The sequence below is a fragment of the Bacillus sp. IBL03825 genome, from assembly GCF_024712505.1.
In the GTDB taxonomy this organism is placed as follows: Bacteria; Bacillota; Bacilli; order Bacillales; family Bacillaceae_G; genus Bacillus_A; species Bacillus_A wiedmannii.
Genome location: NZ_JAMXKE010000001.1, coordinates 5,162,660 through 5,278,002, shown reverse-complemented (window position 1 = coordinate 5,278,002; position 115,343 = coordinate 5,162,660). Strand labels below are relative to the sequence as shown.

The window sequence follows — 115,343 nt, the reverse complement described above, 5'->3', positions numbered from 1 at the left end:
TTATTGAACTCACAAGGGGTGAGCAGCATGCGTGAATTTGCGAATCTAGTTTTAAATGAATCGGAGAAAATTTATCGTAAGAAACGTATTTTTGTTGTCATGCTTATTTTAGCAATCTTGATCCCACTTTTTGTGTATGCGCAGTATCGTGAAGTAGAAACGACACAAAAAAGGCTAGGTACAACGGATTGGAAAGTTTCGCTGCAACAACAAATTGTTGATTCTCAAAACCGCTTGAACAATTCTAGACTACCAGAAGAATGGCGTGATTGGCTAAAGATAAGAGTGGAGCAGCAACAATATTATTTAGATCATGATATTAACCCGATGGCACCGGGCGCACCCACTTTTGTAAGGGCGTTTATTGAGCAAGGAATTACATTGTTTATTCCGCTTCTTGTAATGATTGTAGCTATTGATATTGTTTCAGGAGAACGAAGTGATGGAACGATGAAGATGTTACTTACGCGGCCGATTCGGCGCTGGAAAATACTCCTTAGTAAGTACGTGACGATGTTATTTTTCATTTCACTCATACTGCTCCTTGTCGGTTTGTTTGCTTACGTATTATCAGGGCTTGTATTTGGATACTCAGGATGGAATTTACCCGTTTTAACTGGGTTTGTTATTGATAAGGAAACGTTAAATACGAATTTTGTACATCTTATTCCGCAGTGGCAATATATTTTGATGGCGTATGGATTAGCTTGGTTTGTTGCTATCGTTGTCGGAACTATATCATTTATGGTTTCCGTTTTAATTCGAAATACACCAGCTGGTATGGGCGTTATGTTAGCCGCACTAATTGCAGGTGGTATTTTAAGCTCATTCGCAACATCTTGGGAAGGTGCGAAATATATTTTTAGTGTGAATTTATCATTAACAGATTATCTATCAGGAAAATTACCTGCATTACAAGGGTTATCGATGGGGTTTTCTTTAATGAATTTAACTGTATGGGCCGTTGTGTCCCTTATTATTTCGTTTGTAGTATTTACAAAGCAGGATATGGTGAATTAATTGGACGGGAAGTGAAAGCATGAAAAATGTTTTAAAAAATGATTGGGGGCCATTATTGGCACTGGAATTTGAGAAAGAATACTATCGCAAACTAGCTGATTTTTTGAAAGAAGAGTACAGCACACATGTTGTTTATCCGAAAGTAGAAGATATTTTTAATGCTCTAGAATATACAAGTTATGAAAATGCAAAGGTCGTTATTTTAGGACAAGACCCATATCACGGACCGGATCAAGCGCATGGTTTAAGCTTTTCAGTACAACCTGGTATTAAAACGCCGCCGTCATTGCTAAATATGTATAAAGAACTTCGGGATGAATATGGTTATGAAATCCCGAATAACGGTTATTTAGTAAAGTGGGCAGAGCAAGGAGTTTTATTATTAAATACTGTACTAACAGTTCGACAAGGTGAAGCAAATTCTCATAAAGGGAAAGGATGGGAGCATTTCACAGATCGCGTAATTGAGCTATTAAATGAACGTGAAAAGCCGGTTATTTTCATATTGTGGGGACGCCATGCACAGGCGAAGAAAAAGTTAATTACGAATAAGAAGCACCATATTATCGAATCTGTACATCCAAGTCCACTATCAGCAAGACGTGGTTTCTTTGGTAGTAAACCATATTCTAAAGTAAATACGATTTTAGCTAATATGGGCGAGAGAGAAATTGATTGGGAAATTCCAAATCTATAAATAGAAAAGGTAGTTAACAGTCGTTAACTACCTTTTTGTTATTATTGTTGTTCGTTCTTTAATTTTGCATCTAGTACAAACGTACCGAATGGGATAATTGATGAAACGAATGCTCCAAGTGCCCATAAAATTGATTTACGGTGTACGATTGTTACTTGAATTACCGCAAAGATGAATAGAATAAATAAAACACCATGAGCCATGCCTGTAATTTTAACGGCTGTAGCAAATCCTGCAAAATATTTTAATGGCATTGCTACAAATAATAGTAGTAGGAAAGAAATCCCCTCAACAAGTCCAATTGCTCTTAATCGTCCGATTGGTGTAGATAACATGAAGTAGCCTCCTTTAATGTATGCTTGTATATAGTAAATTTGTATTCTTTTTCAAAATAAAATAGTCTATTTTGTTTCATTATATACAAAAAGAAAGTTTACACTACGAGAATAGTGCAAAGTTCAAAATATAGTCACAAAAGCGTGGTAATTTAAATAAAAACCTATTTGAAGTGTTTGACTTCAAATAGGTTTTGTGAATGAAAATATTAAACAAGTACTTCGTTTTTTAGTACAAATTTCTCTACGACTTTTGCAACGCCATCGTTCATATTTGTATCTGTTACGTAGTTGGCAATTTCCTTAATATCATCTGGTGCATTGCCCATTGCAACGCCAAGACCAGCAAATTCAATCATTGCTTGGTCGTTATAGCTATCGCCCATTGCGATAACTTCTTCACGCTTAATGCCAAGCTTTTGGATCAGTTTGTTTAAGCTCGTTCCTTTTGTAACACCGGCTTCAGTAAATTCTAAGAAGAATGGTTTCGAACGCATCACGCTTAATTGACCTTCTAGTTGTTGTTGTAGTTTCTTTTCTACTACAACAAGGCGTTCAGCTTCTTTATTCATTAATACTTTTACTACAGGCTCTTTAACAGCAGCTTTAAAGTCATCTACTACAACAATTGGCATACCAGTAATATCGCCCTCAATTTCAGTATAAGGATTATTTTCTTCCGTTACGATATCATCGCCCATATAAGTATGAATCCATACATCTTCAGTTTTACTAATTTCAAATAGGTTGTGAACGATTTCAGGAGATAGCGTACTACTAAAGATTTCTTCGTTTGTTTTACAGTTAATAATTTTTGCGCCATTAAAAGATAGAATGAAACTGCCGTATTCTTCTAAACGAAGTTCTTTCGCAACATTGCGCATACCAAACGTTGGACGCCCAGAAGCAAGTACAACTTTTACACCTTGCTCTTGTGCAGTCATTAGAGCCTCTTTCGTACGGGGTGAAATAGTATGGTCGTCACGTAATAAAGTATCATCTAAATCTAAAACAATCATTTTATAAGTCATATTGAAAATTCCTCTCTTTGTTGAAATAGAAATAAAGTTTTATGAAGATATTGGGGAATATATAGTAAGACATCGAACTTCTTTATGTGAAGTTAGGAAAAGTCCTATATTGTTAGTATAAATTACCATGAGCGTGTTGCCCACGATAATTTATACCGCTAACGCCTGATTAGCTTGCACTTTATCATTATCGTAACAACTCTAAAGGTAGAGTGCAATAATGGAAGTTTTCCAATTTACGATGGTTGTTTTTCTGTTGAACGAGAAAATAGTATTTCGAGCAAAATTGCCATTACAGATCCAAGAACGAGACCGTTACTTAAAAACGATGCTAAAAATGGTGGGAGCGTAGAAAATGCTTCTGCTGGAACAAACATAACCCCGACTCCTGTAAAGATCGAAAGACCCGCCACTTTAAATAATCGTTCTTTATCTTGTACTGTTTCGTATTCGCGAAAGGCAAGACCAATCATGCTTGCAAATACAGGATAAATGGCAGCATATCCGACTGCGACAGGTATCGCCGCAAAGAATGAAGTAATCTTTGGGAATATACTAACGAAAATAATAAAGCTTGAACCTAACATAAATGGGAGTCGTTTATAAATATTAGTCGTTGCAATAAATCCTGCTGATCCAGAAATCGCGACAGGTCCAATAGCTGAAAAAAGGCCTCCTAGCAATTGATTGATTCCTGTTATAATGCCGGCTTGTTTAAAACGATCTGGTGCTGCATTCTTTTCATACTTAGAGACAATCCTTTGCACAACGCGAATACTTGCTAACATATTTGTTAGAAGTAATAGTGTAACGAAAACGACTGTAATTGCCATGTTCCATTCAATACGAGGCATTCCGAAAACAAATAGAGACGGAAAACGGATTATATCTGTCACAGGCGTTACTGGATTTGATAATCCGAAGCATGCGAATAATATCCAGCCGCAGACGATACTGAAAAGAACGGAATATTGTCCAATAATAGGTAGCTTCATGATGAAAAAGGATAGTAAAATAACAATGAGTGAAAGAATAAATACGTCAGCTTGTACTTCTGTATGTTGTCCGTCAAGGCCGAACATTCCCTTTAAGAAGGACCCGCTAAGTTGCGCGACAAGAAGAAATAAATATGTTCCAATGACTGTCGGTGTAAAATAGCGAACTAGTTTATCGATGATTCCAAAAATGCTAAGAATAATACAAATGATACCACTTAATAGGAAAGCATACTGAAGGACTTTAAGCGTTTCATTGCTGGATCCAAATAATACGACACCTAAACTTGCATAAAGGGAGAAAATCCCCCACCAAAGTCCAGCAGGACCTTCTTGAATAGGAAGTTTATGCCCAAATATGGCTTGCAGTAGGCCAGCAAAGCCAAGAACAAATAATGTTCTTTGTACAAATGCAATAGCTTCAGCGCCATCGAGACCATAACTAGTTGCGACGCTAATTGGTACGATAAGGCTTCCAGCTAAAATAAATAGCGCCCATTGTAAGGCGGAAAGAAATGTTTTCATTATATCAACCTCTTTCATAGATTCCGTATCTAGTATATATGTATTTCATTTCCGCTGGCAAAGATTGTAGATAGAGAAAAGAGTTGAAACACGATATGAATGCACGTAAGCAATTATGGATAGCAGTTATATGTATGACCTTTGTTGTAATTCTAGGAACGGTAGGATTTATGACGATTGAAGAGATTAGTTTGTTTCAAGCATTTTGGATGACGATGATTACTGTATTAACTGTTGGATACGGAGATGCCGTTCCTGTAACACAGGCAGGAAAAGTTTTTGCGCTTCTTATCATACCGGTCGGGGTCGGTATCGTTACGTATGCAATTGGTGTAGTGGCAGCTATGATTATTGAAGGGAATTTATTTCATGCAGTGCGGAGGAAGAAGATGGATAAACAAATAGCGCAGTTACAAAATCATATTATCGTATGTGGTTGTGGTAGAGTAGGGCTTCAAGTTGTACATGAATTGCAAGAAAAGAAAATTCCATTTGTCGTTGTGGATAAAGATGAAAGCATATTAGAGAAGGAAAAACTTTTGTATATACACGGAGATGCAACGGAAGACCAAGTGTTACATCATGCTGGAATTTCAAAGGCAGCTGGTTTAGTTGCCATCGTAGCAAATGATGCTGAAAATGTATTTATTACATTAACGGCTAGAGGATTAAACGATGCAATTAAAATTGTGGCAAGAGCAGAAAAACCAGAAACTGAAGACAAATTAAAGCGGGCTGGGGCGAATAAGGTGATTAATCCATCTAGCATGGCAGGAATTCATATTGCAAAAGGTATTGCGAATCCGCTAACAGTTCATTATATTGATACAGTACTGTATGGCGTGGAGCAGTCATTTGTAATTGAAGAGATTGCAGTAGGAAAGGGCTCTATTTTAGCTAGTAAATCATTACTCGAGAGTGATGTGAGAAATCAATTTGATGTAACAATTTTAGCGATTTTGAGAAATGGGAATGTTATACATAATCCAACGGGGCAGGAAAAACTACAAGAACATGATATGATAATAGTGTTTGGTTCAGTAGAGAAGCTAGGACAATTTGAGAAAGAACTACAAAGTAAGAGGTGACAAGGAATGCAAATATCGAGCGATAAGATTTTAAATAAAATGGCGAATGAAATTGCAAAGGCAAAAAGCAGTGAAGGGCAACAATCAAAAGCGCATTTATTAGTTGTGCGAGCGTTATGTGATTTATTATTAGATGAACAAGCTGAGCCTTCTATGTATAGAGAACCTGAGATTCCATCACAAGTAATTGGATCTCAGCCTATGACGACAGTTCAACCAGTTATGCCGGTTTCTGGAGAACCTGTTTATATAAAAGAAGAAGGCGCAAACGGTAATTCTTTATTTGATTTTTAGAAGATAAATCGTTTGGCTTATATGAAAAAATTGCTTATGATAAAGGTAAAAAAAGGGGAATTAAGATGAAAATTTTCTTTTTACTAGGTTGTATTGCGGCAGGGCTATCTGTTGCGCTAGGGGCTTTTGGAGCACACGGTTTAGAAAATAAAGTTTCTGCAAAAATGTTAGAAGTTTGGAAAACAGGCGTTACATATCAAATGTTTCATGCAGGTGGACTATTCGTAGTTGCTTTATTAATGGATAAAATTCAATCATCACTTTTAACTACTGCTGGCTGGCTTATGGTAGCTGGGATTATTATGTTTTCAGGTAGTTTGTATGCATTAAGTACGACAGGTATTAAGTTCTTTGGCCCAATTACACCTCTTGGTGGTGTAGCGTTTATCGTGGCATGGATCTTAGTCGGAACTGCAGTTGTAAAAGGGTTATAAAAAACAAAAGCTGGCATATGCCAGCTTTTTTTTATGGTCTTGGAGCATAAGTTGCTTGTTGACTAGGTAAATACGTAATTTCTTCTGGGAATTCTACATAATCTAAGTAAATCATTAATAGTAAATAGCGTTTCCCAGATTGGGGCTCACTAATTACGATATGGTCACGGCCAGCTGCCTCAATAATACCTGTATAAGATTGTGTACCGAGTGAACTACCACGCTCATAAGTCATTACAACGGTGGCTTGCTTGCCTTTGTTCAAGCGAAGAATATTTTCAATATACGACTGTTCTAATGGTAACATGCCTTGAGAAACGGCATATTGAGCTTGCGCAGCTTGTTGTTGCATCGCTTGCTGTTGTTGCTGTTGTTGTTGGGTCATTTGTTGCGGTTGTACATAAGTTCCAGATGGTTGATAGAAACCTGTTCCGTAATACGGGTTTTGTTGCTGTGCCATCCAAAAATCCCTCCTCATTATCAATCCTTAATATACGCCAGGACAATCCTCGCCAGATGGCTGGAAGAAGCAGTGCTTTTTGAAGCGACCAGAGTTTTGTTGATTATACCAAGTTGGTGGACAAGGGCCTTCCGGTCTAAAAAACCATAAGGAAAAGTTGGCGGGCCAAAAACGTTGTCCTTGAATCGTTCGCCTTGCTAATGCGATATCTTGTTCTCTTGCACGCTGATAAAAATACCCTTTTTGCGTTGCTTCAAAACCGCCAGGATTTTGATAAACCATTTGACGTAAATTACGTATTTTTTTAAAATCTAAACAATTTCCGCGGACACGATTTACTCCTACGTTTCCGACCATTAACATTCCTTGTTGTCCTTCTCCTTCGGCTTCAGCACGCATCAGTCTAGCTAATAACTTTACATCTTCTTCGTTATAAGCAATAACACCCATTATGTGTCACCTCTCTTTTTGGAATACCTTGTGGAAAGAGGTTTATTTCTAGATGAAGTGTGTAACGATTACTAGTTCATACGTATGAGAAAAAGGACTCAGATATGACAACCAAACGAAGTTTTACATGGAGAGAGGAAAATAAAAAAAGCTAGCGTGAGCTAGCTTTCCATCATTAAAATACTTTAGACCATAAGTTTGAGAAGAAATCTCCGATAGAGCGCATTGTTAATACGAACCAATTTGCCTTTTCAACTTCTTCTGTCGTTTTTGCAGTAACTTTCATGTTTTTATTTCCATCTAAAAATCCATATTTATCAGTTGGTTCTAGAACGATGGAACCTACCTTTGCATCCTTTTTAACAGGAGCGACTAAATGTCCATCTTCAGCAAGGGATTTATCTACTTCAGTCCCAATTTTATAAGGATCTTTGCTACCTTTTTTCGCAATTACTGTTATTTCTTTTTCAGGTGCAATAGTTACTTGATCTTCTTTACCTTTTACTACAGAGATTGTGTTGTTTTTATCTACTTTTAATTTTTGTTTTTCAAAGTTATTAAATCCATATTCAATTAATGCACGAGATTCAGTGAAACGCTCGTCCATTGATTTTGTTTTAATAATTACTGAAATAAGGCGTAAGTCACCACGTTTTGCTGTAATGGTGAATCCGTATCCAGCCGTATCAGAACTACCAGTTTTTAAACCATCTGTTCCTTCATAAGAAAAAGCAGCACCTGGTAACATCCAGTTCCAGTTTTCCATACGAATTGGTTTCGGATGATTATCTGGGAAGTTTCTAAATCTTTGTTTTGTATCCTCTAGCATTTCTGGATACTTTGTAATCATTGCTTTTGAAAGCATACCCATATCGCGAGCTGACATGGAATTTTCTCCATTCGGATCCGTTCCCTCAGGGTGTTTTCCCTTTAAGTCAGCGTTATTTAATCCAGTAGCGTTTACAAATTTATATTTCTTTAACCCTAGTTTTTTTGCATGTTCATTTGCAAGATTTAAGAAGTTTTTCTCACTTCCTGCAAGAAGTTCTGCTAAGGCAATACTAGATCCGTTTGCAGAGAAGATAACGATAGAATGATATAATTCTCTTACAGTATATTGACGTCCCTTTTCAAACGGAACGTTAGAGAATTCATTATTACGTGAAACTTCATAAGCGTAATCAGAAATGTTTACCTTTGTATCCCAAGTGATTTTTCCTTCTTTAATTGCTTCTAATACAGCATAAACAACAATTAGTTTTGACATACTAGCGATAGCTAGTAATTCATCTGGATTTTGTTCATGCAGTATTTTTCCTGTATCTGCATCAAATAGAAGTGCAGCAGCTGCCTCAATGTGTATTTTTTCTTCCGCATGGGATGTTGTTACTCCTAAGGAAGAAATTGACAATAAAAGCACTAGTAAAATAGACAAGATTTTCTTCATATAGATTATCACCTTCGCATCGTTATTAGCATGTAGCTCGTACCATTTTAGCATAAATTTGGATATAGAAAGGTTACAATTTTGTAAGGGATTTGAAAGGAATTTGTCGATTTTTGTTCAAATTTGCGGAGAAAAGAAGTTTTTTGAAGAGAAATATAGAGGGTAATAAAAAAAAGGAACGAATTTCGTTCCTTTTTCACGATTTGCCCCGCTATTTGCCGGGCAGTAAGATCCCCACCTCAAAATTAAGCGAAAGCAAAGAAGTTAGGTGGGCGATCAACTGCTCGTAAAAGCCCGATTGGTGAGGGCTGATTAAAGTTTCACTTTATATGTGTAAAAATTTCTCTACCTTTTCGTCTGGTAAAATGTTTCCAACGAAAAATGTTCCGAATTCACCATAACGAGCACTTACTTCATCGAAGCGCATTTCATATATAAGTTTTTTAAATTGAAGAACATCGTCAGCGAATAATGTTACGCCCCACTCAAAATCGTCGAATCCAACTGATCCTGAAATAACTTGGCGTACTTTACCTGCGTACTGGCGACCGATTTTACTATGACTGTACATCATTTTTTTGCGTTCTTCCATAGGAAGCATGTACCAGTTGTCATCACCTTGGCGACGCTTGTCCATTGGGTAGAAGCAAATGTGATTTGCTTTTGGTAGTTCTGGATATAAGCGAGCTAAGATTTGTGGGTTTTGATATGGATCTTCATCAGCTGGAAGGTAGTTGCTTAGTTCAACAACAGATACGTAAGAGTATGCAGGAACCATATATTCAGCTAATGTTGTTTTATTCAATTCTGTCTCAATTTCATTCAACTCTTCCATTGTTGGACGTAAAATCATAAGCATGATATCAGCTTTTTGGCCAACAACTGTATACATTGCATGACTACCTTTTTTCCCGGTAGCTACTTCATTCCATTTTTCAACGACATTTAAAAATTCAGACACAGCTTGTCCGCGTTCGTCGCTAGATAATGTTTTCCATGCAGCCCAATCAATAGAACGTAAATCATGTAAACAATACCAGCCATCTAACGTTGTTGTTGCTTCACTCATTCTATTCACCTCAGTTAATGATAGTTTTACACGTTAACTATAGCATATATAGTTTTAAAATCATCTATATAAAGCCTTAGCGCATAAAATTGTCACATTTAAATTTACTTGAAAATAGGAGAAGATAAGGCTTAAAGGGGATTTATTTCTAGGCTGAATTTTATGAAAATATAATCATTTTCATTTTATCTATTTTTTGGGAGCTATAAGTTTAAAATATAGAGGAAAAGCAGTATTCTTAAAGATAGAGTTTTTTAACATATGTAGGAGGGTTTATTCGTGAGCAACTTATTTACAACAGTAAAAGAAAAAGTTCAAGGAAAAGGCATTTCTATCGTACTTCCTGAAGGAACTGATGAAAGAATTTTAGGCGCTGCAGAGCGTTTAGCAAAAGAAGAGTTAGTACAACCAATTTTAGTTGGTAATAAAGAAGAAATTAGCGCAAAAGCTGCTAGCATGAATTTAACATTAGCAGGCGTTGATATTTATGACCCAGCTACATACGAAGAAATGGATGCAATGGTAGCATCTTTCGTTGAACGCCGTAAAGGTAAAGCAACTGAAGAAGACGCTCGTAAAATCCTTAAAGACGAAAACTACTTCGGTACAATGCTTGTATACATGGGTAAAGCACACGGCTTAGTAAGTGGTGCAGCTCACTCTACAGCTGATACAGTTCGTCCAGCACTTCAAATTATCAAAACAAAACCAGGCGTTACAAAAACTTCTGGCGTATTCATCATGGTACGTGAAGAAGAGAAATATGTATTCGCTGATTGCGCAATTAACATTGCACCAAACAGCCAAGATTTAGCTGAAATTGGTATCGAGAGTGCGAAAACTGCTGAACTATTCGGTATTGATCCACGCGTTGCTATGTTAAGCTTCTCTACAAAAGGTTCTGCGAAATCTCCAGAAACAGAAAAAGTTGTAGAAGCAACTCGCATTGCGAAAGAAATGGCTCCTGAATTAACTTTAGATGGAGAATTCCAATTCGATGCTGCATTCGTACCGTCTGTAGCTGAGAAAAAAGCTCCAGGTTCTACAATTAAAGGTGATGCTAACGTATTCGTATTCCCAAGCTTAGAAGCTGGTAATATTGGCTACAAAATCGCTCAACGTTTAGGTAACTTCGAAGCAGTAGGACCAATCTTACAAGGTTTAAATATGCCTGTAAATGATCTATCTCGCGGATGTAACGAAGAAGAAGTGTACAAGTTAGCTTTAATTACAGCAGCTCAAGCACTTTAATTCTATAATGAATTGAAATAAAGACCGTCGCTATTATAGCGACGGTCTTTATTTTTCTAAGCCAAGTGCTTTATTGTTACGATCAATAATACGTTGTAAATTCGTCTCATATAAAGGTATTTCATCTATTGTTAATTGAGATGGTGTTAACTTTGGAGCGAATTGCTGCAATGTTTTTAAAAGGCGCATCATTAAATCTTGTACTGTAATGGTTTCGCCAAGTAATTCTGAAAGTGAAGCCATCGTACTCGGTACAATTTCAGGATACGTAAAGCGTGTTTCTTCTCCTTGAATGGCTAGGTTGTAGAAATCACGAACGAGTGCGGCACGCTCAGAGCCACTTCCTGTAGCGCAGAGATAAATTTGGACAGCGACACCACCGCGAATACGGCGCTGTGAAATGCCAGCAAATTTTTGATTGCGAATACTTAAGTCATAGCTACCAGGACAGTAAGAACCAACAATTTCTTTTGCCTCGATTGTAACATCGTAATCGTTTAACATTTCCTTAATTAAATGCCACATTGTATCGTATCCAAGATCAATATCGATACCTTTTTCGGTCTCTTGGAATAAAAGTGATACGTTTAAAACACCTTCATCAAGTACGACTGCAAGTCCACCGGAATTACGAACGATAACATTGAAGTTGTTTTCTTGTAAAAAGGAAATACCTTCTTCCAAGTGTGGTAGGCGTGAATCTTGAATGCCAAGAACAATTGTATTGTGATGAACCCAAGAACGCATTGTTGCAGCTGATTGACCATTTCCAATGCTTATGCACAGTGTGTCATCCATTGCGAATGACTGCAATGCATGGAATGTTGGTCCCAAACTAGACTGATCTACAATACGCCACTCTGGCTGAGATAAAATGGAACGGGAATTGCTCATATAACTAACCCCTTATCTTTAAAATGACAATCTCTATTATAGCAAAAAATGTAGAAAGTAGTTTTAGGAAGAAATCTTACTAAATTGTAATATTGTTGTAAGGAAAGTGAATTGGTTAAACGAGCTGCAATAGTTAAACTAAGAGATGCAATTATGCTTTTAGGAGGAATACAAATGAAAAAAGTTAAATTAGGAATCGTAGCAATTATGTCCGCTGCTGTATTTAGCGGTTGTTCTATTATGGATATAATCGCACCACAAGCAACAGGAGTTGTTATGTACGGAGATGAAGCAGGCGTTCAAAAAACAATGGATCAATATAAAGATAAAATTGAATCCCAAAATACATTTGAAGCAAAATTAGGAACTGTTAATGAGAAAAAGGTTTTAATTATGAATAAAACAACAGCTGAAAAGATGGTAAAAGAAAACATGCTGAAAAAAGTAGTGAAAGAAGATGTAGAACCTATTAAAGTATTGCCGTCTGTTTCAGGTGAAGTGGGAATAGTGTTTGCTAAAGATACACAAAATGATGTAGTAATTGATGGAAAGAAAATGAAGTATGAGGGTAATATAGTAATCGGTGATGCTCGTAAATATGCGGATATGTATGCAGTTGTTAGTGATGCCGAATATACAAAGATAAATGAACCGGTAAAAACGATTGGATTAGCAGCTTTTAAAGAGAATCCAAAGGAAAAGATTTTCCCAGATATAAAGAAAGGTTCTAACGTAGAAGAAGTGCATATGGTGGAAGTGAAATAATAAAAAAGGATGCATTGCATGCATCCTTTTTATTCTGCAATCTTTTCTAAATTACCATTTCGATCCATTCGGAAAGATGTTTGTGAGCGTTCCTCATCATCCATTACTGCTAATTTACGAGCACGGTTCATAATATTCATAAGTGTTTCATAATCCTCTTGTACAGTATGAGATTGTTGTTCTAATTTTTCTAGTTTCTTTTCTAGTTCTTCATTTCGCAAGATTTGCGCTTTAATTTCTTGCTTCAATCTCGTATTCTCGTTTTCAAGAGCTGTTACTTTTATATTTGAAGATCCGACTGTTTGTAAAAAATAAATAACATCTTGCATGGTCATAGAGCTTTTTGCAGCAGGAACAGTAGATTCTTGATATGGAATAACTTCTTTATATTGTACAATTGATTCTTCTTGTACGAATTCTTCGTAATCAGTTATCGAATCTGAAGCTGGTGGTGTATAAAGTAAACGTTTTTTCGCTTGTTCACCGCTTGCAGCACGCATTTTATCTTTACGATGTTTTTTTGCTAGTTGAAGAGCTTGTTCATAACTATAGCGAACAACAGCATTCCAACGGAAACCACAGGCAGCCGATGTACGATTTAATTGATCACCCACTTCTTCAAATGCATTTAATTGAGTACTTCCTTCTCGAACGTGACGAAGTACAGTTTCAGCAAGTAATAAATCATCCTCATCCGTCCAAGCATCTTGTCTTACTTTCATAGATTCAACTCCCTTTCTTTTTATGAACTTCCTATTTTTATAATGGGCAAAAAAATGAGCTTTTATACAAAGCTTTTAAAAATATGGTAGATTTCGATGAAAGGTATAAATTTTGCCAAGAATGACGTAAGCTTCTGTAGGAGAACATATAAATATGTAGCATTAATATGAAGAAAGAGCTTTATAGGGAAACTTGCAACGAGCTTCAAAGAGCGGTAAAATACCATTTAGTGTTTATTTTTAAATGTACTTGAGAAAAGTTTAAAATAGAGGAAGTGTTATATAATGGGGAACGAATTTCGTGTGTGTGATGATTGTCAGGCAACGAACGTTAAAACGTTGATTCCAAAGTTAAAAAAAGTAGATTCATGTGCAACGATTGAAGTTGCGTGTCAGTCTTACTGTGGCCCTGGCCGTAAAAAATCATTCGCATTTGTAAATAATCGTCCAGTCGCGGCTCCAACAGAAGATGAATTAATTATAAAAATTGAAGCAAAGTTAAATAAGTAAGAAAAAGAAGAGTGAATAGATTACTCTTCTTTTTTATGCCCATAAGAGGAATGAGTTATTCTACGAAAATACAATTGAGTAGATTAACATTCAATGAAGGAGAGGCATCATCTGTTCATTCAAATTTCAATTTATATAAATTTGTATTTCAAAATAATGGTTGACAGTCTTTTGAAGCGATAGGTAGAATAGAAAGTGTCTGATTCTGAGAATCATTATCAGGAAAAGATCAATTAACCTAATTTTTTTATTACTATTTGAGAATAAATTTCATTTTATTAAATATATGTTGTTGGTTAGGATGGTTGAGGTATGGAAGCGAGCGCAAGGAGTATAGAACATCAAGATGTGAATGTTAAAGAGATTAAGAGCAGACCGCTCGTTGCTTCTATTATTTTAGTAGCAGGTACAGTTTTGTTAGCTTTAAGCATGGCAGTTTCTATTTCTTTTGGTGCTGCAGATATTAGTTTAAAGACTGTATGGCAAGCTGTGTTTCAGTTTGACGGTTCTATTACGCATCATAACGTAATTCAAGAACTTCGCATGCCTAGAGCAATAGGGGGCGTAGTTGCAGGTGCCTTTTTAGCGGTATCAGGGGCAATTATGCAAGGTATGACGCGAAATCCACTTGCTTCACCATCGTTAATGGGAATTACAGATGGAGCTGTATTTGGAATTGCAATTATGTATGCATTCTTCCCTAATTCACCTTATTTAATGTTCGTTATCGCATCTTTTATTGGAGCTGCGTTTGGAGCGAGCATTGTATATGGAATTGGGTCTTCTTCACCAGGTGGATTAACACCTGTGAAGTTAGCTTTAGCCGGTGCAGCAATTAGTGCTTTATTAGGGGCCATTTCATCTGGAATTGCGCTATATTTCAACCTTGCCCAAGAGGTGAGTATGTGGAATGCAGGCGGAGTTGCGGGAGTGAAATGGGAAAGTATTAATATGTTAGTACCAATTGGCCTTGTTTGTCTCTTTATTGCAATTATGATGTCGAGGTATATTACAATTTTAAGCTTCGGTGAAGAAATTGCAATTGGACTTGGTCAAAATACGACATTAATTAAATTTATCGGAACAGTACTTGTTCTTGTGTTAACAGGTTCTGCAGTTTCTATGGCAGGATCGGTTGGATTTGTTGGTCTTGTAATCCCACATATGACTCGTTTCCTTGTAGGCTCAGACTATAGATGGGTTATTCCATGTTCTGCGGTCTTAGGTGGGCTGTTAATTGAAAGTGCAGATATGTTATCTCGCGTTATTAATCCGCCGTTTGAAACGCCAATTGGAGCAATTACAGCGCTAATTGGGGTTCCATTCTTCCTCTACTTAGCACGTAACGAAGGGAGAGGGAAAATGTGAGGACAAGTGTCTTAACAAAAAAGAACGTTTCTGTTTTAACAATCTTATTAGGATTAATCGTTACTGTATTTTTAGTAAGTTTAAATACAGGGACATTTAAAATACCGCCAATGGACGTATTAAAGTCATTGGTTGGACTTGGGGCTGAAGATCAGTCTGTTATTTTATTTGAATTCCGTATGCCGCGTATGGTTATTGCTATATTAGTCGGATCCGCTTTAGCGATGTCAGGTGCGATTTTGCAAGGGTTATCACGAAATCCACTTGCTGATCCAGGTATTATCGGTATTAACGCTGGAGCGGGATTAACAGTTGTTATATTCGTCTACTTTTTCTTCGGGAAAGTTGGGACTGGTACATTTTTATCTGTATTTATCCTTCCATTCTTCGCGTTGGTTGGTGCGATATTAGCAGCAATTATTATTTATTTACTAGCGTGGAAAGACGGCGTTTCATCAACGAGATTAATACTAGTTGGTATCGCTGTTGCAGCCGGGTTTGGTGCTGTTAGTTTAATTTTTTCTATGAAGATGACATCTAACGATTTCCGTTTTGCTACGATTTGGTTAGCAGGAAGTCTGTGGGGCACAGATTGGAAGTTCGTGCTAAGTGTACTTCCATGGATGGTTATTTTCTTGCCACTTGCTATTAGTAAGGCGCACATATTAAATGTAATGAACCTAGGCGACTCGACAGCTGTTGGTCTTGGTTTAAATGTAGAAAAAGAAAGACGTAAATTATTATTTATTGCAGTGTGTTTAGCTGGCGCATCTGTCGCTGTTGCCGGAGGAATTGGTTTTATCGGTTTAATGGCTCCGCATTTAGCGAGGCGCCTTGTTGGTGGTAAACATCAAATTATGCTGCCTACTGCTGCACTAATAGGGACGTTTTTACTTTTATTCGCAGATGTAATTTCAAGAAGTGTGTTAACAACTTCAGAAATACCGGTCGGTCTTGTTATTTCTGTAATTGGTGCACCATATTTCATATACTTACTTATGAGGACAAAATAAAGGGAGGCTTTTTGTATGGCAACTTTAGCAGTTGATGCGGTATCTGTTGGATATAATGAAGGGTTAATTATTGATGGATTAACAGTTGAAATTCCGGAAGGGAAAATTACAACAATTATTGGACCAAATGGTTGTGGGAAGTCCACATTATTAAAAACGGCTTCTCGTATTTTGAAGGCGAAAAAAGGTACTGTTTATCTTGACGGAAAAGCAATCGAGAAACAACCAACGAAAGAAATCGCAAAGAAAATGGCGATTTTACCACAGACTGCAGAAGTGCCAACTGGCCTTACTGTGTTTGAACTTGTTTCATATGGACGTTTTCCTCATCAAAAAGGATTTGGAACGTTGAAAGAAGAGGATTATCGTTACATTCATTGGGCACTTGAAGTGACTGGAATGACAGAATTCGCAAATCGTTCAGCGGAGGCGTTATCAGGCGGGCAACGTCAACGTGTATGGATTGCGATGGCCCTTGCACAAGGAACAGAATTACTCGTATTAGATGAACCAACAACGTACTTAGATATGGCCCATCAATTAGAAATATTAAATTTATTGAAAAAGTTAAATGAAGAAGAAGGTAGAACGATTGTTATGGTTATCCATGACTTAAACCATGCTTCTCGTTTCTCAGATCATATGATTGCATTAAAAGCAGGTAAGTTAATGAAACAAGGAACGCCAGATGAAGTGATGACAAGTGAAACGCTTCGCAGTGTATTTGAGATTGAAGCTCAAATCGTTCCATGTCCAGTAAACTGTAAACCGATTTGTTTAACATACGATTTAATGATGATTAATAATCAATTACGTAAAAAAGCATAAGTAGAACCCCCTCTTTAGGAGGGGGACTTCTAATGGACGTTGAGCTTCTTATATACGAATGGGAGGTTGAACGCCCGTTAGAATGGGTTATTAGTAACAATTAATAAATATATATTGATTGATTGTTATCCTCGTTTCTTAGAGTTCATTGTAACTTATAAGATAAATACAGCTAGAAGGAGTGGGAACATGAAGAATTTTAAAATGGCACTATTAGCAATGGTACTAGTCGTTACTTCTGTACTATTTGCAGCTTGTTCTAACAAAGAAGAAGAGAAGAAAGCAGATGCGAAGGATGCGAAGACTGAAGAGCGCACTGTACAACACGCAAAAGGGGAAATTAAAATCCCTGCAAATCCAAAGAAAATTGCTGACCTTAGTGGTTCAACAGAAGAATTATTAATTTTTGGTATGAAACCAATTATTACTGCTAATACATCTCAAGAAAAAATTGATACACATATTGAAAAGAAATTAAAAGACGTAAAACCAGTTGGTTCTGCTTGGGGCGATAAAATTAACATCGAAGCAGTAGCTGCTGCAAAACCAGACTTAATTCTTGTAAACAATCGTCAAGAAAAGATTTATGATCAATTATCTAAAATTGCACCAACAGTTATGTTAAAAACTCCATTAGATCAATGGCGTCCAAAATTCGAAGAAGTAGGTCAAATCTTCGGTAAAGAGAAAGAAACAAAAGAATGGTTCAAACAGTATGATGAAAAAGCAAGCAAATTACATGATAAAATCGTTGCGAAAACTGGCGATGCTAAATTTATGAAAATGGCTGCATATCCAAATGCTTTCCGCGTATACGGTGACTACGGTTACGGTAGCGTAATCTTTAACGATTTAAAATTACCAGCAGTTAAAGGTACACCAACGGATAAACCACTAGTACAAGTACAAAAAGAAGCTTTAATCGATTACAACCCAGATTACTTATTCGTATTTACAACTGGTGACGGTTCTCAGCGTCTAAAAGAATTCCAAGAAGAATCAATTTGGAAAAATATGAACGCTGTTAAAAACAACCACGTATTTACAATTAAAAACGAAGACGTAAACAAAGGTTACTTCCCTCTAGGTAAAGAAATGATCTTAGATGAAGTTGCTGAATTCGTTTTAGGGAAATAATGTATAAACAGAAATCACTTTTACTTCGGTAAAAGTGATTTTTTCTTTATATAAGGGCAATTAATATAGTCTTTCATTTCTTTCTGTTTCCTATTTCGTTTATAATATATAGTAAGAATGCAGTAAAGAAAGGGGGATGTCGGAAGGTGGTATATTTAAACGACAAACTCAGCGAAACAAAAGTGTTTAAAGACCCGGTACATAAATATGTGCACGTACGCGATCGTGTTATTTGGGATTTAATCGGAACGAAAGAATTTCAACGCTTGCGCCGTATTAAGCAGCTTGGAACGACATTTTTTACATTTCACGGTGCAGAGCATAGTCGCTTTACTCATTCGTTAGGTGTATATGAAATTATTCGTCGTATGATTGATGATGTGTTTGATGGCAGACCGAACTGGAATGCTGAAGATAGATTGTTATGTTTATGTGCGTCATTACTTCATGATGTCGGTCACGGCCCATTTTCTCACTCGTTTGAAAAAGTATTTTCATTAGATCATGAGAAATTTACGCAAAAGATTATCGTTGGAGATACGGAAATTAATCGCATATTAAGTCGTGTGGATAAAGACTTTCCGCAAAAGGTAGCCGATGTAATCGCGAAAACATCTACTAATAAATTAGCGATTAGCATGATTTCCAGTCAAATTGATGCAGATCGTATGGACTATTTATTAAGAGATGCGTATTTCACTGGCGTAAAGTATGGAAACTTTGATATGGAACGTATACTACGTGTCATGCGTCCATATGGAAATCAAGTAGTCATTAAAAATAGTGGTATGCATGCTGTTGAGCATTATATTATGAGTCGTTATCAAATGTATTGGCAAGTATATTTCCATCCGGTAACGCGCAGTGCCGAAGTTATTTTAACGAAGATTTTACACCGTGCAAAATCATTGCATGAGAAGTATTATACATTTAAAAATCATCCGGTTCATTTCTATTCTTTATTTGAAGAAGAAGTAACAGTAGAGGATTATTTAAAGTTAGACGAGAACGTTATGTATTATTACTTCCAAGTATGGCAAGACGAAGAAGATCCAATTTTAAGTGATTTATGCCGTCGTTTTATGAATCGAAACCTATTTAAATATGTAGAGTTTACAGATAAGCACGGTTTAGATAATTGGATGGAATTAAGTAGCTTATTTAAAAAGATTGGACTTGATCCAGAATACTATTTAGTAGTTGATTCAACATCAGACTTGCCGTACGACTTTTACCGTGCTGGTGAAGAAGAAGAGCGTCTGCCAATCTTACTCCTTATGCCAAATGGAGAGCTTAGAGAGCTTTCGCGTGAATCGGATATTGTTGAGGCAATTACTGGTAAGAAGAGAAGGGATCAAAAACTATTCTATCCGCATGATTTAATCTATGAAGATGGAAGAAAAGGAAAATATAAAGAGAGAATCATCGAGTTACTAGAAGGAAAAAAATAAGAAGCAGCTAAGAGCTGCTTCTTATGAAAGAACTTGAAATTATTTGTCGCTTAAGCGTTTTCCGCCAACTGCATAATGGTTTTTAGACATTTCTTCGATGAAAACAACGATGTTTTCTTCAGGAGCACCAGTTGTTTCGCTTACTGCTGCTGTTACTTTCTCAGCAAGAGCTTTCTTTTGTTCCTCTGTGCGTCCTTCTAGCATTTTCACTGTTACGTATGGCATATATAATCGCTCCTTTTATGTAAGTTACACTCTTATTATAGCGGATTATGGGGAAGAACAATCGAAAAAACAAATATTTTCTTTTTTGACAGATTGAAGAGGAGATGAATCATGGATCAGTTATTTAGATACCCATTGCAACAAATTCCGTTGGTAGCAATGGCCATTATTATTGCGTTATCAGTGCATGAATTTGCGCATGCATATGTTGCATATAAATTTGGAGACGATACAGCAAAGAAGCAAGGCCGTTTAACATTATCACCGATGGCGCACTTAGACCCTATTGGGATGATCGCTGTATTAATTCTTGGTTTTGGTTGGGCAAGACCTGTTCCTGTTAACCCATATAACTTCAAACGGCCGCGTCTTGCAGGTATATTAGTTTCAATTGCAGGCCCAATTAGTAACTTAATTTTAAGTGCAATTGGTTTAATTATTTGGTATAGCCTATTAACATTTGGTGTATTAGACTCAATTCCATTTGCAGTAGCAGATACATTGGCTCAATTCTTCCGGATTTTTATTATGCTTAATATCGTATTACTTGTATTTAACTTATTGCCAATTCCGCCACTTGATGGGTATCGAGTTGTGGAAGATCTAGCACCAACAAATATTCGTGCGAAAATGACACAGTATGAAAAGTATGGAGCAATAGCGTTATTAATTCTTGTTATTACACCGCTTAGCAATTATACAATTCAACCTATTTTTAATGTTGTCATTCCATATGTATTTGTATTTTTAGACAGTATCATTGCGCCTATTTTTGGCCTTTTATAATCATTAAGTGAGGAGGAATTTTCATATGACAGAGAAAAAGAAAAAAATCGGTTTTAATATCGTGAAAAATGATTCAACAGATGGACATGGTGGTTTTGGTGTTGGAGCATTAAGTCTAGAAAACATTTCACCTGTATTTGTCGATGTACTAGAGAAAACAGCATTTGTCGATATCGGTGCAATGCATGCACGTAGTACAGTCGAAAAAGGTATTAAGTTTTTAACAAATAAAGATGAAGTTCCAAACGGAAAACCATTTTGGCTTGTGTGGGTAACGATTGAAAGAACGGCGACAGGTGCTTATTATGCAGGTGTAACAGCTTGTGAAATGACAGTTGACCGTGAAATTCGCCGCGGATATAAATCACTTCCAGAGCACGTAAACAAAATGGATAAATCAATGAAGCGTTACATTATGGTTGACCATATGGATGAAGTATCTAAAAAAGTACTTGGTACGTTCTTGAAAGAACATAATGAAGCGATTTGGAACGAATCTAGTGAAGAATTGCGCCGTGCATTATTAAGTGAATAAAAAATAGCTGACGGATGCCCGTCAGCTATTTTTTTTACCAAGGAAGATATTTTTTCCACCAACTTGTTTTTTTCTTTTCTTCAGTTGTCTTTTCAAATTCTTCTTTATCATCAACATGATCCATACAATATTCAGTCGGTTCTGTACCTTTTGCGAAATACATTTTCACTGAAATTGGACAATTTTTTGTAGCGATTTTTCCGTTTTCAGGGTTAATATCGACTGCAACGACGTCACTTGGTTGTTTAAACTCTTTTTTAGGCTGTCCATCTAATCCTTTTTCCATCGTATCGGTCCATATTCTTTTTGCATATCCTTGTTCTGCTACGTTTGAAATCGATTTAGGTTGATCGTATCCAACCCATACACCCGTTACGATTTGCGGGGTAAATCCAATCATCCAACTATCTGTTTCAGTAGAACCGGATTTTCCGGCATATGTTCTTGATAGTTTAGATAACATCGATTGACCAGTTACAGCAGCATAGCTGCTCAGTTTTTTATTAAACATGCCCGTCATCATTTCTTCCATCACAAACGCTTTGCTTTTATCGAGAACTTGTTTACTCTCCAGATGAGCATCGTATAACATGTTTCCTTCCTGGTCCATAATGCGGCGAATAAACATCGGTTTTACTTCTTTTCCACCGTTTGCGAACATGCTATAAGCATTCGCCATTTCAATTGGTTTTACAGGAGATGTGCCAAGAGCAAGAGATGGAACATCTTTTAATGCGCTCGTAATTCCGAATTGTTTCGCTGTTTTTGTAAGGATATCTTCACCTAAAAACAAATTCGTTTTCACAGCATATATGTTATCAGAAACTGCGAGAGCTTGTGCCATCGTTACGAAATCATCTGCATAATAATCTTTATAGTTTTTTGGTTTATACTTTGAAACACCGTCGCCTAAAGTAAATACCGTATATTCGCTTTTTAAGCGCGTAGCAGGGGTGAATCCTCGTTCTAGTGCCGCATAGTATAGAAATGGCTTAAATGTAGAACCAGGCTGACGAACGGCTTGTGTAGCCCTGTTAAATTGACTCTTATTATAATCGGTTCCTCCCACAAGGGCAGCCACTTCACCTGTTTTTGGATTCATAGAGACGAGTGCGGTTTGTATGTTTGTTGTGTCAGGTATGTGATCTTTTACAGCTTGCTCTGCAACAGATTGTAATTTAGGGTCTAGTGTTGTATAAATACGCAGGCCACCCTTTTGTAAGGCTTGTTCATCTAATCCGATATCACGAAGAAGAGAAGCTTGTACAGCATCTTGAAAATAAGGTGCAATCTCTGCCACTTTTTTTGTATCTAATGAGGCAAAAGTTAGTGGCTCTTTTTTTGCTGATATTGCTTGTTGCTTCGTAATATAACCTTGTTCTACCATTTCGTCTAATATGAGAGATTGTCGTCCTTTCGCACGATCCTCTTTTAAAAAGGGAGAGTAGACACTAGGTCCTTTCGGAATGCCTGCGAGCATACTAGCTTCCGCTAATGTTAATTCTTTTGCTGTTTTATCGAAATATAGACGGGACGCAGCTTCGATACCATAAGCACCATGTCCGTAATAAATTGTATTTAAATATCCTTCTAAAATATGATTTTTATTATAGTTCACTTCAAGGCGGATTGTGTACATCGCTTCTAATAGTTTACGTTTCCACGTTTTATCATGATCTAAGTATAGGTTACGAGCATACTGTTGTGTAATCGTACTAGCACCTTGGACTTTTGCCATCGCTTTTAAATCGGCAACAATAGCACCAGCAATACGTTTCATATCAAAGCCATGATGTTTGTAGAATCGTTGATCTTCTATAGATAGTGTCGCCTCTTTTACATAAGGAGAGATTTCATTGAGAGATACATTGTAACGTTTTTGCATTTCATTATTTTGTCCGATAACAGTGTCATCATTAGCGTAAAAGACACTCGTTTGCGGGACAGCAACAGGAGGAGGTCCCATAATTTTTGCAACTATAATAATAACAAAAAAGGAAAAAACGAAAAAAAGAACAGAAGAAAACATTACGGTGAAGAAAAGACGTTTATATTTTTTAAGTTTCGGATTCATAGTTTGATCCATCTTTTTCAGCCCCTCAATACTAATACAAACATTATTGTATTAGTATTGAGGGTTTTCGGTTATTTTAAACAATGAAATTTCGAAAACAAAAAGCTCCTTCAATTAAGAAAGGAGCTCAAAGGCACGTGCTGGCCAATCGGTAATAATAACATCTACGCCATAGTCAATCATAATTTGTAAATCTTTGTATTCGTTAATTGTATAAGGGCGGAAAGCGTACCCTTAATTTTGTGCAAATTGGACAAATTCTTTTGTTAATAATTGAAAGTTTGGGTGTAAACCAGTTGCGTTTCTATTTTTTGCTTCAGCAATCGGATCAGCAAGTGGTGTGTCATATAAAATTGCTCTTGGGATTTCAGGAGCTATTTCTGCTAATAATGAAATAGAGTCGTGGTTAAATGATGAGAATACAATTTGATTAGATAGATGATATTCACGAACGAGAGCGATAGCTTTTTCTTCAATAGTTGGATAGTGAATGACATCTGTTTTTAACTCAATGTTGAGCTGTAACTTTGTTGTAGATAGCCAAATGAATACTTCGCGTAACGTTGGGATTTTTGCTTCATGGAAAGAAGGGTCTTTATGGCTGCCAGCATCTAAAGCTTGTAATTCCGCTACCGTTTTTTCAGAAACAAGACCGATACCATTTGTTGTGCGATCTACTGTTTCATCGTGAATCACGACAAGTTCACCATCTTTTGATAGGTGGACATCAAGCTCGATGCCATGGGCTCCAATGCGTTCGGCTTCTTGGAAAGCAATCATCGTATTTTCAGGATGTGTTCCTTTTACCCCGCGGTGGGCGAAAATAAGTGGTTTATTCATAGGGAAATCTCCTTATCGTTTCTTTTCTTTCATTATGAAACTGCTTTTGGAAAAATACAATTGAATGGGAAAAACATTTACAAAAGTCTAACAGTTGCACAAAAGTTAACGTTAACGTAAAATGTAATAATTGAGTGAAGGGAGGAATAAACATGTATAAAATTGATGAAGTCACAAAGCAAGTTGGTTTAACAAAACGTACACTTCGTTATTATGAGGAAATTGGTTTAATTCATCCCCCTGAACGTAGTGAGGGGAACATTCGCCTGTATACAGACGAGGATATCGCCAGAATTAAAAGAATTGTGGAAGCGAAAGAAGTGTTAGGAATTACGCTTCAAGAAATGCAACATTTCTTATCGTTAAAAGAACGAATGGAGCAAAGAAGAAATAGTGAGAACCCTCGTGACCGCGAAGTGATTCAAGAAATTAAAGAGATGCTTGAAAAACAAGTGCAAACGCTAGACGAGAAAATGGAGCAAATGCAGCGCGTAAAGGCGGAACTCGAGGATAGTTTACATCGCGCAGCGACATTTTTAGAGAATACAAAAGGAGAGTAATCAAAATGGAGAGCAAACAAAAACTAGGGAGATTGATTACAGTGGTGGCTACCTTTCTTGCCTTTTCGGGTATAGGGGTAGTCGATCCAATCTTGCCAAGCATCGCTGAGCAAATTGGTGCATCGCATTGGCAAGTAGAGATGTTATTTACAGCATATATTTTCACGATGGCAATTATGATGTTACCAGCTGGAATATTCGCATCGAGATTTGGTGATAAACGAATGATGACGATCGGTCTTGCGATCGTGACTGTATTTGCGTTTATATGCGGTATATCGCAAACGATTGCTCAATTATCTCTTTTCCGCGCTGGATGGGGATTAGGAAATGCGATGTTCTTTGCAACGGCGATGACATTATTGATTGCATTAAGTAAAGAAGTTCATGAAGCGGTAGGGTTATATGAAGCAGCTATCGGTTTAGGGATGGCAGGCGGACCGTTATTAGGCGGTATATTAGGTGGACATTCTTGGCGTTATCCATTTTTTGCGACGAGTATTTTAATTTTCTTAGCATTTATTTTAGTTTTCTTTTTTGTAAAAGAACCGGAGCAAAAAGTGAAGCGTAAAGCGGCAGGCGTAGGAGAATTACTTAACCTAGTGAAATATAAACCGTTTATGCAAGGTGCGATTTCAGGAATGTTATACTACTACGGATTTTTCGTTGTATTGGCATATTCACCACTTATTATGCATTTATCTGCTATTCAATTAGGGTTTGTATTTTGCGGATGGGGATTAGCGTTAGCTTACGGTTCAGCAATTTTAGCTCATAAGCTGGAAGGTAAATATGAGCCGAAAGCATTGTTGAAAGGCAGTTTACTCGTATTTGCGCTTTTCTTAATCGCACTATTCTTCGTGAAAGTTATGTGGTTACAAATTGTATTAATTGTTCTATCAGGATTAGCATCTGGATTAAATAATGCATTATTTACAAGTTATGTAATGGATATTTCACCTTATGAAAGATCTGTTACATCAGGTGTTTATAACTTCGTTCGTTGGTTGGGTGGCGCAATTGCTCCAATCTTATCAGGAATCATCGGCCACACTGTTTCACCACAAAGTCCGTTTTTAGTCGGTGGAATTGTTGTGTTAGTCGGTTGTGTAATGATTTTAATTCCGGTTCGAAAACCGGTAGAAGTAGAGAGAAAAGCCCTTTCTTAAGAAAGGGTTTTCTTTCCTATTACAGGGCAATCCCTTTTCGCATATATGTTAGAACCCTCTGACTAAAATATATTTTCGGTATTTTTGTACTTTTAACTATACTTTTTGGATGTTTTGTTTTATTTTTGTTAGGGGACATTAATGATGTCCCTATTATAAATTTGCATTGAAAGGCGTGATTGTACGATGGAACTATGGTTCACTGAAAAACAAACAAAACATTTTGGGATTACGGCGCGTATTAACCGCACATTACATACGGAGCAAACAGAATTCCAAAAACTTGATATGGTTGAAACGGAAGAGTTCGGAAACATGCTTATTTTAGACGGCATGGTTATGACAACAGAAAAAGATGAGTTCGTTTATCATGAAATGGTAGCGCACGTACCTTTATTTACACATCCAAACCCTGAAAACGTATTAGTTGTAGGTGGTGGCGATGGTGGTGTTATTCGTGAAGTGTTAAAACACCCAAGCGTAAAGAAAGCAACTCTTGTTGAAATCGATGGAAAAGTAATTGAGTACTCTAAACAATACTTACCATCAATTGCAGGTGCATTAGATAATGAGCGTGTAGAAGTAAAAGTAGGAGACGGTTTCCTACACATCGCAGAAAGCGAAAATGAATATGACGTAATTATGGTAGATTCTACTGAGCCAGTAGGACCAGCAGTAAACCTATTTACAAAAGGCTTCTACGCTGGAATTTCAAAAGCGTTAAAAGAAGATGGTATTTTCGTTGCACAAACGGACAACCCTTGGTTCACACCAGAACTAATTACAACTGTGTTTAAAGACGTAAAAGAAATCTTCCCAATTACTCGTTTATACACAGCGAACATTCCAACTTACCCAAGTGGACTTTGGACATTCACAATCGGATCTAAACAACATGATCCACTAGAAGTAAGTGAAGAGCGTTTCCACGAAATCGAAACGAAATACTACACAAAAGAATTACACAATGCAGCATTCGCATTACCGAAATTTGTTGGCGATTTAATTAAGTAAGAAATCGAGTTTGAACAAATAAAGTGTAGGTAGCTCATTTAAGGTGTTTGTCCAGAAGACTTGAACATGCTAGCTACTTACACTCCTGTAAAGAAAATCGTCTTCTTATTGTTAAAAAAGAAGACACCGGTAAATCGAGAAAGAGGAGCAGCTCGCTCCAAATTTGAGAAATAATGAAAGGTTGGGATACCTTAAGTTCCACATAAGGAGGAAAAGAGTATGCGTTTTGATGAAGCTTATTCAGGTAAAGTATTTATTAAAAGTCATCCAAGTTTTGAAGAGTCAGAGGCAGTTATTTACGGGATGCCAATGGATTGGACAGTAAGCTACCGTCCAGGTTCTCGTTTTGGCCCTGCACGTATTCGTGAAGTATCAATTGGTCTTGAAGAATATAGCCCATATTTAGATCGTGAACTAGAAGAGGTAAAATATTTTGATGCGGGTGATATTCCATTACCATTTGGAAATCCACAGCGTAGCATAGACATGATTGAAGAGTATGTATCAAAACTTTTAGATGCCGATAAGTTTCCACTAGGTCTCGGCGGTGAGCACTTAGTGTCTTGGCCAATTTTTAAGGCAATGGCAAAAAAATATCCGGATTTAGCAATCATCCATATGGATGCTCATACTGATTTACGTGAATCGTATGAAGGGGAGCCTTTATCGCACTCTACACCTATTCGTAAAGTGTGCGATTTAATTGGTCCGGAAAACGTATATTCTTTCGGTATTCGTTCTGGAATGAAGGAAGAATTCGAATGGGCAAAAGAAGTAGGTATGAACTTATATAAATTTGACGTATTAGAACCGTTAAAAGAAGTATTACCGAAACTTGCAGGACGCCCAGTTTATGTCACAATCGACATTGACGTATTAGACCCAGCTCACGCTCCAGGAACAGGAACGTTAGAAGCTGGAGGTATCACATCTAAAGAATTATTAGATTCCATCGTGGCAATTGCAAATTCAAATATAAATGTAGTTGGAGCAGACTTAGTAGAAGTAGCTCCTGTCTACGACCATAGTGATCAAACACCAGTCGCAGCAAGCAAATTCGTGCGGGAAATGCTGCTCGGTTGGGTGAAGTAAAAGTGAAGCCGACTGTTTAGATCCGGTGAATAAGGTTCTTAGACGCAAGGGTCTAGGAGGCGTAACTGGATAAAAAAAGAGCTATTCTCATCGTTTGAGAATAGCTCTTTTTCTTATGCAACCTTCTCTTCCGAAGTAATGCCGCGAATTTCATCAGCAGAACGAATTGGATATTTGCGGAATACGATTGATCCGATGTATCCAACAATAGTGGTAACGATTCCACATAATACAGCAGCAATTGTTACTTTTACAACGTCATTAAATCCGAATAAGACAAGAAGTCCTGGGATTGGTGATGCTGTTCCTGGCGCATTATTAACGAGCTGGAACAGAGATGTAATAATACCAGCAAGCGCACCGCCAACGAAGTTTGTCGCATAAATTGGAATTGGATTTGCTGAAACAACATCGGCTTGTGTTAAAGGCTCGATTGCTACAGCAATTGTATCTTTCTTTGAACAAATCTTTAGTCGTTTAAAGAAAATAAAGTTCATTGGGGCTGAGGCTGCTACGGCAAGACTACCAATTGCCATTGGTAAACCTGTTAATCCAAGCATTGCAGTTAGTGCCATAGAACTTAATGGAGAGGTAGAAATAACTGTTATTAATCCACCAAGCATAATACCCATAATGATAGGACTTTCTGTAGTTGCAACTGAAATCATAGAACCGATTTTACCGAGTGTTGCGTTCACGAGCGGATCCATAAGCATGGCCATGCCGCGCGAGATTGGTGCAGCAATAAATAAAATTGCTAAGAATTCTACACCAGCCGGTAATTTCTTTTCGAGAAATTTCACGACGAAAGCGCAAATGTATCCAGCGAAAAATCCTGGTAAAATACCGAATCCACTAGTAGCGATACCGATTAAAACAGCATATACGGGTGAAACACCGATTGCTAATGCGACTAAAATTGCCGCTGCGACACCGCTCATACTACCAGAAGCTTCTCCTACTGATTGTAAAAAGTCATTATGAAACATTTCTCCACCGATATAACGGTGAAATGCTTCAATAAGAAAACTTGCGATTGCTGCATTAGCTAAAGCACCCATTGCTTTCATGCCGTAAGGAGCACGGTAACTAAAAAGTGTAAATAGACAAAGTACAACAAGTAATAGTGCTAAACCTTGCAAGATAGCCATTTGAAAACTGTCTCCTTTGATTTTTGTAATAAAAATTCGTATCATTCAATAATAATATAAAAGTTTGGTAAACGGAAAATTTTTTTGATGGGAATTTGCTATAAAGGGAAAAACTCTTACAATAATGTAAGGAAAGTGTAAGGCGTTTCGATAGAGTATAGTATGTTGTTTTTCGTATAATACATGTATAGACATAAGGTTAGTGAGAAAGAAGTGCAAACAGGAGGCGCATTTATGAAATTGGTAATTAAAGTTTTAGCTGTGTTCGCCATTATTTTAGGGGGAACAGCATATTATTTAAACACAAAAACAGAAGGTGTACATGCTTTTGTAGACAACTTCTTTTCAAATAAAGAAATACAAGATTATTATGCGGTTATAGATAAAGGTGAGAAAAAAGCCGGTGAATACTTGTATACATTTAAAGGGTATACAGAAGACGGAAAGTTACAAGTTGTGAAAAGAATGATGAACCGTGAATTGCATACGGGGGAATTTATAAAAATTTATGCAAAAGGTACGCAAGGAAAAGGATGGGCTGAAATCTCAAAAGAATCAATTCCGCAAAAAGCATTGGAGAAAATAGAAAAACCATAAAAGGAGCGACTCATTCGCTCCTTTTATGGTGCGTTAAAATGGTGATCGATGTCTTTTCTTTGTTAGAAATGATTTTTGCACGTCCACCAATTGGGAAAGTGAAAATCGGGGTTGTATGCCCGAAACTTGCGTTTGCAATGATAGGGGTATGTGCAAGTTCAGGTTTTGAAGCGATCATTTCTTGAATGTCTTCTATCGTACATTGTGCACCTTTTTGCATCTTTCCTATGACGATGCCTTTTATATGTTCAAAGTTAGGTTGCTGCATAAGAGAATGTAAATAACGATCAAAAGTGTTAAGGGTAGCTTTTCCAGTTAAACTATCCTCCTCAAGAAATAATATTTTATCCTGTAAGTTTGGCATATATGGTGTACCTTGTAGTAAATTCAATGTGCTCATATTACCACCGATAATCTCTCCAGTTGCTTCGCCTTCATGAATTGAAACATAACCTTCATTTTTAATAAATTCTCGATTTTCTTGATCGATGTACCAAGAATCATCGCTCCATGTTTCAGATGGCAGGACTTCAATAGGTTCATTAGAAGTTAAGCATTTTAAAAAATAATCAGTCGTATATTCGAGACCTTTCTCCATTCCAAATGAAGAGAAATGGGGGCCTGAATATGTAACAAGTCCTGTTTTTGTGTAAATTGCATTATTTAAAGCGGTAATATCAGAATAGCCACAGAAAAACTTCGGGTTTTCTCGAATTAAGTCATAATCGAGATGTTTCAATAAACCATTAGAGTTATATCCGCCAAGTGTCGTCAAAACGGCTTTTACATTAGGGTCTCTAAATGCATCATGAAGATCTTGAACACGTGAAGAAATAGAAGAGGAAGCAAATCGATCGATCTCATCAGCATATGTTGAGAATGTAACTTGAAAGCCCATGTCGGTTAATCTTTTTATTGCAAGCTCTTGGTTCGTATTTGAGACAATACTTAAACTACAAGAGGGTGAAATAACTCTAATTTCATCACCTTTTTTCAATTTTGTCGGTAGCACATAACTCACCTCTTTAAATAAAAGAATATTTAGATTTAAAAAACATTTTATCATATGAAATAAAGTGGAAGTGAATTATTTTTTGAAATAGAGTTTTCCTGATTTTTCAGCAGACAGACAGAGGTTTTTTTTGATATGATAGGAAAAGTGATTTATTATAAGTAGTATTTAATATCTATAACATTTGAAAGGTGTGCAAGACGTGGAGAAACAACTTGCAGGCTTGCCGGTACACGTTCATTTCGTAACAGAAATCCGTGAAGGGGCGAGGAAGGAAACCGTTGCTTTTGAAGCAAATGGTCAATACTATGTAAAAGGTCAAGGTACATATGTAACATTCCAAGAGCCGAACGAACAGGGCGAAGTGAAAACAATTATTAAAATTCAAGGTGAACAAGTTCTCATTATGCGTTCAGGTGCTGTTTCAATGCGTCAAACGCATGTGAAAGGTGAATGGACAACTGGTACGTATACGAGTGAACTTGGTACGTTTGCATTGCAAACGAAAACTGATAACGTTCTTTTTAAATGGTCGGATGAAAAGAAAAAAGGACAACTCTTCTTAACGTACGCATTGCTTCTAAGTGAACAAGAAGCTGGCAGATATACAATTACACTTAATTTGAAGGAGGCAAAATAATGAATTCTTTAGAACAAGTAAAAGGATTAATTAAAGAAGAAATTCAAGCTGCTGTATTAAAGGCAGAATTAGCGACAGAAGAACAGATTCCAAACGTTGTATTAGAATCTCCAAAAGATAAAACAAATGGTGACTTCTCTACAAATATGGCAATGCAACTTGCACGTGTTGCGAAAAAAGCACCTCGTATGATTGCAGAAGAATTAGTTGCAAACTTCGATAAAGCAAAAGCTTCTATTGAAAAAATTGAAATCGCAGGACCTGGTTTCATTAACTTCTACATGGATAATAGCTATTTAACAGACTTAATCCCAACAATCGTTAACGCTGGCGAAGCTTACGGTGAAACGAATACTGGTAAAGGTGAAAAAGTACAAATTGAGTTCGTATCTGCGAATCCAACAGGTGACCTTCACTTAGGACATGCACGTGGTGCGGCAGTAGGTGACACTTTATGTAACGTATTAGCAAAAGCAGGATACGATGTATCTCGTGAATACTACATTAATGACGCTGGTAACCAAATTCATAACTTAGCTCTTTCTGTTGAAGCTCGTTACATGCAAGCTTTAGGCCTAGAGAAAGAAATGCCAGAAGACGGATACCATGGTGCGGACATCATTGGAATCGGTAAGCGTTTAGCTGAAGAGTTTGGCGATTGTTATGCAAAAGCTGATGCTGAAGAAAGCTATGAGTTCTATCGTTCATACGGTTTAAAATATGAGTTAGCAAAACTTCAAAAAGACTTAGAAAGCTTCCGTGTTAAATTCGATGTATGGTTCTCAGAAACATCATTATATAAAAACGGAAAAATCGATGCTGCACTTGCAGTATTAAAAGAGCGTGACGAGATCTTTGAAGAAGGCGGTGCAACTTGGTTCCGTTCTATGACTTACGGTGACGACAAAAACCGTGTATTAATTAAAAACGACGGTTCTTACACATACTTAACGCCAGATATCGCTTACCACCGTGATAAATTAGAGCGTGGTTTCGATAAGTTAATCAACATTTGGGGTGCTGATCACCACGGTTACATTCCTCGTATGAAAGCTGCTATTCAAGCACTTGGTTACGATAAAGAAACACTTGAAGTAGAAATCATCCAAATGGTACAACTGTACCAAAATGGTGAAAAAATGAAGATGAGTAAGCGTACAGGTAAAGCAGTTACACTTCGTGAGCTTATGGAAGAAGTAGGCGTGGACGCAATGCGTTACTTCTTCGCAATGCGTAGCGGTGATTCTCATTTAGACTTTGATATGGACTTAGCCGTATCAAAATCTAATGAAAATCCAGTATACTATGCACAGTATGCTCATGCTCGCGTATGCAGTATCCTTCGTCAAGGTGAAGAGTTAGGATTAGCTGCAGGCGGAGACGTGAATTACAAGCTTGTTACTTCGGAGAAAGAAGTAGAGTTACTGAAAAAACTTGGTGAATTCCCAGCTGTAGTTGCGGATGCAGCACAAAAACGTCTGCCACACCGCATTACAAGCTATGCATTTGAATTAGCAGCAGCATTACACAGCTTCTACAATGCAGAAAAAGTATTAAACCAAGATAACTTAGAATTAAGTAAAGCTCGCTATGAGTTAATGAAAGCAGTACGCACTACACTTCAAAATGCATTAGCAATCGTAGGAGTATCTGCACCAGAAAAAATGTAATAAAGAAAAGCGGAAGCGACTCGTTCAGAATAGGAGGGGGATGGAGCTCCTGACAGAGAGGCGTACTTTACCTCGGAGGAAGGCGCGAAGCCACCGAGTATTCTAGCCGATTTTTCGTTTTCAGTAAAAGGCAATCACACGATGTTGTGATTGCCTTTTTGTATGGAGATAATAAAAAAATAAAATTTTATCAAACAAAGGGAGAAATTGCGTCGTCTTATATAAATGACAGGAGGTTTAAGATGGAAGAAAAGGTAGAAGAATTAATTGATATATATAAGCAGCAAATATATTCCTTATGCTATAAATTAGCGAAAACGAAAGAAGATGCAGAAGATATTTTTCAAGAGACTTGGATAAAAGTTTTTTCCTCTAGGCACCAACTTTCTTGTGTGGAAAATTATAAAAAATGGATTACTACAATTTGTGTTCGTACATTTTATGACTTTTATCGTAAGAAGAAAAGGTGGAAAGATCGCGTATTGGATTTATTTCATAAAGAGGATGGGAGAGAAATAGATTTCGCAGATGAAGTGAATATATCAGAAGAATTTATTCAAAAAGTGGGAGTGGAAATGATACGGGAAGTTATACAGCTATTGAATGAAAAATATAAAACCGTGCTCGTACTCTACTATTATGAACAATACTCTTATAAAGAAATGAGCGAAATATTAAATATACCGATTGGTACGGTGAAATACCGCCTTAATTATGCGAAGAAGCAAATGCGGGAACATTTGGAGGGGTTCGTTTATGACAGAAGATAAGTTTGATCAGAAGATAAGGAGCAGCTTAGCTGAAGACACGATTCCAAGCGAAGAGCTGATAAATAATACGAAACAGAGCGTACGAAATGCTCGAAAATTAGAGAAGAGATGGGTTATTTGTATTCATGTTATTTGGATTATTTTATTAACAGTTGTTATGGAGCAGTTTGTCACTCATTTGAATCATAAAGTCCCTATGTTGATAGCAAGTGTGATTATGATGCATCTATACGTTCCTATATATGTTGTCATACAGTCATTTTTAAAGAAGGAGTATAAATTACATGATAGAGTTCGCTAATCCATTTGTAGTATTTGAGATAGCTGGGATTACAATGCTTTTGACTTTTATAGCACTTTTAGTATGTGTAGCATCATGGGTGTATACAGATGCGAAAACGCGTGGAATAAGTAAGTGGTGGAGTGTTATAGCGATTGTATTGCCATTTTTTATTGGAGTTTTGTTATATATGATAAGAAGAAGTACCAAGAAAATAGAAGGACAACATACGATGAAGGCTATGAAAAAACAAAAGATAACATTAGTTGTCATATTTGCAAGTGCGATGTTTGTATTACTGAGCGGCTTTGCTTTCGTTCAAACGTTAGATGATATGTGGAGAGCTGGTGATATATATTTAGAAAATGAGAAGAAAGGGGAGACCAGTTACGAGGCAAAATTTTCATCATGGGATATCGCTGGGAAAGATATTGAACTTGAGTATGCAAAAGATACAGAAGTAACATTTTCTTATGAGACAGATGCAAAACGTGGGAGTTTATGTTTTAGCTTGTATGAAAGGCAAGGAGAAGGTATAAGAGAATTAAAAGAGATCTGTGAATCGAAAAAAGGTACTTTCAAAGCTACATTAAAAGCAAATGAAAAGTATGTATTTAATATAAGTGGTTTAATGGTGAAAGATGGTTTTGTAAAAGTGAATTGGGAAATAAAATAAAGGGCCTTGAGAAAGGCCCTTTATTTTATCCCGCTTTAATGGGCAGTAAGACCCCCACCTCAAAATTTAGCGAAAGCAAAGAATTTAGGTGGGGGATCAACTGCCCATAAAAGTCCGATTGGTTCAACTAATAATCAGTGGGGGATGAAGAAAACCCCCACTGATTAAAGTTTCACTTTATTGGATTGTATACGTAACGGAAAAGCTAACAGGACTATAGTAAACGAAAGGTGCATGAAATTGAACATACATATTTCCATCTGTTTTTGCAGTGAAAATTCGGCCGTAACCATCAGAATAGCGTCCAATAAGGTTATGATTTGAGTCATAAACACTGTAACTAGGAGTTTTACTGTTAGGTTGAATTGTTAGTTCCTGTCCTTTTTGAAGGAAAATAGGTTCTTGTTCAGAACTACTTCCAGTTTGCAAAGAATAAAATTTTGTAAAGCTTTGTTCTTGAGTGGCAGCAGCGACTTTTGTTTCAGGAATAAAAGCGGTAGCGCCAGTAATTCCTGCTAAAGTTAAAGCACTGGCTAAAATCATTTTTTTCATAGTAGAAAAGGCCTCCTTATTAGTTGTAATCATTTTTATTACACTTAATATTGTATAGGATAATGAGCAGGAGGAAATATGCTTTTATGCATATATATATTTTCTCAATAAAAGACCACTGATAAAAATCAGTGGTCTTTTAAATGATTAAGCAGCTTTCTGTTCAGTTTGAGCAACAGATTTTTGAAGTGTATTATAAACTCCTGTCCCGATAACTTCTAATGCCATTTTCATACGTTCAGGCGAAATGTTTTCTAACACATTATCTTGAGGCGTATGGTATACCTTCTCAATATGATAGATTAATGGATTCCAACTATCGACACCCATCCAAATAAATAGGGCGGCAGGAATACCAACTTCAGCAAATGGTACGTGATCACTAGAGCCGAATTTACCTTGTAGTATGAGGTCATTATTTAATTGTTTACCTGCTTGTAAGGCTGCGTCTGTTACAAGGTTTGGAGAACCGTTAGGGGTCATAGCATATAAATTCTTTGCTTTATCGTAATTTGTTGCAACCATGTCTGCGTTAAAGACACCTAAAATTCGATCGCGTTCTTTTTGGGATAGACTATTAACGTAATAATCGGAGCCAAGTAAGCCAGTCTCTTCAGAACCGAAAGCAATAAAACGAATTTCTTTATCAGTTTCTACATTTTGAAAAGCACGAGCCAGTTCTAATACTAACCCTGTACCAGAAGCATTATCGTTTGCTCCAGGTGCTCCAACGACACTATCATAGTGCGAACTTACAACGACAGCTTTTTCATTACCTGTGCTGTTTTTTGGTTTCTTTTTAGCGATGACATTAAGTGATGTTAAGCTAGATTCATGTCTCGCTTTTAGAGAAAGAAGAGTGGTCCCTTTTTTAGTGATTTCCTCTTTAAATGCATTTCCTTGCGCATAAGCAAGACCAAAGACAGGGATAGACTGCTTTTTCGTTAGGCGGGGATTGAAGGTTTGTCCATAATTTCCACGTCCGCCAATTAAACTGTATAAAAGGACACCTTTTGCTCCTTTGCTAACAGCATTTTCAACTTGTTTATTATAGTCTGCGACTGTTATTCCTCTTTCAAACAGAACAATTTTTCCGTTTACTTCATTTGGGATATCCTCTAATTTTGTTCCACCTTGAACAAAGATAAGAGGAGCTGTAACAGCTTCTGTAGAAATTAGTGCGTTAGGGGCAGCGCCGACTTGCCAATTACGTTTTGTGGATAATGGTGATTCAATAAATCCAACGTATTGATCCGGCACTTGAAATGGTTGATATTCTACTTCATAGCCCATTGATTTAAGCTGCATACCAACGTAGCGAGAAGCCCATTCTTCTGATTTCGTCCCACCAGGGCGAGGACCAATTGTTTCGGATAAGAAACGGATGTGTTCGATGGCGCGGCTTGCATCAACTTGTTTTGTGATAGGTGAAGTCTGTGTGATTTCTGACGTGGAATCAGCTTTGGCTTGTCCAATTGGAGCTAAGCTAACAGCGAGTGATACAGCAAGCAAAGAGCTTACTATTTTTTGTTTCAAAGATTTTTTCATTTTTTCCTCTCCTATTCTTCTATTCTCTCTGACTGACAAAAGAAGACGGATAATGACTTTATTTTATCTTTATCTTTATCTTCTTTATTTTTCAATATTCTGACATCGATAAATAAAAAACTCTATATGCATATTTGCATATTTTTGACGGAGATATGTATGCTATCATTTTAAATGAAGGTTCGCTTTCTGATTGGAAAGCTCCTACATTGCATGAATCTAGTGTACCCAAACTTTAGATTATGTAGAGAAAAGAATCCTATAGGGTTTCTTTTCTCATGTTTGAATCATGTGATGATAAATATGTTTCCGCATTTCATACTTATTATCAGTGATATATGTAAGGCATCCATATGAAAATACGAGGCTGTTCAAAGGTTTTCCGTACTTTTGGGCAGCCTCACCCCGTTAAAAGGACGATACTCTATGTATCGTCCTTTTTTGCATAAAAAAACACCTAATCAAATGTTCATTTGATTAGGTGTGAAAAACTATTAATAATATTTTTTTCGTTTTGTAGCTAAAATACTTAACAAACCAGCTAGTAGAAGTAAGATGCCTACTGTTTGAGTAGGATCATTTTTGTGACCTGTATTTGGAAGTTCTTTACCCTTATTTCGGTCATCTTGCTGTTTGTTTATTTGTGTTTCAGGGTTTTCTTTTTCTAGTTCTTCAGAAGTTCCTTTACCATGTGTGTCAGGATTTCCTTTTTCTAGTTCTTCGGAAGTTTCTTTACCATGTGTGTCAGGATTTCCTTTTTCTAGTTCTTCAGAAGTTTCTTTACCTGTTTCCTCTTCTTTATTAGGAGGAGTAATCGGTTTATCATCTCCACCTGATGAAGAATCGATTTTTTTATTTGAAACTGTAATTTGGAGTGGTGTAGCTTGAGCTTTTTCAATTGTAAAGTTTATTGGTGATGCATTTAATTGATAGCCTGTAGGAGCCTTTGTTTCCACTAATTGATAATTACCAGGTTTCAAATCATTTACGATTAATTTACCATGCCCGTCTGTTTGTAGACCTTCTCGTACTACTTTTCCGTCGTGATCTAAAATATTGAAAATGGCACCTTCAAGTGTTCCATGGTGATCAATATCAATTTTAGTTAACTCCATTGAACCTGTTGTTAAACTATTTAAAGTTGTAACAGAAGTAACTTGAGATTGTCCTTTCGTAATTGTGAAAGGAATTGGCTTAGCACTTAAATCGTATCCAGTAGGGGCTTTCGTTTCAATAAACTGATAGTCCCCAGGACGTAAATCAGAAACAGAAATTTTTCCATCTTTATCAGTAGTTAAATTAGAACGAACGTCGTGCCCGTTCATATCGACGATTTTAAATACTGCATCTTTAAGGACCGAACCGTCAACGTCATCCACTTTAGAAAGTTCAACCGCGCCTTTCGTTAAGCTATTCGTAGCAGTAACGGAAGCGATTTTTTCTTGTCCTTTTTTAACTGTGAACTTAATAGGTGTTTCGTTTAAGTCATAGTGATTAGGAGCCTTTGTTTCGATAAACTCATAGTCTCCTGGTGGTAATTCATCCACAACTAAACGGCCGTTTTTATCAGTAGTTAAATCAGTACGGACGTCGTGTCCATCCTTATTAACAATTTTAAATACTGCACCTTCAAGTGTTGTGTTTTCTTCAATGTCGTCAACTTTAATTAACTCCACACTACCTTTCGTTAAGCTGTTAGTAGCTGTAACGAAGACATGTTTTGTTTGACTTCTTTCAATTGTGAACTTAATTGGATCTTCATTTAATTCATAATGTTTCGGAGCTTTCGTTTCAATAAATTGATAGTCTCCAGGTTGTAAGTCTTTAGCGATGATTTTTCCGTCTTTATTGGTAACTAAATTCGTACGAATGTCGTTACCGTTCATATCAGTAATTTTAAATACCGCACCTTCCAGCGTTTCTTTCGCATCTAAAGAGTCAACTTTCGTTAATTCCACGCCACCCTTAGTTAAGCCATTTTTAGCAGTAACAGAAATATGAGTTGGCTGGCTTTTCTCGATAGTGAAAGGAATCGGCTTTTTATTTAAATCATAATCTTTTGGAGCTTTCGTTTCAACGAATTGATAATCTCCTGGACGTAAATTAAAAGCAGAAACTGTCCCGTCTTTATCAGTAGTTAAATCCGTGCGAACAACTTTACCTTTCGCATCAATGATGTTAAATACCGCATCAGAAAGTTTTGTGTCTGGATTTATATCATCAACTTTAATTAACTCTACCGCACCTTCAATTAAGCTGTTAGTGGCAGTGACTTGTAGCTTCTCTGCTTGGCTTTTATTAATTGTAAATTTAAGCGGTGTACTGTCTAATTTATAATGTTCAGGAGCTTTCGTTTCAATAAACTGATAGTCCCCTGGACGTAAATCAGGAACAGAGATTTTTCCATGTACATCTGTTGTAAGCTCAGTGCGAATGTCATTACCATTCATATCAGTAATTTTAAATATCGCATCTTTAAGAGCGGTACCATCAACATCATCCACTTTAGAAAGCTCCACAGTGCCTTTCGTTAAGCTATTTGTAGCTGTAACAGAGATAGGCTCAGCTTGGCTCTTTGTGATTGTGAATGGAATTGGCTCTTTGTTTAAATCGTAGTGTTTCGGAGCCGTTGTTTCGATGAATTGATAATCACCCGGACGTAAGTCAGAAACGTTAATTTTACCTCTTGAATTTGTAGTAAGCTTCTCGCGAATTACAGTACCCTTCATATCAACAATGTTAAATACTGCGCCTTCAAGAGTAGTACCATCGACGTCGTCCACTTTAGTAAGGTCCACGCCGCCTTTTGTTAAACTATTTTTCATAGTAATAGTAGCAATATCTTTCTGGCTTTTTTCAACTGTAACTACAATTGGCTTTTTGTCTAAATCATAATGTTTCGGAGCCGTTGTTTCGACAAATTGATACGTACCAGGACGTAAGTTTTCAACAATGATTTTTCCTTCACTGTTCGTTTTTAAATCCGTTTTAAGTACTTTCCCGTTTTGATCTAGTAAATTAAACACAGCATCGGCAAGTTTTGTTTGATCGTTTAAATCATCAACTTTAATTAATTCGATACTACCTTGTTTTAAACTATTTTTAGCAGTTAAAGAAATAGTTTTTTTCTGTCCTTTTTCAATAGTGAAATTGATTGGTGTTTCATCTAAAACGTAATGCTTAGGAGCTTTCGTTTCGATGAATTGGTAATCACCAGGACGTAGGTCGTTAATTTCGATCTTCCCTTTACCATTTGTAACAAGGCCTTTATGAATTACAGTACCCTTCATATCAACAATGTTAAATACTGCGCCTTCAAGTTTAGTGTCATCGATGTCATCTACTTTAGAAAGTTCCACTGCACCTTTTGTTAGAGCGTTTTTAGCCGTAACGTGAAGAGTTTCAGTTTGGCTTTTCTTAATTGTAAATTCAATCGGTGTTTTATCTAAATCGTAATGTTCAGGAGCAATTGTTTCAACGAATTGATACGTACCAGGACGTAGATTTTCAACAACAATTTTACCTTCATCATTTGTTTTTAAGCCTTCTTCAACTAGCTCTCCGTCTGCATCTAATAAATTAAATACGGCGTTAGCAAGTTTTGTATTTATATCAATATCGTCAATCTTTGTTAGTTCAACGCTACCTTTTTTCAAAGCATTTTTACCTGTAACATTGATCTCTTTCGTTTGACTTCTTTCAATTGTAAATGGAATTTGTGTTTCTTCTAATACATAGTGCTCAGGAGCTTTTGTTTCAATGAACTGATAGTCTCCAGGGCGTAAATCAGAAACGGAAATTTTTCCATTTTTATCTGTAACAAGATTCGTATGAACTTCCTTACCGTCCATATCAACAATCTTAAAGATTGCACCTTCGAGCATCGTACGATCGATGTCATCGATTTTTGTTAATGTTACTGCACCTTTCTTTAAACTGTTAGTAGCAGTAACAGTAATATTCTCTTTTTGACTTTTTTCGATAGTGAACGGAATAGGCTCTTTGCTTAAGGTATAGTCTTTTGGAGCTTTTACTTCAACAAATTGATAGTCTCCAGGACGTAAATCAGAAGCAGTAATTTTACCGTTTTTATCAGTCGTTAAACCTTTGCGAATTACCTTTTTAGTATCATGAGCGTCAACGATTATAAATTCTGCACCTTCAAGAGTAGTGCCATCAACATCATCAACTTTTGTTAAAGTGACGCCACCTGTAAGTAAACTGTTTTTTACAGTAACAGGGATAGGAAGATCTTCCTTACTACCTTTTTTAATTGTGAACTTAATAGGTGTTTGATCTAATTTATAATGTTCAGGAGCTTTCACTTCAATAAATTGATAATCACCTGGTGCTAAATCAGGGATGACTAATACTCCGTGTGCATCTGTTGTTAAATCTTTCATAATTTCTTTGCCAGTTGCGTCTTGTAATGTGAATACAGCGCCAGCAAGAGCTTTCGCGCTCTCCAGGTCATCTTCTTTAATTAATTTGACCTTTCCTTTCGTCAAACTATTTTTGAAAGTAATAGGGATGAGTTTTTGTTGACTCTTTTCAATCGTAAATTCGATTGGCTCTTCATTTACATCGTAATAAGTAGGAGCCTTCGTCTCGATTAGCTTATAATTACCCGGACGTAAGTCTTGTACTACTAATTTACCGTCTTTATCAGTAGTAAGTTCCGTACGAACATCCTCACCTTTGTCATTAACAATTTTAAATACTGCACCTTCAAGGGTTTCCTTAGCATTTACAGAATCAACTTTTGTTAATTCAATACCGCCTTTTATTAAGCTATTAGTAGCTGTAACGTTAATAGCAGTCGATTGGCTCTCCTTAATTGTAAATTCAATCGGTGTTTTATTTAAGGTATAATGCTCAGGAGCTTTCATTTCGATAAATTTATAGTTACCTGGACGTAAACCAGTAGCAATAATTTTACCTTCCTGATTCGTAACTAATTCTGTACGGACATCTTCATTTTTGTTATTAACAATTTTGAATACGGCACCTATAAGTGCAGTGCCATCAGTATCATCGAGTTTTGTTAGTTCAACATCGCCTGGTAATAGACCATTTTCAGCTGTAATAACAATCGGTGTTTTTTGACCTTTCTCAATTGTAAATTCAATTGGTGTTGATCGCAGTTCATAATGTTCAGGAGCTTTCGTTTCAATAAATTTGTATTTGCCTGGACGTAAGTCAGAAGCTTTAACAGTTCCGTTTGTATCGGTAGTTAATTCTGTACGAACGTCTTCGTTCTTATCATTCACGATTTTGAACATAGCTCCAGCAAGAAGAGTCTTTTTATCAAATTCGTCGACTTTTAATAGCTCAACAGCACCTGTTGTTAAACTGTTTTTTGCAGTAATTGAGATAATGCTTGTTTGACTTTTCTCAATTGTAAACGGAATTGGTTCTTTATTTAAGTCATAGTATTTAGGTGGTGTTGTTTCAATAAATTGATAATCACCAGGATCTAAATCTTTAACGGTCAAAGTTCCATCTTTTTCTGTTTTTAAGTTTGTACGGACATCTTCATTTTTGTCGTTAACAATTTTGAATACCGCACCTTCAAGGGTAGTGCCATCAATATCATCCACTTTTGTTAACGTAACGCCACCTTTAATTAAAGCGTTTTTTGCTGTAATAGAAGCGGCTGTAGTTTGGCTTTTTTCTATTTCAAATAGAATAGGCGTTTTGTCTAATTCATAATGCTCAGGAGCTTTTGTTTCGACAAACTGGTATTTACCCGGACGTAAATCTTTTGCTTCTATTTGTCCATGTTCATTTGTTGTTAATTTCTCATATCCAGGAATATTTTTTCCGTTGCGATCCTGAACAGTAAACTCTGCCCCTGCTAAAGTTTTATTATAATTATCCACTTTTGTTAAAAGAGCAGATCCTTTAGTTAAAATATTTGTCGCAGTTCGGTTTACTACTGTTGTTTGATCTTCAGAGATAGTAAACGTAATAAGTTTACTATCTAATTGATAATGCTCAGGAGCCTTCGTTTCTTGTAAGTAGTAAGTTCCTGGTTTTAGTTTATCTATAATAATTTGTCCGTTATTATTTGTTGTTAATTCTTCATGTTCTGGAATTACTTTTTTGTCTTTATCTAGTAGTGTGAAAACGGCGCCTTGTAGTGTTGCGTTTTTGTTCAGGTCATCAGATTTTGTTAAAACTACTTTCCCGACAAACTTCTTATTTGCAAGTTTATATGTTGTAGTCTCTTGTGTACCAAGTTCAACAATTTTCCCTTGTTTTAAATCCCAGCTAATTACATAGCCTTCAGGAGCCTTTGTTTCTTTTAATAAATATTTATCGCGTTTTAAATTATTAAATTTAGCGATACCGTCTTTGTCTGTTGTAATTTTACGGATAACAGTTTTACCTGTACGATCGTATAAAGTAAATTCTGTCCCAGCTAATAGTACGTTCTTATTGTCGTTATCTACCTTTATAATTTCAAGGTTTCCACGACCTTTGGTAGCAGATCCTCCGCCTGAACCAGAAGACATTCTCACTTCAATCGTTTCAGTAGTTTCTGTGTTTTTAACTGTCAACTTATTGCCTGTGATTTTCGCTTTATTACTTACTTTCTCTTTATCGTCTGCATTAATAAGTGAGCGATATTCTAAAATATAAGCTCGATCAATTTTTTTCAAGAAGGCAATTTCGAAATGTTGCTTTCCAGTATTATTGTCTGTTGTTATTTTGAGTTTATAGTCTGTTCCTTCTTTTAATTCGTTTACTGTATCTTTTGTTAAATTTCCATATGGATCAACAGTTGTAGGATATAAGTGGAATGAATCTTCTACAATTACCTGATTTTCGGTTGGGTCATCTGTTACAACCGCATCTGCAATGGTTGATTGGCTTTCGTTAATTGCGATACTCCAATTAATATAGTTGTCGTCTTGCACAGCTTTTTTAGTAACGAAGCTGCCACCTTTATTTACTTGAGTGTCACCTGTAAGGGTGTTAACAATTTTAGAGCCATCTTTTAAATCTGCCTCGTTTTTGTAGGTGCCTTGGATAAGTTCACCATCAAGGCTTGTTTTAAAGATAATATAGTAAGGTGAATTAATTGATTGTTTGAAATGAACCTTTAGGGTGTTTTTATTTTTCTCTGTAGGTTCTTCAAGTTCATATTTCTCAGTTGGTACAGCATTACCAGGTTGTGCATTATCAGGATTTCCATTTAAAATCATATCGCGCACTTCAATGGATCCAGGAACTAACTTTTGTTTATCTTGTATTACGTCTATAACATAAGGATCTTTAATCTCAACATTATTATAGTTAAAGCCTATTATCCAAGTAATTTCCTTCGTTTGGGCGTTATAAGAACCGTATTTATAACCATTTGCCTTTGTGAAAGTATCAGGATCGAAATTAGCTTCAACTTTATTTGATTGTGGCTTAGAATCCGTATCTATCCAAGATAGGTTACCTGTATTTTTAAATGAAGTTTTACCACTTTCTAGCTTTGTATAATCAAAGTCTGTCGTATATTTTACGACTAGTGTCTTTGTCATATTAGACTGATATGTACCTATAAGAGTAATTTTGAAGCCTTTATCTGTTGCATCTAAAACATAGTCAGTCCCAGCTTGAAGGGTATAATTTCCGTCTTTAATTTCTAGTTTTTTATCTTTTAATTGTAATCCACCATGATCAAAGGTGTCCGTAATGATCGCGTTGTTTAATGGATAGTTGTTATTATTTACTATAATTGTCCAAGTTGTTGTTTTGTCTTTATAATTTGTTTCAGCTTTATTATTAGATTTAATAATATTTTGCTGCTTGAAGCTAGCTTCATTTTCTTTACTTGAATCATTATCAGCTGTAACTTTATTTTTTACTTTTCCATCTTCTATAACTTTATTAGTTGGCTTGGTTTTATAGGTAATCACATAAGCACTATTAATATCATCATTAAACTGTAAATCGAATCCATTCTTCTTGTTACTTACAGTGTAATTATTAACAGCGTCTCCTGTTACAAGCGTTCCCTTTTCATTATATGAAGCGTTTTTCACAACAATAGAATTTGCATCTAGTTCGTGTGTATCGTCAAAAATATCTTTTAAAATCGCATCTGCTTTTTTGATTTCTCTTTGATCACCATTGTAAGTAATTGTCCACTCAATTGTTTGCGTTTTTGGATCATATTTACTTGTTTTATTTAAGTGTGTACCACGAGAAACCGTTACAGTAGAGCTTGCGTTTTGTTGCTTTTGATTATCACTCGTTATCGTAACGTTATTTCGGAAACTTTTAATATTTTCATCAGTAATTTTTGTGGCATATTCGATTTGATATGCTCTATTGATAGAATCTTTAAAAGCAATCTCCAATTTGGATCCATCTGATGAAATAATATTGTAATCTGTTGGCTCAGCTTCTGTACCACGCGTTACATTCCCATTAACATCAACTTCTAAATAATAAACTTTAATAGAATCTTTATTTAAGCTTGTACCTTGTGGGATGTTATCTTTAAAAACAGCATTTTTAAGGGTGTCTTTCGTTTTGTTCATCTCTACTTTCCAATTAATTTCATTTGTATTAATTGGTCTATCAGGTAACCCTTTTTTATTCGTAGCTGTTTGTACATTAGGCTTAAAGTCAACTGTAATAGAAACATCCTTATCTTTAATTGGGAAAGGAATTTCTTGTGTTGTTGTACCTTTAATTTCAGCTTTATTAAATTCTGTCTTTAATTGTAGGTTACCAGCAACATCTGGATGCTCTTCAACATAATCGTTGAATGTCATCGTGACTTTTCCGTCTTTTGTAACAGTAAAATTACCAATTTGATTGTTTTCACTATCATATAAAGGACTGTTAATTGTATTGTAAATCTTAAAATGTTTAGGAAGATCAAAGATATAGTAATCTCCGCTTTTCACATTCATTGATTTTAAAAGCTCCCATGTAAATTCAATATTGGCAGGGGAATCTGTACTTGGACGGTTATCCTCTGTAAATGGTTTTCCGTCTTTATCCGTCAACTTTACACCGGTTAAAATGTTTGTTGTTATTTGCTTTGGACCTGAATTTGTATTTTCAGCAGGGTCGCTTGCTAGCTTTCGTTCTGGATTGTCAGTAGCAATTTTAGCTGCTGGGTTTTGTTCTGGATTATCAGTAACAGGTTTAGTTGCTGTGCTTTGTTCCGGATTATCAGTAACAGGTTTAGTTGCTGTGTTTTGTTCCGGATTGTCAGTAACAGGTTTAGTTGCTGTGTTTTGTTCCGGATTATCAGTAACAGGCTTAGTTGCTGGATCTTGCTCCGGATTGTCAGTAACAGGTTTAGCTACTGGATCTTGCGTTTGTTTATTAGTATCCTGTTTGGTGCCATCTTCTTTAGAGTCTTCTACCTGAACAGGAACTGATATAGGCTGAACCATTGTTCCTAAAGGAAAAGCGATTTGAACTGATTTTTCTCCAGTTTTTAAAGTTGAGTTAAACACGGTATCAACTTTAATTTTTCCTTTAGCGTCTTTCAAATTTTCTACTTGATCATTAAATATTAATTTTAATTTATTATCTTTAGCTGTTATAAAATATTGACCAATATTTTTTTGATCTGTTACTAAATCCCCTTGCAAATCTTTAGATACTTTTAATGCAAGTGGTATTTGAACTACTGCTGTATCATTTGCATGTGCAACTTGTTGATCCTTTATTGACCAAGCGTATTCTAATTGAATGGTTGATCCTATCTTTATTAAGTTGGTAGGATTTTTTGCTTCGTCAATAATATGATTCGTTGCATCTTTCATTTCAACAGTGTCAAATAAGGAATCTCCTGTTAAGGTTTCCGCTTTTACTTGATTGTATGGAAAACTAGCAAGTTGCGAAAATAGTACGAATACAATTAAACATACATTGAAAAGTTTTTTCATTTTTCCTCCTCTGAACATTCATTTGTCCATTGGGGACTTATTCCACATGAACAAATGGAATATTAAAAGTATTTGTTATAAGCTATTTGTTTTTGCTATCCCTCCGTTTCTATACGCGTTCTCAGACAAACTGGATTATGTTCAAAGTAATATTATTTAACGTAAAACAAAATGTATATTTACACAGTTATTTGGAAATATACACAATTCGACAAAAAATGTCGAAAAAAATACTGATATAAAGAATGATATCAGACCTTTATATGTGAGATAGTTTTCATGTATATCTAGTAAAAAAGAATGGTTATAAAGGTAAGTTTTACGATACATACTAACCAAGGTAGTGTATCCCCTTGTGAAGGCTTATTTTTGCCTTAAAGTTATGTGGAAATAAAAATCTAGATAGGGTTGTTTTTGGTCAGAATGAAGACAATATGTACTTTGAAAATAGTCATCTATTTTGTCTAAAGAGAGTTGTACGATTAGTGGACCGAAGTTGAAAGACGATAGTTTCTTACATTGTTAGAGGAATATAAGAATTACAGAATATTCGACTAATCCGTTACTACGGTCATTTTTGATACTGTTTAAACAATAAAAAAGAAGGTGTTTTCCTCCTTAGCTACAATATCTTTTTAGTAAAGATAAGCTGAAGTAACCTTCGCTAAAGATTATATACTTAAATGTTAAAGAGTTCAACAGCAGTTTAACAAATATTTTCCAAAAATTAAAAATGACCGTTTTAGTAGAAAAATTCTAAAAAACGGTCATTTTTAATTTTATATTTCTGTTAAGATTATCGGCTCGCCGCGCGTTACGACAACTGTATGTTCACATTGTGCAACAAGGCTTTTATCAGGTGTAACGAATGTCCAACCATCATCGCCACGTTCGATAATGTGATCAGCTTTCATAGAAATGAATGGTTCTACAGCGATAACAAGACCGTCTTTTAGAAGCGCATTATCCATTGGGTCAAAGTAGCTTAAAATGTGGTTTGGTGCTTCGTGTAAGCTAAGACCAATACCGTGACCAGTTAAGTTTTGAATCACATTATATCCATTTTTATGTGCAAAGTTTGAAACAGCACGACCAATTTGGTTTTGTTTGGAACCAGCTTTCACCTTTTTCATTGCTGCCCAAAATGCATCAACCGCTGCTTGGCAAAGCTTTTCTTTTGCTTCATCTTCTCCAAGTACAAATGAAATACCTGTATCTGCATAATAGCCATCAAGTGCAGCAGATACGTCGACATTTACTAAATCGCCTTCTTTTAATACGCGATCTCCTGGAATACCGTGAGCAACTTCTTCGTTTACACTAATACAAGTTACACCTGGGAAATCATATTCTTTTTCAGGTGCAGAAATAGCACCATGCTCATCTAATACTTTTTTACCGATCAAATCAAGCTCTTTCGTTGTCATACCTGGCTTCGCTTCTTTTTTCATTTCTTCACGTGCAAGTGCAACGATGCGGCCGATTTTTCGTAAGCCTTCTAAATCTTGTTCATTACGAATAATCATGAAAACCACTGTCCTTCCTCGAATATATATCTTACCCGATTGTATCATGTTTATTTTCGTCCTGCTACTCGCTTGCGGTATGTAGGTTGATTCCTCTCATAAGGAATACATGACAATTGTCATATCGATGTCATGACGCATCATACTGTTTCCTAAGTTTTCCAACACATACAATGTAAATATAAGAAACAGCGGGGGTGGAGAGATGGAAAAGATTATAGAAGTAAATGGTGTTTCTAAAACATTTAAATATAAAAAGGCAGTAAATAACGTCTCATTTTATGTGAATAAAGGAGAAATTGTAGCACTACTTGGACCGAATGGTGCAGGGAAAACGACGACGATGTCGATGATGCTTGGATTAAAGGATCCGACGGAAGGAACTGTTTCTATATTTGGAAAGAGTCCCAAGCATAGAGATGTTCGTAATAGCCTCGGTGCGATGCTACAAGAAGTAAGTGTGATTGATAGTATTACAGTAGAAGAGGCAATTGAGTTATTCCGTAGTTATTATACGAATCCGGTAGCGAAAGAAACGTTGCTACAGTTATCAAATTTAAAATCGGAGCGAAAGCAAAGATGTGAGAAATTATCAGGTGGGCAAAAAAGAAGGTTAAACTTTGCACTTGCACTTGCAGGAAATCCTGATTTGTTATTTTTAGATGAGCCGACAGTTGGAATGGATATTACGTCTCGAAGAACGTTTTGGGAAACAATTCGAAAGTTAGCAAGTGAAGGAAAAACAATTATCTTAACAACGCACTATTTAGAAGAAGCGGATGCATTGGCGAATCGCATTTTATTATTTGCGAATGGAAAGATTATCGCAGATGGTACACCAGATGAGATGAAGGCGACGATTTCGCGAAAAACAATCAAGTTTTATTCCAAGGAAAGTATTCCTGCAAAATTACTAAAAGAATTACCAAACGTAACAGAAGTACAGTCAAACGCAGGGCACTTCACTTTAACAACTGAAGATACAGATGCAACTTTAAAAGCGATTTATCAAAAGAACTTACCTGTAACAGATGTTTCAGTTGAACGTGGAAGTCTTGATGAAGCATTTGAACAGTTTGTCGCAAATCAGGAGGAGGGAATCGCATGAGGGCTTTATGGATGCAATGCAAAATAGAAATTTTACGTACGTTTCGTAATAAATTGTTTATCTTTTTCTCATTACTAATGCCAGTTATGTTTTACTACATTTTCACAAATGTTATCCAAGTGCCACAAAACGGAGATGCTTGGAAAGCGCATTATTTAATCTCAATGGCGACATTTAGTATTGTAGGGACGGCACTTTTTAGTTTCGGTGTAAGGATTTCTCAGGAAAAGGGGCAAGGGTGGACACATTTGTTAAAAATTACACCACTTCCAGAGGGGGCATATATAACAGCCAAAATCATCGCTCAAACTGTAGTGAATGCTTTTTCAATCTTAGTTATCTTTATCGCAGGAATATTAATTAATCATGTCGAGTTAACAGTAGGACAATGGGTTGGCGCTGGATTATGGTTGTTGTTAGGTGTAACACCATTTTTAGCGTTAGGAACAGTAATAGGTTCTATTAAAAAGGCAGATGCAGCAGCGGGTTTAGCGAATATTTTAAATATGAGTCTAGCTGTGATTGGCGGGCTATGGATGCCAATTGAAGTATTCCCAAAAATATTAAGAACGATTGGTGAATGGACACCAACATATCACTTCGGGAGCGGTGCATGGGATATTGTAGCTGGGAAATCAGTTGGTTGGGAAAATATCGCGGTATTAGGAGGTTATTTCCTTATATTTGTTGTAGTATCAATATATATAAGAAAAAGACAGGAAGCGGTATAAATGATAGAGAAGAAGAGGATTGAGATTTTTCCGAAACATATGGGTTTCTTCCCGTATATGTGGCTTGTGTATCTAGCATTCCCAATTTATGCACTTGTACAAGAGGAAGGTTCGAGGTTAATGTTTGGGGCTGGTATGCTAATACTGTTTATACTAGCATATCGGCAGTTGTATTTTGTTACAAAAATGTTTGCAATGTGGGCTTGTATGCAAATGATTATTGCTTTAGTATTTAGTTTTTTCTATAGCCCGTATCTTATTTTTTTATGCTTCTTTACATCAAACGCCATAGCGTTCGCACCGACGAAAAAAATATTTCGTATATTATTGGGCCTATTAGTTGTAACGCTTATAACATTTGTATATGGTGCGGGTTTTTCATTTACAAGCTTTATAAATACTGTCCCGATGCTTATTTTGATGCTTGTTGCGCCTTTTGGTATGCGTAATTTTAATCAAAAAAAGATATTAAGAAATCAATTAAACGAAGCAAACGAGCAAATTAAAGACTTAGTAAAACGTGAAGAACGGCAGCGGATTGCAAGAGATCTTCATGATACGTTAGGGCATACGTTATCACTCATTACTTTAAAAAGTCAGCTCGTGGAAAAGTTAATTGTAAAAAATCCGGAGCGTGCAAGTGTGGAAGCAAAGGAAATTACACAAACATCTCGTACCGCTTTAAAGCAGTTAAGGGAATTAATTTCTGATATGCGTATGATTACAGTGGAAGAAGAGCTTGAGCAAATAAAAGCGATCTTACAAGCTGCTACTATTGAATTAGCAATAAAACAAGAAACGAATGCAAGTTCGTTATCACCCATTGAACAAAATATTTTAGGAATGTGTTTACGTGAGGCTGTGACAAATGTTGTAAAGCATAGTCAGGCGACGCGTTGTACAGTTTCTGTACTAGAATCACAAGGTGAATTAATTTTGACAGTAGAAGATAATGGAATTGGTTTAGCGGATCAAAACCATGATGGAAATGGCATTCGTGGTATGAAAGAGCGCATCGCTCTTATTGATGGGTTTGTTGAACTGGGCACAATCAATCCAGGGACACTATTAATAGTAAAAGTACCAGTTGTCATTAGAACAGGAAAAGATGAGGTGAGGGCATGATTCGAATTATTATTGCAGAAGATCAGCGGATGCTTCGTGGTGCATTAGGGGCCCTACTTGATCTAGAAGATGATATTGAAGTAATTGGACAAGCTGCCAATGGGGAAGAAGCGTTAAAACTAATTGAATCGCTACAACCTGATGTAAGCATTATGGATATTGAAATGCCAATTCAAACCGGATTAGATGTTGCGGAAACGTTACAGAAAGAAAAATCAGCATGCAAAGTAATGATTTTAACAACATTTGCACGCCCTGGATATTTTGAACGAGCAATGAAAGCTGGCGTGCACGGATATTTATTAAAAGATAGCCCAAGTGAAGATTTAGCTGCATCGATTCGTAATGTAATGAAAGGAAAGCGAGAGATCTCTCAAGATTTAATGTTCGGCTTATGGCAGGAGCAAAATCCGTTATCAGATCGTGAAAAAGAAGTATTGCTACTTGCGAAAGAAGGAAAGACGGCAAATGAAATTGCGAAGGCACTTTATCTTTCGCCTGGTACAGTACGTAATTATATTTCTGAAGTATTAACGAAGCTAGATGCGAAAAATAGAATTGAGGCAATTACAATTGCGGAAGAAAAGGGATGGATATGAAAAGAAGTTTACCTATGAGTGGTAAACTTCTTTTTTCTTATAAACAACGGTTTCGTTAGAGAATTCTGTCTCAGTCGCATCGCTCGGAATTTAAAGTATATCGCGTAATTTAGATTTTACTTCATTTTTCGACAAAAAATTTGTTATAGTAAGATTAGGTTGTTGGTCTAAACTTTGGACAACTTTACCACTAACAGTTGTAATTACTCCATTTTTATCTACTTTTACAATAAGATCTTGGCCATATACTTTATAATTTTTGTAAGTTTGTGCAAGGCGAACTTCGGTTTGATTTTCTTTTGTTTTTTTATTTGTAGGTTGAAAATCAATATTTTTTTCAGTTGTAACTTGCTCTTGTTGAGCTTTAGCCCCGTTTACCTCACCTTTTAAATATTTTTAGCAATATTCTCTTTCGAATCACTTTGAGGTTCTGTTAATTTTCCAATTGTTAAACCAGGCTGAGCAATTTCAACTTTTACTTCATTTCTGTCTAATTCTTGGGTGTGAATAGCTTCTGCAGATAAAGGATAAAGAAGACCGAATGTAAAGAAAAGCACGGGCAAGTTTTCTATAATTTATCTATAAAACTTTTAATCTATTATTGTATGTGAGATGAATTTTATGAAAAATTTGCCGAATTTTATATATATTATGCATTATTTCATATCAAAAATTGTCGAATTCACATTATTGTAGTGGTATGACAACTCAAAAAATTAGATTGTTATAATGGGATGGTGAGTAAGTATGCACGCAGAAAAACTAGGAAGTGAAATCAAAAAAATTAGGGTAATGAGGGGATTAACACAAAAACAGTTATCCGAGAACATATGTCATCAATCGGAAGTGAGCCGAATTGAATCGGGCGCAGTATACCCAAGTATGGATATATTGCAAGGTATTGCAGCAAAGTTACAAGTTCCCATTATTCATTTTTATGAGGTACTCATTTATTCTGATATTGAGAGGAATAAGCAGTTAAAAGATCGAATTATTATGCTTTGTAAGCAAAAGAAATATAAAGAAATTTATAATAAAGTATGGAATGAGTTGAAAAAGGAAGAATATCATCCCGAGCTTCAGCAATTTCTTCAATGGCAATATTATGTCGCTGCCTACATATTGAAAAAAATCGATTACGAATATTGTATTTTAGAATTAAAGAAATTGCTTAATCAACAATTGGCAGGGATAGATGTATATCAGAACCTTTATATTGAAAACGCAATTGCAAATATTTACGCTGAAAATGGCTATTTTAAGAAGAGTATTGAGTTATTTGAAAATATATTAAAACAATTAGAGGCATTACATGATAATAAAGAGTTTGATGTGAAGGTGAGACATAATCATGCAAAAGCATTATACTTAGACAATCAATACGAAGAAGCGCTTTGTCACGCAAATAAAGCCATTGAACTATCGTGCCAAATTAATAGTATGACATTGATTGGACAGTTATACTATCGAAAAGGTGAATGCCTAGAAAAGCTAGAGTGTGATAGAGCAGAAATTGAAGATGCTTACGAAAAAGCGTGCTTCTTTTTCGATATATTAGGAAACCATGCGTTAAAAGAATCAATTATAAAAAAAATGAAGAAATAAAAAATCCAAAAAATAAATATGCATAATTGCATAAAATGTGGATAAATTTTCATGATATATTTAAAGAAAAAATGTGGGTGATGGAATATGAAGAAACTACTTATTGGTAGTCTATTAACGTTAGCGATGGCATGGGGTATTTCATTAGGAGATACAGTTTTAGAGAAAAATCAAGTAATTTCTCATAATGATCAAGAGATACAATTAGCTTCAGATGTACCTTTTGAGTACTAAAAAACAACCGTCTTACTTAGACGGTTGTTTTTTTGTGGAGTAACATCCAAACGTCTTTACTAGAAACAGGCTTGCTAATAAGGAATCCTTGAATGTGGTCACAGTTTTGTTCATATAAAAACTTCCATTGTTCTTCCGTCTCTACACCTTCTGCAATAACTTCTAAATTTAGTTCTTTAGATAGTGTAATGATGGAGGAGATAATCGCTTCCTCTAAAGGACTATTTGTAATTCCACAAATAAACTCTCGAGCAATTTTTAATGTGTTGATTGGATATTTTGTTAAATAAGCTAAAGAACTATAACCAGTTCCAAAGTCATCGATTGAAATTTGAATACCGAGATTTTGAAGCTGTTCTAGTTTGGAAATGACAGACTGATTTTGATTAATTGCGATACTTTCTGTGATTTCGATATCTAGTGCTTCTGATTTTAGTTCGGTTTCTTCTAACACTTTTGAAATAGTAGGGATTAAATCTGCATGGTTAAATTGAACAACAGATAAATTCACACCAACTTTTAAGTGAGAAAACCCTTGATTATGCCATCTTTTTGCCTCTAAGCAAGCGGTACGTAAAATCCAATTTCCAAGTTCAATAATAAATCCGGTTTCCTCCGCTAGAGGAATGAATTGGGCAGGAGACACGATACCGAGTTTTGGGTGCTTCCAACGAATTAATGCTTCAAAACCGATAATTTGTTTTGTTTTTGTGCTTACTTGTGGCTGATATTCTAGGAAAAATTCATTTTGTTGTAATGCTTTTGTAAGTTCACCTTCTAAGAATTGGATTTCATTTTGGGCGATACTTATTTCTTTTGAGAAGAAAACAAATCTGTTTTTTCCATTTGCTTTCGCGCGATACATAGCCATATCAGCATTTTTCATTAATTCAGTAACATCGGTCCCGTAATCAGGATACATGGCAATTCCGATACTCGGTGTAATAGACAGTTCTTCGTCTTTAATGAAGAATGGTTTGTTTAAAACGGTTAAAATTTGTTCAGCTATAAAAGCCGCACTTTTTTCTGAGTACATATCTGGTAATAGAATTGTAAACTCATCTCCACCTTGGCGAGCAACGATATCTTTTGAACGCAAGCAACCACGTAATCTTTTTGCTACTTCAATTAATAATAGATCTCCGACATCGTGACCAAGTCTATCGTTAATTTTTTTGAATCGATCTAAATCAAGGAACATAACGGCAACATCATTCACGCTAGTTTGAGCTGTATTTAAAATGTTTTTTAAATCTTTTTCAAACTTTCGGCGATTTGGTAATCCAGTCAGTGCATCATGAAAGGCTAAATGTTCTACTTGTTTTTGTTTTTCATATAAAGTTGTAATATCACGTGCTATGCCGAACATCCCAACAACTTCTTTGTTTATGAAAGTAGGGATGAGTGTAACGTGAAGGTAATAGTAATAGCCTTCTTTTTCTTTTGTGCGAACTTCTAAAGTTTGTGGTCTACCTTCTTTTGTTATTTGTAAAGCTTTCTTTAGTAGATCATGGTCTTTTGAGTCAATAAAGTGTAGAAGAGAATAGCTTTCTACTTCACAATAGTAGGCAGTAAATAAGCTTTCACAAGCTGTATTAGATTGTTGGAAAATACCATCCATATTTAAAGAGAAAACGGCATCAGGATGATCTTCGAATAACGATTTATAGCGTTGTTCACTCTTTGATAACGCAGATGCACCCTCTTCTACTTTGCCTTCTAGTTGTGTAGTCAACTGTTCGTATGTATCGATTAGTGCTTGATTATCTTTCCACATGTAAAGTTGTCGTAGGAATAATAAGATGAGTGATAATACTAGACCGATTAGCATGAACTTATCATCCCAAGGTTGAATAAGAATAAAGGAAAAAGTAATGATTATACTGAAATAGGGTAATATAAAGCGCACATAATCAAATCGATAATACTTTGTTTTCGTTTCATGCTGCATTGGTTTGTCCAAAATGTATAGTATGGAAGATAAACCAATTAATAAAATTGAAGCAGTATGTACTAAATAAGAGACTTCAGAAGAAGTTTTCATCCCCATGTTTAGTTGGAACAGATGTATATACCCGTACACAAGTATGATAGTAAAACCGATAATTAATGAAATTCTGCTAGCAGAATATTGTTCTCGTCTATATAGGCTAATAACGGCGTAAATTACTAATGCTTGTGCAATAAAGTATCCAATTAAAACCCAGTGATCTGTTGTTAACATACGAAAGCTTGAGAGGTCCAAAATAAAAGTTAAGGTAAAATAAATATTCATAATAACAATAAAGATGCTATCGAATGAAAATTGAGCAAGGCCTCTAATAGAATAATGTTTTATGAATTTGATAGCAAACCCAGAAAAGAGCAAAATATATTGTATGATGAAAAAGGGCAATGCCTTATATGAGAATATGACTTGATCATATATAGAAAGTGAATGAAGGAATAAAGTTATTTCCATAGTTAGTCCGCATATGCAAGTGCAGAGTAATAAAACCCAAAATAATTTATCACTACGCTTCATTTTCTTAATAGCTTTATATAAGCAATAGCAAGAAAAGAGTGCAGCAAAACAAAATAAGAAGAGAATTCCAATTTCTTTTATATTCAAGTCCTTAGGGATAAGAAATATCCAAAGGGAAAATATAATTATATACATCGTGACAAAGTGTACATATTTTTTTTGATTAATCATATTATGGCTCCGTTTCAATAAAGTTGAATCGCAGGTGGAAAATGCTAATTCCAATCATAGCATATACAATAGGTTGTTTTTTACTATAAAAATTACTTTTTTTGAAAAAAATAGCTCAACATTACAATTTACCATTGTAATGTTGAGCCATTTATTCTTTTTATCCCTCTTATAGAGGATAATTCATGTATGAATTGCAGCATTGCTAAATCTTTTTGTTTACTTTCAATCATAATATCGAAATTATGGTTGATTTTTTTTGCAATGTGTAAGAAAGGCTTAATAAACTCTAAATCAATATATTCAGAGTGAGCCCTAAATTCTTTTTTTGATTTAGGGGAGGAAATGTGAACTTTAGGAGGGACATTTGTATGTGACCAAGTTTCAAAAATTGCAGGGAGTAATACTTCTAGCGGTTCTTCGCAAAGGTTTGCCATGTGATGATGATAATCAAATACGAATGGAATCTTTTCTTTTTGGCAAATCGATAAAGTTTCAGCAGTTGTATATGTTTTATCATCATTTTCAAGCGTCATTTGCTCCTTTATATGTGCAGGAAGTTTTTTTATGTTTTCATGGAAACGTCCAACCGCTTGTTCTTTATTTCCATAGGCACCACCTACATGGATGTTAATATAAGAAGAATCTGCAATTCCTATTGCATCTAATACTTTATAATGATAGGCCATATCTGTAATAGCGTTAGTTGTAATATGTGGCTTGTCGCTTGTAAATAGCGTAAATTGATTTGGATGAAAGCTTACTCGTAAATTGTGTTCTTTAATTAATGCCCCGATTTTACGCCAAAGCGGTGTAAATGCCCCGATATAATCAAACTCGACTTCGGGATGTGTTGCAAGTGGGACGATGGAAGAGGATAAACGATATAACGGAATTTCATGCGCTATATTGTAATGAAGAATACGTATTGTATGCTCAAGGTTTTGCCTCGTAACATCGTACAATTTATCTTCTCGTTCTTGTTTACTGAGCTTTTGAAAGCTTGTAAATGTCATCGTTTTGGCAGGAGAGCAGTCCCAGAGTGCCATTGCATGTGAAACATATCCGAATCGCATAATCATATGTGATACACCTCTTTTTACTCATTATCTTTCCTATAAGAAGAAAGAAAGTATCGTTCCTAGCCATTCTTTCCCTCTATCAATAAGAGAAAGGGGGCTAACATCTTTAAAGGAAAGTAAGGACGCGTTTTCTAAATCTTTATGGAATCTGTTTTTTACTGTTTGTATAAAATGTTTATCATATAAAAGGCAGTTGATTTCATGATTAATATATAAACTTCTCATATCAAAGTTTGCAGTTCCGATATCACAAATATAATCGTCCGCTATAATAACTTTAGCGTGAAAAAACCCTCGTTGAAATGCGTAAATATTACATCCGGCTTGTATTAACTTTCGGCAATATGGAAATTTTGCTTCTCGAACAAGGGAGTGATCAGCTTTTTCTGGAACGAGAATCGTTATTTGAACCCCACGTTTTCGTGCTTTTAATAATGCGTGCATAATTTTTTTCCCAGGAATGAAATATGGTGTACCGATAAAGAGTTCTTGTTTCGCGCTTTCGATTAAATATAAAAAAGTATGTTGCAAATAGGCACCATCAGTAGGGATAAATTGATGTAGAATGGTTCCTGGTTGTTGCTTAGGAAAATAAAGAGATGAATCTAATAAATTTTGATCCGTATCGTCGAGCCAATCATGTAAAAATTGCTTTTGTAAATCCTGTATTCCTTCCCCAGTAAGACGCAAATGATAGTCGCGCCATAATCCTAATTTTTGATTATGTCCTAAATATTCTTCTCCAATATTAAATCCACCAATATAACCAATTTCCCCATCAATAACTGTAATTTTCCTATGGTTTCTTTGATTTGCAGAAAAGAACGGAAAAGGAAATTTCACTTTATGACAAAATGAAAAAGAGACACCGTGTTTTTGTAGGGAACGAATTGCCTCGTTTGATAAATAATGGCTTCCCAATCGATCGAGTAAAAGTCTTACTTCAATTCCTTCCTGTGCCTTATCGATAAGTAACTTTAAAAATTCACGACTGATTTTATCGTTTTTTACAATGAAGAACAAAACGTGTACATGGTGCCTTGCTTGTTGTATATCAGTAAATAAAGCATCATATAAATCTTGCCCGTATGTATAAAGGTGAAAATTACTTTGACGTAAAGGGAAAGTACGAGAGCGCACACGCTTTAAGTGAAGAATCCTCCCATATAAAAGGTCAATTGTGATCCAAAGAGTAACGCATATTAACAAGAGAGATAAGAAGAACATAAGTGGATTCCCTCCTTTGCATTCTTTTCACCTTCATTTTGCTGGTTGCCTGGAAAAGCCCGATTGGTGAAGCTAATAATCAGTAGGGAATAAACAGCTCTCCACTGATTAAAATTTCACTTTATCCGATATTAATGGGAGGTAAGCCACCTACTTAAAAATTAGGCTTACTTAAAGGAATCAGGCGGGAGGAAACAATCCCCTACTGATTAAAGTTTCACTTTATAGTTTCACCGAAATAAACAGCTTTATTAAAAAATATGTTGTTGTATAACAAAAAACTGTTGACTGAATGCTCACTCATTATATAATGAAGATAGGGGAAAAAATTCAGAAAATTATATGTTTTTGAAGATTCTAAAAAAGAAAGAGGGCTTACAAAGAGAGGGGTAGCATAAAAATGAATAGCTTACTGATCATTAATTGGCTGGCTGCCATTGCTGTTATTGCTTATGCGGGATATTTGTTTGTGTATCTTATACGGACGAGGATGGCCTACATACAGTTAGGAAAAAAGATTGAATTTGACCGTCGTTTTAAAGAGCGTTGGGATCTCCTTAAGGTCAATGTTTTCGGTCAGAAAAAGCTGCTGAAAGATAAGAAGAGCGGCATTATTCACGTTATGTTCTTTTACGGATTTATTCTTGTCCAATTTGGAGCAATTGACTTCGTTTGGAAAGGACTCGCACCAGGATCACATCTTCCACTTGGACCACTATACCCTGCATTTACATTCTTCCAGGAAATTGTCACACTTGTTATTTTAATTGCAGTCTTTTGGGCTTTTCATAGACGTTATGTTGAGAAGCTAGTTCGTTTAAAACGTAATTTCAAATCAGGCCTTGTTCTTATCTTTATTGGTGGCTTAATGATTTCTGTGCTACTCGGTAATGGGATGGGAATTATATGGCACGGCGAGGAGCTTTCATGGAGTGAACCAATTGCTTCTGCAATCGCTTACGTTTTCTCGGGAATAAATGAAACCGCAGCCATTTCTGTGTTCTATTTCTCTTGGTGGGTGCATCTACTAATTTTGTTAACGTTTTTAGTGTATGTTCCACAATCAAAACACGCGCATTTAATTGCGGGACCAGTTAACGTTTTCTTCGGTCGTCTTTCAAATCCAGGGAAACTTGAAAAGATTGACTTTGAAGATGAAACGCAAGAAACATTTGGTGTTGGTAAAATCGAAGACTTTAGACAAAATCAGCTTATTGATTTATACGCTTGCGTAGAGTGTGGTCGCTGTACAAATATGTGCCCGGCAACAGGGACAGGGAAAATGTTATCGCCGATGGATTTAATTTTAAAACTTCGTGATCATTTAACTGATAAAGGAGCAGCAGTGACATCAAAAGCACCGTGGGTTCCAGTAGTTGCCTTTAATAATACACAAGGAAATCAGTTAGCGATGATGGCAGCTGGGAAAGGGCAACAAGAATCAGCAGCTACAACGCTTGCTTACGATCCGAGTTTAATCGGAGATGTTATTACAGAGGAAGAGATTTGGGCTTGTACAACGTGCCGTAACTGTGAAGATCAGTGTCCGGTTATGAATGAGCATGTTGACAAAATTATTGATTTACGCCGCTATCTCGTTTTAACAGAAGGAAAGATGGACGCGGAAGCGCAGCGTGCGATGACAAACATCGAGCGTCAAGGGAATCCGTGGGGACTGAACCGTAAAGAGCGTGAAACTTGGCGCCAAGGTGATGATGAAGTAACGGTTCCAACTGTAAAAGAAAAATCGAAAGCTGGCGAGGAGTTCGAATATTTATTCTGGGTTGGTTCAATGGGATCATATGATAATCGTAGTCAGAAGATTGCGATATCGTTTGCGAAGTTAATGAACGAAGCAGGCATTTCATTCGCGATACTTGGTAATAAAGAAAAGAATTCTGGAGATACACCGCGACGTCTTGGAAATGAATTTGTCTTCCAAGAGATGGCGACAAAGAATATCGAGGAATTTGAAAAAGCAGGAGTGAAGAAAATCGTTACGATTGATCCTCACGCTTATAACACATTTAAAAATGAGTATCCAGACTTTGGTTTGCAAGCAGAAGTCTATCATCATACAGAATTGTTAGCTCAGTGGGTGAAAGAAGGACGCTTAAAACCCGTTCACGCTATTGAGGAAACAGTTACGTACCATGATTCCTGTTACTTAGGAAGATACAACGAAGTATACGAAGCGCCACGCGATATTTTGAAAGCAATTCCTGGTGTGAATCTTGTAGAAATGGCACGTAACCGTGAAACCGGAATGTGCTGTGGCGCAGGTGGTGGCTTAATGTGGATGGAAGAGACAGCAGGTTCACGTATTAACGTTGCTCGTACAGAACAAGCACTAGCTGTAGAGCCATCTATTATCGGTACAGGTTGTCCATATTGCTTAACGATGATTAGCGATGGGACGAAAGCAAAAGAAGTAGAAGAGAAGGTTCAAACTCTTGATGTAACAGAGATTTTAGAACGCTCTGTTATCGGACAGAAGAAAGAAGCGATGTAATTTGTAGGAATGAATACAACTTTAGAGAGAGGTGCAATCATTGCACCTCTTCTCAACGTAAGAACACCGAGCGAGCGCTCGGTCCTAAAAAAAGAGATGGGGGAAATAAATATGAGTAAAACAGTTATTTTAAGTGCTGCAAGAACACCGGTTGGGAAATTTGGAGGATCTTTAAAAGACGTGAAGGCAACAGAACTTGGGGGAATTGCAATTAAAGCAGCGCTTGAGAGAGCAAATGTTTCTGCTAGTGATGTTGAGGAAGTTATATTTGGAACAGTTATTCAAGGTGGACAGGGACAAATTCCATCACGCCAAGCTGCGAGGGCTGCTGGAATCCCTTGGGAAGTACAGACGGAAACAGTGAATAAAGTTTGTGCATCAGGGCTTCGTGCGGTTACGTTAGCGGATCAAATTATTCGTACTGGCGATCAATCACTAATTGTAGCTGGCGGTATGGAGTCTATGAGTAACAGTCCTTACATTTTACGAGGTGCAAGATGGGGATACAGAATGGGTAACAACGAAATCATCGATTTAAACGTTGCTGACGGCTTGACATGCGCATTTTCAGGTATACACATGGGTGTTTATGGCGGAGAAGTTGCGAAGGAAGATGGAATCTCTCGCGAAGCGCAAGATGAATGGGCATATCGTAGCCATCAGCGTGCGGTTTCAGCGCATAAAGAAGGACGTTTTGAAGAGGAAATCGTGCCAGTAACGATTCCGCAAAGAAAAGGCGATCCTATCGTCGTTGCAAAAGATGAGGCACCGCGCGCGGATACAACGGTTGAAAAATTAGCGAAATTAAAACCTGTATTTGATAAGACGTCGGCAGTGACAGCGGGTAATGCTCCTGGACTAAATGATGGCGGTGCTGCGCTTGTATTAATGAGCGAAGACAGAGCGAAGCAAGAAGGAAGAAAGCCATTAGCGACAATTTTGGCACATACAGCAATTGCAGTGGAGTCTAAAGATTTCCCAAGAACGCCAGGTTATGCAATTAACGAATTGTTGAAAAAAACAGGCAAGACAATTGAAGATATCGATTTATTCGAGATTAATGAGGCATTTGCAGCGGTAGCAATTGCAAGTACAGAAATCGCGGGAATTGACCCAGACAAATTGAATGTAAATGGCGGCGCTGTAGCAATGGGGCATCCAATCGGAGCAAGTGGAGCGCGTATTATCGTTACACTTATCCACGCACTGAAGCAGCGCGGCGGCGGAATTGGAATTGCTTCTATTTGTAGCGGTGGCGGTCAAGGTGACGCAATTATGATTGAAGTTCGTTAATTTACGTGTAGGTGATTTTTGATTTATTAACAATTTATATTAAGGGGGAAGAAAGAATGGGTGTACAAAAAATAGTTGTAATTGGTGCAGGACAAATGGGTTCGGGAATCGCACAAGTATGTGCAATAGCAGGATATGATGTGAAGGTACAAGATTTAAAACAAGAGCAATTAGACAGAGTATTGGCTATTATTACAAAAAACTTAGCGCGCCAAGTAGAAAAAGGACGCATGAAGGAAGAAGAGAAGGAAGCGACGTTAAATCGCCTTACAGTAACGCTTGATTTAGATTGTGTGAAGGAAGCGGATCTTGTTATTGAAGCGGCTGTTGAGAAAATGGATATAAAAAAGAAAATCTTTGCGAATCTAGATGAAATTGCTCCAGATCACGCAATTTTAGCGACGAATACGTCATCTCTACCAATTACAGAAATTGCAGCGGTAACGAAACGCCCAGAAAAAGTAATCGGCATGCATTTTATGAATCCAGTTCCAGTTATGAAACTTGTTGAAATTATTCGTGGTTTAGCTACAGATGATGAGGTGTACGAAACAATTGAAGATATTACGAAAAAAATCGGGAAAGTGCCAGTTGAAGTAAATGATTTCCCAGGATTTGTATCGAACCGTATTTTATTACCGATGATTAACGAAGCGATCTATACGTTATATGAAGGTGTAGCGACGAAAGAAGCGATTGATGAAGTAATGAAACTAGGTATGAATCATCCGATGGGACCACTTACATTAGCTGATTTTATCGGTTTAGATACATGTTTATACATTATGGAAGTGTTGCATGAAGGATTAGGAGATAGTAAATATCGCCCATGTCCATTATTACGCAAGTATGTGAACGCAGGATGGTTAGGACGTAAAACAGGCCGTGGTTTCTACGTTTACGAATAAAGTCCTCCTTTTATTAAAATAGTGGTCTTACCAAATTATTAAAAAGATATATAGCAAACGGAGGCGGAGTACATGAATTTTCATTTTACCGAAGAGCAACAAATGATGAGGAAAATGGTTCGAGATTTTGCGCAGAAGGAAATTGCTCCCTTTGTTCCTAGTATGGAACAAGGGGTGTTCCCTAAAGAGATTTTGCAGAAGATGGGTGAGCTTGGACTAATGGGTATTCCAGCGCCTGCAAAATATGGCGGGGCAGAAATGGATTTTATTTCTTACATTTTAGCAATTGAGGAAATTTCAAAGGTAAGTGCAACGGTTGGTGTAATTTTGGCTGTACATACGTCAGTTGGAATGAACCCGATTTTATATTTTGGAACAGAAGAACAGAAGCAGAAATATGTTTCTAAACTTGCGACTGGTGAATATTTAGGTGCATTTGCATTAACAGAACCAAATGCAGGATCAGATGCAGGGAGTTTGAAATCAAGAGCTGTAAAGAAAGGCGATCACTACATTATTAATGGATCGAAAGTATTTATTACAAATGGCGGTGAAGCAAGTACATACATTGTATTCGCTTCTACAAATCCAGAGGCAGGAAAAAGTGGGATTTCTGCATTTATAGTAGAGAAAGATACACCGGGCTTAATTATCGGCAAAGATGAGCATAAAATGGGACTTCTTGGTTCTCGCACGGTACAACTTACGTTTGAAGATATGAAAGTGCCAGCCGAGAATTTACTTGGTGAAGAAGGACAAGGATTTAAGGTGGCAATGGCGAATTTAGATGTTGGACGAATTGGAATCGGAGCGCAGGCATTAGGAATCGCGGAAGCGGCGCTTGCATGTGCGATTGATTATGCGAAAGAGCGTGAGCAATTCGGCAAGCCAATTGCGGCGCAGCAAGGAATCGGATTCAAACTTGCAGATATGGCGACTAGCGTAGAAGCAGCACGACTACTTGTATACAGAGCAGCATCGCTAAGGGCGCAAGGATTACCATGCGGTAAAGAAGCTTCTATTGCGAAATTATTCGCTTCTAAGACGGCTGTTGAAGTTGCGATTGAAGCGGTGCAAGTATTTGGCGGTTACGGTTATACGAAAGACTATCCGGTAGAACGATTTTTCCGTGATGCGAAAATCACGCAAATATATGAAGGAACGAGTGAGATACAGAAACTTGTTATTAGTCGAGCTTTATAAAAGGACAAGGGGGAGACGGGAATGCATTTTAAACTATCAGAAGAACATGAAATGATAAGAAAAATGGTTCGGGATTTTGCTAAGAACGAAGTAGCACCGACGGCAGCTGAGCGTGATGAAGAAGAGAGATTTGATCGTGCACTATTTGATCAAATGGCAGAGCTTGGTTTAACCGGCATTCCGTGGCCTGAAGAATACGGCGGAATTGGAAGCGATTACTTAGCGTATGTAATTGCTATCGAAGAATTATCTCGTGTTTGTGCTTCAACAGGTGTAACGCTGTCTGCACACACTTCACTTGCTGGTTGGCCAATTTTTAAATTTGGAACGGAAGAACAAAAGCAAAAGTTTTTACGACCGATGGCAGAAGGAACGAAAATTGGCGCATACGGTTTAACGGAACCAAGTTCTGGTTCAGATGCGGGCGGAATGAGGACAACTGCGAAACGAGATGGAGACCATTACATTTTAAATGGATCGAAAATCTTTATTACAAATGGCGGTATTGCTGATATTTATGTTGTTTTTGCGTTAACTGATCCCGAATCGAAGCAGCGTGGTACGAGCGCGTTTATTGTGGAAAGTGATACACCAGGATTTTCAGTTGGGAAGAAGGAAAGCAAGTTAGGGATTCGCTCTTCACCAACAACTGAAATTATGTTCGAAGATTGCCGTATTCCTGTAGAGAACCTACTCGGGGAAGAGGGCCAAGGATTTAAAGTTGCGATGCAAACATTAGATGGCGGCCGTAATGGTATTGCCGCGCAAGCAGTCGGTATTGCGCAAGGGGCTTTAGATGCTTCTGTAGAATATGCAAGAGAGCGTCATCAGTTTGGGAAACCTATTGCGGCGCAGCAAGGAATTGGCTTTAAACTTGCAGATATGGCAACGGATGTGGAGGCGGCGCGTCTTCTAACATACCAAGCGGCTTGGCTTGAATCGGAAGGGCTTCCGTATGGGAAAGAGTCAGCGATGTCAAAAGTATTTGCAGGCGATACAGCGATGAAGGTGACGACTGAAGCGGTACAAGTATTTGGTGGTTACGGTTATACGAAAGATTATCCCGTAGAGCGTTATATGCGCGATGCAAAGATCACACAAATATATGAGGGAACACAAGAGATTCAAAGGCTTGTAATTTCTCGTATGTTAACGAAGTAGGAATGAAAGCGTAGGTATTTTCCTACGCTTTTTCCTTCCAAAAAATAATAGAGAGAGGTGAAGGGGATGGTTAAACATAATGTACATGCGTCCGTGAAAGATGAAAAATTAGTTGCGTTAAGACGTGAACAAATGATTAAAGGTGCGGTGCAATTGTTTAAGCAAAAAGGGTTCCCACGTACAACAACGAGAGAGATTGCGAAGGCGGCTGGGTTTAGTATTGGAACACTTTATGAGTACATTCGTACAAAAGATGATGTTTTATATTTAGTTTGTGATAGTATTTATGAACATGTAAAAGAAAGATTAGAGGAAGTAGTGTGTACAGAGAAGGGAAGTATAGAAAGCTTAAAGATAGCGATAACGAATTATTTTAAAGTGATGGATGAATTGCAAGAAGAAGTATTAATTATGTATCAAGAGGTACGTTTTTTACCGAAAGAATCACTCCCATATGTATTAGAAAAAGAGTTTCAAATGGTCGGGATGTTTGAGAATATTTTAGAGCAGTGTACAGAAAATGGGACATTTACATTAAATAAAAAAGAGATACAGCTTCTTGCACATAACATTTTCATACAAGGACAAATGTGGGGATTTAGACGTTGGGCCCTGCAAAAACTGTATACGCTTGAAGAATATACAGAAATGCAAATTAGGTATGTACTGCAAGGAGCGCATATGTTTCCGAAATAAGGAATAGACAAATTATAATTTTATTACCATATTAAAGTTTCCCGTTTTTTTTGTAGCATATTTGTGCGACTTTTGTTTATAATGAATAGTATGGATTTTTTTAAGCAGACCGTTATATATAAGGTTATATTTGAAGAAAGGAAGTGCCGCATAAGTGAATTTTAAGCAATATTCACCAGAAGAGCTAAAAGAATGTTCAATGATTGAAGTTGTACATAGCGTTTTAGGGGATAAAAGACAAGCAACGACATTCAACGAGTTGGTTCGAGAAATCGCTCAAGTGCTGGGACTATCTCAAGAGCAAGTTAATGCGAAACTCGCACAATTTTATACAGATTTAAACATCGATGGACGTTTCATTAATTTAGGAGAAAATCGTTGGGGGCTACGTAGCTGGTACCCATATGAGCAAATTGATGAAGAAATCTTACCTCAGCCAAAACCGAAGAAGAAACGTAAAGTTGAAGAGGACGGTTTTGACGACTACATCGAAGAAGATGAAGACTTCGAAGATGCAGACGCAAATGAAGAAGAGGTAGAAGATTTGGACAAGGTTCTTGAAGAAGAAGACGGAGATGACGATGATCTTGATGATTTAGATGAAGATGATGACGATGACTTCGCCGAAGAAGAACTTGAGTACGATGAAGCTGAAGCTGAAGAAGAAGAAGAGGAAGAACTGTAGTTCTTGACTTTTCATTATCGTCCATGTAGAATCATTTTTGGGCTCTTTAAAAAAGGACGATAATACTTTTAAAGTGTAAATATAAAAGAAAATTGCTCCCTACTTATTACTTTATGTGATGAGGGGAGCAATTTTCTTTTTTGTTTTTTGTTTAGAAAATAAAAAGAGTCTAACAATAAGATGGATACAGTGTTATCTACATACGTTGCGCTTTGCAACGGTGATTATATAACAGCAAAATAGGAGGGAGCTTTTTCATGACTAAGTATATTTTTGTAACAGGCGGTGTAGTATCGTCTTTAGGAAAAGGTATTACAGCAGCATCTCTTGGAAGACTTTTAAAAAATCGTGGTTTAAACGTAACGATTCAAAAGTTTGATCCATACATTAACGTAGACCCAGGGACTATGAGCCCATACCAACACGGTGAGGTATTCGTAACAGATGATGGTGCAGAAACTGATTTAGACCTTGGTCACTATGAGCGTTTCATCGACATCAACTTAAACAAATACAGCAACGTAACAACAGGTAAAATTTACTCTTCAGTTCTTCAAAAAGAGCGTCGTGGTGAATACCTAGGAGGAACAGTTCAAGTTATTCCTCACATTACTAACGAAATTAAAGAGCGTGTATACCGTTCTGGTCGCGAAACAAACGCGGACGTTGTTATTACAGAAATTGGTGGAACTGTTGGTGACATCGAGTCTCTACCATTCTTAGAAGCAATCCGTCAAATTAAGAGCGACATCGGTCGTGACAATGTAATGTACATTCACTGTACGTTAATCCCGTACTTAAAAGCAGCGGGTGAAATGAAAACAAAACCAACGCAACATAGCGTTAAAGAGCTTCGCAGCTTAGGTATTCAACCAAATATTATCGTTGTTCGTACAGAATTGCCTGTTTCTCAAGATATGAAAGACAAGCTTGCATTATTCTGTGACATTGATACAAAAGCAGTTATCGAAGCGCGCGATGCAGATACTTTATATGCGGTTCCATTATCTCTTCAAGAGCAAAATATGGACCAAATCGTTTGCGATCACTTGAAATTAGACAATCCAGCTGCAGATATGACAGAGTGGACTGCGCTAGTTAATAAAGTACGTAACCTTTCTAAGAAAACAAAAATTGCTCTTGTTGGTAAATACGTAGAGCTTCAAGATGCATACATTTCTGTTGTAGAAGCACTTCGTCATGCGGGTTATTCATTCGACACAGATGTAGAAGTGAAATGGGTAAACGCTGAGCACGTAACACCAGAGAACGTACAAGAATTAGTTGGTGACACAGATGGTATCCTTGTACCTGGTGGATTCGGTGATCGTGGTGTAGAAGGTAAAATCGTTGCAATTCAATATGCTCGTGAAAACAAAGTTCCATTCTTAGGAATTTGCCTAGGTATGCAACTTGCATCAATCGAATTTGCACGTAACGTATTAGGATTAGAAGGAGCTAACTCTTCTGAAATTAATCCTGACACACCTTATGCAATCATTGACTTATTACCAGAACAAAAAGATGTAGAAGACTTAGGTGGCACACTTCGTCTTGGTCTATATCCATGTAAGCTTGCTGAAGAAACAAATGCTTACAATGCTTACAACGAGCCGGTTGTATATGAGCGTCATCGTCATCGTTATGAGTTCAACAATCAATTCCGTCCGGATATGGAAAAAGCAGGATTTGTATTCTCTGGTACAAGCCCAGACGGTCGTCTAGTTGAAATCATTGAATTAAAAGACCACCCTTGGTTCGTGGCAGCACAGTTCCATCCAGAACTTGTATCTCGTCCAAACCGTCCACAACCATTGTTCCATGACTTCGTAAGTGCTTCTATTACGAATAAAGAGAGCAAGTAATAAAAAAAGCGCCTGAAATAGGGCGCTTTTTTTAATATTCATTTAACATTTCATCGATTGTAAATTTGATCCCGTGATATGCAAATAAAGCTACCATTAAACTTGGGAATCCGTAGCGATTGCCTTCATCGTCTGGAATAAGACCTTTTAACAGCTTTGTATCAATATGTACATCTGTATATTGTTCTAGTGATTCAGTACCTTCTTGAATAGCAGAGATGCCGACAATAGAGTGTCCATCAGCTTGAAGTTTTTTTGCCATTGCTACAACTTCTTCATCTGTTGAAAAACGGCTAATAAGAAGTACACGATCTGCAGAAGTTACTTCTACTTCTTTACCATTTTCAAATAATCGTTTTGCTTGCTTCATTGGTTCAGCACCGAATAATGCTTCAGCGACAACGCCCTCCATTTCATTTGTACCATGTAAATAAATGAAACCGTCGCCAACTAATGCTTGAGCAAGTAGACGGGCACTATCTTCTATATTCATTTCTTCTTTTTGAGAAACCCTGGAGAAATAACCACTTAATTGAGTTGAAAAAATTTTTAACATAATGTTACTCCCTTTCGTACGTGTTTATCGGCTTTCATTATAGTTTATTTTTTTAGAAAGGTGAAATCGAAGGGTAGCATAACAAAATAGGAAACGGTAAAATAAGAAAGAATAGGAAGGGATTTGCCAAAGAATAGCGAAAATTAATCGTTAAGATATAAGAAGCTTTAAATCTTGTATTTACACAGAAAGGTTGGGAGTTATGGAAGGTAAAATTTTAATTGTTGATGATCAATATGGCATTCGTGTGTTATTACATGAAGTGTTCCAAAAAGAAGGTTATCAGACATTCCAAGCAGCGAATGGATTTCAAGCTTTAGATATCGTGAAAAAAGATAATCCAGATTTAGTAGTGTTAGATATGAAAATTCCAGGTATGGATGGTATAGAGATTTTAAAACATGTAAAGGAAATTGATGAGAGTATTAAAGTAATTTTAATGACTGCTTATGGAGAGCTTGATATGATCCAAGAAGCGAAAGATTTAGGAGCTTTAATGCACTTTGCTAAACCGTTTGATATTGATGAGATTCGTCAAGCGGTGAGAGAACAGCTTGCTGTAGAGGCGTAAAAAATGAATTTTTTATAAAAAATATGGAAAAAAGCGTTTACATGGACTATTGAGCAGGTGAATACGGTTGAGTTTTTGAGTACAAGTTGTTATCCTATTGAGTGTAGAAAAAAGTCCGGTATGTAAATATACATATTTTACCTTATTCTGGTCATACTACCAGCGATAAGAACTTATCGGATACAAAAAACGTTTTTTAGGAGGATTCACCATGCCTTTAGTTTCTATGAAAGAAATGCTAAACACAGCACTAGAAGGAAAATACGCAGTTGGTCAATTCAACATGAACAACTTAGAGTGGACTCAAGCTATCTTAGCTGCTGCGGAAGAAGAAAAATCTCCTGTAATCCTAGGTGTATCTGAGGGTGCAGCTCGTCATATGACTGGTTTCAAAACAGTTGTAGCTATGGTTAAAGCTTTAATCGAAGAAATGAACATCACTGTTCCTGTAGCGATTCACCTTGACCATGGTTCAAGCTTCGAAAAATGTAAAGAAGCAATCGATGCAGGTTTCACATCTGTAATGATCGACGCTTCTCACCACCCATTCGAAGAAAACGTTGAAACTACTAAAAAAGTAGTAGAATACGCACACGCTCGTAACGTATCTGTTGAAGCTGAGCTTGGAACAGTTGGCGGACAAGAAGACGACATCATCGCTGAAGGCGTAATTTACGCTGATCCAGCAGAGTGTAAGCACCTTGTTGAAGCAACAGGTATCGATTGCCTAGCTCCAGCTTTAGGTTCTGTACACGGTCCTTACAAAGGTGAGCCTAACTTAGGATTCGCTGAAATGGAACAAGTTCGTGACTTCACTGGCGTACCTTTAGTATTACACGGTGGTACTGGTATCCCAACTGCTGATATTGTAAAAGCTATTTCTTTAGGTACTTCAAAAATTAACGTAAACACTGAGAACCAAATTGAGTTTACAAAAGCTGTTCGTGAAGCATTAAGCAAAGACCAAGAAGTTTACGATCCTCGTAAATATATTGGACCTGGCCGCGAAGCTATTAAAGCAACTGTTGCTGGTAAAATGCGTGAATTCGGTTCTAACGGTAAAGCGTAAGAATAAAATTCCGTTTTGGAAACCGTCTAGTCTTTTAGACGGTTTCCTTTCGTTGTATAATGAAAGCGTGAACAAGTCTAAAGATTTTTATCATTTTGCTTTTGAAATAGAAAATAATGTGCATAGTCCTATTAATAAATGTGATAATGTATCTAAATTGATAAAGTAAATTCGATAAATAGTTAATCTTTATCTATTCGTACTACTGGAGAAATGAGGATAATGGTTTCCTATTTATTGAGTTTTAGGGTGGAAAGAGTGATTGAGATTCTTAAGGGGAGCTTTCTATAAAGATATAGAAAGTAAATACATTCACAAGAAGGGAGCTCAATATGGAAAAATTGCTAATTGAAGGCGGAAGAGCTTTAAATGGAACAATTCGAGTGAGTGGTGCAAAGAACAGCGCCGTTGCACTAATTCCAGCGACAATTTTAGCAGATACTCCAGTAACTATTGGTGGTGTCCCTAATATTTCGGACGTGAAAATGTTAGGAGACTTGCTAGAGGAAATTGGAGGAAGAGTAACTTATGGACAGGAGGAAGAGATGGTAGTCGATCCTTCTAACATGGTTGCAATGCCTTTACCGAATGGAAAAGTGAAAAAATTGCGTGCTTCTTATTATTTAATGGGTGCGATGCTTGGCCGTTTTAAAAAAGCTGTTATTGGGCTTCCGGGTGGATGTCATTTAGGACCGAGGCCGATTGATCAGCATATTAAAGGGTTTGAAGCGTTAGGTGCACATGTTACGAATGAACAGGGTGCGATTTATTTAAGAGCAGATGAGCTACGCGGGGCACGTATTTATTTAGACGTTGTTAGTGTAGGAGCTACAATTAATATTATGCTAGCAGCTGTGCGAGCGAAAGGTAGAACTGTTATTGAAAACGCAGCGAAAGAACCAGAGATTATTGATGTAGCTACATTGTTAACGAGCATGGGTGCACGCATTAAAGGTGCTGGAACAGATGTAATCCGAATTGATGGTGTGGATTCACTGCACGGTTGTCACCATACGATCATTCCGGATCGTATTGAAGCGGGTACGTATATGATTTTAGGAGCTGCATCAGGAGGAGAAGTAACGGTTGATAATGTGATTCCTCAGCATTTAGAGTCAGTTACAGCGAAGTTAAGAGAAGCTGGTGTCCAAATTGAAACGAACGATGACCAAATTACAGTGAACGGTAATAGAAGGTTAAAAGTAGTTGATATAAAAACGCTTGTATATCCAGGATTCCCAACAGATTTACAACAACCATTTACGACGCTTTTAACAAAGGCACACGGAACGGGTGTTGTAACGGATACGATTTACGGCGCACGCTTTAAACACATTGATGAATTACGTCGTATGAATGCACAAATTAAAGTGGAAGGTCGTTCGGCAATTGTAACTGGTCCAGTTTTATTGCAAGGTGCAAAAGTGAAAGCGAGTGATTTACGAGCTGGAGCGGCTCTTGTTATTGCAGGGTTAATGGCGGATGGAATTACAGAAGTAACTGGACTTGAGCATATTGATCGAGGTTATGAAAATATAGTAGACAAGCTTAAAGGGCTTGGCGCAAACATTTGGCGAGAACAAATGACAAGTCAAGAAATTGAAGAGATGAAGAACGCATAAGTGATACTTCCGCAAGGGGGAAGCGAAGCATCACTACTTGCGGAAGTATACTTTGTAGAGAAACACGGTTCACAAAATACGGCAGAAATATAAAGACTTAAAGGAGAGGGATTATCGTGGAAAGAAGTTTATCTATGGAGTTAGTACGTGTAACAGAGGCTGCAGCATTATCATCAGCGCGTTGGATGGGGCGCGGGAAAAAGGATGAGGCAGATGGTGCAGCAACATCAGCTATGCGTGATGTATTTGATACAATCCCGATGAAAGGTACAGTTGTAATTGGTGAAGGTGAGATGGACGAAGCGCCAATGCTGTATATCGGAGAGAAATTAGGTACAGGATATGGACCACGTGTAGACGTTGCGGTTGATCCTTTAGAAGGGACAAACATCGTAGCAGCTGGTGGATGGAATGCTCTTGCTGTTATTGCAATTGCAGATCATGGTAATTTGTTACATGCTCCTGACATGTACATGGATAAAATCGCGGTTGGCCCAGAAGCGGTTGGGGCGGTCGATATTGATGCACCTATTATCGATAACTTACGTGCGGTTGCGAAAGCGAAAAATAAAGATATTGAAGATGTTGTAGCGACAGTTTTAAACCGTCCACGTCATCAAGCGATTATCGAAGAAATTCGTAAAGCTGGTGCTCGTATTAAATTAATTAACGATGGAGATGTGGCTGGAGCAATTAACACTGCATTTGATCGCACAGGTGTAGATATTTTATTCGGCTCTGGTGGAGCACCTGAGGGTGTATTAGCAGCAGTTGCATTAAAATGTTTAGGTGGAGAAATCCACGGAAAGCTTCTGCCTCAAAATGAAGCTGAATTAGCTCGTTGTAAAAAAATGGGTATTGAAGATATAAATCGTATTCTTCGCATGGAAGACTTAGTAAAAGGTGACGATGCAATCTTTGCGGCAACAGGCGTAACAGACGGAGAACTATTACGCGGCGTTCAATTTAAAGGTAGCGTAGGAACAACACAATCCCTTGTTATGCGTGCAAAATCAGGCACAGTACGCTTCGTAGACGGACGTCATAGCTTGAATAAAAAACCAAACTTGGTTATTAAATAAAAAGCGTAAGCAGCTCGTTCAGAATGGGAGGGGGATGGAGCTTCTGACGTAGAGGCGCTTTTTGCCTCGTAGGAAGAAGTGAAGCCACCGACCATTCTAGCTGCTGAAGCTGGATTGAATAAAAAGTGGAAGCAGCTCGTTCAGAATCGCAGGGCATTGGAGCTCCTGACCATTCTAGCTACTGGAACTAGGTTAAATAAAAGCGAAGACAAATTTTCTTGTCTTCGCTTCTTGTATTTGTGTTTCAACGTATTGATTAAAACTAGATAAAAGGGTTACAATAGTGAATATTACCCTACTTGAACTTATTGCCTTTCATTATTAATTATTTGCCTTCCGTATTTTTTCCCTTTACCCATGTGAAAAGAGAATAATGTTAAAGTGTGGTGTCTGAATGAATTTGTCAATTGCAGCATTAGAAAACATGAAATTAAAAGAGTTATACGAGCTTGCGAAAGAATTTAAGATTTCGTATTATAGCAAATTAACGAAAAAAGAGTTAATCTTCGCTATCCTAAAAGCTCGAGCAGAAAAAGAAGGTTTCTTCTTCATGGAAGGCGTATTAGAAATTATTCAATCAGAAGGATTTGGATTCCTACGTCCTATCAACTATTCTCCAAGCTCAGAAGATATTTATATCTCAGCTTCGCAAATTCGTCGTTTCGATTTACGTAATGGAGACAAGGTTTCTGGTAAAGTACGACCTCCGAAAGAAAATGAACGCTATTTTGGATTATTACAAGTTGAAGCTGTAAACGGAGATGATCCAGAGTCAGCAAAAGAGCGTGTGCATTTCCCTGCATTAACACCATTATACCCAGATCGCCAAATGAAATTGGAAACGGAACCGAAAAAGTTACCGACACGCATCATGGATTTAATCGCACCAGTTGGATTTGGACAACGTGGTTTAATTGTCGCGCCTCCAAAGGCTGGTAAAACAAGTCTATTAAAAGAAATCGCACACAGTGTTACAACAAATCACCCGGAAGCTGAATTAATTGTACTTTTAATTGATGAGCGTCCAGAGGAAGTAACAGACATTGAACGTTCTGTTAAAGGAGATGTTGTAAGCTCTACTTTTGATGAAGTGCCAGAAAATCATATTAAAGTAGCGGAACTTGTGTTAGAACGTGCAATGCGTCTTGTAGAGCACAAAAAAGATGTTATCATTTTAATGGATAGTATTACCCGTTTAGCGCGAGCTTACAACCTTGTTATTCCGCCAAGTGGTAGAACATTATCGGGTGGTATCGACCCAGCTGCCTTCCATAGACCGAAGCGTTTCTTTGGAGCTGCACGTAATATTGAAGAAGGCGGTAGCTTAACGATTTTAGCAACAGCGCTTGTTGATACAGGATCTCGTATGGACGATGTAATTTACGAAGAATTTAAAGGAACTGGAAATATGGAACTTCACTTAGATCGTTCATTAGCTGAGCGCCGTATCTTCCCGGCAATTGATATTCGCCGTTCTGGTACACGTAAAGAAGATCTATTAATTCCGAAAGAACATTTAGACAAGCTATGGGGTATTCGTAAAACAATGCGTGATACACCAGACTTTGTCGAAGGTTTCTTACGTAAACTTCGTCAAACAAAGACAAATGAAGAATTTTTACAAAACATTGTTGCAGACTCAAAAAGATATGTAACAACTAAGTAAAGGGAAAAGATTGGGACTCGCTTATTTTGTGGTAAGCGAGTTTTTTATGTTTTTTTAAGGGAATATTAGGGAGAGTAATATATGGGAAAAATTTTGTTTTTTGAGATGAAAATCATATTTGGGTCGAGAGTTTGAAGTGTCCCGGATTCTGAACGAGCCGCTTGCGCTTTTAATTATATCCAGCTCCAGCGGCTAGAATCTCCGGCCATTTCGCTCTCTCGGTCGAAGCAAAAAGCGCTTCTTGGTCGAGAGCTCCAATGTCCTGCGATTCTGAATGAGCCGCTTGCGCTTTTAAATTTTAAAAAGACAAAAACAGGTAGTTGCAAAATGGAGTTAGCCTTGTTATAATTTCATCATATGTGTTTCATCAATATAGTTGTGTAAGCAGCTGAAGATGAAAAACTCTGTTTCGAAAATGATTCAGGGCGGAAGGAGATGAAAAGAATGAAAGCAGGAATCCATCCAAATTACAATAAAGTTGTATTTATGGACACGAACACAGGCTTCAAATTCTTAAGCGGGTCTACTAAAGGCTCTAGCGAAACTGTTGAGTGGGAAGATGGTAACACTTATCCATTACTAAAAATTGAGATCAGTTCTGATTCTCACCCATTCTACACTGGACGTCAGAAGTTTGCTACTGCAGACGGACGTGTTGACCGCTTCAATAAGAAATACGGTATCAAGTAATAAAGAACATAAAACAGGCAAGTGTATGTATTCGCTTGTCTGTTTTTTTTGCAAAAATATTAAACCTTTACCCTACTTTGGATTAGGAAAGTAGATGAAAGGAGAGCTCAATGTACTTAATGAATCAAAATGGTTGGATTGAAGTGATTTGCGGGAGTATGTTTTCTGGAAAATCAGAAGAGCTCATCCGCCGTATACGCCGTACGCAATTTGCGAAACAACATGCGATTGTATTTAAACCATGTATTGATAATCGTTATAGTGAAGAAGATGTTGTATCACATAATGGATTAAAGGTTAAAGCAGTTCCTGTTTCAGCTTCAAAAGATATATTTAACCATGTAACAGAAGAAATGGATGTTATTGCAATCGATGAGGTACAATTTTTTGATGGGGACATTGTGGAAGTGGTGCAAGTATTGGCAAATCGTGGCTATCGTGTCATTGTAGCTGGATTAGACCAAGATTTCCGTGGTCTACCATTTGGACAAGTTCCTCAGCTGATGGCGATTGCTGAACATGTAACTAAGTTGCAGGCAGTTTGTTCTGCATGCGGATCTCCTGCAAGTCGTACGCAACGTTTAATCGATGGAGAACCAGCGGCATTTGATGATCCAATTATTTTAGTTGGGGCTTCGGAATCGTATGAACCACGTTGTCGTCATTGTCATGCAGTACCTACAAAACAAAGATAAATGAAACTCGCTATGTAGAGCGGGTTTTTTTCGAAAATAAATGAAGATTGGTGGCCGGCTCTTCAAACAGCTAAGAACTTTAGCAGTCAGAGCTGAGCAAGCCGCTTACGCTTTTAAATATTATCTAGCTCCAGCGGCTAGAATGGTCGGTGGTTTCGCTTCTTCCTGCGAGGCAAAGAGCACCTCTCTGTCAGAAGCTCCAACCTTCTCCCATTCTGAGCAAGCCGCTTGCGCTTTTAAATATTATCTAGCTTCAGCGGCTAGAATCTCCGGCCATTTCACTCTCTCGCTCGAAGCAAAGAGCGCTTCAAGGTCGAGAGTTCCAATGTCCTGCGATTCTGAGCGAGCCGCTTACGCTTTTAAATATAATTTGCGTTTTTTTGATTAAGTACCATATACTATTTGTATTAGATACTAGGATGTAGAGGTGAATGGTGTGTTAGATCGTTTGCAAGCTGTAGAAGATCGTTATGAGAAGTTAAATGAATTGTTAAGTGACCCAGAGGTTATTAGCGATACGAATAAGCTTCGTGAGTATTCAAAGGAACAATCTGATATGCAGGAAACGGTAGAGGTGTACCGTGAGTATAAAGATGTTCGTGAGCAATTAAGAGATGCAAAAGCAATGTTAGAAGATAAGTTAGACGCTGATATGCGTGACATGGTAAAAGAAGAGGTTTCTGAATTAGAAGGACAAGATAAAGAATTGTCAGAGCGTCTGAAAATTTTACTTGTTCCAAAAGACCCTAATGATGATAAAAACGTTATCGTAGAGGTTCGTGGTGCTGCTGGTGGTGACGAGGCGGCTTTATTTGCTGGTGATTTATATCGTATGTATAGCCGTTATGCTGAGGTACAAGGTTGGAAAACTGAAATTATCGAAGCGAGCTATACAGAGTTAGGTGGATATAAAGAGATTATCTTTATGATTAACGGTAAAGGTGCTTTCGCGAAGCTAAAATTCGAGAATGGTGCTCACCGTGTACAACGTGTTCCTGAAACGGAATCTGGTGGACGTATTCATACATCTACAGCAACTGTAGCTGTATTACCAGAGGCAGAAGAAGTAGAAATTAGTATTCATGAAAAAGATGTTCGTGTTGATACGTTTGCTTCTAGTGGTCCTGGTGGACAAAGTGTTAATACAACGATGTCAGCGGTACGTTTAACGCATTTACCGACTGGTGTAGTTGTATCGTGTCAGGATGAGAAATCACAAATCAAGAATAAAGAAAAAGCGATGAAAGTATTACGCGCACGTGTTTATGATAAGTTTAGACAAGAAGCGCAAGCTGAGTATGATCAAAACCGTAAACAAGCTGTTGGTACGGGTGATCGTTCAGAGCGTATTCGTACGTATAATTTCCCGCAAAACCGTGTTACAGACCATCGAATCGGTTTAACGATTCAAAAGCTAGATCAAATCTTACAAGGTAAGTTAGATGATTTCATCAATGCCTTAGTGATGGAAGATCAGGCTCAAAAGATGGAGGCAGCTGAGTAATGCGTGTCTATGAAGCCCTGAAATGGGCTTCTTCTTTTTTACAGGAAAATGGACGAGATGAAAATGCGGGAGAAATTGTCCTTTGTCATGTATTAAAGACGAACAGAACCGGAATGCTCATGAATATGCGTGAAGAAATAACTGTGGAACAAGAAACAAGTTTTACGGAGTTTATTCACAAGCATGTAGAAGGTATTCCTATTCAATATATGATTGGTTATGAAATGTTTTATGGACGGTCGTTCTTTGTGAATGAAGAAGTATTAATACCAAGACCGGAAACAGAAGAGCTTATAGTAGGAGTGTTAGAAAGAATCGAGCGTCATTTCGGTGATGAGAAACTGCATGTGGCGGATATCGGTACAGGTAGTGGAGCGATTTCTATTACGCTTGCTTTAGAAAATAAAAATCTTCATGTGTATACGGTAGATATTGCACAAGAGTCGATTGAAGTTGCAAAAGAAAATGCAAAAACTTTGGGCGCAGAAGTAACGTTCTATCATGGTGATTTATTGTCACCATTTTATAAAACAAGTCAAAAGTTAGATGTTGTTGTTTCAAACCCTCCATATATACCGGAAGAGGATTGGCGTGGCCTTTCTCCTGTGGTGAAAGAGCATGAGCCAAAGAGAGCACTTGTTGGTGGTGAAGACGGATTAGATTTCTATCGCCGTTTTATGGAAGAGTTGCCGAATGTGTTGCAGAAGAAAGCAATTGTGGCATTTGAAATTGGAGTAGGGCAAGGTGAGGATGTAAAAGGGTTGTTACAACAAGCTTTTCCACATGCTCATGTTGAGGTTGTTTTTGATATTAATGGAAAAGATCGTATGGTATTTGCAGAGATGGAGTAAGGTTCACACCTTACTCTATTTTTTTTGTGGAAAAATTCATATAGATTTTGAATTTAATAGTTTAGAAAGATGAAAGTCTGTCCACACTGTTTGTAGAAGGGACGGTGGAGGAAATGAAAAAACAAGTTATTGCTTATCTTCTTCTATTATTAATTGGTGCACAGTTACTTGTGCAGTTTGGATATATGAAAGCTGATGCAAAAGGGCCTTCAGTTATTCCGAAAGAGGCCGTTCGATTACGAATTTTAGCAAATAGTGATTCAGATAAAGATCAGGTGTTAAAGCGCAAAGTGCGTGATGAAGTAAAAGCACAAATTGATGGATGGGTAGCGGATTTAACTTCATTTGAAGAGGCGCGTAAAGTCATTCAAAGTCATATTCCAGAAATCGAAAAAACAGTGGCAAATACGTTGAAAAAAGAAGGAAGTAAAGATTCATTTCAAGTGAAATTTAGTAAGAATGTAAAGTTTCCTACAAAGGTATATGGGAATTTTATTTATCCAGCAGGGGAATATGAGGCGGTATTGATTACAATTGGGGAAGGGGAAGGGGCAAACTGGTGGTGTGTATTATTTCCACCGATGTGTTTCTTAGATTTTTCAAGTGGTACAGCTGTAAGGAAGGAAGAACATGTTGTGAAGGCTGAATCTCCTGAAGAGGGGGAAGTTAAGGAGCAAGATGAGGAAGTGGTGGATGTACCAGAGAAGAAAGAGGGTAAAGTGAAAGAAACGAAAGTTGTAAAGCAGGAAGCTGTAAAAAAAGTAACAGCTTCTGAAAAGAAAGTAGTAAAAAATGAAACAAAAGTAGAAGAACAACCTGTAAGTAAAGAGGAAACAAAAACTGTGGACAAAGTGGAGAAACCTGTGGAACAAAAGCAAGAAAAACAAAATGAGTATGTAAAAGTAGAGGAGGAAGAAGAAAAGCCAGAAGTTAAGTTATTTATTGTAGAGGCTTTTACATCTTTATTCTCTAAATAGTACTATTAGTAAATCCCTTCTCATATATAAAAAAGAGGAGGGATTTACTATGAAGAAAGTATATTTTGCGACGAAAGCAGATGTGGAAAGATTGCATTCTTTTTTCGGACAAGCTAATAAAAAAGATGATAAAATAAATGAGTTGTACGCGCAATTTATGATTTTGGAAGAGGCGGAAGAGATACGGGCTGTTATCGGATATGAACAAAGTGAAGAACATGCACTGATTCGTTCTTGTTTATTCACACCTAATGTGGATAAACAGACTTTCTTATATTTTTTTGAAATGTTTTTGCAGTATATGAAAGAAAAAAATATTCGACAATTGTACTTACTAACAAATCATCCACAATCTATAACAATCTTTCAGTTTTTTGACTTTGTTACTATAGAGAAAGAAAACGTACCAGAGGGAATTCGACAGTTAGAACACTTTTGTAAAAATATAAAAGAGCCAAATGCAATAATACTAAATTGTCAGCTATTCACAAAGTTATCCACGGATTAATTAGGTTTATCCACATTTTGTGGATAAACCTTGTTTGTCTTTTGGATAAATCTCATAGTAAACTAAAAATAGACAAGTATTTCAGGGTAGAAAAGGACGTGGGAAAAAATGCATACAAATATGTGGGTTGTGGATAATGTTGTGGAAAGAAAAAAATATTATCCACAGTTAGAAGAAGCAGCAAAATTATTAAGGGAAAACGAGGCGATTGCCTTCCCTACAGAAACGGTATATGGACTAGGCGCCAACGCGATGAATGATGAAGCAATCGCGAAAATTTTTGAAGCGAAAGGAAGACCGAGTGATAATCCACTGATTGTCCACATCGGTACAAAATCACAGTTGGACGGGATTGTGAAAGAAATCCCGCCAGTTGCAGAGAAGTTAATGGAGCACTTTTGGCCAGGTCCGTTAACAATTATTTTACCTAGAAAAGAAGGAATTTCAGAGAAGGTGACGGCAGGACTTAATACGGTTGGAGTAAGAATGCCTGATCATCCAGTAGCGCTTGCTCTTATTGAAGAGGCGAATGTACCTGTTGCAGCACCGAGTGCGAATCGTTCTGGTCGTCCAAGTCCGACGTTAGCGTCTCACGTATATGAAGATTTAAATGAGAAAATCGCAGGTATTGTAGATGGTGGTGCGACGGGAGTAGGTGTTGAATCGACTGTAATTGATTGTACGAGCGCTGTTCCAACGATATTACGCCCAGGTGGGATTACGAAAGAACAATTAGAAGAGGTGATTGGTACTGTTTCTTTAGATCCGGCTTTAAAGGACGAGAAAGAAAAACCGAAATCACCTGGAATGAAATATACACATTATGCACCAAAAGCGCCACTGAGTATTGTAGAAGGTTCACGTGAATTTATTCAACGCCTTGTGGATGAGAAGAAAGAAGAAGGGTTTAAAGTAGGTGTATTAACGACAGAAGAGTATCAGCATGTATATAGCGCGGATGTTGTATTGTCTTGTGGTGTTCGAAGTGATTTAGCTAGCGTTGCGACTAAATTATATGATGTACTTAGAACGTTTGATGCAAGTGAAGTGGATGTTATTTTTAGTGAATCATTCCCGAATGAAGGAATAGGGAATGCCATTATGAATCGCTTAACGAAAGCGGCAGGACATCAGGTTATTACGGAATCATAAGGTACGATTAGCAAACCGAATATTTCTCCTCGGATAAGCATATTTTGAAGTAGCACGTCCGAGGAGGGACATGAATGACGTTTGAACAGCTAATACCTTTAATAATTATGGCATTCGCCCTAGGGATGGATGCGTTCTCGGTGAGCCTTGGTATGGGAATGATGACCTTAAAGGGAAGACAGATCCTGTATATCGGTATGACGATAGGGATATTTCATATTATCATGCCATTTATAGGGATGGTATTAGGTCGCTTTTTATCAGAGCAGTATGGAGACATTGCACATTTTGCAGGTGCTATTTTATTAATTGGACTAGGATTCTATATTGTATATTCATCTGTTTTGGAGAATGAAGAGACTAGAACGGCCCCTATCGGAATTAGTTTATTCGTATTTGCATTTGGCGTTAGTATAGATAGTTTTTCAGTAGGTCTTAGTCTTGGAATTTACGGAGCGCAGACAATTATTACAATATTACTTTTTGGATTTGTTAGTATGTTATTAGCGTGGATTGGTTTATTAATTGGTAGACATGCGAAAGATATGCTCGGCACATATGGCGAGATAGTAGGTGGTATCATTCTCGTTGGATTTGGATTATATCTCCTTTTTCCTATATAATTTTAAATAGGAGGGAGTTATGAATAAATTATTGGAATGGTATATTCGATTTTTAACTTTTTTCCCTAAGTGGTTAAGACGGCTTGTTATTTGGGGTATTATTTTGCAAATTTCAATTTTAGGTTGGATGAAGTTAATTCGCGAATGGTAAGATAGTTCCTTTCTGTGCATAGTTTTATTTATACTATACTGATTGCGCTAAAAAATTATAGATATAGAAAGGATGAGATGAATGACGAGATTAAAGCAAGTTTTTGGTATTATTATTAGTTTTTTTGTTTTTTGGTTTAGTATGCTCGGTGTACAAATGTTTGCTGAGTTTTTAGATATTGAGTCATTGAAGTTTGTTGCGGGAAAAACGGAGGCGGCGCGTACTTTTTATTCTCCGTATCCGTTTTTAATTGTTTTCCTTATTACGTTACTTTCCTTATATTTTTTTGTAATAAAGCTTGGTAGATCTAAAAAAGAGAAATTCCCGGCATTAGAGGAGAAGAACGAAGAATTACGATAAAAAATCCCCCGCTTTCAGCGGGGGGTTATGTTTAGGTGATGGAAGTGAACGGGCCTCTTGCGCTTTTAGGGGATATATCCAGTTCCAGCGGTTAGAATGGTCGGTGGCTTCGCGCCTTCCTGCGAGGCAAAAAGCGCCTCTACGTCAGGAGCTCCATCCCCTTCTCATTCTGAACGAGCCGCTTCCGCCTTTAGGGTGTGATATCCAGTTCCGGCGACTAGCTCTTCGCATCTAAGAACCTTCCGCCCGAAAGGCAAAAAGCGCCTTTCGGGCGAAAGAACCTTAGCCGGTCAGAGCTGAACGAGTCGCCTCTGCCTTTAAATTGGCCTCACCAATTCAAATTGTTCTCCTAGTTTTGCGTAGTTGTGTCCTGCTAGGCGGCTTACTGGTTTTAGTCCTTCTGCATGAATGCGTCCGTTTTCGTATAGGTGTTCTGCGACGTGGAAACGAACGACGCGTCCGATTAGTAGATCGCAAGCTGGTGAGTCTTCTGTTCCGCCAAGAGGGATTGCGCGTTCTAGTACGCACTCCATTCGAATATTGGCTTCTTTTACACCTGGAACGGAGATAACATCACTTTCAATTGGTGTTAGTTTTGCTAGTTCAATTTCGCTCTCATTTGGCGGGAGGTTAGCCGCTGTTTCGTTAATTGCTTCTACGTAAGATTCATCAGAAATATGTACGACAAACTCACCCTTTTCGATTGCGTTTCGAGAAGTATCTTTCGGTGTTCCTGCTTTTCGTTGTACAGAAACTGAGATAAGTGGTGGATTAGCAGCGACAATATTGAAATAGCTATACGGTGCTCCGTTTAATACGCCATCTTTTGTTACAGAAGTAACGAATGCGACAGGGCGTGGAATGATACTTCCCGTTAATAATTTGTAATTCTCTTTTTCCGTTTGTTCATTTGGATTAATGGATAACATGCGTAAAATCCCCTTTCTAAATATGACGACTTATTGTTTGTTTACAAGATGTTAGTGGAAAACTCCTGCTGAAAATAATATTTTTATTACATAAAAAGAACTTACTTCATTGTGATTGAAGTAAGTTCCGTCTAAATAATCTCGAATTCAAGGTAAAAATTATAATAAAACGTATGCCCCAGGTCCGATTAAAGCTACTCCGACAGCGACAGCGATTAACATTAAATTATACTCAAATCCGTTTTGTGTGATCCAGTAACCATTTTTTCCGTGAACAGTGAAGATTGCCATTAACATTGTTCCAACGATAAATAATGAACCGATTGCAGTGAATATACCTGATGCGAATAAGAAACCACCTAATAATTCAGTTGCGCCAGCCATAAATGCCATGAATACACCAGGGCGTAAGCCAATTGACTCCATCCAGCCGCCAGTTCCCTTTAAACCGTAGCCGCCGAACCAACCAAATAGTTTTTGAGCACCATGACCCATGAATGTAATACCTATAATAAGACGAATAATAAGAAGACCGATATCCATCATTTTAAAAACCTCCTAAAAGTTATTAACTTACCTTATGTAAGTAATAATAAAATAGTTACTTACTTTAGTCAAGTGGATTTCGAAAAAAGTTTGAAAATAATTTTACAAATTAGCGACAAAAAGAAAAATGTAGTAAAGACCTCTAGACAAGTTGGGTAAAAAAAGAGAAAATATAAGTAGAAGTTAACTTCTTATTGTTATTCAGACAATCAGAATTGACTGGAATTTTGCAAAGAGCTACAATAAGAGTCTATTAGTAATGACGTAATTTATTTCGAAAGCGTTTTTACAGTATAATATTCGAAGTATGAAGTCTTACATGTATCCCGGGTTTTACTAGGGATTGCCCTATAAACTTTTAGGTAAATTATGAGGAGGACTATCCTATGTTTAAAAAATTATTCGGTTTTGGTTCAAAAACAAATGAAGAAACAATCGTAGCTCCATTAACTGGAGCAGTGAAAAATATTGAAGAAGTACCAGATCCAGTATTCGCTGGTCGTATGATGGGGGAAGGTGTTGCAATCGATCCTACTGAAGGTGTAGTTGTATCTCCAGTTGATGGTGAAATCGTACAGTTATTCCACACAAAACATGCTGTAGGAATTAAAGCGAAAAACGGTACAGAAATTTTAATCCACGTTGGATTAGAAACTGTAAAAATGGAAGGCGAAGGTTTCGAAGCTCACGTTTCTGAAGGCCAAGCTGTAAAAGCTGGAGATAAATTAATCTCATTCGACTTAGAATTAATCCGTGAAAAAGCGAAAAGTACAATTACTCCAATCGTTATTACAAACACAGATGCAGCTGAGTCTATTAAAACAACTGTAGGCGTAACAGCTACAAAAGGTTCAACAGAAGTAATGAAAGTTACAATGAAATAATTATTGTATAAGAGGAGTCCGTTTCATATGAAATGGATTCCTTATTTTGTTTTGTAGTACGCTTGCTATGTATGTTAAAATACTCTAGGCACTTGGAAATAGGGTTTCACATATATGTGGATAAGGCGCATTTTTCTTAGAAAAAATATAAGAGAAATGCGCCTTTCGTATATTCACATTTCTTTTGTTCTATTCTTATGTACGTTATGATGAAAGATAGGAAAAAGAAGAAAAGGGGTGGGTTTGGATGAAACGAGTGTTATTTATTTGCACTGGAAATACATGCCGTAGCCCGATGGCTGAGGCGTTACTTCGTCATCATGGAGAAGGTAATTTTGAAGTGCAATCTGCTGGTGTTTTCGCCTATCCTGGAAGTGATGCGTCGATATATGCAAAGGAAGCTTTAGCTGAAAAGGGAATTACAATCGATCATGCTTCGCAGCAGATAAATGAAGCTTTGATTGATTGGGCAGATATTGTAGTAACAATGACGGAAAACCATAAGCAAATTGTACTTGGGCATTATCCGAGTGTTGAAAAGAAAGTGGATACATTATATGGAGTAACTGAGGGGATAAGTAAGGATATTTCAGACCCATTTGGCGGGTCACTTTCTATTTATAAAGAAACGTTAGAAGAGATGGAAAAACTTGTACAAACTTTACTGAAAAAACATTCAGAAGGTTGATGTTTCGTGTATAATACGATATTGGAGATCACTTCGTTCCGTTAAGGTAACGAGTGAGAAATGAAGATAATTGATTGAAACTTTGGAGGGGTAAAAATGAAAGTAGTAGTAGCATCTGATCACGGCGGTATGAATATCCGTAAAGAACTTGTAAGTTTATTAGAAGAGTTAAATATTGAATATATTGATTTAGGTTGTGAATGTGAAGCTGGTTCTGTTGATTACCCTGATTTTGCGTTTCCAGCAGCGGAAATGGTAGCGAATGGCGAAGTAGATCGTGGTATTTTAGTTTGTGGGACAGGCATCGGTATGTCAATTGCAGCAAACAAAGTAAATGGTATTCGTTGTGCATTAGTTCATGATACTTTCAGTGCGAAAGCAACGAGAGAGCATAATGATACGAACATGTTAGCAATGGGCGAGCGTGTAATTGGTGCAGGTCTAGCACGTGACATCGCAAAAATTTGGTTAACAACTGACTATGAAGGTGGTCGTCATGAAAACCGCGTAGGAAAAATTAAAACATACGAAACAAAGTAATAGATTCTAACTAGAAGTAGTATGAAATATAATTTGGTGAACCAACCTGTGAAAGGAAGAGGCGTAATGACAGAAATCGTAAAGGTAAGAGAACAGTTACAAATTTCGCTTTCTGATTTCCAAGAACAAGCTTCATTACAAAGTGGTCAAATTTTTGTAGTGGGATGTAGCACGAGCGAAGTGCTAGGAGAAAGAATTGGGACATCAGGAACGATGGAAGTAGCAGAGGCGATTTTTTCTGAGTTAAAACAATTTCAAGAGCAAACAGGTATTGAGTTGGCGTTTCAATGTTGTGAGCATTTAAACCGTGCTTTAGTAGTTGAGAGAGAGTTAGCGATGAAATATCAATTTGAAATTGTAACAGTTACGCCTGTTAGATCAGCAGGTGGTGCATTAGCAACATATGCGTATCACAATTTGAAAGATCCGGTAGTAATTGAGTTTATTAAAGCAGATGCAGGAATGGATATTGGTGATACATTTATCGGTATGCATTTAAAGCATGTAGCTGTTCCGGTTCGTACAGGTGTGAAGGAAATTGGAAGTGCGCATGTAACGATGGCAACAACACGTGGAAAACTAATTGGTGGAGCACGTGCTGTTTATGCGGCGAAGGAAGAGACTATCACTTGCCGTTAGACATAAAAAATTATAAAGTCGCATAATGGCTTTATATCGAAAGATAAAAGGTATGTAGTCTGACTTTATAATAGAAGAAAGAAAAGACCGATTTTCGGTCTTTTTTTTCTTTTATGATATAGAAAGTCATGTTAGAATGTAGTTGAAAACATGAAGGTTCGAAAGAATTACAACCTGAATTTTCGTTTTTTCTGAATAAATGAGAAAAAACTATTGGGAATCGATGTAATTCGTTCAGAAAAGGGGGATTTTGGTGAATCATTTAAAACGTCAAGATGAAAAGGTATTTGCTGCAATTGAGGCAGAACTAGGAAGACAGCGTTCAAAGATTGAGTTAATTGCTTCGGAAAACTTCGTAAGTGAAGCAGTAATGGAGGCGCAAGGTTCTGTTTTAACGAATAAGTATGCTGAGGGATATCCTGGAAAACGTTACTATGGTGGCTGTGAGCACGTAGACGTAGTGGAAGATATCGCACGTGATCGCGCGAAAGAAATCTTTGGTGCAGAGCATGTAAATGTTCAACCACATTCTGGTGCACAAGCGAACATGGCAGTATACTTTACGATTTTAGAGCAAGGCGATACAGTACTTGGTATGAATTTATCTCATGGTGGTCACTTAACACACGGAAGCCCTGTTAACTTCAGTGGAGTACAATATAATTTCGTAGAATATGGCGTGGATGCTGAATCTCACCGTATTAATTACGATGATGTATTAGCAAAAGCGAAAGAACATAAACCAAAATTAATCGTTGCAGGTGCAAGTGCATATCCTCGTGTTATCGATTTCAAACGATTCCGTGAGATTGCAGATGAAGTGGGTGCATACTTTATGGTTGATATGGCACATATCGCTGGTTTAGTAGCTGCTGGTTTACATCCAAACCCAGTACCACACGCACATTTCGTTACAACGACAACACATAAAACATTACGTGGTCCACGTGGTGGTATGATTTTATGTGAAGAGCAATTTGCAAAACAAATTGATAAATCAATCTTCCCTGGTATTCAAGGTGGTCCACTTATGCACGTAATCGCTGCAAAAGCTGTTGCATTTGGTGAGACACTACAAGATGAGTTTAAAACATATGCACAAAATATCATTAATAATGCGAACCGCTTAGCTGAAGGTCTTCAAAAAGAAGGACTTACACTTGTTTCTGGTGGAACAGACAATCATTTAATCCTGATCGATGTTCGTAACTTAGAAATCACAGGTAAAGTAGCAGAGCACGTATTAGATGAAGTTGGTATTACAGTGAACAAAAATACAATTCCATTTGAAACAGCAAGCCCATTTGTAACAAGCGGTGTACGTATCGGTACGGCAGCTGTAACATCTCGTGGTTTCGGTTTAGAAGACATGGATGAAATTGCGTCACTTATTGCTTATACATTAAAAAATCATGAAAATGAAGCTGCATTAGAAGAAGCAAGTAAGCGTGTAGAAGCGTTAACGAGCAAATTCCCAATGTACACAGACCTATAATAGATGAAAGAAGGCTGCTGAGACGTAATTGTTTTGGCAGTTTTTTTTGGACATATATTGTTCTTTAAGTATGTATACAAATGATGAATAAATTTTGGCGATATAATGAAGGATACAGCTCCCATAATTGGTAAAGATACTAGATAGATTCATCGTAAAATCATGATTTTGCCAAATTTGCCCTTGAATATTAGTAGCGTTTTCTTTACAATCGTAAATAGTGTAAAAAAGCGTGCAAACGCATGAATATCATCTAAAGGAGAGATTCACATGGGAAAACTGTATGTATTTGATCACCCGTTAATTCAACATAAGATTACATATATTCGCGATAAGAATACAGGTACGAAAGATTTTCGTGAATTAGTGGACGAAGTAGCAAGTTTAATGGCTTTCGAAATTACTCGCGATCTTCCACTTAAAGACATTGAGATTGAAACACCTGTAAGCAAAGCGACAACAAAAGTGATCGCTGGTAAAAAGCTTGGTTTAATTCCGATTTTACGTGCAGGTTTAGGAATGGTTGATGGAATTCTGAAATTAATTCCAGCAGCAAAAGTAGGGCACGTTGGTTTATACCGCGACCCTAAAACATTGCAACCGGTAGAATACTATGTGAAACTTCCAACGGATGTAGAAGAGCGTGACTTCATCGTACTAGATCCGATGCTAGCAACAGGTGGTTCTGCAGCTGAAGCAATTAACTCTCTGAAAAAGCGCGGTGCAAAACAAATTAAATTAATGTGTATCGTTGCAGCTCCAGAAGGAGTAAAAGTAGTACAAGAAGAACATCCTGATGTTGATATTTATGTAGCAGCATTAGATGAGAAATTAAATGACCACGGATATGTAGTACCAGGTCTTGGTGATGCTGGTGACCGTTTATTCGGAACGAAGTAAGACAACTGACGAGAGGGGGTTCCCTCTCGTTTTTTTGTACCTTGATGAGGTAGGGGAGGGGGGATAAATATACATAGTATATACAACATAAGTTGCATACACATCACATATAATATAGAAGTCTTACGTCTAAAGAGCACTATATTATGGAAGGAAAGCGTTATATCTTAAAAATATAATAGTGACAAACTTGTGAACATTTCCTTCTATTATAAAGAGAAAACTGTTAGAAATTGCATATCTCTAACCAGTATTTAGAAGGGGAACGTTTTCATTTTTGGGAGGAAATGACTAATACTCAAATTTTTTGATTTTTTACGATTTCTCGTTGACACTGTTAATACCCTATTGTATGCTAACAACGGGGATAGATGGTAGGGCTTTCAGTGACAAAAATACATCTATTCCGTGACGAAAATGTAAACTTTTTATTTTGTATAGGATTTATGCAAAAAAATGAGTTATTATTAATACATCGTGAATGAGGGTTACATATTGGAGGGATGAATCCTTGCAAAAAAACGATCGCAGCCATATAAAAGCTTATGCTTTAATGTCAGGTATTCTTGCTCAGTTAGTCGGTTCTATTCTTATTGGAATCTTTGGTGGGCAGTGGATTGATAGTAAGGTTGGAACGTTTCCATTGTTTCTTATTATAGGGTTATTACTCGGATTAGGAACAGGGATATACGCAATGATTCGACTCATTCGACATTACTATTCGGGAGAGCAATGATGATAGACGTACATGGACTTGTCCAAAGACAAAAGAAATATATGTACTACTTGCTTGCGCTTCTAGTGCTAGGATGGGGATTCACCTCTTACAAGGATGTATTTCTTGGGCTGATTATCGGAACGATTTTCAGTTTTCTTAGTTTGCGCATCATTGCACGTAGAACAGACAAGCTGTTGGATCGCGTAACAAATGGAGAAAACGTAAAATTTAAGGCGACAGCAGTAAGTACATATTCGAGATTCGCCACGATTGGATTATTAATTTTATTTGCAGCCAAATATCAAGAGTTAATTGCGATGTGGGGCCTAGGTGTAGGATTGCTGACAGGATACCTTGTCATGATCATAGATTTTCTTTATTTAGAGTATAAGAGCAGGGAAGAGAGGTGAATTACTAGTGGAACACGGTAAATTAGTTGAATTTCTAGGTTTAACGTTCGATTTGTCATCAGTTATGATGGTTACTGTAGCAGCAGTTATTGTTTTCTTAATCGCTGTTATTGGAACTCGCAGTTTAGCCCTTCGCCCAACCGGGATGCAAAACTTCATGGAATGGGTGTTTGACTTCGTGAAAGGGATTATCAATAGTACGATGGACTGGAAAACAGGTGGACGTTTCTTAACGCTTGGCGTTACGCTTATCATGTTTATCATCGTATCGAACTTCCTTGGTTTACCATTCATGTATTCAACAGTTGAGGCTGGCGAACATATTGCATGGTGGAGATCACCAACGTCTGATCCAGCAGTTGCATTAACATTAGCCGTGATGGTAGTTACCCTCACCCATTATTATGGAATTAAGATGAAGGGTACGAAAGAATACGTAAAAGGTTATTTCCAACCTATGAAATTCTTATTCCCATTAAAGGTTATTGAGGAGTTTGCTAACACATTAACGTTAGGTCTTCGTTTATTCGGTAACATTTATGCAGGTGAGATCTTATTAGGATTACTTGCTAAGTTAGGCGGGGCATCGTTCCTCGGAGCATTAGGTGCGCTTGTACCAATGTTAGCATGGATGGGATTCAGTGTATTCGTTGGATCAATCCAGTCATTTATTTTCGTTATGTTAACGATGGTTTATATGGCTCATAAAGTAAGCCATGACCATTAATATAATTTAAGTAAGAAAAAAATTATTTTTTTATAATACAAAGGAGGACAAATTAAATGAGTTTAGGTGTAATCGCAGCTGCAATTGCAATTGGTTTATCAGCATTAGGTGCAGGTATTGGTAACGGTCTTATCGTATCACGTACAATCGAAGGTGTTGCTCGTCAACCAGAATTAAAAGGCGCGCTTCAAACAATTATGTTCATCGGGGTTGCTTTAGTTGAGGCACTTCCAATCATCGGTGTAGTTATTGCATTCATCGTAATGAACAAATAAGGGAGACTCCCCTTACATAGATGGCGAAGAGTGTTTTTCCGAACTTTCTTCGCCATTGCTTTATGAACGAAACGTATGTCTTTTTTTTTCATATGATCAATTTAGATATTTTGAAGGGAGTGAATCCTTGTGCCAACTTTATTATTAGGGGCTTCCATTCCATTTGGAACGATTGCTTATACATTGTTCATTTTCTTACTTCTATTAGTAATGCTACGCAAATTTGCGTGGGGTCCTTTAATGGGAATTATGAAAGAACGTGAAGAGCATGTTACTAATGAAATCGACGCTGCAGAAAGAAGTAACGCTGAAGCGAAGAAATTAGTAGAAGAACAACGTGAAATGTTAAAACAATCGCGTGTTGAAGCACAAGAGTTAATCGAAAGAGCGAAAAAACAAGCTGTAGATCAAAAAGATGTTATTGTTGCTGCTGCGAAAGAAGAAGCAGAATCAATTAAAGCATCTGCTGTACAAGAAATTCAACGCGAAAAAGAGCAAGCGATTGCTGCTTTACAAGAACAAGTCGCTTCTTTATCTGTTCAAATTGCTTCTAAAGTAATTGAAAAAGAATTAAAAGAAGAAGATCAAGTTAAGTTAATTCGCGATTATATTAAAGAAGTAGGAGAAGCGCGATGAGCAATGGGATTGTAGCAAAACGTTATGCTGTCGCTCTTTTTAAAATTGCAAAAGAAAAACACGTATTAGAAATGTTTGAAGAGGAATTACGCCTTGTACAAAACGTTTATGTAAAGAACGAAGAACTACATAGCTTTTTAACGCAACCGAACATTTCAAAGGAACAAAAGAAAACGTTTCTTGCAAACGTATTCGGATCTGTTTCTGAATCTATTTTAAATACGTTATATATTTTAATTGATAACAAACGCATTGATATCTTACCTGAAATTGCAGATGAATATGTTGTTCTTGCTAATGAAGAACGTAACGTAGCCGACGCAACTGTATATTCTACTCGTCTTCTATCAGAAGAAGAGAAGCTTAACATTGCAGAAGCATTTGCAAAGAGAACGGGAAAAGATGCAATTCGCGTAAAAAATGTTGTAGATGAAGATTTACTAGGCGGCATTAAAGTACGTATTGGAAATCGCATTTACGACGGAAGCTTACAAGGAAAATTAGCACGTATTCAGCGTGAATTAATGAAGAATAGATAGGGGTGAAGCACATGAGCATCAGAGCTGAAGAAATTAGCGCACTGATAAAGCAACAAATCGAGAACTATCAGTCTGAAATCGAAGTTAGTGATGTTGGTACAGTTATCCAAGTTGGTGACGGTATTGCGCGTGCTCATGGTCTTGATAACGTTATGGCTGGTGAACTTGTAGAGTTCTCTAACGGCGTTATGGGACTAGCACAAAACTTAGAGGAAAACAACGTAGGTATCATTATTTTAGGACCTTACACAGAAATTCGTGAAGGTGACGAAGTTCGTCGTACTGGTCGCATCATGCAAGTACCAGTAGGAAAAGAACTAATCGGTCGTGTTGTAAACCCATTAGGTCAACCAGTTGATGGTTTAGGCCCAATCAATACAACAAACACTCGTCCAATTGAAAGTCCAGCACCAGGTGTAATGGATCGTAAATCTGTTCATGAGCCACTTCAAACAGGTATTAAAGCGATCGATGCTCTTGTACCAATTGGCCGTGGTCAACGTGAGTTAATCATTGGTGACCGTCAAACAGGTAAAACAGCAGTTGCGCTTGATACAATCATTAACCAAAAAGATGAAGATATGATTTGTATCTATGTAGCTATCGGACAAAAAGAATCAACTGTACGTAACGTAGTAGAAACACTACGTAAGCACGGTGCATTAGATTACACAATCGTTGTAACTGCATCAGCTTCTCAACCAGCTCCATTATTATACTTAGCTGCTTATGCTGGTGTAACAATGGGTGAAGAGTTCATGTACAATGGTAAACACGTATTAGTAGTATATGATGACTTATCAAAACAAGCAGCGGCTTACCGCGAGCTTTCATTACTATTACGTCGTCCTCCAGGTCGTGAAGCATATCCAGGGGATGTGTTCTACTTACATTCTCGCTTATTAGAGCGTGCAGCAAAATTAAGTGATGCAAGAGGCGGCGGTTCTTTAACTGCACTACCTTTCATCGAAACACAAGCAGGGGACGTATCAGCTTACATCCCAACAAACGTAATTTCTATTACGGATGGACAAATCTTCTTACAATCTGACCTATTCTTCTCTGGCGTACGTCCAGCGATCGATGCGGGTACTTCTGTATCTCGTGTAGGTGGATCTGCTCAGATTAAAGCAATGAGTAAAGTATCAGGTACACTTCGTCTTGACCTTGCATCTTACCGTGAGTTAGAAGCGTTCGCTCAGTTCGGTTCTGACCTTGATAAAGCAACTCAAGCGAAACTAAACCGTGGTGCTCGTACTGTTGAGGTATTAAAACAAGGATTACACAAACCATTACGTGTAGAGAAACAAGTTATCATTCTTTACGCTTTAACACGTGGATTCCTAGATGATATCCCAGTAGTAGATATCACTCGTTTCGAAGAAGAATTCCATGCTTGGTTAGATTCTAATGCGACTGACTTATTAGAAGAAATCCGCACAACTAAGAAACTTGCGGATGACGACAAATTTGCAGCAGCTATTAATGGATTTAAAAAAGTATTCGTAGCTTCTGAATAATAAAAGCGGAAGCGGCTCGTCCTGAATGTGAGGGGGATGGAGCTTCTGACGAAGAGGCGGTCTTTGCCTCGTAGGAAGAAGTGAAGCCACCGAACATTCAAGCCGCTGGAGCTAGATAATAATATATATAAGGCATCTCAAGTTTTGAGATTGCTGACGGTTATGTAAAGGAAAAGAGTAGGTGCACCTATTCTTTTCCTTCAATCATGAGCAAGAATATCTTGCAACGTAGATTAGGAAGAGAATTCTTACTAATCGTGCCAACTTCCGGAAAAAAGGTGGTGAAAACCTGTGGCATCTTTACGCGATATAAAAGCGAAGATTAACTCGACAAAGAAAACGAGTCAAATTACGAAAGCGATGGAGATGGTATCTGCATCTAAGTTAAACCGTGCAGAGCAAAATGCTAAATCTTTCGTTCCGTATATGGAAAAGATTCAAGAAGTAGTAGCGAGCATTGCGCAAGGAAGTAAAGGAATTAATCATCCGATGCTAAATGCGCGTCCTGTAAAGCGTACAGGGTACATCGTTATTACATCTGATCGCGGACTAGCAGGTGGTTATAACAGTAACGTATTACGTACAGTAAGTAACGTAATTCGTGAACGTCATAATATGGATTCAAACCAATATTCAATTATTGTGCTTGGCCGACTAGGACGTGATTATTTAAAACGTCGCGGCTTTAACATCATTGATGAAGTAGTTGGACTATCTGACCACCCATCATTTACTGATATTAAAGATCTTGCTTCTCGAGCAATTGCGATGTTTGCAGATGGTGCTTATGATGAGCTGTATATTTACTACAACCATTACGTAAGTAAAATTTCACAAGAAGTAACGGAAAATAAAATTTTACCGCTTACTGATGTGGCGTCTGACAAACCGACGACAGCTTATGAATTCGAACCTTCTGAAGAAGAAATTTTAAAAGTACTATTGCCACAATACGCAGAAAGCTTAGTGTACGGTGCATTACTAGACGGTAAAGCAAGTGAACACGCAGCGCGTATGACAGCAATGAAGAGTGCTACAGACAACGCAATGGAAGTTATCGATTCACTTACACTTTCATTCAACCGTGCGCGTCAGGCAGCGATTACGCAAGAAATTACGGAAATCGTTGGTGGAGCAGCAGCGTTAGAGTAGTATTAAAAAGTGGAAGCGGCTCGTCCAGAACAAGAGGGCATTGGAGCTCCTGACGAAGAGGCGTAGTTTGCCTCGCAGGAAGGCACGAAATGACCGAATGTTCTAGTCGCTGGAACTAGATTCTATAAAAGCGTAGGCGGCTCTTTCAAAAGAGTCGCGTAAGCTATAAACCAATAAAAAATGAAAAGCTAACTGCTCGTAGCAAGTTGGCTAATTAAAAGAAAGCTAGGAGGGAACCCGATGAATAAAGGGCGCGTTACGCAAATCATGGGTCCGGTTGTAGACGTTAAGTTTGATGGCGGAAAGCTACCAGAAATCTACAACGCCCTTACGGTAAAACAAAGCAACGAAAACGGAGCAAGCATTAACTTAACATTTGAAGTTGCACTTCATTTAGGTGATGATACAGTTCGTACAGTTGCAATGTCTTCCACAGACGGACTTGTTCGTGGTACAGAAGTAGAAGATACTGGTAAAGCAATCTCTGTACCAGTTGGAGATGCAACACTTGGTCGCGTATTTAACGTATTAGGTGATGCAATTGACTTAGATGGTGAGGTTCCTGCCGATGTACGTCGTGATCCAATTCACCGTCAAGCACCTGCATTCGAAGAATTATCTACTAAAGTAGAAATTCTTGAAACTGGTATTAAAGTAGTAGACTTACTTGCTCCTTACATTAAGGGTGGTAAAATCGGTCTATTCGGTGGTGCCGGTGTAGGTAAAACGGTATTAATTCAGGAATTAATTAACAACATCGCACAAGAACACGGTGGTATCTCTGTATTCGCTGGTGTAGGTGAGCGTACTCGTGAGGGTAATGACTTATACCACGAAATGAGCGATTCTGGCGTAATTAAGAAAACTGCGATGGTATTCGGACAAATGAATGAGCCACCTGGAGCACGTCAACGTGTTGCATTAACAGGTTTAACAATGGCTGAGCATTTCCGTGATGAGCAAGGACAAGACGTACTTCTGTTCATCGATAACATCTTCCGTTTCACGCAAGCAGGTTCTGAAGTATCTGCCCTTCTTGGTCGTATGCCATCTGCGGTAGGTTACCAACCAACACTTGCAACAGAAATGGGTCAATTACAAGAGCGTATTACATCTACAAATAAAGGATCTATCACGTCTATCCAAGCGGTATATGTACCAGCCGATGACTATACGGATCCAGCACCAGCTACAACGTTCGCTCACTTAGATGCAACAACAAACTTAGAGCGTCGTTTAACACAAATGGGTATTTACCCAGCCGTAGATCCATTAGCATCTACATCTCGTGCACTTTCTCCAGAAATCGTAGGAGAAGAGCATTATGAAGTAGCTCGTCAAGTACAGCAAACTTTACAGCGTTATAAAGAGCTTCAAGATATCATCGCTATCTTAGGTATGGATGAGTTATCTGAAGAAGATAAGTTAGTTGTACATCGTGCTCGTCGTATTCAATTCTTCTTATCTCAAAACTTCCACGTAGCTGAGCAGTTTACAGGTCAAAAAGGTTCTTACGTACCTGTAAAAAATACAGTTAGCGGATTTAAAGAAATTCTAGAAGGAAAATATGATGACCTTCCAGAAGATGCATTCCGTCTTGTAGGTAGTATTGAAGAAGTTATTGAAAACGCGAAGAAAATGATGGCGTAAGGCCTTAGGAGGGACGAATTATGAAGACATTTCCAGTCAGTATTGTAACTCCTGATGGACCGGTTTACGAAAAAGAAGTAGAAATGGTAAGCGTAAAAGCAGAGAGTGGGGAAATGGGGATCTTACCAGGTCACATTCCAACTGTTGCACCATTAAAAATTAGTGCAGTTCGTCTGAAAAATGGTGGACACACTGATTATGTAGCAGTAAGCGGTGGCTTTATCGAAGTTCGTCCGGATAAAGTAACTGTATTATCATCATCTGCTGAAGAAGCAAACCATATCGATATCCATCGTGCAAATGAGGCGAAGCGTCGCGCTGAACAACGTATGCAAGATAAACAAGCACATGTTGACTTTAAACGTGCAGAAATGGCATTACAACGTGCCGTGAACCGTTTAAACGTTTCTGATATGAAATAAAAAATCCGTAAAGGCTTTGCCTTTACGGATTTTTTTATGGAGTTTATGGATAATTTTACAAAAATGGTATAATTATATTGATGCTTGTATAAGTAGAGAATGTACAACAATTTATAAAGGGGATGAATAAATGATCGGTGAAATGAAACGAGAAGCGTTGCACTCTTTAAAGGGAAAATGGGGACTAGGTGTTGGATCAACGATTTTATATTTTATTTTAAGTTATGTTGTTTCAATGGCTGCAATGCTTATACTTTTAATTCCAGGAGTTATTATATTTTTACTATTTGCTGGTTTCACAGGTTCACTTGAAGAGGAAACAATATCAATTGGAGCAGGTATTACATTTGGTATTTTTTATTGCATCATAATAATTTTGAGTAACGCATCGTATGGGATTACATCATACGGTTATACAAATGTGTTTTTACAGATTAGTAAACGAGAAAGTGCTAAAGTAGATCACTTATTCGAAGGATTTCGGGGCTTTAAAAGAATGATGAAAACAATGTGGGCAATGCTTGCGATTTTGTTATATACAGGTACATGGATCCCGATGTTGCTAGTAGCCTTATTTGTATTTTTGGGTGAAGAAGGAAATACGTCGTTTGCTATTGCTTTCTTTGTACTATTAGCTATTTCAATTGTTGGTATGATTGTGATGTACTTTTCTTATGCGATGACGTACTATGTTATGGTTGAAAATCCAGATTATAGTGTGTCACAGGCAATGAAAGAAAGTAAGCGTCTTATGAAGGGTCACAAATTAGATTTATTTTTGTTGTGGCTGAGTTTTATAGGTTGGGCAATTTTAGCGATTCTTACACTCGGAATAGGATTTCTTTGGCTTAGCCCGTATATGAGTACAACGACAGCACATTTTTATCGCTATCTTTCAAAAGATGAATTGTAGTAGGAACATGCTATACTAATAGAGTTATTACGTATAGGAGGAAGAATATGATTAGTGATTTAAAAGGAGAAGCGTTAGATTCATTAGAAGGGAAATGGGGATTAGCTGTCGGGGCAACATTATTGATTTCGATTTTTATTTCAGCTTTTAGTTTTAGTATTGATTTCATTTTCTCTCAATTTTGGGATTGGAAAGAAGTAAATAACTCACTTTCAATAGACGTTATTACAATGTTGATGGTAGGTCCGTTAACGCTAGGTGGTTATTATTTAGCTCTGCATATCATTCGTGAAAAAGAAGCGCGTATTGGGCATATATTCAGATGGTTTACAGAAGGAAGTAAGTTTATAAAGTCATTTTTATTATATATAGTAGTGAACATTTATATCTTCTTATGGTTTTTATTATTTATTATTCCAGGCATTATTAAATCATTTTCTTATGCGATGACGTACTTTATAATAAATGATCATCCTGAGTATTCCATAAATCAAGCTATTACAGAAAGCCGTCGTATGATGGATGGGCATAAGATGGAGTATTTCATCTTATGTTTAAGTTTTATTGGTTGGTTTATATTAAGTTGTATTACACTCGGGATTGGATTCTTATGGCTAATTCCATATTTTTATACGACGTCAGCAGCCTTTTATGAAGAAATTGCAGAGGAGTATTACGAGAAAATAATTCCCACACTATAAAAACACCCAGTATGAGCTATTGGTTCATACTGGGTGTTTTTTGTAGAAATTTTATAAATTGATGACTCGTAAGTGGTTTACTGAAATAGTAGCCTTGCATATATTTACAGTTGTTCTTTTGTAGAAACTTAAGTTGTTTTTCTGTTTCAATTCCTTCAGCAACGACAGAAAGGTTTAAAGTATTTGCAAGGGAAAGGATAGTGGAAACGATAGCTCTTTCCTCAGGTCGATGATCGGCTAGTTGTGTAAATTCTCTCGGTACTTTTAATGTATCGATAGGGAAAATTGATAAATAAGCGAGAGAAGAATAGCCGGTACCGAAGTCATCAATGGACGTTTGAATACCATATTCCTTTAATTGTTTTAGTCTTGATAATGTTTCTTTTTCATCAATCATTGCAATGCGTTCTGTTAACTCAAGTATTACATGCTTTGGATCGACTTTAATGTCTGTTAGTATTTGTGAAATGTTCTTGATTAAATTCTCTTGCTGGAACTCTTTTGCGGATAAGTTCACACTTATTTTTAAATCTGTGTAGCCGAAAGTATGCCATATTTTTAACTGGCGACAGGATTCTTTTAATACCCAATGACCGAGTGGAACGACTTGTGGCGTCTCTTCTACAATTGGAATGAACTCACATGGCGGAATGTCACCTAGGAGTGGGTGTTTCCAACGTATTAATGCTTCAGCACCAATAATCTTTTTCGTCGTAATATCAACTTGTGGTTGATAGACGAGATAAAACTCTTCGTTTACTAAAGCGAGTGGTAAATCTTTTTCAATTCGAGCTTTTCGTTCCATTTTTTTATACAATTCTTTCGTGTACAGAGAGCTACCGTTTTTTCCTTTGTTCTTTGCTTCGTACATGGCCATATCAGCATGCTGTAAAATAGACAATGGATCTTCACCTGCTTCAGGATATATTGCAATCCCGATGCTCGGTGAGATTTGTAAATGTTGATTTTCGATTTCGAATGGTTCGTTCATGGCTGCTACAATCGTATCAGCCATTTTTTTTACATCGGGTCTTTTTTTATAATTTTCGATAAGGATTGTGAACTCATCTCCAGCTAGCCGGGCAAGCTTCATACTTGGTGTCGATAGTCTTTCGAGTCTTTTTGCTACTGCAATTAATAGAAGGTCTCCTACCCTATGACCGAGGGTATCATTAATAACCTTAAAGCGGTCTAGGTCGAGAAACATAACAGCAAAAGGCCTTTTTGATATTTCGGATCGAGCAATTGCTTGTTCTACATATTGATGAAATGAACGGCGATTTGCAAGCTCTGTTAAAGTATCATGGTATGCCAGAAAATTAATTTGTTCTTGTTGTTGTTTGCTTTCCGTAATATCTTTAATCATTAAATAAACCCCAGAAATATGATTCTTTAAAAAGATAGGAACAGCTGTAACATGCAAGTAGTAAATATCTCTATTTTTATGATATGCCCGTATTTCTAAAGAAATAGATTTCCCCTTTTTTACGCTATGAAAGGCATTAATGATTTCTTCCAAATCTTCTTCATACGTAAGTGAATAGTAAGGTTGATTTAATAATTCATTCGTTTGATAACCGAGCAAAGTAGTACCAGCGTTATTCACTTTGAGAAAATTACCGTACAAATCTAAGGTGAAGATTGGATCTGGATGATGCTCATATAAAGATTTAAACATCTGTTGGTTATGATATAGTTCATTTTTTTGTTCTACTAAATCTTCTGTACGTAGTTCAATTTGTTTTTCGAGTTCCGAGTTGAATTGCATTTGGGCTAGTAATAATATTTTATTTTGTCTTCGAACTAAACTATGGCGTATGAGAACGAAGGAGAAAGTTATTATAAGCCCGATTACTACAATCGGTGCAAAAACATATTCAACTAATATAAAAACAATAAGCATTACTACAGAAATATAAGGTAATGATAATCTGATCGATTCCCCAAGTTTAGGGGTTAATAGTACTTGCTCTTGTTTTTCAGGTTCTTTTGTATGCAGAATACAGGCAATTGCTACTAGTACTAAAGTTACTTGATAGAGAGGAGTAACTGTAAACATAGAATACTCTGGTGTGAAGTATTTGATATAAGCATAAATCGCATCTGTAGTAGCATACAAAATTAAAGCAATGCCAAGAAGCGCACCAACTTTTTTTGATAATAAGGATAATGGCTTGAATAACAGATTGATTCCTATGAGAAAAAAGAGCAAATCGGCCATTGGATAGGTAAGTTGAACAAATATGTCGATATAGGATGTTGAAGAAATGTGAATGGTTCGTTCAATAAGTAAGTAGTAACTTAAAGTAAATTGGGCTGTAACAATAATACAAATATCACATATCATAAAAAGCTTTTCTAATAAATCGCGATTATAGATGATTTCATATAGAAAGGCAAATGCAAAGCTAATTAAAAAAAGTAGGTAAAAAAAGTCAGACGGATCAACGAATGTATAGTAATCCTTTAAAATTAAACGTTGATAGGCAACGACTAAATCACCAATGAAATAAGAGAGGGTTCCAACACATAATATGGTCCAAAATAAACGAGGTAACCCTTCTTTCCTATTTGAAAAATAAAGTATATAACTACAAGCGATAATATCAATGAATAAGGTACTCATTCCAATTAATATTTGAAAAGGAAATGAGTATTCATATAGAAAAGGCATTGCCACGTAATGAATCGCTATAGACAACAATATAATGCTTATAAGAATACTTACATGTGTTTGTTTTTTCATTTATCTCACCCACGGTATATACATATAAATTCCTCTTTTTATTTTTTATTGTTTCTTGAAAAACATATATAATTTCTATACTTATTTTGCACAGGTATAGCGAGTTATAAAAATAGATTTTAATAATTCTCGTTTCTGTCCCCAACATATCGACATAGGAATTTGAAGTTTGCTATAATGATTAAAATAGTTGCATTATTTAGAAAAATTTAAAAATAATAATTACTGCAACTAGGACATATTGTTTACTAAGTGAACTTGTTCTTAATTCAGGGGGGAGGGTTTCACAATGGCAAGTGTATATGAAAATAGTTATATGATCGTTTTGATTTTCTTGCTATTAGGTATATTGCTGCCGGTAGTGGCTCTTACATTAGGAAGGATGCTGCGTCCAAACAAACCAAGTGCAGCGAAAGCGACGACGTATGAGAGTGGGATTGAGCCTTTTCATGATGCAAATATTCGGTTTCATGCTCGTTATTATATTTTTGCTTTATTGTTTGTCATCTTTGATGTAGAAACTTTATTTTTATATCCATGGGCTGTTGCATATGACAAGCTCGGTTTATTTGCACTGATTGAAATGCTCATCTTTGTTGTAATGTTGCTAGTTGGATTAGCGTATGCTTGGAAAAAGAAGGTGTTACAATGGTTATAAATTTTGAGGAATTACATCCAAATGAACGAGCGGAATTAGAACGAAATATCTTTTTTTCTACATTGGAGCAGTTGAAAGGATGGGCACGGAGCAATTCTTTATGGCCGATGACATTCGGACTAGCATGCTGTGCAATTGAAATGATGGGAGTAGGTTCATCACATTACGATTTAGATCGATTTGGGTCATTTTTTCGGACTTCACCAAGGCAATCGGACGTTATGATTGTGTCGGGAACGGTAACGAAGAAGATGGCTCCTATTGTTCGGCGTTTATACGATCAAATGCCTGAACCAAAATGGGTGATTGCAATGGGATCTTGTGCGACAGCAGGTGGCCCATATGTAAATTCATATGCTGTTGTGAAAGGTGTGGATCAAATTGTACCAGTTGACGTGTATATTCCTGGCTGCCCACCAAATCCCGCCGCTTTAATTTATGGAATTAATAAATTGAAAGAAAAAATTCGTTACGAGGCAAAGACAGGAAAGCAGGTGACGAATAAATGAGTGATCCAAATAAAGACCTAGAGGATTTGAAAAGAGAAGCGGCTAGGCGTGCGAAAGAAGAGGCGAGAAAGCGTCTCGTTGTGAAACATGATGCGGAAATAAGGAAACTTGAGGAAGAAGATCAAGAAAAAGAGAAAGCGCTACCAAAAAATGATGGTATGACTGTGGAAGAAGCAAAACGACGTGCAGCCGCGGCAAAAGCAAAAGCGGCAGCATTAGCGAAGCAGAAAAGAGAAGGAACAGAAGAGGTAACGGGAGAGGAAAAGGCGAAAGCGAAGGCAGCAGCCGCGGCAAAAGCAAAAGCGGCAGCGTTAGCGAAGCAAAAAAGAGAAGGAATAGAAGAAATACCGGAAGAAGAAAAGGCGAAAGCGAAGGCAGCAGCCGCGGCAAAAGCAAAAGCGGCAGCGTTAGCGAAGCAAAAAAGAGAAGGAATAGAAGAAATACCGGAAGAAGAAAAGGCGAAAGCGAAGGCAGCAGCCGCGGCAAAAGCAAAAGCAGCGGCATTAGCGAAGCAGAAAAGAGAAGGAACCGAAGAAGTAACGGAAGAGGACAAGGCTAAGGCGAAAGCAAAGGCCGTGGCAGCAGCAAAGGCAAAGGCAGCGGCTCTAGCGAAGCAGAAGGCCTCGCAAGGTGATGGGGAATCGGGAGATGAAAAGGCGAAGGCAATTGCAGCAGCGAAGGCGAAAGCGGCTGCGGCAGCAAGGGCGAAGACAAAGGGCGCTGAAGGTAAAGCGGAAGAGGAGCCGAAGCAGGAAGAGTCATCCGTGAATCAGCCGTATTTAAATCAGTATGTTGAAGTTATTAAGGGGAGAATAGGAGAGGATACATTAGTAGATTCCTATATTAATAAACTTTCAAAAGATGTACCAACTCTTGTGGCGGAGCCCTCAAAATATTATGAAGTAATGGAGTTACTGCGATTCCATGAGGGACTTGCTTTTGATTATATGTCAGAGCTACATGCGACGGATTTTGTGACACATATGGAAGTATATGTTCATTTATTTTCATATGGAAAGAAACAGTCAGTAGCGGTGAAGGTAAAGCTGGATAGGGAAGAGCCGCAAGTAGAATCGGTGACAGCGCTTTGGAAAGGAGCGGACTGGCCAGAGCGAGAAGCATATGATTTGCTCGGCATTGTATTTAAGGGACATCCGAATTTATCACGTATTTTAATGCCGGATGATTGGATAGGGTATCCGCTTAGGAAAGATTATGAACCGTATGATGTGGAGGTGTAGCTTATGATCCGTACGGAAGAAATGCTTTTGAATGTAGGGCCTCAGCATCCGAGTACGCATGGTGTATTCAGGCTTGTTATTAAGATTGACGGGGAAATTATTAAAGAAGCTACACCAGTTATTGGATATTTGCATCGCGGGACCGAAAAGATTGCCGAGAGCTTACAGTATACACAAATTATCCCTTATACAGATCGAATGGACTATTTATCGGCCATGACGAATAATTACGTCATTTGCCATGCTGTAGAGACGATGATGGGGCTTGAAATCCCGGAGCGGGCCGAATACTTACGAGTGCTTGCAATGGAGCTTGGAAGGATTGCAAGCCACCTCGTTTGGTGGGGGACAAATCTTCTTGATATAGGAGCGGTCAGCCCGTTTTTGTACGCGTTTCGTGAACGAGAGATGATTATAAATTTATTAAACGAATTATGCGGTGCCCGGCTTACTTTTAACTATATGAGAGTCGGGGGTGTAAAGTGGGATGCGCCGGACGGTTGGATTGAAAAAGTGGAAGAGTTTGTTCCGTATATGAGAGAGCAATTAGCAGGTTATCATGATCTCGTTAGCGGTAATGAGATTTTCTTAAATCGTGTAAAAGGCGTTGGTATATATAACGCGGAAGAAGCGATTTCGTATTCTTTAAGCGGAGCGAATTTGCGGTGTACCGGAGTAAACTGGGATCTTCGCAAGGATGAACCGTACTCCATTTATGATCGTTTTGATTTCGATATTCCTGTTGGGAGTGTGGGAGATGCTTGGGATCGTTACGTTTGCCGCATGCAAGAGATTGAGGAGTCATTAAAAATTGTTGAGCAAGCTGTCCAGCAGTTTCCAAAAGACGGAGCTGTGCTAGCAAAAGTACCGAAAATCATTAAGGCGCCTAAAGGGGAAGCGTTCGTCCGTATAGAATCGCCGCGAGGAGAGATTGGTTGCTATATTGCTAGTGATGGAAAGAAAGAGCCGTACCGCTTGAAGTTTCGCAGGCCGTCTTTTTACAATTTGCAAATTTTACCGAAGTTATTGAAAGGTGAAAACATCGCCAATTTAATTACGATTTTAGGTGGAGTTGATATTGTACTTGGGGAGGTTGATGGCTAATGATTGAAACGCTCTTACAATCACCTTCAAGCTGGACGAATTTCTTCATTTTTTTCGGATTAGCGGTGCTTCTATTATTTGCAGTCCTTGGCTTCGTTACATATGGTATTTTGGCAGAACGGAAAGTGATGGGTTTTATGCAAGGGCGGATTGGCCCAAACCAAGTTGGGGGCCGGTTCGGCTTACTACAAACGGTAGCTGATGTTTTAAAACTATTACTGAAAGAAGATAGTATTCCGAAAGCGGCAGATAAACCGTTGTTTATATTAGCACCTGTTATTGCATTCGCACCGGCATTTATGGTGCTTGCAGTCATCCCGTTTACTGATAAATTTCAGTTCGCGGATATTGGCGTAGGCTTACTGTATTACATTGCTGTTTCTGGCATTACGACGATTGGTGTCGTAACTGGAGGATGGGCATCAAATAATAAATATTCCCTTTTAGGAGGGATGCGTGCGGCGGCGCAAATGATTTCTTATGAAATTCCGCTCGTAATGAGTGTAATTGGCGTCGTTTTGTTAGCTGGTAGCCTGAATTTAAATGAAATTGTAGCGGCGCAGGAGAATGTTTGGTACATTTTCGTGCAGCCAATCGGTTTCGTCGTTTTCTTAATCGCGGCGGTAGCAGAGTTAAATAGGACGCCGTTTGATTTACCAGAAGCAGAATCGGAACTTGTTTCTGGATATCATACGGAATACTCAGGGTTTCGATGGGCGTTTTTCATGCTTTCAGAGTACGTATATTTCTTCGGAATGGCATCTTTAATTACAGTGCTCTTTTTAGGCGGATGGAATCCAGTTATGTTCCTTGGATTTATCCCAGGAGCTGTATGGTTTGCTTTGAAATTTAGCAGTGTAGTCTTTCTATTAATTTGGTTCCGCGTTACGTTCCCGCGTATAAGAGGTGACCAGTTAATGGAGTTTGGCTGGAAAGTATTATTGCCAATTGCACTTGCAAATATTTTCTTAACGGCATTGATTAAGGAGTTGTTCTTCTAATCTATGAGGGGGGTGCCAGTAAGAGATGAAAGGACTATTTAAAGGATTAAAATATACATTAAGCAATTTGAGTAAGAAGAAGGTGACTTATGATTATCCGAATCAACCGTTGCCGCTGCCGGACCGCTTTCGAGGTATTCAAAAGTTTTATCCGGAAAAGTGTATTGTTTGTAATCAGTGCTCCAACATTTGTCCGACAGACTGTATTCAGTTAACGGGAAAAAAACATCCGGATCCTACGAAAAAAGGAAAAATTATCGACACGTACGACATTAATTTTGAAATTTGTATTCTGTGTGATTTATGTACAGAAGTTTGTCCGACAGAGGCGATTGTTATGACAAATAACTTTGAACTCGCGGAATATTCACGTGATGATTTATTTAAAAATTTGCAGTGGCTTGACGAAAACGACGAAAACGTCAGGAAGGAGAATAAAGCATGAATGGCGAGTTTGTAGCATTCTTCATACTATCCTTGTCTGCAATTATCGGCGGTATTCTTATGTTGAACTTAACGAAAGTCATGCATATGATGCTAGCTCTCGTTCTGACATTTCTTAGTATCGCAGGTTTGTACTTTCTTTTATCGGCCGAATTTATCGGAGTTGCACAAATTTTACTTTACTCCGGTGCGATCACAATTATTATGATTTTTGGCATTATGTTAACACAACATAACGCAGAAAATGAATCGCGTCTTACTCTTCGAAAATGGATTATCTTCTTTGCGGTTGTAGCATTTGGGGCAGTTATGTATTTCGCTGTTAACAATATTGATTTTGCAAATGAAAGCACACAAGGAAGTTTACCTCTCCATGAAAAAAACACACTTCAAATCGGTACACTTCTCTATTCGAAATATATTATTCCATTTGAGTTAACCTCAGTTATTTTACTTGTAGCACTTGTTGGCGCGATTATACTTGCGAAGAAGGATGAGAAAGAGGAGGATTCCAATGAGTAGCGTTCCAGCTTCTGCATATTTAACGCTTGCGATTATTTTGTTTTGCATCGGTTTGTTTGGAGCTTTAACGAAGCGAAATACAGTGATTGTATTAGTTTGTATTGAATTAATGCTTAACGCGGCCAATTTGAATTTAGTAGCGTTTAGTAAATTAGGTTTGTTCCCAAATTTAACAGGGCAAATTTTCTCTCTATTTACGATGGCTGTAGCAGCAGCGGAGGCGGCGGTAGGACTCGCCATTTTAATTGCTTTGTATCGTAATCGTACGACGGTTCATGTAGATGAAATGGATACGCTCAAAGGATAACATTGTGACCGAAAAGGGGGAAGGAAACAATGATCGATTATGCATGGCTCATACCGCTTTTCCCGCTTGTTTCGTTTTTTTTATTACTTATATTCGGGAAGAAAATTAGAGAAGGAAGCAGTGTACTTAGTATTTTCCTCGTCTTTCTCTCCTTTATATTTGCGGTACTTGTATTAATAGAAAGATTTTCAGAAGCAAGCGTGAAGCATAAGTGGGTATGGCTTAGAACGGGAGATATTGATATATCATTTGGCTTTGAAGTGACTGCATTAGGGGCTTTAATGCTGTTTATCGTTACACTTGTGAGTTTACTTGTACATGTGTATTCGAAAGGTTATATGAAAGGTGAGGAAAGATTACCAACCTTTTATGCCTATTTAGGGCTCTTTACATTTGCGATGCTCGGGCTCGTTATATCCCCGAATTTATTACAGCTTTATATATTTTGGGAGTTAGTCGGCCTTGGTTCATTTTTACTCATCGGTTTTTATTTCTTTAAAGAAGAAGCGAAGGCTGCTGCGAAAAAGGCTTTTATTATGACTCGTATTGGAGATGTCGGTTTATTTATTGGGATGATCTTAATTTTCTGGCATGCAGGTAGTTTTGAATATGACGCAATATTTAGGGCGATTCATACGGGGGATCTTACCCCTACGATGATTACAATAACAGCGATATTAATTTTTATCGGTGCGATGGGGAAGTCAGGTCAGTTCCCGCTTCATACGTGGTTACCAGATGCGATGGAAGGGCCGACGCCTGTTTCGGCACTTATTCATGCGGCGACGATGGTCGCAGCTGGCGTATATTTAGTGGCGACGATGTTCCCGCTATTTTCAGCAAGTGCGGTGGCGATGCAGACGGTGGCAATTGTTGGAGCCTTCACTGCAATCTTTGCGGCTTCCATAGGTCTTGTACAAACGGATATAAAGAGAGTGCTTGCTTATTCTACAGTGAGCCAGCTTGGGTATATGATGCTTGCGTTAGGATCTGCCGGTTATGTAGCTGGTGTTTTCCATTTAACGACACACGCCTTTTTTAAAGCGCTACTATTTTTGGCGGCAGGAAGTGTCATTCATGCAGTGCATACGCAAGACATTAATAAAATGGGTGGTTTACAGAAGAAGATGAAAGTAACGGGTGCACTATTTTTAATCGGTACACTTGCAATTAGTGGGGTTCCGCTCCTTTCAGGTTTCTTTAGTAAAGATGAAATTTTAGCGGTGACTTGGATGAATGGCAATTACGTTTTATTCATATTAGCAGTAATTGCAGCGTTCTTAACAGCATTCTACATGTTCCGGCTATACTTCCTTGTCTTTACTGGGGAAGCCAAGACGAAGGGAGATGTGCAGGAATCGCCCCGCATTATGACGTATCCGATGATCGTCCTTGGCGTTCTCGCGGTAGTGGCGGGTTATATGAATACACCATGGTTTGGGACATTCCTCGGGGATTGGCTTACGAAAGATGTAGCATTTAAAGCGCGAGAGGCACACGGACCAGTTTGGATTATGATCGTAGCGACTATCGTTTCATTTGCTGGGATTGCTCTTGCATATTTCATATATGGCAAGAAATCTATTTCTAGAGATTGGGCTGGTGGTGATGGAACACCTCTTTATAACCTTTTGAAAGAAAAATATTATGTGGATGAACTATACAATATGACGGTGCTCCCTATTACGAAGGGAGTCGCCCATGTGCTTCGCTTATTTGAGGTGTATGTAGTCGAAGGAATTGCCATTTTAATAGGGAGTCTAATTAAAGGGATAAGCGGACTCGGTTCTAGACTCCAAAACGGAAATGTACAAGTGTACGGCACTGTAACAGCTGTTTCGCTTGCAGTACTCGTCATTATTTTGCTCTATACGGGAGGGGATTTACGATGAATGATTTGTTATTAACGTTCTTCATTTTTTCCCCGCTTTTAGGAATTCTCTTACTTGTATTAACACCGAAAAAAGAATCGCGTACAGTGCGAGCGCTTGGTTTATTTGGAACGGCGCTTCCATTTGGAATCGCTATCGTTCTCGCTTGTACATACGCTTCTGGAAAGAGTTTATCGCTATTTGATGAAAAAGTGAAATGGATTAAATTTGGGGATCTTGCAGCGGTGGATAAAAGATTGTTTTCCATTTATTACGAGCTCGGCATTGATGGTTTATCGCTCGTTATGATGGTGCTGACAGCCCTTCTAGCGATGCTTGCAGCAATTGCGGCATTTACTATTAAAAGAAACTTGAAAGCCTTTTATATGCTGCTACTCATGTTAGAAATAGGGATGCTCGGCGTCTTCGCTGCTCAAAATTTAATGTTGTTCTTTATCTTCTTTGAAATTACGTTGCCACCAATGTTTTTATTAATTGGGAAGTGGGGGAAATTGTCGAGTGAAAAAGCTGCTTATAGTTATTTAATATATAACGGTATTGGCTCCGCTATTTTGCTCATCGTTTTCTCGGTTTTATTTGCGAAAACAGGTACAACAAATATTACAGAGCTTAAAGAAATATTAACGAGTGTAGGTGCTGGGGGAGGAATGGCTGTCTCAAGTAGTTTACAGTTCGGCTTGTTTCTTGCCATAATGATTGCTTTTGCGATTAAACTACCCGTTTTCCCGTTACATCGCTGGATGGTCAATGTGCATATTGAAGCGCATCCGGCTGTAGTTATGCTTCATGCGGGCGTTTTACTGAAGATTGGGGCATACGGTATGATTCGTTTCGGAAAGGGGCTATTCCCGGAATACTTTCGCGAGTTTGCAACGCTCATTGCGATTTTAGGAGTCATTAATTTATTGTACGGAGCCTTCTTAGCGCTCATCCAAACGGACTTCCGGAAGGTACTTGCTTACTCTAGTATTTCGCATATGGGCATTGTATTAATGGGCCTTGCGGCGTTAAATGCACCAGGTACACAAGGGGCACTATTCCAAGTTGTCTCTCACGGTTTAATTGCAGCCTTACTTTTCTTCTTACTGGGCGTTATAGAACAGCGCTTTGGAACGTCGGATATTACAGCGCTTGGCGGACTCGCAAAAAGTGTCCCGGTACTTAGCGGATTCTTCTTAGCAGGAGGAATGGCATCGCTTGGATTACCAGGAATGTCTGGATTTGTTAGCGAGTTTCTTGCCTTTCTCGGTTTATTCCAAGGGGAGCCAATCATTGCTACAGTCGGTGTACTTGGCATCATTTTAACCGCTGTATACGTATTGAGAGCGACACTTCAAGTAACATTTGGTAAGAAAGAGTGGGAGGCGAAAGCTGATATACACGGATGGGAGTATGTCCCTATATTGCTACTTATCTTCTGCATTATTGCAATTGGAGTAATGCCAGAAATACTAGGGGATCCGCTTCAAAATACATTGAAAACATTGGGGGTGAAGTAGGATGGATATGAATACGTTACTTAGCTTATCATGGCATCTCATGGTGCCAGAATTCATTATTCTTGGAGCTGCCATCCTTCTTTCCATATGTGATTTGTTTTTTAAGTTGAACCATAGATATGTAGCGCTTAGTGCAATCGCAGCCGTCATATTAGCAATTGTCTCATTAATTACGCTATATGGTGAACCGACAGGAGATATTTTAAACGGATCGTTTGTGTTAGATGGGTTTTCAAAAGGGTTCAAAACGTTGTTGTTAGGCGGAGCGGCCCTCATCTTATGCACCGCAATGAGCGATGATAAGAAGAATCCAATTGAAGATAAGGGAGAATATTATTACTTATTTTTAATGGCACTTCTTGGGGCTATGTTTATGGCTTCTAGTGTCGACTTCATTACACTTTTCATCGGTTTAGAATTGCTTTCACTTTCTTCATATATTTTAGTAGGAATACGAAAAAAGAACCGTGCATCAAACGAGGCGGCCATGAAATATGTCATTAATGGAGGAATTGGAACGGCAATTACGCTCTTTGGAATGAGTTATTTATACGGTATTACAGGATCAACTAATATCGTGGATATGCAAAAAGTATTCACAGGGGAGCTTGCTGGTGGTATTCAGTTATTGTTAGCTCTCGCATTTCTACTCCTGCTCGTTGGACTCTCATTTAAAATTGCGACAGTACCGTTTCATATGTGGGCACCAGATGTGTATGAGGGAGCGGCTACGCCTGTTACTGCTTTTCTCGGGACGATTTCTAAAATTGCAGGGTTCTTACTAATTACTCGTCTGTTTCTCATGGTTTTTGCAAGTGTATCGGTGCAAGGAGACATGCAATCTTTATACGGACGTATGAGCATATACATTGTAGTACTAGCGAGTATTACGATGATTATTGGAAACGTAGTAGCGTTAAAGCAATATAACGTAAAACGTCTATTTGCCTATTCGGGAATCGCACATGCGGGGTATTTACTCGTTCCGCTTGTAGCATTATCACCATTTACGATGGATAGCATGTGGTTTTACATGCTTGCGTATATGCTTATGAATATAGGCGCGTTTGCAATTATCCACGGCTTAATCTTACAAAGCGACAAAGAAAACATTACCATTTTCACCGGATTATATAAGCGGTCGCCATTTACAGCGATAGTGATGACGATTTTTATATTATCGTTGGCCGGGATACCAGGAACAGCTGGTTTCATCGGGAAAATTAACATCTTTTTAGGTGCACTGCATGTAGAGCCAGCTCATTACGTACTAGCTTCTATTATGATGGGGACGACAGTCATCTCATTCGTATATTATTTCCGTATTTTACAGCAAATGTTTTTCCGGACGGGAGAAGTGGAAGAGAAAATTCGTTTGCCATTGAATATAAAGGTTGTTATGAGCCTTTGTGCAATTGCGATTGTAATACTAGGGATTATGCCGATGATTGGATACAATTTCTTTTATGAATATTTTCCATTAATGAAGGATTTCTTCTTCTTAGGGAACGTGGTACAATAGTGAAAATAAAAGGTGTGGAGTTGTTACTCTGCGCTTTTTATTTTGTGTGAATTACAATTGAAAATGCATGTAGGTATATGTTTTTTGAGAGCAAATTATGATGTGAAATGTAAGATGCTTATTTGTATTTGAAAAAGTGTGGCTCCTACTTATTATGGTATCGTTTTTATAGTATTTCGTAAGTAGTAGCTGGGTAAAAAGGGGTCGATTTTTTGGCACATCTTTTAGGGCAACAAGCACTGATTGCCATTGTTTCGCATTTATTGTTTATTACCATTACATGGTGGGCCTTACAAGGTGTTCACATTGAGCGTTTAATGAAGTCTGGAAAGGTGATGCAGACGCGAGTGTTACTCATCCTAATTACAATTGCAATTGGGACATCTGTAAGTAACTTTTTCCTTGATTATTTAGGCTATTCAAAGAGTTTAACGTATTTAGTAAAGTAAGTGTATAGAACCTCATATCTCCGTTAACAATGGGGATAGGAGGGGATGAAATTGAAGCTTAAAGCCATTCTTATTGTTGTGATAAGTGTTGTTTTATTTTTGGTTGGATATAGAGAGATGAAACCGATCAGCGATGAACAGAAAATGGAGAGCATGATTGCAACTTTAGAGAAAAATGATGCTAAAGTAGAGAAGTGGTCATGGTTAGCGCGAGAAACAAAAACAATTTCTAATATACATACGTTTCAAAAGTTGTTAAACGATGTGAAGGACAAGGCGAATGTTCAAAAGTGGGAATTAGAGCAATCTCCAGATGGATATAAAGCTACATCCTATAAAAAATTTTCTTCTTATGAAGAACGAGTAGTAGTAACATGGAGTAAGGAAAATACTAAAGAAAACACTTTCATTATTTTTGAAGTAAGCGGGGCGAAATGGGACCCGAAGTACATTCAGAAAACAAATAAAATTTTTAGTGAAAAACCTATAATTTACACTTGTGTTCAAGGTGTACTGAATGATAAGATTGAAGGTGTTTTGCAAAATAAAACCAATCAGGTTTTGAAAGATCTTTCAGCAAGAGCGATCGAACAGATAGAAGAAAGAGCATTTGTGTCAGTCTCCGCATACAATAAAAAGTGGGATGACGCTCTTTCAACAAATAGAGAGAAAATAAATGTGCAAATAGCAATACGTTCTACAGACAACAAAGATACAATTGTGGTTGGCACACCGATCATAACTTCTGAGTATTGAGTGAATAGATACTGAAAAAAGGACACGGAGGGGAATAATTTGGAAAAGATCATCGTCCGTGGCGGAAAGCGGTTAAACGGCACAGTGCGTGTTGAGGGCGCAAAAAATGCTGTATTACCTATAATCGCTGCAGCCCTATTAGCGAGTGATGGAAAGAATGTACTATCTGAAGTACCAGTTTTGTCTGATGTATACACAATTAATGAGGTATTACGTCATTTAAATGCTGAAGTCGTATTTGAAAATAACCAAGTAACAATCGATGCTTCTAAAGAACTAAACATTGAAGCACCATTTGAATATGTACGTAAAATGCGTGCATCTGTTCAAGTAATGGGACCATTACTTGCACGTAACGGTCGTGCTCGTATTGCACTTCCTGGTGGATGTGCAATTGGTTCACGTCCAATTGACCAACATTTAAAAGGCTTCGAAGCAATGGGAGCAAAAGTACAGGTTGGTAATGGTTTTGTTGAGGCATACGTTGAGGGAGAACTAAAAGGAGCTAAAATTTATTTAGACTTCCCAAGCGTGGGCGCGACAGAAAACATTATGTCTGCAGCTACATTAGCAAAAGGGACAACAATCCTTGAAAACGCAGCGAAAGAACCAGAAATCGTTGACTTAGCTAACTTCTTAAATGCAATGGGAGCGAAAGTACGCGGAGCTGGAACTGGAACGATTCGTATCGAAGGCGTTGATAAATTATATGGTGGAAACCACTCTATTATTCCTGACCGTATTGAAGCGGGAACATTCATGGTTGCAGCGGCAATTACTGGTGGAGACATCTTAATTGAAAATGCTGTACCTGAACATTTACGCTCAATTACAGCGAAAATGGAAGAAATGGGTGTTAAAGTTATTGAGGAAAATGAAGGTGTACGTGTTATCGGCCCAGATAAGTTAAAAGCGGTTGATATTAAAACTATGCCTCACCCAGGTTTCCCAACAGACATGCAATCACAAATGATGGCATTATTACTACAAGCTGATGGAACAAGTATGATTACAGAAACGGTATTCGAAAACCGCTTTATGCACGTTGAAGAATTCCGTCGTATGAATGCTGATATTAAAATTGAAGGTCGTTCTGTTATTATGAACGGTCCAAACAGCTTACAAGGTGCTGAAGTAGGTGCAACTGACTTACGTGCTGCTGCTGCATTAATCTTAGCTGGTTTAGTATCT

The 115,343-nt window shown here is 37.5% G+C and carries 113 protein-coding genes and 2 pseudogenes (2 of these 115 running past the window's edge); 88 read left to right on the top strand and 27 right to left on the bottom strand.

Going from position 1 to position 115,343, the window contains the following annotated elements:
* The 3 genes in view from NHG49_RS27245 to NHG49_RS27235 are tightly spaced (at most 19 nt apart) and all read left to right on the top strand, a layout consistent with a single transcriptional unit that may run on beyond the window.
* On the top strand, positions 1-35 hold the final stretch of the coding sequence (locus NHG49_RS27245; protein WP_088047717.1) for an ABC transporter ATP-binding protein. It extends 883 nt beyond the left edge of the window; only the last 35 of its 918 coding nucleotides appear in the window; the start codon falls outside the window, past its left edge; the stop codon is at positions 33-35.
* Positions 28-1,020, top strand: coding sequence for an ABC transporter permease subunit (locus tag NHG49_RS27240; protein WP_258126781.1), 993 nt, complete (start codon positions 28-30; stop codon positions 1,018-1,020). The genes NHG49_RS27245 and NHG49_RS27240 overlap by 8 nt, the downstream gene beginning before the upstream one ends.
* Positions 1,021-1,039: 19 nt before the next feature.
* Positions 1,040-1,717 carry a uracil-DNA glycosylase gene (locus tag NHG49_RS27235; RefSeq protein WP_064476060.1) on the top strand — a complete coding sequence of 226 codons (678 nt, stop codon included), beginning with the start codon at positions 1,040-1,042 and terminating at the stop codon, positions 1,715-1,717.
* Positions 1,718-1,758: 41 nt separating this feature from the next.
* Here NHG49_RS27235 and NHG49_RS27230 read toward each other — a convergent pair whose 3' ends face one another.
* The 3 genes from NHG49_RS27230 to NHG49_RS27220 form a co-directional block, all read right to left on the bottom strand.
* Complete coding sequence (locus NHG49_RS27230; RefSeq protein ID WP_048542756.1) at positions 1,759-2,052, bottom strand: DUF3817 domain-containing protein; 294 nt, start codon at positions 2,050-2,052, stop codon at positions 1,759-1,761.
* Between the two features lie 209 nt (positions 2,053-2,261).
* Positions 2,262-3,083 (bottom strand): Cof-type HAD-IIB family hydrolase, encoded by an 822-nt coding sequence (locus NHG49_RS27225; RefSeq protein WP_088313698.1) that lies wholly within the window; start codon positions 3,081-3,083, stop codon positions 2,262-2,264.
* Between the two features lie 236 nt (positions 3,084-3,319).
* On the bottom strand, positions 3,320-4,603 hold the full coding sequence (locus tag NHG49_RS27220; protein ID WP_142313278.1) for a purine/pyrimidine permease: 1,284 nt from the start codon (positions 4,601-4,603) through the stop codon (positions 3,320-3,322).
* 95 nt (positions 4,604-4,698) lie between these two features.
* Here NHG49_RS27220 and NHG49_RS27215 point away from each other — a divergent pair, with 95 nt between their 5' ends.
* From NHG49_RS27215 to NHG49_RS27205, 3 genes are all read left to right on the top strand, one after another.
* Positions 4,699-5,691, top strand: a complete 993-nt coding sequence (locus NHG49_RS27215; protein ID WP_064476063.1) for a potassium channel family protein — start codon at positions 4,699-4,701, stop codon at positions 5,689-5,691.
* A 6-nt stretch (positions 5,692-5,697) separates the two neighbouring features.
* Complete coding sequence (locus tag NHG49_RS27210; RefSeq protein WP_001167358.1) at positions 5,698-5,985, top strand: YwdI family protein; 288 nt, start codon at positions 5,698-5,700, stop codon at positions 5,983-5,985.
* Between the two features lie 65 nt (positions 5,986-6,050).
* Entirely contained in the window at positions 6,051-6,419 is a 369-nt protein-coding gene (locus NHG49_RS27205; RefSeq protein WP_000688322.1) for a DUF423 domain-containing protein, read from the top strand.
* A 31-nt stretch (positions 6,420-6,450) separates the two neighbouring features.
* Here the strand turns inward: NHG49_RS27205 and gerQ are convergent, their stop codons facing one another.
* The 4 genes from gerQ to hemQ form a co-directional block, all read right to left on the bottom strand.
* Complete coding sequence (gerQ, locus tag NHG49_RS27200; protein ID WP_064476065.1) at positions 6,451-6,879, bottom strand: spore coat protein GerQ; 429 nt, start codon at positions 6,877-6,879, stop codon at positions 6,451-6,453.
* Positions 6,880-6,906: 27 nt separating this feature from the next.
* The gene (gene cwlJ, locus NHG49_RS27195) at positions 6,907-7,329 is read right to left on the bottom strand and encodes a cell wall hydrolase CwlJ (protein ID WP_000538163.1); all 423 of its coding nucleotides are present in this window, start codon (positions 7,327-7,329) and stop codon (positions 6,907-6,909) included.
* Between the two features lie 175 nt (positions 7,330-7,504).
* The gene (locus tag NHG49_RS27190; protein WP_088047718.1) at positions 7,505-8,776 is read right to left on the bottom strand and encodes a serine hydrolase; all 1,272 of its coding nucleotides are present in this window, start codon (positions 8,774-8,776) and stop codon (positions 7,505-7,507) included.
* 325 nt (positions 8,777-9,101) lie between these two features.
* Positions 9,102-9,845 (bottom strand): hydrogen peroxide-dependent heme synthase, encoded by a 744-nt coding sequence (hemQ, locus tag NHG49_RS27185; RefSeq protein ID WP_088047719.1) that lies wholly within the window; start codon positions 9,843-9,845, stop codon positions 9,102-9,104.
* Positions 9,846-10,124: 279 nt separating this feature from the next.
* Here hemQ and pta point away from each other — a divergent pair, with 279 nt between their 5' ends.
* Positions 10,125-11,096, top strand: coding sequence for a phosphate acetyltransferase (gene pta / locus NHG49_RS27180; RefSeq protein WP_000067226.1), 972 nt, complete (start codon positions 10,125-10,127; stop codon positions 11,094-11,096).
* 48 nt (positions 11,097-11,144) lie between these two features.
* Here the strand turns inward: pta and lipL are convergent, their stop codons facing one another.
* A complete protein-coding gene (gene lipL, locus NHG49_RS27175; RefSeq protein WP_088047720.1) occupies positions 11,145-11,990 on the bottom strand; it encodes an octanoyl-[GcvH]:protein N-octanoyltransferase in 846 nt (281 codons plus the stop codon).
* A gap of 174 nt (positions 11,991-12,164) precedes the next feature.
* Here lipL and NHG49_RS27170 point away from each other — a divergent pair, with 174 nt between their 5' ends.
* Positions 12,165-12,755, top strand: a complete 591-nt coding sequence (locus NHG49_RS27170) for a lipoprotein BA_5634 family protein (protein WP_088047721.1) — start codon at positions 12,165-12,167, stop codon at positions 12,753-12,755.
* A 29-nt stretch (positions 12,756-12,784) separates the two neighbouring features.
* Here the strand turns inward: NHG49_RS27170 and NHG49_RS27165 are convergent, their stop codons facing one another.
* Entirely contained in the window at positions 12,785-13,477 is a 693-nt protein-coding gene (locus NHG49_RS27165) for an RsfA family transcriptional regulator (RefSeq protein ID WP_064476069.1), read from the bottom strand.
* 285 nt (positions 13,478-13,762) lie between these two features.
* Between NHG49_RS27165 and NHG49_RS27160 the strand changes: the two genes are divergently transcribed.
* From NHG49_RS27160 to NHG49_RS27135, 6 genes are all read left to right on the top strand, one after another.
* A complete protein-coding gene (locus NHG49_RS27160) occupies positions 13,763-13,987 on the top strand; it encodes a YuzB family protein (protein ID WP_002089811.1) in 225 nt (74 codons plus the stop codon).
* 312 nt (positions 13,988-14,299) lie between these two features.
* Entirely contained in the window at positions 14,300-15,355 is a 1,056-nt protein-coding gene (locus NHG49_RS27155; RefSeq protein ID WP_088047723.1) for a FecCD family ABC transporter permease, read from the top strand.
* On the top strand, positions 15,352-16,368 hold the full coding sequence (locus NHG49_RS27150; protein ID WP_088047724.1) for a FecCD family ABC transporter permease: 1,017 nt from the start codon (positions 15,352-15,354) through the stop codon (positions 16,366-16,368). Before NHG49_RS27155 ends, NHG49_RS27150 begins: the two co-directional genes overlap by 4 nt.
* 15 nt (positions 16,369-16,383) lie before the next feature.
* A complete protein-coding gene (locus NHG49_RS27145; protein WP_088080004.1) occupies positions 16,384-17,196 on the top strand; it encodes an ABC transporter ATP-binding protein in 813 nt (270 codons plus the stop codon).
* A 189-nt stretch (positions 17,197-17,385) separates the two neighbouring features.
* On the top strand, positions 17,386-18,333 hold the full coding sequence (locus NHG49_RS27140) for an ABC transporter substrate-binding protein (protein ID WP_000787720.1): 948 nt from the start codon (positions 17,386-17,388) through the stop codon (positions 18,331-18,333).
* 146 nt (positions 18,334-18,479) lie between these two features.
* Positions 18,480-19,784 (top strand): HD domain-containing protein, encoded by a 1,305-nt coding sequence (locus NHG49_RS27135; protein ID WP_000262747.1) that lies wholly within the window; start codon positions 18,480-18,482, stop codon positions 19,782-19,784.
* 39 nt (positions 19,785-19,823) lie between these two features.
* Here the strand turns inward: NHG49_RS27135 and NHG49_RS27130 are convergent, their stop codons facing one another.
* Positions 19,824-20,009 (bottom strand): 2-hydroxymuconate tautomerase, encoded by a 186-nt coding sequence (locus tag NHG49_RS27130; RefSeq protein ID WP_001147171.1) that lies wholly within the window; start codon positions 20,007-20,009, stop codon positions 19,824-19,826.
* Positions 20,010-20,120: 111 nt separating this feature from the next.
* Between NHG49_RS27130 and NHG49_RS27125 the strand changes: the two genes are divergently transcribed.
* Together NHG49_RS27125 and NHG49_RS27120 are read left to right on the top strand one after the other, a co-directional pair.
* Entirely contained in the window at positions 20,121-20,795 is a 675-nt protein-coding gene (locus tag NHG49_RS27125) for a site-2 protease family protein (protein ID WP_000372469.1), read from the top strand.
* A 25-nt stretch (positions 20,796-20,820) separates the two neighbouring features.
* Positions 20,821-21,330 carry a YwhD family protein gene (locus NHG49_RS27120; protein WP_064476072.1) on the top strand — a complete coding sequence of 170 codons (510 nt, stop codon included), beginning with the start codon at positions 20,821-20,823 and terminating at the stop codon, positions 21,328-21,330.
* A 34-nt stretch (positions 21,331-21,364) separates the two neighbouring features.
* Here NHG49_RS27120 and NHG49_RS27115 read toward each other — a convergent pair whose 3' ends face one another.
* Together NHG49_RS27115 and NHG49_RS27110 are read right to left on the bottom strand one after the other, a co-directional pair.
* Positions 21,365-23,416 (bottom strand): transglycosylase domain-containing protein, encoded by a 2,052-nt coding sequence (locus NHG49_RS27115; protein ID WP_088047726.1) that lies wholly within the window; start codon positions 23,414-23,416, stop codon positions 21,365-21,367.
* 102 nt (positions 23,417-23,518) lie between these two features.
* Positions 23,519-24,244: pseudogene (locus NHG49_RS27110) on the bottom strand (glycerophosphodiester phosphodiesterase).
* A 152-nt stretch (positions 24,245-24,396) separates the two neighbouring features.
* Here NHG49_RS27110 and NHG49_RS27105 point away from each other — a divergent pair.
* The 4 genes from NHG49_RS27105 to speB all read left to right on the top strand — a co-directional run bounded on the left by NHG49_RS27105 (position 24,397) and on the right by speB (position 28,079).
* A complete protein-coding gene (locus NHG49_RS27105) occupies positions 24,397-24,804 on the top strand; it encodes a MerR family transcriptional regulator (protein ID WP_061680054.1) in 408 nt (135 codons plus the stop codon).
* Between the two features lie 5 nt (positions 24,805-24,809).
* The gene (locus NHG49_RS27100) at positions 24,810-25,973 is read left to right on the top strand and encodes an MFS transporter (protein WP_064476075.1); all 1,164 of its coding nucleotides are present in this window, start codon (positions 24,810-24,812) and stop codon (positions 25,971-25,973) included.
* Between the two features lie 186 nt (positions 25,974-26,159).
* The gene (speE, locus tag NHG49_RS27095; RefSeq protein WP_064476076.1) at positions 26,160-26,987 is read left to right on the top strand and encodes a polyamine aminopropyltransferase; all 828 of its coding nucleotides are present in this window, start codon (positions 26,160-26,162) and stop codon (positions 26,985-26,987) included.
* 219 nt (positions 26,988-27,206) lie between these two features.
* Positions 27,207-28,079, top strand: coding sequence for an agmatinase (gene speB, locus NHG49_RS27090; protein WP_001209823.1), 873 nt, complete (start codon positions 27,207-27,209; stop codon positions 28,077-28,079).
* 113 nt (positions 28,080-28,192) lie between these two features.
* Here the strand turns inward: speB and NHG49_RS27085 are convergent, their stop codons facing one another.
* Positions 28,193-29,230: a PTS sugar transporter subunit IIC gene (locus NHG49_RS27085; RefSeq protein ID WP_064476077.1), complete on the bottom strand. Its 1,038-nt coding sequence runs from the start codon at positions 29,228-29,230 to the stop codon at positions 28,193-28,195.
* A 234-nt stretch (positions 29,231-29,464) separates the two neighbouring features.
* Here NHG49_RS27085 and NHG49_RS27080 point away from each other — a divergent pair, with 234 nt between their 5' ends.
* Complete coding sequence (locus NHG49_RS27080; RefSeq protein ID WP_064476078.1) at positions 29,465-29,827, top strand: YxeA family protein; 363 nt, start codon at positions 29,465-29,467, stop codon at positions 29,825-29,827.
* Positions 29,828-29,837: 10 nt separating this feature from the next.
* Here NHG49_RS27080 and NHG49_RS27075 read toward each other — a convergent pair whose 3' ends face one another.
* Positions 29,838-30,839, bottom strand: coding sequence for a S66 family peptidase (locus NHG49_RS27075; protein ID WP_064476079.1), 1,002 nt, complete (start codon positions 30,837-30,839; stop codon positions 29,838-29,840).
* Positions 30,840-31,041: 202 nt separating this feature from the next.
* Between NHG49_RS27075 and NHG49_RS27070 the strand changes: the two genes are divergently transcribed.
* From NHG49_RS27070 to NHG49_RS27050, 5 genes are all read left to right on the top strand, one after another.
* Positions 31,042-31,479 (top strand): YwiB family protein, encoded by a 438-nt coding sequence (locus tag NHG49_RS27070; protein ID WP_000414871.1) that lies wholly within the window; start codon positions 31,042-31,044, stop codon positions 31,477-31,479.
* The gene (gene argS / locus NHG49_RS27065) at positions 31,479-33,149 is read left to right on the top strand and encodes an arginine--tRNA ligase (RefSeq protein WP_258126771.1); all 1,671 of its coding nucleotides are present in this window, start codon (positions 31,479-31,481) and stop codon (positions 33,147-33,149) included. The genes NHG49_RS27070 and argS overlap by 1 nt, the downstream gene beginning before the upstream one ends.
* A 242-nt stretch (positions 33,150-33,391) precedes the next feature.
* Positions 33,392-33,919 (top strand): RNA polymerase sigma factor, encoded by a 528-nt coding sequence (locus NHG49_RS27060; protein ID WP_258126769.1) that lies wholly within the window; start codon positions 33,392-33,394, stop codon positions 33,917-33,919.
* Positions 33,906-34,220: a hypothetical protein gene (locus NHG49_RS27055; protein ID WP_064476082.1), complete on the top strand. Its 315-nt coding sequence runs from the start codon at positions 33,906-33,908 to the stop codon at positions 34,218-34,220. The genes NHG49_RS27060 and NHG49_RS27055 overlap by 14 nt, the downstream gene beginning before the upstream one ends.
* Positions 34,204-34,875 (top strand): ABA4-like family protein, encoded by a 672-nt coding sequence (locus NHG49_RS27050; RefSeq protein ID WP_064476083.1) that lies wholly within the window; start codon positions 34,204-34,206, stop codon positions 34,873-34,875. Before NHG49_RS27055 ends, NHG49_RS27050 begins: the two co-directional genes overlap by 17 nt.
* A gap of 177 nt (positions 34,876-35,052) precedes the next feature.
* Here NHG49_RS27050 and NHG49_RS27045 read toward each other — a convergent pair whose 3' ends face one another.
* The 4 genes from NHG49_RS27045 to map form a co-directional block, all read right to left on the bottom strand.
* On the bottom strand, positions 35,053-35,427 hold the full coding sequence (locus tag NHG49_RS27045) for a hypothetical protein (RefSeq protein WP_000738235.1): 375 nt from the start codon (positions 35,425-35,427) through the stop codon (positions 35,053-35,055).
* Between the two features lie 147 nt (positions 35,428-35,574).
* Positions 35,575-36,975 carry a M28 family metallopeptidase gene (locus NHG49_RS27040; RefSeq protein WP_064476084.1) on the bottom strand — a complete coding sequence of 467 codons (1,401 nt, stop codon included), beginning with the start codon at positions 36,973-36,975 and terminating at the stop codon, positions 35,575-35,577.
* Positions 36,976-37,469: 494 nt separating this feature from the next.
* Positions 37,470-46,886, bottom strand: coding sequence for a SpaA isopeptide-forming pilin-related protein (locus NHG49_RS27035; protein ID WP_258126766.1), 9,417 nt, complete (start codon positions 46,884-46,886; stop codon positions 37,470-37,472).
* Between the two features lie 779 nt (positions 46,887-47,665).
* Positions 47,666-48,460: a type I methionyl aminopeptidase gene (map, locus tag NHG49_RS27030; protein WP_002096176.1), complete on the bottom strand. Its 795-nt coding sequence runs from the start codon at positions 48,458-48,460 to the stop codon at positions 47,666-47,668.
* Between the two features lie 157 nt (positions 48,461-48,617).
* On the opposite strand from map, the gene NHG49_RS27025 reads away from it, so the two are divergent.
* From NHG49_RS27025 to NHG49_RS27010, 4 genes are read left to right on the top strand one after another with little or no spacing between them, the layout of a single operon-like run.
* Positions 48,618-49,520: an ABC transporter ATP-binding protein gene (locus tag NHG49_RS27025; protein WP_098101714.1), complete on the top strand. Its 903-nt coding sequence runs from the start codon at positions 48,618-48,620 to the stop codon at positions 49,518-49,520.
* Positions 49,517-50,251: an ABC transporter permease gene (locus NHG49_RS27020; protein ID WP_064476087.1), complete on the top strand. Its 735-nt coding sequence runs from the start codon at positions 49,517-49,519 to the stop codon at positions 50,249-50,251. The genes NHG49_RS27025 and NHG49_RS27020 overlap by 4 nt, the downstream gene beginning before the upstream one ends.
* Entirely contained in the window at positions 50,252-51,376 is a 1,125-nt protein-coding gene (locus NHG49_RS27015; protein ID WP_064476088.1) for a sensor histidine kinase, read from the top strand. It abuts the gene before it with no gap.
* On the top strand, positions 51,373-51,975 hold the full coding sequence (locus NHG49_RS27010; protein WP_098101712.1) for a response regulator transcription factor: 603 nt from the start codon (positions 51,373-51,375) through the stop codon (positions 51,973-51,975). The genes NHG49_RS27015 and NHG49_RS27010 overlap by 4 nt, the downstream gene beginning before the upstream one ends.
* A 12-nt stretch (positions 51,976-51,987) precedes the next feature.
* Here NHG49_RS27010 and NHG49_RS31525 read toward each other — a convergent pair.
* Both NHG49_RS31525 and NHG49_RS31520 read right to left on the bottom strand, forming a co-directional pair.
* Positions 51,988-52,305 (bottom strand): annotated as a pseudogene (locus NHG49_RS31525) (bacillolysin).
* A 56-nt stretch (positions 52,306-52,361) separates the two neighbouring features.
* A complete protein-coding gene (locus tag NHG49_RS31520; protein WP_306461235.1) occupies positions 52,362-52,532 on the bottom strand; it encodes a hypothetical protein in 171 nt (56 codons plus the stop codon).
* 190 nt (positions 52,533-52,722) lie between these two features.
* On the opposite strand from NHG49_RS31520, the gene plcR reads away from it, so the two are divergent.
* Together plcR and papR are read left to right on the top strand one after the other, a co-directional pair.
* A complete protein-coding gene (gene plcR / locus NHG49_RS27000; protein WP_098101711.1) occupies positions 52,723-53,580 on the top strand; it encodes a transcriptional regulator PlcR in 858 nt (285 codons plus the stop codon).
* A gap of 87 nt (positions 53,581-53,667) precedes the next feature.
* A complete protein-coding gene (papR, locus tag NHG49_RS26995; protein WP_071724825.1) occupies positions 53,668-53,814 on the top strand; it encodes a quorum-sensing peptide PapR in 147 nt (48 codons plus the stop codon).
* Between the two features lie 16 nt (positions 53,815-53,830).
* Here papR and NHG49_RS26990 read toward each other — a convergent pair whose 3' ends face one another.
* From NHG49_RS26990 to cls, 3 genes are all read right to left on the bottom strand, one after another.
* A complete protein-coding gene (locus NHG49_RS26990) occupies positions 53,831-56,509 on the bottom strand; it encodes a DUF4084 domain-containing protein (protein WP_258126764.1) in 2,679 nt (892 codons plus the stop codon).
* Between the two features lie 128 nt (positions 56,510-56,637).
* Complete coding sequence (gene uvsE, locus NHG49_RS26985; protein WP_098101709.1) at positions 56,638-57,591, bottom strand: UV DNA damage repair endonuclease UvsE; 954 nt, start codon at positions 57,589-57,591, stop codon at positions 56,638-56,640.
* 33 nt (positions 57,592-57,624) lie between these two features.
* Complete coding sequence (cls, locus tag NHG49_RS26980) at positions 57,625-58,818, bottom strand: cardiolipin synthase (protein WP_149173787.1); 1,194 nt, start codon at positions 58,816-58,818, stop codon at positions 57,625-57,627.
* A 400-nt stretch (positions 58,819-59,218) separates the two neighbouring features.
* Here cls and NHG49_RS26975 point away from each other — a divergent pair, with 400 nt between their 5' ends.
* From NHG49_RS26975 to pyrG, 8 genes are all read left to right on the top strand, one after another.
* Positions 59,219-61,330, top strand: a complete 2,112-nt coding sequence (locus NHG49_RS26975) for a (Fe-S)-binding protein (RefSeq protein ID WP_048542718.1) — start codon at positions 59,219-59,221, stop codon at positions 61,328-61,330.
* A gap of 9 nt (positions 61,331-61,339) precedes the next feature.
* On the top strand, positions 61,340-62,623 hold the full coding sequence (locus NHG49_RS26970; RefSeq protein ID WP_222661292.1) for an acetyl-CoA C-acetyltransferase: 1,284 nt from the start codon (positions 61,340-61,342) through the stop codon (positions 62,621-62,623).
* 56 nt (positions 62,624-62,679) lie between these two features.
* The gene (locus NHG49_RS26965; protein WP_258126758.1) at positions 62,680-63,531 is read left to right on the top strand and encodes a 3-hydroxybutyryl-CoA dehydrogenase; all 852 of its coding nucleotides are present in this window, start codon (positions 62,680-62,682) and stop codon (positions 63,529-63,531) included.
* 72 nt (positions 63,532-63,603) lie between these two features.
* The gene (locus NHG49_RS26960) at positions 63,604-64,734 is read left to right on the top strand and encodes an acyl-CoA dehydrogenase (protein WP_001009066.1); all 1,131 of its coding nucleotides are present in this window, start codon (positions 63,604-63,606) and stop codon (positions 64,732-64,734) included.
* A 21-nt stretch (positions 64,735-64,755) separates the two neighbouring features.
* Positions 64,756-65,895, top strand: a complete 1,140-nt coding sequence (gene acdA / locus NHG49_RS26955; RefSeq protein WP_000545531.1) for an acyl-CoA dehydrogenase AcdA — start codon at positions 64,756-64,758, stop codon at positions 65,893-65,895.
* Positions 65,896-65,961: 66 nt separating this feature from the next.
* A complete protein-coding gene (locus tag NHG49_RS26950) occupies positions 65,962-66,591 on the top strand; it encodes a TetR/AcrR family transcriptional regulator (RefSeq protein ID WP_000238598.1) in 630 nt (209 codons plus the stop codon).
* A 154-nt stretch (positions 66,592-66,745) separates the two neighbouring features.
* Positions 66,746-67,276 carry a DNA-directed RNA polymerase subunit delta gene (gene rpoE, locus NHG49_RS26945; RefSeq protein WP_064476095.1) on the top strand — a complete coding sequence of 177 codons (531 nt, stop codon included), beginning with the start codon at positions 66,746-66,748 and terminating at the stop codon, positions 67,274-67,276.
* A gap of 257 nt (positions 67,277-67,533) precedes the next feature.
* Entirely contained in the window at positions 67,534-69,141 is a 1,608-nt protein-coding gene (pyrG, locus tag NHG49_RS26940; protein ID WP_000170450.1) for a CTP synthase, read from the top strand.
* Positions 69,142-69,172: 31 nt separating this feature from the next.
* Here pyrG and NHG49_RS26935 read toward each other — a convergent pair whose 3' ends face one another.
* Complete coding sequence (locus tag NHG49_RS26935) at positions 69,173-69,697, bottom strand: DUF2529 domain-containing protein (protein ID WP_064476097.1); 525 nt, start codon at positions 69,695-69,697, stop codon at positions 69,173-69,175.
* 202 nt (positions 69,698-69,899) lie between these two features.
* Between NHG49_RS26935 and spo0F the strand changes: the two genes are divergently transcribed.
* The 15 genes from spo0F (at position 69,900) to NHG49_RS26860 (ending at position 83,218) form a co-directional block, all read left to right on the top strand.
* Complete coding sequence (gene spo0F, locus NHG49_RS26930; RefSeq protein ID WP_000398593.1) at positions 69,900-70,268, top strand: sporulation initiation phosphotransferase Spo0F; 369 nt, start codon at positions 69,900-69,902, stop codon at positions 70,266-70,268.
* Positions 70,269-70,479: 211 nt separating this feature from the next.
* Positions 70,480-71,337 (top strand): class II fructose-bisphosphate aldolase, encoded by an 858-nt coding sequence (locus NHG49_RS26925; RefSeq protein ID WP_048542703.1) that lies wholly within the window; start codon positions 70,480-70,482, stop codon positions 71,335-71,337.
* Between the two features lie 332 nt (positions 71,338-71,669).
* Positions 71,670-72,959: a UDP-N-acetylglucosamine 1-carboxyvinyltransferase gene (gene murA, locus NHG49_RS26920; protein ID WP_064476098.1), complete on the top strand. Its 1,290-nt coding sequence runs from the start codon at positions 71,670-71,672 to the stop codon at positions 72,957-72,959.
* A 116-nt stretch (positions 72,960-73,075) separates the two neighbouring features.
* The gene (gene glpX / locus NHG49_RS26915) at positions 73,076-74,041 is read left to right on the top strand and encodes a class II fructose-bisphosphatase (RefSeq protein WP_000442336.1); all 966 of its coding nucleotides are present in this window, start codon (positions 73,076-73,078) and stop codon (positions 74,039-74,041) included.
* A gap of 394 nt (positions 74,042-74,435) precedes the next feature.
* Positions 74,436-75,707, top strand: coding sequence for a transcription termination factor Rho (rho, locus tag NHG49_RS26910; RefSeq protein WP_001053898.1), 1,272 nt, complete (start codon positions 74,436-74,438; stop codon positions 75,705-75,707).
* A gap of 444 nt (positions 75,708-76,151) precedes the next feature.
* Positions 76,152-76,397 (top strand): type B 50S ribosomal protein L31, encoded by a 246-nt coding sequence (locus tag NHG49_RS26905; protein ID WP_000643447.1) that lies wholly within the window; start codon positions 76,152-76,154, stop codon positions 76,395-76,397.
* 110 nt (positions 76,398-76,507) lie between these two features.
* The gene (locus NHG49_RS26900; protein ID WP_000281086.1) at positions 76,508-77,092 is read left to right on the top strand and encodes a thymidine kinase; all 585 of its coding nucleotides are present in this window, start codon (positions 76,508-76,510) and stop codon (positions 77,090-77,092) included.
* Between the two features lie 436 nt (positions 77,093-77,528).
* Positions 77,529-78,596 (top strand): peptide chain release factor 1, encoded by a 1,068-nt coding sequence (gene prfA, locus NHG49_RS26895; protein WP_002096180.1) that lies wholly within the window; start codon positions 77,529-77,531, stop codon positions 78,594-78,596.
* Complete coding sequence (prmC, locus tag NHG49_RS26890; protein ID WP_064476100.1) at positions 78,596-79,447, top strand: peptide chain release factor N(5)-glutamine methyltransferase; 852 nt, start codon at positions 78,596-78,598, stop codon at positions 79,445-79,447. The genes prfA and prmC overlap by 1 nt, the downstream gene beginning before the upstream one ends.
* 113 nt (positions 79,448-79,560) lie before the next feature.
* Positions 79,561-80,424 carry a stage II sporulation protein R gene (gene spoIIR / locus NHG49_RS26885; protein ID WP_064476324.1) on the top strand — a complete coding sequence of 288 codons (864 nt, stop codon included), beginning with the start codon at positions 79,561-79,563 and terminating at the stop codon, positions 80,422-80,424.
* A gap of 49 nt (positions 80,425-80,473) precedes the next feature.
* The gene (locus tag NHG49_RS26880; RefSeq protein ID WP_000758431.1) at positions 80,474-80,932 is read left to right on the top strand and encodes a GNAT family N-acetyltransferase; all 459 of its coding nucleotides are present in this window, start codon (positions 80,474-80,476) and stop codon (positions 80,930-80,932) included.
* Positions 80,933-81,040: 108 nt separating this feature from the next.
* Positions 81,041-82,084 (top strand): L-threonylcarbamoyladenylate synthase, encoded by a 1,044-nt coding sequence (locus NHG49_RS26875; RefSeq protein ID WP_064476101.1) that lies wholly within the window; start codon positions 81,041-81,043, stop codon positions 82,082-82,084.
* Between the two features lie 74 nt (positions 82,085-82,158).
* A complete protein-coding gene (locus tag NHG49_RS26870) occupies positions 82,159-82,707 on the top strand; it encodes a manganese efflux pump MntP (RefSeq protein ID WP_064476102.1) in 549 nt (182 codons plus the stop codon).
* Between the two features lie 19 nt (positions 82,708-82,726).
* Positions 82,727-82,858, top strand: coding sequence for a hypothetical protein (locus tag NHG49_RS26865; protein WP_255299896.1), 132 nt, complete (start codon positions 82,727-82,729; stop codon positions 82,856-82,858).
* An 81-nt stretch (positions 82,859-82,939) separates the two neighbouring features.
* Positions 82,940-83,218 (top strand): DUF3935 domain-containing protein, encoded by a 279-nt coding sequence (locus NHG49_RS26860; protein WP_064476103.1) that lies wholly within the window; start codon positions 82,940-82,942, stop codon positions 83,216-83,218.
* A gap of 317 nt (positions 83,219-83,535) precedes the next feature.
* On the opposite strand, the gene NHG49_RS26855 is transcribed toward NHG49_RS26860, so the two are convergent.
* Positions 83,536-84,147 (bottom strand): flavin reductase family protein, encoded by a 612-nt coding sequence (locus NHG49_RS26855; protein ID WP_073517195.1) that lies wholly within the window; start codon positions 84,145-84,147, stop codon positions 83,536-83,538.
* A gap of 159 nt (positions 84,148-84,306) precedes the next feature.
* On the bottom strand, positions 84,307-84,693 hold the full coding sequence (locus NHG49_RS26850; protein WP_064476105.1) for a DoxX family protein: 387 nt from the start codon (positions 84,691-84,693) through the stop codon (positions 84,307-84,309).
* A 386-nt stretch (positions 84,694-85,079) separates the two neighbouring features.
* Between NHG49_RS26850 and NHG49_RS26845 the strand changes: the two genes are divergently transcribed.
* The 19 genes from NHG49_RS26845 to NHG49_RS26755 all read left to right on the top strand — a co-directional run bounded on the left by NHG49_RS26845 (position 85,080) and on the right by NHG49_RS26755 (position 99,502).
* Positions 85,080-85,577, top strand: coding sequence for a PTS sugar transporter subunit IIA (locus tag NHG49_RS26845; protein WP_000473649.1), 498 nt, complete (start codon positions 85,080-85,082; stop codon positions 85,575-85,577).
* 247 nt (positions 85,578-85,824) lie between these two features.
* Complete coding sequence (locus NHG49_RS26840) at positions 85,825-86,265, top strand: low molecular weight protein arginine phosphatase (RefSeq protein ID WP_064476106.1); 441 nt, start codon at positions 85,825-85,827, stop codon at positions 86,263-86,265.
* Positions 86,266-86,361: 96 nt separating this feature from the next.
* Positions 86,362-86,805 carry a ribose 5-phosphate isomerase B gene (gene rpiB, locus NHG49_RS26835; protein WP_000869917.1) on the top strand — a complete coding sequence of 148 codons (444 nt, stop codon included), beginning with the start codon at positions 86,362-86,364 and terminating at the stop codon, positions 86,803-86,805.
* A 21-nt stretch (positions 86,806-86,826) separates the two neighbouring features.
* Positions 86,827-87,444, top strand: a complete 618-nt coding sequence (locus NHG49_RS26830) for a TIGR01440 family protein (protein WP_098101704.1) — start codon at positions 86,827-86,829, stop codon at positions 87,442-87,444.
* A 253-nt stretch (positions 87,445-87,697) separates the two neighbouring features.
* Positions 87,698-88,939: a serine hydroxymethyltransferase gene (glyA, locus tag NHG49_RS26825; protein WP_064476109.1), complete on the top strand. Its 1,242-nt coding sequence runs from the start codon at positions 87,698-87,700 to the stop codon at positions 88,937-88,939.
* 270 nt (positions 88,940-89,209) lie between these two features.
* Positions 89,210-89,839 (top strand): uracil phosphoribosyltransferase, encoded by a 630-nt coding sequence (upp, locus tag NHG49_RS26820; RefSeq protein WP_000517539.1) that lies wholly within the window; start codon positions 89,210-89,212, stop codon positions 89,837-89,839.
* Between the two features lie 371 nt (positions 89,840-90,210).
* On the top strand, positions 90,211-90,324 hold the full coding sequence (locus tag NHG49_RS26815; protein ID WP_075309829.1) for a DUF4024 domain-containing protein: 114 nt from the start codon (positions 90,211-90,213) through the stop codon (positions 90,322-90,324).
* Positions 90,325-90,350: 26 nt separating this feature from the next.
* On the top strand, positions 90,351-90,575 hold the full coding sequence (locus NHG49_RS26810) for an AtpZ/AtpI family protein (RefSeq protein WP_001171220.1): 225 nt from the start codon (positions 90,351-90,353) through the stop codon (positions 90,573-90,575).
* Positions 90,575-90,967: an ATP synthase subunit I gene (locus NHG49_RS26805; protein WP_000567600.1), complete on the top strand. Its 393-nt coding sequence runs from the start codon at positions 90,575-90,577 to the stop codon at positions 90,965-90,967. Before NHG49_RS26810 ends, NHG49_RS26805 begins: the two co-directional genes overlap by 1 nt.
* Before the next feature lie 7 nt (positions 90,968-90,974).
* Positions 90,975-91,694 (top strand): F0F1 ATP synthase subunit A, encoded by a 720-nt coding sequence (gene atpB, locus NHG49_RS26800; protein WP_000399874.1) that lies wholly within the window; start codon positions 90,975-90,977, stop codon positions 91,692-91,694.
* 56 nt (positions 91,695-91,750) lie between these two features.
* Positions 91,751-91,969, top strand: a complete 219-nt coding sequence (gene atpE, locus NHG49_RS26795; protein ID WP_000052064.1) for a F0F1 ATP synthase subunit C — start codon at positions 91,751-91,753, stop codon at positions 91,967-91,969.
* 129 nt (positions 91,970-92,098) lie between these two features.
* The gene (gene atpF / locus NHG49_RS26790; protein ID WP_001142625.1) at positions 92,099-92,605 is read left to right on the top strand and encodes a F0F1 ATP synthase subunit B; all 507 of its coding nucleotides are present in this window, start codon (positions 92,099-92,101) and stop codon (positions 92,603-92,605) included.
* Positions 92,602-93,144: a F0F1 ATP synthase subunit delta gene (atpH, locus tag NHG49_RS26785; RefSeq protein WP_046960138.1), complete on the top strand. Its 543-nt coding sequence runs from the start codon at positions 92,602-92,604 to the stop codon at positions 93,142-93,144. The genes atpF and atpH overlap by 4 nt, the downstream gene beginning before the upstream one ends.
* An 11-nt stretch (positions 93,145-93,155) precedes the next feature.
* Entirely contained in the window at positions 93,156-94,664 is a 1,509-nt protein-coding gene (gene atpA, locus NHG49_RS26780; RefSeq protein ID WP_000027511.1) for a F0F1 ATP synthase subunit alpha, read from the top strand.
* A gap of 291 nt (positions 94,665-94,955) precedes the next feature.
* A complete protein-coding gene (atpG, locus tag NHG49_RS26775; protein WP_000157696.1) occupies positions 94,956-95,816 on the top strand; it encodes a F0F1 ATP synthase subunit gamma in 861 nt (286 codons plus the stop codon).
* A gap of 240 nt (positions 95,817-96,056) precedes the next feature.
* Positions 96,057-97,466 (top strand): F0F1 ATP synthase subunit beta, encoded by a 1,410-nt coding sequence (gene atpD / locus NHG49_RS26770; RefSeq protein WP_002113041.1) that lies wholly within the window; start codon positions 96,057-96,059, stop codon positions 97,464-97,466.
* 20 nt (positions 97,467-97,486) lie between these two features.
* Positions 97,487-97,888, top strand: coding sequence for a F0F1 ATP synthase subunit epsilon (gene atpC, locus NHG49_RS26765; protein ID WP_000847214.1), 402 nt, complete (start codon positions 97,487-97,489; stop codon positions 97,886-97,888).
* 130 nt (positions 97,889-98,018) lie between these two features.
* Positions 98,019-98,801: a DUF975 family protein gene (locus NHG49_RS26760; RefSeq protein WP_098101700.1), complete on the top strand. Its 783-nt coding sequence runs from the start codon at positions 98,019-98,021 to the stop codon at positions 98,799-98,801.
* 47 nt (positions 98,802-98,848) lie between these two features.
* Entirely contained in the window at positions 98,849-99,502 is a 654-nt protein-coding gene (locus tag NHG49_RS26755; protein WP_258126751.1) for a DUF975 family protein, read from the top strand.
* 16 nt (positions 99,503-99,518) lie between these two features.
* Here the strand turns inward: NHG49_RS26755 and NHG49_RS26750 are convergent, their stop codons facing one another.
* Positions 99,519-102,248 (bottom strand): putative bifunctional diguanylate cyclase/phosphodiesterase, encoded by a 2,730-nt coding sequence (locus NHG49_RS26750; RefSeq protein WP_064476112.1) that lies wholly within the window; start codon positions 102,246-102,248, stop codon positions 99,519-99,521.
* A gap of 289 nt (positions 102,249-102,537) precedes the next feature.
* On the opposite strand from NHG49_RS26750, the gene nuoA reads away from it, so the two are divergent.
* The 14 genes from nuoA to murA (NHG49_RS26680) form a co-directional block, all read left to right on the top strand.
* Positions 102,538-102,906, top strand: a complete 369-nt coding sequence (nuoA, locus tag NHG49_RS26745) for an NADH-quinone oxidoreductase subunit NuoA (protein WP_000179273.1) — start codon at positions 102,538-102,540, stop codon at positions 102,904-102,906.
* The gene (nuoB, locus tag NHG49_RS26740; protein WP_000236331.1) at positions 102,897-103,415 is read left to right on the top strand and encodes an NADH-quinone oxidoreductase subunit NuoB; all 519 of its coding nucleotides are present in this window, start codon (positions 102,897-102,899) and stop codon (positions 103,413-103,415) included. The genes nuoA and nuoB overlap by 10 nt, the downstream gene beginning before the upstream one ends.
* Entirely contained in the window at positions 103,412-104,656 is a 1,245-nt protein-coding gene (locus NHG49_RS26735) for an NADH-quinone oxidoreductase subunit C (protein ID WP_258126748.1), read from the top strand. The genes nuoB and NHG49_RS26735 overlap by 4 nt, the downstream gene beginning before the upstream one ends.
* A 3-nt stretch (positions 104,657-104,659) precedes the next feature.
* Complete coding sequence (nuoD, locus tag NHG49_RS26730; protein WP_098101694.1) at positions 104,660-105,760, top strand: NADH-quinone oxidoreductase subunit NuoD; 1,101 nt, start codon at positions 104,660-104,662, stop codon at positions 105,758-105,760.
* A complete protein-coding gene (gene nuoH, locus NHG49_RS26725) occupies positions 105,760-106,761 on the top strand; it encodes an NADH-quinone oxidoreductase subunit NuoH (protein ID WP_000573437.1) in 1,002 nt (333 codons plus the stop codon). The genes nuoD and nuoH overlap by 1 nt, the downstream gene beginning before the upstream one ends.
* A gap of 25 nt (positions 106,762-106,786) precedes the next feature.
* Positions 106,787-107,206 (top strand): NADH-quinone oxidoreductase subunit NuoI, encoded by a 420-nt coding sequence (gene nuoI, locus NHG49_RS26720; protein WP_000677191.1) that lies wholly within the window; start codon positions 106,787-106,789, stop codon positions 107,204-107,206.
* Positions 107,203-107,727 (top strand): NADH-quinone oxidoreductase subunit J, encoded by a 525-nt coding sequence (locus NHG49_RS26715; RefSeq protein WP_064476115.1) that lies wholly within the window; start codon positions 107,203-107,205, stop codon positions 107,725-107,727. Before nuoI ends, NHG49_RS26715 begins: the two co-directional genes overlap by 4 nt.
* Complete coding sequence (gene nuoK / locus NHG49_RS26710; protein ID WP_000100078.1) at positions 107,720-108,034, top strand: NADH-quinone oxidoreductase subunit NuoK; 315 nt, start codon at positions 107,720-107,722, stop codon at positions 108,032-108,034. The genes NHG49_RS26715 and nuoK overlap by 8 nt, the downstream gene beginning before the upstream one ends.
* Positions 108,035-108,063: 29 nt before the next feature.
* Positions 108,064-109,926: an NADH-quinone oxidoreductase subunit L gene (gene nuoL, locus NHG49_RS26705; RefSeq protein ID WP_088047742.1), complete on the top strand. Its 1,863-nt coding sequence runs from the start codon at positions 108,064-108,066 to the stop codon at positions 109,924-109,926.
* Positions 109,923-111,425 carry an NADH-quinone oxidoreductase subunit M gene (locus NHG49_RS26700; protein ID WP_088047743.1) on the top strand — a complete coding sequence of 501 codons (1,503 nt, stop codon included), beginning with the start codon at positions 109,923-109,925 and terminating at the stop codon, positions 111,423-111,425. The genes nuoL and NHG49_RS26700 overlap by 4 nt, the downstream gene beginning before the upstream one ends.
* A 7-nt stretch (positions 111,426-111,432) precedes the next feature.
* Positions 111,433-112,947 (top strand): NADH-quinone oxidoreductase subunit NuoN, encoded by a 1,515-nt coding sequence (gene nuoN, locus NHG49_RS26695; RefSeq protein ID WP_323135203.1) that lies wholly within the window; start codon positions 111,433-111,435, stop codon positions 112,945-112,947.
* A 212-nt stretch (positions 112,948-113,159) separates the two neighbouring features.
* A complete protein-coding gene (locus tag NHG49_RS26690) occupies positions 113,160-113,396 on the top strand; it encodes a DUF1146 family protein (RefSeq protein ID WP_000940744.1) in 237 nt (78 codons plus the stop codon).
* Positions 113,397-113,447: 51 nt separating this feature from the next.
* Positions 113,448-114,152, top strand: coding sequence for a YwmB family TATA-box binding protein (locus tag NHG49_RS26685; RefSeq protein WP_370458093.1), 705 nt, complete (start codon positions 113,448-113,450; stop codon positions 114,150-114,152).
* A gap of 39 nt (positions 114,153-114,191) precedes the next feature.
* Positions 114,192-115,343, top strand: partial view of a UDP-N-acetylglucosamine 1-carboxyvinyltransferase gene (murA, locus tag NHG49_RS26680; protein WP_000411269.1) — the 5' portion only. 153 nt of this gene lie beyond the right edge of the window; the window shows 1,152 of its 1,305 coding nt (coding positions 1-1,152); its start codon is at positions 114,192-114,194; the stop codon falls past the right edge of the window.

Bases quoted from the DNA above. Each gene is read 5' to 3' on its own strand.
- NHG49_RS27240 (WP_258126781.1), top strand. From the start codon at position 28: ATGCGTGAATTTGCGAATCTAGTTTTAAATGAATCGGAGAAAATTTAT.
- NHG49_RS27235 (WP_064476060.1), top strand. From the start codon at position 1,040: ATGAAAAATGTTTTAAAAAATGATTGGGGGCCATTATTGGCACTGGAA.
- NHG49_RS27230 (WP_048542756.1), bottom strand. From the start codon at position 2,052: ATGTTATCTACACCAATCGGACGATTAAGAGCAATTGGACTTGTTGAG.
- NHG49_RS27225 (WP_088313698.1), bottom strand. From the start codon at position 3,083: ATGACTTATAAAATGATTGTTTTAGATTTAGATGATACTTTATTACGT.
- NHG49_RS27220 (WP_142313278.1), bottom strand. From the start codon at position 4,603: ATGAAAACATTTCTTTCCGCCTTACAATGGGCGCTATTTATTTTAGCT.
- NHG49_RS27215 (WP_064476063.1), top strand. From the start codon at position 4,699: ATGAATGCACGTAAGCAATTATGGATAGCAGTTATATGTATGACCTTT.
- NHG49_RS27210 (WP_001167358.1), top strand. From the start codon at position 5,698: ATGCAAATATCGAGCGATAAGATTTTAAATAAAATGGCGAATGAAATT.
- NHG49_RS27205 (WP_000688322.1), top strand. From the start codon at position 6,051: ATGAAAATTTTCTTTTTACTAGGTTGTATTGCGGCAGGGCTATCTGTT.
- gerQ (WP_064476065.1), bottom strand. From the start codon at position 6,879: ATGGCACAGCAACAAAACCCGTATTACGGAACAGGTTTCTATCAACCA.
- cwlJ (WP_000538163.1), bottom strand. From the start codon at position 7,329: ATGGGTGTTATTGCTTATAACGAAGAAGATGTAAAGTTATTAGCTAGA.
- NHG49_RS27190 (WP_088047718.1), bottom strand. From the start codon at position 8,776: ATGAAGAAAATCTTGTCTATTTTACTAGTGCTTTTATTGTCAATTTCT.
- hemQ (WP_088047719.1), bottom strand. From the start codon at position 9,845: ATGAGTGAAGCAACAACAACGTTAGATGGCTGGTATTGTTTACATGAT.
- lipL (WP_088047720.1), bottom strand. From the start codon at position 11,990: ATGAGCAATTCCCGTTCCATTTTATCTCAGCCAGAGTGGCGTATTGTA.
- NHG49_RS27170 (WP_088047721.1), top strand. From the start codon at position 12,165: ATGAAAAAAGTTAAATTAGGAATCGTAGCAATTATGTCCGCTGCTGTA.
- NHG49_RS27165 (WP_064476069.1), bottom strand. From the start codon at position 13,477: ATGAAAGTAAGACAAGATGCTTGGACGGATGAGGATGATTTATTACTT.
- NHG49_RS27160 (WP_002089811.1), top strand. From the start codon at position 13,763: ATGGGGAACGAATTTCGTGTGTGTGATGATTGTCAGGCAACGAACGTT.
- NHG49_RS27155 (WP_088047723.1), top strand. From the start codon at position 14,300: ATGGAAGCGAGCGCAAGGAGTATAGAACATCAAGATGTGAATGTTAAA.
- NHG49_RS27145 (WP_088080004.1), top strand. From the start codon at position 16,384: ATGGCAACTTTAGCAGTTGATGCGGTATCTGTTGGATATAATGAAGGG.
- NHG49_RS27140 (WP_000787720.1), top strand. From the start codon at position 17,386: ATGAAGAATTTTAAAATGGCACTATTAGCAATGGTACTAGTCGTTACT.
- NHG49_RS27130 (WP_001147171.1), bottom strand. From the start codon at position 20,009: ATGCCATACGTAACAGTGAAAATGCTAGAAGGACGCACAGAGGAACAA.
- NHG49_RS27125 (WP_000372469.1), top strand. From the start codon at position 20,121: ATGGATCAGTTATTTAGATACCCATTGCAACAAATTCCGTTGGTAGCA.
- NHG49_RS27120 (WP_064476072.1), top strand. From the start codon at position 20,821: ATGACAGAGAAAAAGAAAAAAATCGGTTTTAATATCGTGAAAAATGAT.
- NHG49_RS27115 (WP_088047726.1), bottom strand. From the start codon at position 23,416: ATGGATCAAACTATGAATCCGAAACTTAAAAAATATAAACGTCTTTTC.
- NHG49_RS27105 (WP_061680054.1), top strand. From the start codon at position 24,397: ATGTATAAAATTGATGAAGTCACAAAGCAAGTTGGTTTAACAAAACGT.
- NHG49_RS27100 (WP_064476075.1), top strand. From the start codon at position 24,810: ATGGAGAGCAAACAAAAACTAGGGAGATTGATTACAGTGGTGGCTACC.
- speE (WP_064476076.1), top strand. From the start codon at position 26,160: ATGGAACTATGGTTCACTGAAAAACAAACAAAACATTTTGGGATTACG.
- speB (WP_001209823.1), top strand. From the start codon at position 27,207: ATGCGTTTTGATGAAGCTTATTCAGGTAAAGTATTTATTAAAAGTCAT.
- NHG49_RS27085 (WP_064476077.1), bottom strand. From the start codon at position 29,230: ATGGCTATCTTGCAAGGTTTAGCACTATTACTTGTTGTACTTTGTCTA.
- NHG49_RS27080 (WP_064476078.1), top strand. From the start codon at position 29,465: ATGAAATTGGTAATTAAAGTTTTAGCTGTGTTCGCCATTATTTTAGGG.
- argS (WP_258126771.1), top strand. From the start codon at position 31,479: ATGAATTCTTTAGAACAAGTAAAAGGATTAATTAAAGAAGAAATTCAA.
- NHG49_RS27060 (WP_258126769.1), top strand. From the start codon at position 33,392: ATGGAAGAAAAGGTAGAAGAATTAATTGATATATATAAGCAGCAAATA.
- NHG49_RS27055 (WP_064476082.1), top strand. From the start codon at position 33,906: ATGACAGAAGATAAGTTTGATCAGAAGATAAGGAGCAGCTTAGCTGAA.
- NHG49_RS27050 (WP_064476083.1), top strand. From the start codon at position 34,204: ATGATAGAGTTCGCTAATCCATTTGTAGTATTTGAGATAGCTGGGATT.
- NHG49_RS27045 (WP_000738235.1), bottom strand. From the start codon at position 35,427: ATGAAAAAAATGATTTTAGCCAGTGCTTTAACTTTAGCAGGAATTACT.
- NHG49_RS27040 (WP_064476084.1), bottom strand. From the start codon at position 36,975: ATGAAAAAATCTTTGAAACAAAAAATAGTAAGCTCTTTGCTTGCTGTA.
- NHG49_RS27035 (WP_258126766.1), bottom strand. From the start codon at position 46,886: ATGAAAAAACTTTTCAATGTATGTTTAATTGTATTCGTACTATTTTCG.
- map (WP_002096176.1), bottom strand. From the start codon at position 48,460: ATGATACAATCGGGTAAGATATATATTCGAGGAAGGACAGTGGTTTTC.
- NHG49_RS27025 (WP_098101714.1), top strand. From the start codon at position 48,618: ATGGAAAAGATTATAGAAGTAAATGGTGTTTCTAAAACATTTAAATAT.
- NHG49_RS27020 (WP_064476087.1), top strand. From the start codon at position 49,517: ATGAGGGCTTTATGGATGCAATGCAAAATAGAAATTTTACGTACGTTT.
- NHG49_RS27015 (WP_064476088.1), top strand. From the start codon at position 50,252: ATGATAGAGAAGAAGAGGATTGAGATTTTTCCGAAACATATGGGTTTC.
- NHG49_RS27010 (WP_098101712.1), top strand. From the start codon at position 51,373: ATGATTCGAATTATTATTGCAGAAGATCAGCGGATGCTTCGTGGTGCA.
- plcR (WP_098101711.1), top strand. From the start codon at position 52,723: ATGCACGCAGAAAAACTAGGAAGTGAAATCAAAAAAATTAGGGTAATG.
- papR (WP_071724825.1), top strand. From the start codon at position 53,668: ATGAAGAAACTACTTATTGGTAGTCTATTAACGTTAGCGATGGCATGG.
- NHG49_RS26990 (WP_258126764.1), bottom strand. From the start codon at position 56,509: ATGATTAATCAAAAAAAATATGTACACTTTGTCACGATGTATATAATT.
- uvsE (WP_098101709.1), bottom strand. From the start codon at position 57,591: ATGATTATGCGATTCGGATATGTTTCACATGCAATGGCACTCTGGGAC.
- cls (WP_149173787.1), bottom strand. From the start codon at position 58,818: ATGTTCTTCTTATCTCTCTTGTTAATATGCGTTACTCTTTGGATCACA.
- NHG49_RS26975 (WP_048542718.1), top strand. From the start codon at position 59,219: ATGAATAGCTTACTGATCATTAATTGGCTGGCTGCCATTGCTGTTATT.
- NHG49_RS26970 (WP_222661292.1), top strand. From the start codon at position 61,340: ATGAATACAACTTTAGAGAGAGGTGCAATCATTGCACCTCTTCTCAAC.
- NHG49_RS26965 (WP_258126758.1), top strand. From the start codon at position 62,680: ATGGGTGTACAAAAAATAGTTGTAATTGGTGCAGGACAAATGGGTTCG.
- NHG49_RS26960 (WP_001009066.1), top strand. From the start codon at position 63,604: ATGAATTTTCATTTTACCGAAGAGCAACAAATGATGAGGAAAATGGTT.
- acdA (WP_000545531.1), top strand. From the start codon at position 64,756: ATGCATTTTAAACTATCAGAAGAACATGAAATGATAAGAAAAATGGTT.
- NHG49_RS26950 (WP_000238598.1), top strand. From the start codon at position 65,962: ATGGTTAAACATAATGTACATGCGTCCGTGAAAGATGAAAAATTAGTT.
- pyrG (WP_000170450.1), top strand. From the start codon at position 67,534: ATGACTAAGTATATTTTTGTAACAGGCGGTGTAGTATCGTCTTTAGGA.
- NHG49_RS26935 (WP_064476097.1), bottom strand. From the start codon at position 69,697: ATGTTAAAAATTTTTTCAACTCAATTAAGTGGTTATTTCTCCAGGGTT.
- spo0F (WP_000398593.1), top strand. From the start codon at position 69,900: ATGGAAGGTAAAATTTTAATTGTTGATGATCAATATGGCATTCGTGTG.
- NHG49_RS26925 (WP_048542703.1), top strand. From the start codon at position 70,480: ATGCCTTTAGTTTCTATGAAAGAAATGCTAAACACAGCACTAGAAGGA.
- murA (WP_064476098.1), top strand. From the start codon at position 71,670: ATGGAAAAATTGCTAATTGAAGGCGGAAGAGCTTTAAATGGAACAATT.
- rho (WP_001053898.1), top strand. From the start codon at position 74,436: ATGAATTTGTCAATTGCAGCATTAGAAAACATGAAATTAAAAGAGTTA.
- NHG49_RS26905 (WP_000643447.1), top strand. From the start codon at position 76,152: ATGAAAGCAGGAATCCATCCAAATTACAATAAAGTTGTATTTATGGAC.
- NHG49_RS26900 (WP_000281086.1), top strand. From the start codon at position 76,508: ATGTACTTAATGAATCAAAATGGTTGGATTGAAGTGATTTGCGGGAGT.
- prmC (WP_064476100.1), top strand. From the start codon at position 78,596: ATGCGTGTCTATGAAGCCCTGAAATGGGCTTCTTCTTTTTTACAGGAA.
- spoIIR (WP_064476324.1), top strand. From the start codon at position 79,561: ATGAAAAAACAAGTTATTGCTTATCTTCTTCTATTATTAATTGGTGCA.
- NHG49_RS26880 (WP_000758431.1), top strand. From the start codon at position 80,474: ATGAAGAAAGTATATTTTGCGACGAAAGCAGATGTGGAAAGATTGCAT.
- NHG49_RS26875 (WP_064476101.1), top strand. From the start codon at position 81,041: ATGCATACAAATATGTGGGTTGTGGATAATGTTGTGGAAAGAAAAAAA.
- NHG49_RS26870 (WP_064476102.1), top strand. From the start codon at position 82,159: ATGACGTTTGAACAGCTAATACCTTTAATAATTATGGCATTCGCCCTA.
- NHG49_RS26865 (WP_255299896.1), top strand. From the start codon at position 82,727: ATGAATAAATTATTGGAATGGTATATTCGATTTTTAACTTTTTTCCCT.
- NHG49_RS26860 (WP_064476103.1), top strand. From the start codon at position 82,940: ATGACGAGATTAAAGCAAGTTTTTGGTATTATTATTAGTTTTTTTGTT.
- NHG49_RS26855 (WP_073517195.1), bottom strand. From the start codon at position 84,147: ATGTTATCCATTAATCCAAATGAACAAACGGAAAAAGAGAATTACAAA.
- NHG49_RS26850 (WP_064476105.1), bottom strand. From the start codon at position 84,693: ATGATGGATATCGGTCTTCTTATTATTCGTCTTATTATAGGTATTACA.
- NHG49_RS26845 (WP_000473649.1), top strand. From the start codon at position 85,080: ATGTTTAAAAAATTATTCGGTTTTGGTTCAAAAACAAATGAAGAAACA.
- NHG49_RS26840 (WP_064476106.1), top strand. From the start codon at position 85,825: ATGAAACGAGTGTTATTTATTTGCACTGGAAATACATGCCGTAGCCCG.
- rpiB (WP_000869917.1), top strand. From the start codon at position 86,362: ATGAAAGTAGTAGTAGCATCTGATCACGGCGGTATGAATATCCGTAAA.
- NHG49_RS26830 (WP_098101704.1), top strand. From the start codon at position 86,827: ATGAAATATAATTTGGTGAACCAACCTGTGAAAGGAAGAGGCGTAATG.
- upp (WP_000517539.1), top strand. From the start codon at position 89,210: ATGGGAAAACTGTATGTATTTGATCACCCGTTAATTCAACATAAGATT.
- NHG49_RS26815 (WP_075309829.1), top strand. From the start codon at position 90,211: ATGGTAGGGCTTTCAGTGACAAAAATACATCTATTCCGTGACGAAAAT.
- NHG49_RS26805 (WP_000567600.1), top strand. From the start codon at position 90,575: ATGATAGACGTACATGGACTTGTCCAAAGACAAAAGAAATATATGTAC.
- atpE (WP_000052064.1), top strand. From the start codon at position 91,751: ATGAGTTTAGGTGTAATCGCAGCTGCAATTGCAATTGGTTTATCAGCA.
- atpH (WP_046960138.1), top strand. From the start codon at position 92,602: ATGAGCAATGGGATTGTAGCAAAACGTTATGCTGTCGCTCTTTTTAAA.
- atpA (WP_000027511.1), top strand. From the start codon at position 93,156: ATGAGCATCAGAGCTGAAGAAATTAGCGCACTGATAAAGCAACAAATC.
- atpD (WP_002113041.1), top strand. From the start codon at position 96,057: ATGAATAAAGGGCGCGTTACGCAAATCATGGGTCCGGTTGTAGACGTT.
- atpC (WP_000847214.1), top strand. From the start codon at position 97,487: ATGAAGACATTTCCAGTCAGTATTGTAACTCCTGATGGACCGGTTTAC.
- NHG49_RS26760 (WP_098101700.1), top strand. From the start codon at position 98,019: ATGATCGGTGAAATGAAACGAGAAGCGTTGCACTCTTTAAAGGGAAAA.
- NHG49_RS26755 (WP_258126751.1), top strand. From the start codon at position 98,849: ATGATTAGTGATTTAAAAGGAGAAGCGTTAGATTCATTAGAAGGGAAA.
- NHG49_RS26750 (WP_064476112.1), bottom strand. From the start codon at position 102,248: ATGAAAAAACAAACACATGTAAGTATTCTTATAAGCATTATATTGTTG.
- nuoA (WP_000179273.1), top strand. From the start codon at position 102,538: ATGGCAAGTGTATATGAAAATAGTTATATGATCGTTTTGATTTTCTTG.
- nuoB (WP_000236331.1), top strand. From the start codon at position 102,897: ATGGTTATAAATTTTGAGGAATTACATCCAAATGAACGAGCGGAATTA.
- NHG49_RS26735 (WP_258126748.1), top strand. From the start codon at position 103,412: ATGAGTGATCCAAATAAAGACCTAGAGGATTTGAAAAGAGAAGCGGCT.
- nuoD (WP_098101694.1), top strand. From the start codon at position 104,660: ATGATCCGTACGGAAGAAATGCTTTTGAATGTAGGGCCTCAGCATCCG.
- nuoH (WP_000573437.1), top strand. From the start codon at position 105,760: ATGATTGAAACGCTCTTACAATCACCTTCAAGCTGGACGAATTTCTTC.
- nuoI (WP_000677191.1), top strand. From the start codon at position 106,787: ATGAAAGGACTATTTAAAGGATTAAAATATACATTAAGCAATTTGAGT.
- NHG49_RS26715 (WP_064476115.1), top strand. From the start codon at position 107,203: ATGAATGGCGAGTTTGTAGCATTCTTCATACTATCCTTGTCTGCAATT.
- nuoK (WP_000100078.1), top strand. From the start codon at position 107,720: ATGAGTAGCGTTCCAGCTTCTGCATATTTAACGCTTGCGATTATTTTG.
- nuoL (WP_088047742.1), top strand. From the start codon at position 108,064: ATGATCGATTATGCATGGCTCATACCGCTTTTCCCGCTTGTTTCGTTT.
- NHG49_RS26700 (WP_088047743.1), top strand. From the start codon at position 109,923: ATGAATGATTTGTTATTAACGTTCTTCATTTTTTCCCCGCTTTTAGGA.
- nuoN (WP_323135203.1), top strand. From the start codon at position 111,433: ATGAATACGTTACTTAGCTTATCATGGCATCTCATGGTGCCAGAATTC.